The 115,343-nt window shown below is 35.8% G+C and carries 97 protein-coding genes, 1 tRNA gene, 1 rRNA gene, 2 other RNA genes and 1 other annotated feature (1 of these 102 running past the window's edge); of the genes, 87 read left to right on the top strand and 14 right to left on the bottom strand.

The features are described from left to right. The 9 genes from BM157_RS02170 to clpB form a co-directional block, all read left to right on the top strand. Positions 1–3,610, top strand: partial view of an acyl-CoA dehydratase activase gene (locus BM157_RS02170; RefSeq protein WP_090139778.1) — the 3' portion only. The gene continues 776 nt to the left of window position 1, outside the view; 3,610 of the gene's 4,386 nt are visible here — the last part of the coding sequence; its start codon lies beyond the left edge, outside the window; the stop codon is at positions 3,608–3,610. 218 nt (positions 3,611–3,828) lie between these two features. Continuing rightward, positions 3,829–5,274, top strand: coding sequence for a carbon starvation CstA family protein (locus BM157_RS02165; RefSeq protein WP_022502123.1), 1,446 nt, complete (start codon positions 3,829–3,831; stop codon positions 5,272–5,274). A 216-nt stretch (positions 5,275–5,490) separates the two neighbouring features. Next, positions 5,491–6,498 carry a hypothetical protein gene (locus BM157_RS02160; protein WP_055174337.1) on the top strand — a complete coding sequence of 336 codons (1,008 nt, stop codon included), beginning with the start codon at positions 5,491–5,493 and terminating at the stop codon, positions 6,496–6,498. Positions 6,499–6,666: 168 nt separating this feature from the next. Further along, positions 6,667–7,434 (top strand): ECF transporter S component, encoded by a 768-nt coding sequence (locus tag BM157_RS02155; RefSeq protein WP_022502121.1) that lies wholly within the window; start codon positions 6,667–6,669, stop codon positions 7,432–7,434. A gap of 242 nt (positions 7,435–7,676) precedes the next feature. Then, positions 7,677–8,099, top strand: coding sequence for a 6-carboxytetrahydropterin synthase QueD (queD, locus tag BM157_RS02150; RefSeq protein ID WP_090139777.1), 423 nt, complete (start codon positions 7,677–7,679; stop codon positions 8,097–8,099). An 83-nt stretch (positions 8,100–8,182) separates the two neighbouring features. Then, positions 8,183–8,926 carry a radical SAM protein gene (locus BM157_RS02145; RefSeq protein WP_090139815.1) on the top strand — a complete coding sequence of 248 codons (744 nt, stop codon included), beginning with the start codon at positions 8,183–8,185 and terminating at the stop codon, positions 8,924–8,926. A 1-nt stretch (position 8,927) separates the two neighbouring features. Next, positions 8,928–9,515 (top strand): GTP cyclohydrolase I FolE, encoded by a 588-nt coding sequence (folE, locus tag BM157_RS02140; protein ID WP_318255749.1) that lies wholly within the window; start codon positions 8,928–8,930, stop codon positions 9,513–9,515. Further along, complete coding sequence (queC, locus tag BM157_RS02135) at positions 9,481–10,158, top strand: 7-cyano-7-deazaguanine synthase QueC (protein WP_055174205.1); 678 nt, start codon at positions 9,481–9,483, stop codon at positions 10,156–10,158. The genes folE and queC overlap by 35 nt, the downstream gene beginning before the upstream one ends. Before the next feature lie 221 nt (positions 10,159–10,379). Then, positions 10,380–12,977 carry an ATP-dependent chaperone ClpB gene (clpB, locus tag BM157_RS02130; RefSeq protein WP_022502116.1) on the top strand — a complete coding sequence of 866 codons (2,598 nt, stop codon included), beginning with the start codon at positions 10,380–10,382 and terminating at the stop codon, positions 12,975–12,977. Between the two features lie 130 nt (positions 12,978–13,107). Here the strand turns inward: clpB and BM157_RS02125 are convergent, their stop codons facing one another. Then, complete coding sequence (locus BM157_RS02125; protein WP_022502115.1) at positions 13,108–13,287, bottom strand: DUF4250 domain-containing protein; 180 nt, start codon at positions 13,285–13,287, stop codon at positions 13,108–13,110. 309 nt (positions 13,288–13,596) lie between these two features. Here BM157_RS02125 and BM157_RS02120 point away from each other — a divergent pair, with 309 nt between their 5' ends. From BM157_RS02120 to BM157_RS02055, 14 genes are all read left to right on the top strand, one after another. Next, the gene (locus BM157_RS02120; RefSeq protein WP_055306079.1) at positions 13,597–15,372 is read left to right on the top strand and encodes a GGDEF domain-containing protein; all 1,776 of its coding nucleotides are present in this window, start codon (positions 13,597–13,599) and stop codon (positions 15,370–15,372) included. A gap of 20 nt (positions 15,373–15,392) precedes the next feature. Further along, the gene (locus BM157_RS02115; protein ID WP_055174208.1) at positions 15,393–17,327 is read left to right on the top strand and encodes a BMP family ABC transporter substrate-binding protein; all 1,935 of its coding nucleotides are present in this window, start codon (positions 15,393–15,395) and stop codon (positions 17,325–17,327) included. Between the two features lie 19 nt (positions 17,328–17,346). Beyond that, on the top strand, positions 17,347–17,937 hold the full coding sequence (locus BM157_RS02110; RefSeq protein ID WP_022502112.1) for a metallophosphoesterase family protein: 591 nt from the start codon (positions 17,347–17,349) through the stop codon (positions 17,935–17,937). Positions 17,938–18,089: 152 nt separating this feature from the next. Continuing rightward, entirely contained in the window at positions 18,090–19,178 is a 1,089-nt protein-coding gene (gene asd, locus BM157_RS02105) for an aspartate-semialdehyde dehydrogenase (RefSeq protein ID WP_055174209.1), read from the top strand. Positions 19,179–19,400: 222 nt separating this feature from the next. Beyond that, complete coding sequence (gene yfbR, locus BM157_RS02100; RefSeq protein ID WP_055306078.1) at positions 19,401–19,985, top strand: 5'-deoxynucleotidase; 585 nt, start codon at positions 19,401–19,403, stop codon at positions 19,983–19,985. Between the two features lie 82 nt (positions 19,986–20,067). Beyond that, entirely contained in the window at positions 20,068–22,068 is a 2,001-nt protein-coding gene (locus BM157_RS02095) for a DNA topoisomerase (protein ID WP_090139773.1), read from the top strand. A gap of 11 nt (positions 22,069–22,079) precedes the next feature. Next, positions 22,080–22,748, top strand: a complete 669-nt coding sequence (locus BM157_RS02090; protein ID WP_055174211.1) for an LbetaH domain-containing protein — start codon at positions 22,080–22,082, stop codon at positions 22,746–22,748. Positions 22,749–22,834: 86 nt separating this feature from the next. Then, positions 22,835–24,901: a methyl-accepting chemotaxis protein gene (locus BM157_RS02085; RefSeq protein ID WP_055174212.1), complete on the top strand. Its 2,067-nt coding sequence runs from the start codon at positions 22,835–22,837 to the stop codon at positions 24,899–24,901. Positions 24,902–25,035: 134 nt separating this feature from the next. Further along, entirely contained in the window at positions 25,036–25,740 is a 705-nt protein-coding gene (locus BM157_RS02080; protein ID WP_022203704.1) for an iron-sulfur cluster assembly scaffold protein, read from the top strand. A 14-nt stretch (positions 25,741–25,754) separates the two neighbouring features. Then, on the top strand, positions 25,755–26,765 hold the full coding sequence (locus BM157_RS02075) for a GGGtGRT protein (protein WP_022203705.1): 1,011 nt from the start codon (positions 25,755–25,757) through the stop codon (positions 26,763–26,765). Between the two features lie 257 nt (positions 26,766–27,022). After that, on the top strand, positions 27,023–29,041 hold the full coding sequence (locus BM157_RS02070) for a hypothetical protein (protein ID WP_090139771.1): 2,019 nt from the start codon (positions 27,023–27,025) through the stop codon (positions 29,039–29,041). A 265-nt stretch (positions 29,042–29,306) separates the two neighbouring features. After that, positions 29,307–29,966 carry an energy-coupled thiamine transporter ThiT gene (locus tag BM157_RS02065; protein WP_090139769.1) on the top strand — a complete coding sequence of 220 codons (660 nt, stop codon included), beginning with the start codon at positions 29,307–29,309 and terminating at the stop codon, positions 29,964–29,966. A 46-nt stretch (positions 29,967–30,012) separates the two neighbouring features. Further along, positions 30,013–30,513: a GreA/GreB family elongation factor gene (locus BM157_RS02060; protein WP_055174242.1), complete on the top strand. Its 501-nt coding sequence runs from the start codon at positions 30,013–30,015 to the stop codon at positions 30,511–30,513. A gap of 9 nt (positions 30,514–30,522) precedes the next feature. Further along, positions 30,523–32,445, top strand: a complete 1,923-nt coding sequence (locus BM157_RS02055) for an ATP-dependent helicase (protein ID WP_318255757.1) — start codon at positions 30,523–30,525, stop codon at positions 32,443–32,445. Here BM157_RS02055 and BM157_RS02050 read toward each other — a convergent pair. Continuing rightward, on the bottom strand, positions 32,415–32,744 hold the full coding sequence (locus tag BM157_RS02050) for a DUF1292 domain-containing protein (RefSeq protein ID WP_055174244.1): 330 nt from the start codon (positions 32,742–32,744) through the stop codon (positions 32,415–32,417). The genes BM157_RS02055 and BM157_RS02050 overlap by 31 nt on opposite strands. A 294-nt stretch (positions 32,745–33,038) precedes the next feature. On the opposite strand from BM157_RS02050, the gene BM157_RS02045 reads away from it, so the two are divergent. From BM157_RS02045 to BM157_RS01985, 12 genes are all read left to right on the top strand, one after another. Continuing rightward, positions 33,039–33,503, top strand: a complete 465-nt coding sequence (locus BM157_RS02045; RefSeq protein ID WP_055174245.1) for an Lrp/AsnC family transcriptional regulator — start codon at positions 33,039–33,041, stop codon at positions 33,501–33,503. A 139-nt stretch (positions 33,504–33,642) separates the two neighbouring features. Next, entirely contained in the window at positions 33,643–34,578 is a 936-nt protein-coding gene (locus BM157_RS02040; RefSeq protein ID WP_022502100.1) for an AAA family ATPase, read from the top strand. Beyond that, the gene (locus BM157_RS02035; protein WP_090139765.1) at positions 34,575–35,684 is read left to right on the top strand and encodes a DUF58 domain-containing protein; all 1,110 of its coding nucleotides are present in this window, start codon (positions 34,575–34,577) and stop codon (positions 35,682–35,684) included. Before BM157_RS02040 ends, BM157_RS02035 begins: the two co-directional genes overlap by 4 nt. A 32-nt stretch (positions 35,685–35,716) precedes the next feature. Next, complete coding sequence (locus BM157_RS02030) at positions 35,717–37,039, top strand: hypothetical protein (protein ID WP_055174248.1); 1,323 nt, start codon at positions 35,717–35,719, stop codon at positions 37,037–37,039. Positions 37,040–37,223: 184 nt separating this feature from the next. After that, positions 37,224–37,485, top strand: a binding site (T-box leader). A gap of 85 nt (positions 37,486–37,570) precedes the next feature. After that, complete coding sequence (locus tag BM157_RS02025; RefSeq protein WP_090139763.1) at positions 37,571–39,232, top strand: 2-isopropylmalate synthase; 1,662 nt, start codon at positions 37,571–37,573, stop codon at positions 39,230–39,232. Between the two features lie 357 nt (positions 39,233–39,589). After that, positions 39,590–40,174, top strand: coding sequence for a Maf family protein (locus BM157_RS02020; RefSeq protein ID WP_055174250.1), 585 nt, complete (start codon positions 39,590–39,592; stop codon positions 40,172–40,174). Further along, complete coding sequence (locus BM157_RS02015; RefSeq protein WP_090139761.1) at positions 40,162–40,938, top strand: HAD family hydrolase; 777 nt, start codon at positions 40,162–40,164, stop codon at positions 40,936–40,938. The genes BM157_RS02020 and BM157_RS02015 overlap by 13 nt, the downstream gene beginning before the upstream one ends. A gap of 31 nt (positions 40,939–40,969) precedes the next feature. Beyond that, entirely contained in the window at positions 40,970–41,236 is a 267-nt protein-coding gene (locus tag BM157_RS02010) for a hypothetical protein (RefSeq protein WP_022502094.1), read from the top strand. A gap of 10 nt (positions 41,237–41,246) precedes the next feature. Continuing rightward, a complete protein-coding gene (gene rlmH / locus BM157_RS02005) occupies positions 41,247–41,726 on the top strand; it encodes a 23S rRNA (pseudouridine(1915)-N(3))-methyltransferase RlmH (RefSeq protein WP_055174252.1) in 480 nt (159 codons plus the stop codon). A gap of 16 nt (positions 41,727–41,742) precedes the next feature. Then, on the top strand, positions 41,743–42,738 hold the full coding sequence (locus BM157_RS02000) for a peptidylprolyl isomerase (RefSeq protein WP_172677769.1): 996 nt from the start codon (positions 41,743–41,745) through the stop codon (positions 42,736–42,738). A gap of 24 nt (positions 42,739–42,762) precedes the next feature. Next, positions 42,763–44,739: a DNA gyrase/topoisomerase IV subunit B gene (locus BM157_RS01995; RefSeq protein WP_022502092.1), complete on the top strand. Its 1,977-nt coding sequence runs from the start codon at positions 42,763–42,765 to the stop codon at positions 44,737–44,739. Between the two features lie 241 nt (positions 44,740–44,980). Next, entirely contained in the window at positions 44,981–47,293 is a 2,313-nt protein-coding gene (locus tag BM157_RS01985; RefSeq protein WP_022502091.1) for a DNA gyrase/topoisomerase IV subunit A, read from the top strand. A gap of 123 nt (positions 47,294–47,416) precedes the next feature. Here BM157_RS01985 and pdxT read toward each other — a convergent pair whose 3' ends face one another. Together pdxT and pdxS are read right to left on the bottom strand one after the other, a co-directional pair. After that, entirely contained in the window at positions 47,417–47,977 is a 561-nt protein-coding gene (gene pdxT, locus BM157_RS01980; RefSeq protein WP_022502090.1) for a pyridoxal 5'-phosphate synthase glutaminase subunit PdxT, read from the bottom strand. Positions 47,978–48,009: 32 nt separating this feature from the next. Continuing rightward, positions 48,010–48,888 carry a pyridoxal 5'-phosphate synthase lyase subunit PdxS gene (gene pdxS, locus BM157_RS01975; protein ID WP_022502089.1) on the bottom strand — a complete coding sequence of 293 codons (879 nt, stop codon included), beginning with the start codon at positions 48,886–48,888 and terminating at the stop codon, positions 48,010–48,012. Between the two features lie 333 nt (positions 48,889–49,221). On the opposite strand from pdxS, the gene BM157_RS13185 reads away from it, so the two are divergent. Genes BM157_RS13185 through BM157_RS12885 form a run of 3 tightly spaced genes read left to right on the top strand, consistent with a single transcriptional unit; the run spans position 49,222 to position 49,747 of the window. Next, positions 49,222–49,353, top strand: coding sequence for a helix-turn-helix domain-containing protein (locus BM157_RS13185; protein ID WP_116443826.1), 132 nt, complete (start codon positions 49,222–49,224; stop codon positions 49,351–49,353). A 57-nt stretch (positions 49,354–49,410) separates the two neighbouring features. Beyond that, positions 49,411–49,638 (top strand): DUF4177 domain-containing protein, encoded by a 228-nt coding sequence (locus tag BM157_RS01970; protein WP_055174257.1) that lies wholly within the window; start codon positions 49,411–49,413, stop codon positions 49,636–49,638. Continuing rightward, positions 49,625–49,747 (top strand): hypothetical protein, encoded by a 123-nt coding sequence (locus tag BM157_RS12885; RefSeq protein WP_278320108.1) that lies wholly within the window; start codon positions 49,625–49,627, stop codon positions 49,745–49,747. The genes BM157_RS01970 and BM157_RS12885 overlap by 14 nt, the downstream gene beginning before the upstream one ends. A 160-nt stretch (positions 49,748–49,907) precedes the next feature. On the opposite strand, the gene argH is transcribed toward BM157_RS12885, so the two are convergent. Together argH and BM157_RS01960 are read right to left on the bottom strand one after the other, a co-directional pair. Next, complete coding sequence (gene argH, locus BM157_RS01965; protein ID WP_055307157.1) at positions 49,908–51,293, bottom strand: argininosuccinate lyase; 1,386 nt, start codon at positions 51,291–51,293, stop codon at positions 49,908–49,910. Between the two features lie 60 nt (positions 51,294–51,353). Then, positions 51,354–54,092, bottom strand: a complete 2,739-nt coding sequence (locus BM157_RS01960) for a YfhO family protein (protein WP_090139759.1) — start codon at positions 54,090–54,092, stop codon at positions 51,354–51,356. A gap of 217 nt (positions 54,093–54,309) precedes the next feature. Between BM157_RS01960 and BM157_RS01955 the strand changes: the two genes are divergently transcribed. The 6 genes from BM157_RS01955 to holA are packed head-to-tail and all read left to right on the top strand — an operon-like array spanning position 54,310 to position 61,658. Further along, positions 54,310–55,089: a helix-hairpin-helix domain-containing protein gene (locus BM157_RS01955; protein ID WP_055174260.1), complete on the top strand. Its 780-nt coding sequence runs from the start codon at positions 54,310–54,312 to the stop codon at positions 55,087–55,089. 20 nt (positions 55,090–55,109) lie between these two features. After that, positions 55,110–55,799 carry a response regulator transcription factor gene (locus BM157_RS01950; protein ID WP_055307154.1) on the top strand — a complete coding sequence of 230 codons (690 nt, stop codon included), beginning with the start codon at positions 55,110–55,112 and terminating at the stop codon, positions 55,797–55,799. After that, positions 55,792–57,306, top strand: a complete 1,515-nt coding sequence (locus BM157_RS01945; protein WP_318255746.1) for a sensor histidine kinase — start codon at positions 55,792–55,794, stop codon at positions 57,304–57,306. The genes BM157_RS01950 and BM157_RS01945 overlap by 8 nt, the downstream gene beginning before the upstream one ends. Then, positions 57,296–58,219 carry a GerMN domain-containing protein gene (locus BM157_RS01940; RefSeq protein ID WP_022502081.1) on the top strand — a complete coding sequence of 308 codons (924 nt, stop codon included), beginning with the start codon at positions 57,296–57,298 and terminating at the stop codon, positions 58,217–58,219. Before BM157_RS01945 ends, BM157_RS01940 begins: the two co-directional genes overlap by 11 nt. A 31-nt stretch (positions 58,220–58,250) precedes the next feature. Then, the gene (locus BM157_RS01935) at positions 58,251–60,656 is read left to right on the top strand and encodes a DNA internalization-related competence protein ComEC/Rec2 (protein ID WP_318255745.1); all 2,406 of its coding nucleotides are present in this window, start codon (positions 58,251–58,253) and stop codon (positions 60,654–60,656) included. Between the two features lie 27 nt (positions 60,657–60,683). Continuing rightward, on the top strand, positions 60,684–61,658 hold the full coding sequence (gene holA / locus BM157_RS01930) for a DNA polymerase III subunit delta (RefSeq protein WP_090139753.1): 975 nt from the start codon (positions 60,684–60,686) through the stop codon (positions 61,656–61,658). Positions 61,659–61,737: 79 nt separating this feature from the next. Here holA and rpsT read toward each other — a convergent pair whose 3' ends face one another. Next, positions 61,738–62,001 (bottom strand): 30S ribosomal protein S20, encoded by a 264-nt coding sequence (gene rpsT / locus BM157_RS01925; RefSeq protein ID WP_022502078.1) that lies wholly within the window; start codon positions 61,999–62,001, stop codon positions 61,738–61,740. 325 nt (positions 62,002–62,326) lie between these two features. On the opposite strand from rpsT, the gene gpr reads away from it, so the two are divergent. From gpr to BM157_RS01905, 4 genes are all read left to right on the top strand, one after another. Continuing rightward, positions 62,327–63,301 (top strand): GPR endopeptidase, encoded by a 975-nt coding sequence (gpr, locus tag BM157_RS01920; RefSeq protein WP_055307151.1) that lies wholly within the window; start codon positions 62,327–62,329, stop codon positions 63,299–63,301. 173 nt (positions 63,302–63,474) lie between these two features. Continuing rightward, positions 63,475–64,773 (top strand): stage II sporulation protein P, encoded by a 1,299-nt coding sequence (locus tag BM157_RS01915; RefSeq protein ID WP_318255744.1) that lies wholly within the window; start codon positions 63,475–63,477, stop codon positions 64,771–64,773. A gap of 95 nt (positions 64,774–64,868) precedes the next feature. Beyond that, positions 64,869–66,314: an aminoacyl-histidine dipeptidase gene (locus tag BM157_RS01910; RefSeq protein WP_022502075.1), complete on the top strand. Its 1,446-nt coding sequence runs from the start codon at positions 64,869–64,871 to the stop codon at positions 66,312–66,314. A gap of 377 nt (positions 66,315–66,691) precedes the next feature. After that, positions 66,692–67,609 (top strand): DUF5688 family protein, encoded by a 918-nt coding sequence (locus tag BM157_RS01905; protein ID WP_090139751.1) that lies wholly within the window; start codon positions 66,692–66,694, stop codon positions 67,607–67,609. Between the two features lies 1 nt (position 67,610). On the opposite strand, the gene BM157_RS01900 is transcribed toward BM157_RS01905, so the two are convergent. Beyond that, a tRNA-Arg gene (locus tag BM157_RS01900) sits at positions 67,611–67,684 on the bottom strand. A gap of 287 nt (positions 67,685–67,971) precedes the next feature. On the opposite strand from BM157_RS01900, the gene BM157_RS01895 reads away from it, so the two are divergent. From BM157_RS01895 to BM157_RS01870, 6 genes are all read left to right on the top strand, one after another. After that, positions 67,972–68,670, top strand: a complete 699-nt coding sequence (locus BM157_RS01895; protein WP_022502073.1) for a pseudouridine synthase — start codon at positions 67,972–67,974, stop codon at positions 68,668–68,670. A gap of 100 nt (positions 68,671–68,770) precedes the next feature. Next, complete coding sequence (ligA, locus tag BM157_RS01890) at positions 68,771–70,738, top strand: NAD-dependent DNA ligase LigA (protein WP_022502072.1); 1,968 nt, start codon at positions 68,771–68,773, stop codon at positions 70,736–70,738. Between the two features lie 64 nt (positions 70,739–70,802). Next, on the top strand, positions 70,803–71,735 hold the full coding sequence (metA, locus tag BM157_RS01885) for a homoserine O-acetyltransferase MetA (protein WP_090139748.1): 933 nt from the start codon (positions 70,803–70,805) through the stop codon (positions 71,733–71,735). Positions 71,736–72,173: 438 nt separating this feature from the next. After that, a complete protein-coding gene (locus tag BM157_RS01880) occupies positions 72,174–72,422 on the top strand; it encodes a type II toxin-antitoxin system Phd/YefM family antitoxin (RefSeq protein WP_055174270.1) in 249 nt (82 codons plus the stop codon). 4 nt (positions 72,423–72,426) lie between these two features. Then, positions 72,427–72,723, top strand: a complete 297-nt coding sequence (locus tag BM157_RS01875; protein WP_022502221.1) for a Txe/YoeB family addiction module toxin — start codon at positions 72,427–72,429, stop codon at positions 72,721–72,723. 105 nt (positions 72,724–72,828) lie between these two features. Continuing rightward, complete coding sequence (locus BM157_RS01870; protein WP_242858672.1) at positions 72,829–73,068, top strand: hypothetical protein; 240 nt, start codon at positions 72,829–72,831, stop codon at positions 73,066–73,068. Here BM157_RS01870 and BM157_RS01865 read toward each other — a convergent pair. Next, positions 73,044–74,600: an oligosaccharide flippase family protein gene (locus BM157_RS01865; protein WP_090139746.1), complete on the bottom strand. Its 1,557-nt coding sequence runs from the start codon at positions 74,598–74,600 to the stop codon at positions 73,044–73,046. The two genes, BM157_RS01870 and BM157_RS01865, sit on opposite strands and share 25 nt — an antisense overlap. Positions 74,601–74,732: 132 nt before the next feature. Here BM157_RS01865 and BM157_RS01860 point away from each other — a divergent pair, with 132 nt between their 5' ends. Then, positions 74,733–75,866, top strand: coding sequence for a cysteine desulfurase family protein (locus BM157_RS01860; RefSeq protein WP_090139744.1), 1,134 nt, complete (start codon positions 74,733–74,735; stop codon positions 75,864–75,866). A 237-nt stretch (positions 75,867–76,103) separates the two neighbouring features. On the opposite strand, the gene BM157_RS01855 is transcribed toward BM157_RS01860, so the two are convergent. Then, positions 76,104–76,925 (bottom strand): histidinol-phosphatase HisJ family protein, encoded by an 822-nt coding sequence (locus BM157_RS01855; RefSeq protein ID WP_090139743.1) that lies wholly within the window; start codon positions 76,923–76,925, stop codon positions 76,104–76,106. Positions 76,926–77,232: 307 nt separating this feature from the next. Between BM157_RS01855 and BM157_RS01850 the strand changes: the two genes are divergently transcribed. From BM157_RS01850 to BM157_RS01775, 16 genes are all read left to right on the top strand, one after another. Then, positions 77,233–78,930 carry a Na/Pi cotransporter family protein gene (locus BM157_RS01850; protein ID WP_055174275.1) on the top strand — a complete coding sequence of 566 codons (1,698 nt, stop codon included), beginning with the start codon at positions 77,233–77,235 and terminating at the stop codon, positions 78,928–78,930. 196 nt (positions 78,931–79,126) lie between these two features. Continuing rightward, positions 79,127–80,158: a type I glyceraldehyde-3-phosphate dehydrogenase gene (gap, locus tag BM157_RS01845; protein ID WP_055174276.1), complete on the top strand. Its 1,032-nt coding sequence runs from the start codon at positions 79,127–79,129 to the stop codon at positions 80,156–80,158. 192 nt (positions 80,159–80,350) lie between these two features. Next, a complete protein-coding gene (locus BM157_RS01840) occupies positions 80,351–81,544 on the top strand; it encodes a phosphoglycerate kinase (protein ID WP_022502212.1) in 1,194 nt (397 codons plus the stop codon). A gap of 316 nt (positions 81,545–81,860) precedes the next feature. Further along, entirely contained in the window at positions 81,861–82,610 is a 750-nt protein-coding gene (gene tpiA, locus BM157_RS01835; protein ID WP_022502211.1) for a triose-phosphate isomerase, read from the top strand. A 171-nt stretch (positions 82,611–82,781) separates the two neighbouring features. Then, entirely contained in the window at positions 82,782–84,323 is a 1,542-nt protein-coding gene (gene gpmI / locus BM157_RS01830; protein ID WP_090139741.1) for a 2,3-bisphosphoglycerate-independent phosphoglycerate mutase, read from the top strand. 119 nt (positions 84,324–84,442) lie between these two features. Beyond that, entirely contained in the window at positions 84,443–84,700 is a 258-nt protein-coding gene (gene secG / locus BM157_RS01825; protein ID WP_090139739.1) for a preprotein translocase subunit SecG, read from the top strand. Between the two features lie 118 nt (positions 84,701–84,818). After that, complete coding sequence (rnr, locus tag BM157_RS01820; protein ID WP_090139737.1) at positions 84,819–86,954, top strand: ribonuclease R; 2,136 nt, start codon at positions 84,819–84,821, stop codon at positions 86,952–86,954. Between the two features lie 35 nt (positions 86,955–86,989). Beyond that, the gene (gene smpB, locus BM157_RS01815; RefSeq protein ID WP_022502207.1) at positions 86,990–87,466 is read left to right on the top strand and encodes an SsrA-binding protein SmpB; all 477 of its coding nucleotides are present in this window, start codon (positions 86,990–86,992) and stop codon (positions 87,464–87,466) included. A 192-nt stretch (positions 87,467–87,658) separates the two neighbouring features. Then, positions 87,659–87,999: a transfer-messenger RNA gene (gene ssrA, locus BM157_RS01810) on the top strand. Positions 88,000–88,283: 284 nt separating this feature from the next. Next, positions 88,284–89,654 carry an MATE family efflux transporter gene (locus tag BM157_RS01805; protein WP_055174279.1) on the top strand — a complete coding sequence of 457 codons (1,371 nt, stop codon included), beginning with the start codon at positions 88,284–88,286 and terminating at the stop codon, positions 89,652–89,654. 71 nt (positions 89,655–89,725) lie between these two features. Continuing rightward, complete coding sequence (locus BM157_RS01800; RefSeq protein ID WP_022502205.1) at positions 89,726–90,316, top strand: cytidylate kinase-like family protein; 591 nt, start codon at positions 89,726–89,728, stop codon at positions 90,314–90,316. Between the two features lie 151 nt (positions 90,317–90,467). Continuing rightward, positions 90,468–90,947: a Cys-tRNA(Pro) deacylase gene (ybaK, locus tag BM157_RS01795; protein ID WP_022502204.1), complete on the top strand. Its 480-nt coding sequence runs from the start codon at positions 90,468–90,470 to the stop codon at positions 90,945–90,947. 11 nt (positions 90,948–90,958) lie between these two features. Continuing rightward, entirely contained in the window at positions 90,959–91,537 is a 579-nt protein-coding gene (locus BM157_RS01790; RefSeq protein WP_022502203.1) for a hypothetical protein, read from the top strand. Between the two features lie 171 nt (positions 91,538–91,708). Further along, positions 91,709–92,383 carry a response regulator transcription factor gene (locus BM157_RS01785; RefSeq protein WP_022502202.1) on the top strand — a complete coding sequence of 225 codons (675 nt, stop codon included), beginning with the start codon at positions 91,709–91,711 and terminating at the stop codon, positions 92,381–92,383. A 26-nt stretch (positions 92,384–92,409) separates the two neighbouring features. Further along, positions 92,410–94,152, top strand: a complete 1,743-nt coding sequence (locus BM157_RS01780; protein WP_055307139.1) for an ATP-binding protein — start codon at positions 92,410–92,412, stop codon at positions 94,150–94,152. Between the two features lie 63 nt (positions 94,153–94,215). Next, positions 94,216–94,953, top strand: a complete 738-nt coding sequence (locus tag BM157_RS01775) for a DUF4352 domain-containing protein (RefSeq protein ID WP_022502200.1) — start codon at positions 94,216–94,218, stop codon at positions 94,951–94,953. A gap of 48 nt (positions 94,954–95,001) precedes the next feature. On the opposite strand, the gene BM157_RS01770 is transcribed toward BM157_RS01775, so the two are convergent. Then, on the bottom strand, positions 95,002–95,955 hold the full coding sequence (locus BM157_RS01770; protein ID WP_022502199.1) for a pectinesterase family protein: 954 nt from the start codon (positions 95,953–95,955) through the stop codon (positions 95,002–95,004). A gap of 173 nt (positions 95,956–96,128) precedes the next feature. Here BM157_RS01770 and BM157_RS01765 point away from each other — a divergent pair, with 173 nt between their 5' ends. Together BM157_RS01765 and BM157_RS01760 are read left to right on the top strand one after the other, a co-directional pair. After that, positions 96,129–96,554 (top strand): GNAT family N-acetyltransferase, encoded by a 426-nt coding sequence (locus BM157_RS01765; protein WP_022502198.1) that lies wholly within the window; start codon positions 96,129–96,131, stop codon positions 96,552–96,554. Positions 96,555–96,644: 90 nt separating this feature from the next. Then, positions 96,645–97,223 carry a biotin transporter BioY gene (locus BM157_RS01760; protein WP_022502197.1) on the top strand — a complete coding sequence of 193 codons (579 nt, stop codon included), beginning with the start codon at positions 96,645–96,647 and terminating at the stop codon, positions 97,221–97,223. A 151-nt stretch (positions 97,224–97,374) separates the two neighbouring features. On the opposite strand, the gene BM157_RS01755 is transcribed toward BM157_RS01760, so the two are convergent. Then, complete coding sequence (locus tag BM157_RS01755; RefSeq protein WP_022502196.1) at positions 97,375–98,016, bottom strand: RpiB/LacA/LacB family sugar-phosphate isomerase; 642 nt, start codon at positions 98,014–98,016, stop codon at positions 97,375–97,377. Between the two features lie 137 nt (positions 98,017–98,153). Here BM157_RS01755 and BM157_RS01750 point away from each other — a divergent pair, with 137 nt between their 5' ends. From BM157_RS01750 to BM157_RS01740, 3 genes are all read left to right on the top strand, one after another. Next, on the top strand, positions 98,154–99,179 hold the full coding sequence (locus tag BM157_RS01750) for a sigma-70 domain-containing protein (protein WP_318255739.1): 1,026 nt from the start codon (positions 98,154–98,156) through the stop codon (positions 99,177–99,179). 196 nt (positions 99,180–99,375) lie between these two features. Further along, positions 99,376–99,553: non-coding RNA, 6S RNA (ssrS, locus tag BM157_RS01745), on the top strand. Between the two features lie 258 nt (positions 99,554–99,811). After that, complete coding sequence (locus tag BM157_RS01740; protein ID WP_090139733.1) at positions 99,812–102,112, top strand: SpoIID/LytB domain-containing protein; 2,301 nt, start codon at positions 99,812–99,814, stop codon at positions 102,110–102,112. A gap of 184 nt (positions 102,113–102,296) precedes the next feature. Here the strand turns inward: BM157_RS01740 and BM157_RS01735 are convergent, their stop codons facing one another. Beyond that, on the bottom strand, positions 102,297–103,193 hold the full coding sequence (locus tag BM157_RS01735; protein WP_090139731.1) for a YihY/virulence factor BrkB family protein: 897 nt from the start codon (positions 103,191–103,193) through the stop codon (positions 102,297–102,299). 474 nt (positions 103,194–103,667) lie between these two features. On the opposite strand from BM157_RS01735, the gene BM157_RS01730 reads away from it, so the two are divergent. The 7 genes from BM157_RS01730 to thiI all read left to right on the top strand — a co-directional run bounded on the left by BM157_RS01730 (position 103,668) and on the right by thiI (position 110,805). Next, entirely contained in the window at positions 103,668–104,444 is a 777-nt protein-coding gene (locus tag BM157_RS01730) for a segregation and condensation protein A (protein WP_090139810.1), read from the top strand. Positions 104,445–104,550: 106 nt separating this feature from the next. Next, positions 104,551–105,156 (top strand): SMC-Scp complex subunit ScpB, encoded by a 606-nt coding sequence (gene scpB, locus BM157_RS01725; RefSeq protein WP_022502191.1) that lies wholly within the window; start codon positions 104,551–104,553, stop codon positions 105,154–105,156. Between the two features lie 93 nt (positions 105,157–105,249). Then, positions 105,250–106,644, top strand: coding sequence for an aminopeptidase (locus BM157_RS01720; RefSeq protein WP_090139808.1), 1,395 nt, complete (start codon positions 105,250–105,252; stop codon positions 106,642–106,644). A gap of 69 nt (positions 106,645–106,713) precedes the next feature. After that, a complete protein-coding gene (gene prmA / locus BM157_RS01715) occupies positions 106,714–107,670 on the top strand; it encodes a 50S ribosomal protein L11 methyltransferase (RefSeq protein ID WP_090139729.1) in 957 nt (318 codons plus the stop codon). A 27-nt stretch (positions 107,671–107,697) separates the two neighbouring features. Next, positions 107,698–108,435 (top strand): RsmE family RNA methyltransferase, encoded by a 738-nt coding sequence (locus BM157_RS01710; protein ID WP_022502188.1) that lies wholly within the window; start codon positions 107,698–107,700, stop codon positions 108,433–108,435. 2 nt (positions 108,436–108,437) lie between these two features. After that, positions 108,438–109,595, top strand: coding sequence for a cysteine desulfurase family protein (locus BM157_RS01705; protein ID WP_090139727.1), 1,158 nt, complete (start codon positions 108,438–108,440; stop codon positions 109,593–109,595). Between the two features lie 31 nt (positions 109,596–109,626). Beyond that, a complete protein-coding gene (gene thiI / locus BM157_RS01700; protein ID WP_055307133.1) occupies positions 109,627–110,805 on the top strand; it encodes a tRNA uracil 4-sulfurtransferase ThiI in 1,179 nt (392 codons plus the stop codon). Positions 110,806–110,889: 84 nt separating this feature from the next. Here the strand turns inward: thiI and BM157_RS01695 are convergent, their stop codons facing one another. Further along, positions 110,890–111,120 carry an HPr family phosphocarrier protein gene (locus tag BM157_RS01695; RefSeq protein WP_022204816.1) on the bottom strand — a complete coding sequence of 77 codons (231 nt, stop codon included), beginning with the start codon at positions 111,118–111,120 and terminating at the stop codon, positions 110,890–110,892. Between the two features lie 86 nt (positions 111,121–111,206). On the opposite strand from BM157_RS01695, the gene mtaB reads away from it, so the two are divergent. From mtaB to BM157_RS01675, 4 genes are all read left to right on the top strand, one after another. Further along, the gene (gene mtaB / locus BM157_RS01690) at positions 111,207–112,571 is read left to right on the top strand and encodes a tRNA (N(6)-L-threonylcarbamoyladenosine(37)-C(2))-methylthiotransferase MtaB (protein ID WP_055174343.1); all 1,365 of its coding nucleotides are present in this window, start codon (positions 111,207–111,209) and stop codon (positions 112,569–112,571) included. Positions 112,572–112,599: 28 nt separating this feature from the next. Further along, positions 112,600–113,391 carry a type III pantothenate kinase gene (locus tag BM157_RS01685; protein WP_055307184.1) on the top strand — a complete coding sequence of 264 codons (792 nt, stop codon included), beginning with the start codon at positions 112,600–112,602 and terminating at the stop codon, positions 113,389–113,391. After that, on the top strand, positions 113,392–114,585 hold the full coding sequence (coaBC, locus tag BM157_RS01680) for a bifunctional phosphopantothenoylcysteine decarboxylase/phosphopantothenate--cysteine ligase CoaBC (RefSeq protein ID WP_022502183.1): 1,194 nt from the start codon (positions 113,392–113,394) through the stop codon (positions 114,583–114,585). Between the two features lie 574 nt (positions 114,586–115,159). Further along, positions 115,160–115,343: ribosomal RNA gene (locus BM157_RS01675) — 16S ribosomal RNA — on the top strand; the annotation flags it as partial.

The following is a 115,343-nucleotide window of genomic DNA, read 5'->3' as shown; positions in this document are numbered from 1 at the left end:
TTATATAGTTCCACAACATGCAGAAACAATAGTTGCATATGGAACAGCAGTTGCGATAGATAATTTATTTGATGATGATACATATGTCACTATTGACGAGCTTATTAATAGAATTGATACTTTTGACAGGTCTTTAATAAAAGAGCATAAAGCAGTCAGCAAGCCATTCTTTGCAGATGAGGCAGATTATAAAGAGTTTACCCAAAGACACGATAAAGAGCTTTATAAGCTGAGTGAGCCACATATTAAGAATGGTGTACTGAATGTATATCTTGGAATTGACTCAGGCAGTACAACATCTAAATTCGTGCTTATAGATGAAGAAGAAAAAGTTATAGATACATTTTACGCTAATAACCACGGTGACCCTATAAAAGTGGTTAAAGAGGGTATAACAAAGATATATGATAAATATGCTGATAAAGGAATTAAGCTTGTGTGCAGGGGAATGGGAACAACAGGTTATGGAGAACATCTTCTTGCCAAGGCATTCAGGGCTGATTACCATACAGTAGAAACTGTCGCACACACGACAGGTTGTCAGAAGTTCTATCCTGATACAACATTTGTGCTGGATATTGGCGGTCAGGATATGAAAGCAATATGGCTTAATGACGGCGTAATAACTAATATTATGCTCAATGAGGCCTGTTCATCAGGCTGTGGGTCATTCCTTGAGAACTTTGCATCCAATCTAAACATAGATGTTAAGGATATTGCTAAAAGGGCATTCAGCTCAGTTAGTCCAGCACATTTAGGAAGCAGATGCACAGTATTTATGAACAGTACAATAATTAATGAACAGAGAGATGGCAAGAACCCTGATGATATTATGGCAGGTCTGTGCCGTTCGATTATTGAAAATGTGTTCACTAAGGTTGTGCGAGTTGCCAATACAAAAGAGCTTGGTGAAAAAGTAGTAGTTCAGGGGGGAACTTTTAGAAACAGGGCTGTTCTTCGTGCCATAGAAGAATATCTTGATATGAATGTTACTCTCGCACCATTCCCAGGTGAGATGGGAGCACTTGGTGCGGCACTTGCAGCCAAGAAACATATAAAAGAAGAAGGCTATGCGAATGGTGAAAGCTCATCATTTATAGGCTTTGAGGCTGTGAAGAAATTTGAATACACAACACAATCGGGAGTACGTTGTGAGCATTGCGGCAATCACTGCTTAAGAAATGTTCTTACATTCCCTGACGGCGGCAGATGGGTTACAGGCAATAGGTGTGAAAATGGACTTATACTTGATGAAACAGCGGCGGTACTTGAGGATACTAAAGAAAACAGCAAAGAGAACGCCGTGCTCGATGTGTTTGCAATGCGTGAGAAAATGCTATTTAAGGCGTATGATTACAAAGAAGTTTCAAAGCACAAGGATATAACAATCGGAATACCAAGAGTTCTTGAATTCTTTGACAGTATGCCGTTCTGGACAACATTTTTTAAGGCATTGGGTTATAATGTCAAGCTTTCTCATAAAAGCAACAGGAAAATGTATGAGAAAGGGCTTAAATATGTAGCTTCAGATACAATATGTTTTCCGGCAAAGCTTGTTCACGGACATATAGAGGATCTTGCCAGCCAGAATGTTGATAGAATATTTATGCCATATGTTATGCATATGCCACCAGAAGGAACTGATAAGCTGAGTCCTTATGTGTGTTCTGTTGTTATGGGATATCCTATGGTTGTAAGAAACTCACAGAACCCAGAGAAACAGTACGGGGTTAAGTTTGATACACCTATATTCCACTGGTTCTCAAAGAAAGACAGAAGACACCAGATAATAGAATATGCTGTCAATGAACTTTCAGTATCAAAGAGTGAGGCAGAGGAAGCTTATAGACAGGCAGCAGATGCAAGAAATGGATTTAAGGGTGAACTTATAAGACTTAGCAATATGGCTATTGATAATGCTAAGAAGAATAATACATTTGCTGTTGTGCTTGCAGGAAGACCATATCATACAGACCCATTTGTAAGCAAGAATATATCGAAAATGCTTGCAAAGAAAGGAATTGCTGTTATTCCTGTTGATGGTCTTGACAAGCTTAATGAGCAGGTGCTTTCTAATACAAGGGCAGAGATAACCAATAATTTCCATACAAGAATGTTGTCAGCGGCGATGATAGCAGCTAAGACACCAGAGCTTGAATATGTGCAGATTGTAAGTTTTGGCTGTGGACATGATGCAATACTTTCAGATGAGATTATAAGAATAATGAATGAGAGCGGACATAAGCCGCCCCTTATTCTAAAAGTTGATGAAAGTGATGCGACAGGAGCACTTGGAATAAGAATACAGTCGTTTATAAAGTCTGTACAGATAAGACGTGGGATTAAAGATGAAGAATTCATAAAGAAGCATATGTATGAGGAGCTTAAAGAGCCAAGTCCTGCCAAGTTCTATAGGAAAGATAAGAAGATAAGAACTATTCTTGTGCCTAATATATCAGTTGAGGTTTCTAAAATTCTTGAGGGTATATTGGAAAAAGAGAATTTCAAAGTTAAGAGAATACCAATAGGTTCAACAGAGCAGATTAAGCTTGGAAAGAAATATGTACATAATGATATATGTTTCCCAGCCCAGATGGTTATAGGAGAGCTTATAGGTGAATTAAAACGCGGCGGTTATAATCAGGACGAGGTTGCCGTTGGAATGGTTAAATTCCAGTGTGACTGTCGTATGTCACATTACGCAGGACTTCTTAGAAAAGGACTTGATTCTGCAGGCTTTAGTAATGTGCCAATTCTTACAACTGATGTTAATGATACTAAAAGAAATCACCCAGGTGTATTCTTACTTGGAGTTAGTGCGGTATTAGAGGCTGTATGGTCATTTATGATGCTTGATATGCTTACTGATGTATGCAGAAAGACACGTCCTTATGAGATTAATAAAGGCGAAACAGACAGGGTATACCAGCAGTGTGTTGATAATCTTTCACAGGCTATTAAATCTGGAATTGGAAGTGCAAGAAAAGCATTTGAACAGGGAATGAAGGATATGGCGGCGATACCTTATGACAGAAGCCATTTAAAGCCTAAAGTATTCATAACAGGAGAACTGCTTGTTACATATCATTCAGGCTCTAACTTTAATATTGAAAGATATATGGAAGAAAATGGAATGGAAACTATATTCCCAAGAATAACAGACCAGCTAAGAAAAGATTTTCTTGCATCTATGGCTGAGATAAAGGATTATAATGCAAATATATTCCCATATCCATTTGCTGTTGACTGGCTGTTTGACCACGTCCAGAAGTCGTTGGAGAAGACGGCTGTTCTTCATCCTTTGTACAAAAAGGCATTAAGACCAAGGGATATGTATCAGGGAGTTAAAAATATAATTCCTGAAACCCTAAGCTGTGGTGAGGGCTGGCTTATGGCAGCAGAGATTGTACATTATGCTAAGGAAGGCGTAAAGTCATTTATTATATTACAGCCTTTTGGCTGTCTGCCTAATCATATATGCGGAAGAGGGGTAATAAAGAGAATAAAAGAAGACTACCCAAATGTTACAATTCTGCCTCTTGATCTTGACCCTGATACAAGCTATGCTAACGTTGAAAACAGAATGCAGATGATGATTATGAATAGCTGATGTTGAGATACACAAACGATGATTTGTCAATGTTATTCAAAAAGAAATATAAAAAATAAATAAAATTTGTTAATAAATACTAAAATGTGCCAGGCTTTTTTGGCACATTTTTTTTATTTTCAAAGTTGAAATTTTTATTAATTATACTATAATAAAGCTAACGGAACAGTACTGTGATAAGTTAAATATTTTATTCTAAAGTAAAGGAGGACAAGGTTATGATTAGTTTTTTCATTTGCTTGTTTCTTTTAATTGGCGGTTACTTTGTGTATGGTAAAGTTGTAGAGAATACATTTGCACCAGACGACAGAGAAACTCCAGCAGTTAAGATTAATGATGGCGTTGACTATGTAGTAATGCCACAATGGAAACTGTTTTTAGTACAGCTTTTGAATATTGCAGGTTTAGGACCAATATTCGGAGCTATGCAGGGTGCTTTATGGGGCCCGGTTGTATTCTTATGGATTACATTTGGTACTATCTTCGCTGGTGGTGTACACGATTATTTCTCAGGTATGTTATCAGAACGTAATGATGGTGCATCAATCTCAGAGGTATGTGGTATATACCTTGGCGGATTTATGAAGAATGTAATGAGAGTATTCAGTGTTGTACTTCTTGTTATGGTTGGTACAGTATTCGCAGTAGGTCCTGCTGGACTTATTGTAACTCTTTTCAAGAATGGTAACGTATCAGGAATTGTTACCAGTACAGAATTCTGGTTATGGATAATTCTTGCATACTATTTCATTGCAACATTTATTTCAATTGATAAGATTATCGGACGTATTTATCCATTATTTGGTATATGTCTTATCATTATGGCACTTGGTGTTGCACTTGGTATATTTACTCACTCACAGTACCAGATACCAGAGATATGGTCACACTTCACTAATATGCATCCTAAGGCAACTCCAATATGGAGTGTAATGTTCATAACAGTTGCCTGTGGTGCTATATCAGGTTTCCACGCAACACAGTCACCTCTTATGGCTCGTTGTATGAAGTCAGAGAAGCAGGGACATTTCGTATTCTATGGTGCAATGGTTGCCGAAGGTATTATCGCTTTAATATGGGCAGCAGCAGGCTGTTCAATCTATGAAGTAACAGATGGTTTAAGCACAGGCTTAAGTGCAATACTTGCCAATGGACAGTCAGCAGCTATATATGATGTATGCTCAAAGACAATGGGTGGTGTTGGTGTTGCACTTGCTATGATAGGTGTTATTGTATGCCCTATCACATCTGGTGATACAGCTTTCAGAAGTGCAAGACTTGTACTTGCAGACTGGTTCAAGATTGATCAGGGTAAGTACGCTAAGAGACTTATGCTTTGTGTTCCATTACTTGCAGTTGGTGCATTTGTTGGACACCTTGATTACACAATTATATGGAGATACTTCAGTTGGACTAACCAGACACTTGCTATGATAGTTCTCTGGACAGCTAGTATGTTCTTATTCAAGGAAAAGAAGAATTACTGGATTACAGCAGTTCCTGCAACATTTATGAGTGCTGTTTCAATGACATATTTCTTCTATGCAAAAGAGTGTCTTAACCTTGGTACAAAGGTAGCTTACCCAGCCGGTATTATAATTGCCGCAGTATTCTTTGGAATATTTATGTATGCAACAAGAAAGCATACAAAGGAAGCTGCTTAATACATAACAGTAGTAATAGAATATAATGATAAGCAGCCATATGAAGCAGGTTAGCTTATTAGAATAAAAGGAGGGAAGTCCTCAGGATATATTCCCTCCTTTTATATATTATGATATGAGTGCAGAAGATGAAGTGAATTATTATTAAATATGAATTGTATTATAATGTATTTGTATCATAATTATAATGATATTGTTGAAAAGGAGTTGATTGCTATGCTTTTTAAGCCGCATTGTTTATCCAGAACAACACTTAGCAAGGAAGAGCTTGTAAAAGACAGAAAGAATTGCAGAAAGTTTGGTCCCTGTGGTGTTGGCGAAAAGGCTATATATCTTAATAGCTTTTATTTTGACAGGAGATATTATATTCCACTGTCCAATGTTAAAAGAATATTTAAGAGAGTTGCTATGAGTAAAGGAGGATTTACTGGCAAAGGATTATTTGCAACAATTCCTTATCTTGTTGTTGAGTATGATAACGGAGAAGAGAAGCAGTGTAATTTCAAGTTTGAAGAAAATGTAGATTCTCTTCTTGCATATATTAAACAGACACACCCGTATATAAGACTTCACAGTGAAGAAGCTGAGAAACGTCTTAAACAAAAAGAAAGACTTAAAGAACAGAAGAAAGCAGTAGCAATCAGTAAAGAAGCTAAGGCAAATGTAGCAGTGCTTAATAACTGTATGGAATATCTTAACCGTAATGAGGAGTTAAGCATACAGTTAAGTGCAGGAGCTAAGAGAAAGAGAGTATATGACAGAAGCAATCCTGCTTACAAATGGGTTGCACTCAGTATAACACTTCTTGGGGCAGCAGCTCTTATATATGGAATATTTGCTCTTATAACACACGCCGGTTTTGCTGTATATTTCTTATTATTTGGACTTGCGGCAATATTCCTTTTTTCAAGTGCCAATGTACTTCCAACAGCGAAGAATAATAAGAAATACATAGAGAGCCACCTTATGAGTGCGGTTGAGGATATGGAAGAATATATACACAATTATCCAGACTTCCCAATTCCAGCGTGGTATGCTCATCCAGTTGTTCTTAAGAGAATGATTGATATTATAGAGGAAGGCAGAGCGGTGAAAGCAGATGAAGCACTTGAAGTATTAAAGAGCGATTTAAAGGCACTTAATTCAAGCGTTGCAGTTGAACAGGAAGAATATGATGAGATAATGGCTATAAAGCCAATGTTCTTAGTAAGGGAGTATCAGTAACTGACCTTATAAATTAATATTAGATTGACACTTTTAATAATGCCTATAAAAGATTATTCTTTCATAATAACAATTAATACATACAAGATATGTATGTTTTAGCTGTTAATTATTACTAATGACTCGTATGCAGATTAATATATATTGCATACCAGATTGGAGGACTTTATGAAAGAAAAATCAAAAAGTATTATTCAGGCTGTTATCGGTGCAGTTATTATGATTATCGGTATTGTGCTTTGTGTTAATACATATGTTGTAAAGGGTAATAAAGCATATGCATTTTCATTACTCGTCACAATAATTGGTGCAGTAGTATTAATCTCGGGCTTATATAATACATTCTGCAAGTCAGAGAAAAAGCCGGTTGATGCCAAAGTTATAGCACAGGCAGCACTTTGTGCAGCATTATGTTATGTTGGTGCAACATTTATTAAGATTGATATTCCGGTAGGAACAGAGAGAACTATGTTTCATTTTGGTAATGTATTCTGCGTTCTTGCAGCATTACTTATAGGCGGTACATGGGGCGGTCTTGCAGGAGCTGTGGGTATGACAATAAGTGATCTTACAACAGCCTATGTTACAAGTGCACCTAAGACATTTATATTAAAATTATGCATTGGTCTTATTGTAGGATTTGTAGCACATAAGTTATTCAAGATATCAAAGGAGCATTCTGCTAAGTATATTACTGTAGCAACAATAGTTTCAAGCATATGCGGTATGGCTTTCAATATTGTGGCAGACCCTGTAGTTGGTTACTTCTACAAGACATATCTTCTTGGAGTACCTCAGGATTTAGCTAAGGCACTTGCAAAGATTGGTGCGATAACAACAACAGTTAATGCTATTATAGCAGTAATTGTAGCTTCAATACTTTATATTGCCTTAAGACCAGTTATGAAGAAGACAGATATGTTAAGAGATTTATAAAATGTTGACAACAGATAATAATTCTGTTATTCTTTCGTATGAATAATAAAAGACAGTTCGTTTGTACCATCCTGTCTTAAAATAAAACCAGGGCTTCAAAACTTAAAATCTGTATAATATGCAATGTATGATAATATGCGTTGTGATCAGATAGAACCATTAAAATGGCGTGTCAGTTGTGAGGTAACTGGCACGCCATTTTATTTAATAGGAAATTTTGATAGAAAATCTAAGGAGCAGATATGTACACATTAAAAACAGAACACAGCTTCGATGCCGCACATTTCTTATACGGCTATGAGGGCAAATGCAGTAACATACACGGACACCGCTGGAGAGTTGTAGCAGAGGTATCAAGTGATGAACTTGAAACAACAGGACAGAACAGAGGAATGTATGTTGACTTTGGAGATTTAAAGAAAGATTTAAAGGAAATCGTAGATTACTTAGACCATTGCCTTATTATAGAAACTGGCAGTTTAAAGGAAACAACACTGAAGGCTTTACAGGATGAGAATTTCAGGATAATACAGTTTACTTTCAGACCAACAGCAGAGAATATGGCGAAATATTTTTATGATAAAATGATCGGCAGAGGATACAGGGTGAAACAGATAACTGTTTATGAGACACCAAATAATGCTGCCTCTTATACACAGGATTAGACGTATATACATAAATGCAAGGTACGCAGAAATAGGATTAGATGTATATACATAAATATAATATATACAGAAATGAGGAACATATGAGCGAACAGATATTTAATGTCGTAGAACATTTTGCTAGCATTAACGGAGAAGGTGTAAGAGCAGGAGAACTTGCTGTATTTGTAAGGTTCAGAGGTTGTAATCTTGACTGCAGTTACTGTGATACCAGATGGGCAAATGATGTTAATGCTAAGGCAGCTAAGATGAGTGTGTCTGATATTGTTAAGGCAGTGGAAGATGTTAAGATTGACAATGTTACACTTACAGGTGGAGAACCGCTTATTCAGGCAGGGATAGACAAGCTTATAGCACAGCTTCTGATTAGTGGCAGAAATGTTGAGATAGAAACCAATGGAAGCATTGATATTAATAAGGTAAGAGAAAATGTTAAGGATAACCTTACTACAGCTATGAATGGTCAGGTCATAAACGATATTTATGATAAGGTTAACGATGAAATGGAAAGATTATCAATGACAGCAGATTACAAGCTTGCTGGAAGCAATATGGAACAATATATGAAGCTTGATAATTTTAACAACCTTCAAAGTCAGGACACTGTTAAATTTGTTGTAAGCAGTGAAGAAGATTTAAAGAGAGCATTAGAAATAATAAGACAATATAATCTTACAGAAAAATGCTATGTATATTTTAGTCCTGTATTTGGAAAGATTGAACCTGTAACAATCGTGGATTTTATGAAGGATAATTTGATTAATGGGGCAAGAGTACAGCTCCAGCTCCACAAATTCATCTGGTCGCCAGATAAGAAAGGAGTATAAATTGAAACAAATAGATTCAGAAGCTATAAGATTTCATATAAGAGGAATTCTTGAGGCATTAGGAGATGATCCGGACAGAGAAGGACTGAAAGAAACACCTGACAGAGTTGCAAGAATGTATGAAGAAGTCTTTGAAGGAATGAAGTATTCTAATGATGAAATAGCGGATATGTTTGATAAGACATTTGCAGAAGATGTGGATGACGAGGGCACATCAAGATACGGTGATATGGTAGTTGTAAAAGATATAGATATATTCAGCTATTGCGAACATCATATTGCACTTATGTACGATATGAAAGTGACAGTAGCATATGTTCCTAAAGGCAGGGTTATAGGTCTTAGCAAGATAGCTAGAATAGCTGATATGGTAGGAAAGAGATTGCAGTTACAGGAACGTATAGGTTCAGACATAGCAGATGTAATATGCAAAGTAACAGGTTCAGAAGATGTTGCTGTATTCATAGAGGGCTGTCACAGCTGTATGACAGCAAGAGGAATAAAAAAGACCAACACAAAAACATATACACAGACATTAAGAGGGAGGTTTTCTAATGAAAGCAATGGTTTTATGCAGTGGTGGCGTTGATAGTACAACGTGCCTTGGAATAGCAGTCGATAAGTATGGTGCGGAAAATGTTGTGGCACTGTCAATATATTATGGACAAAGGCACACAAAGGAAATTGAGTCAGCTGATAAGGTAACTGAATATTATGGTGTTGAGCATATATCATTGGATCTTGAAAAGATATTCCAGTATAGTGATTGTTCATTGCTTGCACATTCTGATAAAGAGATACCAGAGGAGTCTTATGCAGAACAGATTAAAAAGACTAACGGAAGTCCTGTGTCAACTTATGTTCCGTTTCGCAATGGCTTGTTCCTTTCAAGTGCGGCAAGCATAGCACTTTCTAAAGGGTGTGAGGTTATATATTATGGGGCACACAGTGATGACGCGGCAGGAAGTGCATATCCTGATTGTAGTGATGAATTTAACAAGGCAATGAATGAAGCGATATATCTTGGAAGTGGTAAGCAGTTAAAGATAGAAGCTCCATTTATTAATAAGACAAAATCACAAGTTGTAAAAATCGGACTTGATTTAAAAGTCCCTTATGAATATACATGGAGCTGTTATGAAGGAGCAGATAAGCCTTGCGGCGTGTGTGGAACGTGTATAGACAGAGCTAAGGCATTTGAGGCTAATGGAGTAAAAGACCCTGCGTTATAAAAAACGCAGGGTTTATATATTTTTTATAAAATAATTAGCACTCACCTGTTGACAGTGCTAACAACAAGTGATATAACCTGTAATAGGAAATGAGAAAAGAGCATTTTAGAAGAAAAGTAATGAAAAATTGTTCAAAGAATTACAATTGGTCTTTAAAGTGTTATCTGATAATCTTTATTTCCAAGGGAACAATAATTGGGGTTAAGAAAGAGGTGAATTGTATGAACATTCAGAAGTTTACACAGAAATCAATCGAAGCGATTAATAACTGCGAGAAGATAGCTTATGATTATGGTAATCAGGAGATTGATCAGGAACATTTTCTTTATAGCCTTATGACTATTGAAGATAGTCTTATAGCTAACCTTATAGAGAAGATGAATATTGATAAAGACATTTTCTTAAAGAATATTGAACAACTTCTTAATCAGAAGAATAAGGTATCAGGTGATGTTAAGTTATATATAAGCAATGACCTTAATAAGGTACTTGTCAATGCAGAAGATGAAGCCAAGAGAATGGGCGACTCTTATGTGTCAGTTGAGCATTTGATGCTTGCACTTATAGCAGCACCTAACAGAGCAATAAAGCAGCTCTTTAAGACATATGGAATTAACAGGGAGAGCTTTCTTTCAGTACTTGCTACTGTAAGAGGCAACCAGACAGTTACATCAGACAATCCAGAGGCAACTTACGATACACTCAATAAGTACGCTACGGATCTGGTACAAAGAGCAGCCGACGGCAAGCTTGATCCAGTAATCGGACGAGATCAGGAAATAAGGAATGTAATAAGAATTCTTTCAAGAAAGACTAAGAACAATCCGGTTCTTATCGGTGAACCAGGTGTAGGTAAGACAGCAGTTGTTGAAGGACTTGCACAAAGAATTGTAAAAGGTGATGTGCCAGAGAGTCTTAAAGACAAGAAGTTATTTGCTCTTGATATGGGTGCACTTGTGGCTGGTGCTAAATACAGAGGTGAATTTGAGGAAAGATTAAAAGCTGTGCTTGATGAGGTTAAAAAGTCAGAAGGCCAGATTATATTATTTATCGATGAAATTCACACAATTGTAGGTGCTGGTAAGACAGAGGGTTCTATGGATGCTGGTAATATGCTTAAACCAATGCTCGCAAGAGGTGAGCTGCATTGTATAGGTGCGACAACACTTGATGAACACAGACAGTATATTGAAAAAGACCCAGCACTTGAACGCCGTTTCCAGCCTGTAATGGTTGATGAGCCAACAGTTGAAGATACAATATCTATATTAAGGGGGCTTAAGGACAGATACGAAGTATTCCACGGTGTTAAGATTAATGATGGTGCTTTGGTAAGTGCGGCTGTGTTATCAGACAGATATATAACAGACAGATTTCTTCCAGATAAGGCAATTGATCTTGTAGATGAAGCGTGTGCAATGATTAAGACAGAACTTGATTCAATGCCGGCAGAACTTGATGAAATGCAGCGTAAGATTATGCAGCTTGAAATTGAGGAGGCAGCCTTAAAGAAGGAAACTGATAATCTTAGTAAGGAAAGACTTGAAGCTTTAAGAAAAGAGTTATCAGAACTTAAGGAAGAATTTGGCATACAGAAGGCTAAATGGGATTCTGACAAGACAAAGGTTGATAATATCAGCAAGTTAAAAGAAGAACTTGAAAATGTTAATAACCAGATTGCACAGGCAAAGAGAGAATACAATCTTGAGAAAGCAGCAGAGCTTCAGTATGGCAGGCTGCCACAGATAGAAAAGCAGATTGAAGAAGCAGAAGCCAAGGCCAAGAAAGATGGAAGCGATGATTCTTTAGTACACGAGAATGTAACAGAAGAAGAAATAGCTAAGATTATATCAAGATGGACAGGTATTCCAGTGGCCAAGTTAAGTGAGTCAGAAAGGCAGAAGACACTTAATCTTGATGAAACTCTTCATAAGAGAGTTGTTGGACAGGACGAGGCTGTAACCAAGGTTACAGAAGCTATTATCAGGTCTAAAGCTGGTATTAAAGATCCAAGCAAGCCAATTGGCTCATTCTTATTCTTAGGACCAACTGGTGTAGGTAAGACAGAGCTTGCAAAGACACTTGCAGAGAGTCTGTTTGATGATGAGAATAATATAATAAGGCTTGATATGTCGGAGTATATGGAGAAATATTCAGTATCCAGACTTATCGGAGCTCCTCCAGGATATGTAGGATATGATGAAGGTGGACAGCTTACAGAGGCAGTCCGCAGGAAACCATATTCAGTAGTATTGTTTGATGAGGTTGAAAAAGCCCACCCTGATGTATTTAATGTGCTTCTTCAGGTTCTCGATGATGGACGTATAACAGATTCACAAGGTAGGACAGTAGATTTTAAGAATACGATCATAATTCTTACAAGTAATATCGGTTCAACCTACCTTCTTGATGGAATTGATGAGAATGGTAATATTAAAGAGGGGGTTGAGGAACTTGTTATGGGAGATCTGCGTAACAGCTTCAGACCAGAATTCCTGAACCGTCTTGATGAGATTATTATGTTCAAACCTCTTAATAAGGATAATATAGGAAGTATTATTAACCTTCTTATTAATGATGTCAACAGAAGACTCGAAGATAAGGAACTTAAGGTTGTATTATCTGATACAGCTAAAGATTATATCGTTGACCATGGTTTTGACCCAATGTATGGTGCAAGACCTCTTAAGAGATATGTCCAGAAGAGCGTTGAGACACTTGCCGCTAAGCTTATACTTGCCGGCGATGTATCGACAGGGGACAAGATTCTTATAGATTGTGAAAATGGTACTTTAGTTGCTAAAGATATGAAATCATAATTTACTTCATTAGGTAACTTAAAGCGGTATATTTAATATATATACTTAAAGAAAGCTATATGTAAGGTTGTAATAAATGTTTTGAATAAATCGGACATTTGTTATAGCCTTCATATAGCTTTTTTAATAATTATACAAATTGGTTAGTCTTAGGATTGTATACATAATTGATAGCGGTGAGTTTGTCTGTGATACTGCTCTCGTCAACCATATAAGTCTTACATAATTCTGTGAGTGAGCTGTAATTATCCCTTAACTGCATGTTAACAAAGCTAAGAAGCATAACCGGGTCTTTAGGTAAATTATTCATAAAATCCTCATTTCTATACATTTTATATGTCTATATTGGTAACAAGAATTATAATACGACGCTCTAAAGGCATATGCAAATTGTAATTGAAATGTATGTTAATAAATACACAATTAGTTTACAAGTAATAAAAAACGTGCTATTATTCATATAAATAGAGTGCAAAATTACTAATATAATATTAGCGGATTTAATACAATATTTATATCAGGATTGTATGGTTTATATGCTGTATGGTCTTAGGTTGTATAAAGAGGTGGATTTCTATAGGGTGCAGTGGTTTTATAGGAATTTACGGATGGGGGACATATGTTAATATCAGAGGATATTTATAATAACAAATCATCAATGATGTATTGTATGGCATCATTTAATTCTTCATATCTTGTGCTTTTTGCAGATGACTATTTTTATAATTATGCAGGAAAGCTTGTTAATATTATTATCACAGAGATGATACATCCTGATTATGTGGGTGAATTTAAAAATGTATGTGAGAGTCTGAAAGAATCAGGTCAGTCCCAGAGAATTATAACGTGTATAAAAGGTGGTGACGGACAGTATTTTCTTGTTCATATGAGCCTTGCCAATCATGGGAATATCATTAATGAAGAGGCGGTTATAGATATGAATGTAGTTAACATTTTTATGATGGAGAAGAAATATACAAGGCTTCATAATGATGTGAACAAATACAGGACATATTTGTCAATGTATAATGATTATATGTTTGATTATGATACCGTAACAGATATGTTTTCCCTATATATATACAGAAGCTTCAAGGCAACGATAATATGCAAGATGACACTGGATAAATTCGAAAAGGTGTATATGGAATATCTAAATAATGCAAGACAAAAGCAGGATTTTACAGATTTTGTTAATAAAGTCCGTAATGCTAATGAGGGGTTTAATGGTGAGATTACAGGACCGCTTATTACAGATATGTCCAAGCTTGTTGTATATAACATTGATTGTAAGCTTACATATAAGAATAACAGAGACAGGGTTGTAATTGGGATTATCAAGTCAATTGATAAGCAGAATGAGGTCAGTTATTATGCCACACAGGAGGGGAAGGATTTCTTTACAGGGCTTCTTAATAAAAGAGCCTGCAAGGAATATGTGCAGGACTCAATTGCAACTAATAAAGATATACATTATATGGCTATGATAGATATAGATAATTTTAAAAATGTCAACGATACATATGGGCATCTGTATGGGGATAAAGTTATATTAAAAGTTGCCGCTATTATTAACAGCGCACTTAATGGAAGAGGTATTGTTGGAAGATTTGGAGGAGATGAGTTCTTTATATTTACGAATTGGATAACTAAGGAAAGCCAGCTGCGTTCTATACTTACATTTATCAAGCAGAAAGTAAGGGCGGAGTTAGGGCAGGGAGAGAACAGCTGTGATGTTACTCTTTCTATGGGTGTGTGTAAATATCCAGACAATGGAAGTGATTATGACTCATTATTTAATAAGGCTGATAAATGCCTTTATATTGCCAAGAATAAAGGAAAGAACAGATATATTATATATGATGCACAGAAACACGGCGATTTTCTTGATGATATGGGAAGAAAAGGATTTTCTATGGCACCTATTAAAAAAGGTGAAACACTGGCACAGGAAGTTGCTGATATGTCTATTAATCTTATAAAGAATGGAAGCAGTGTACTTGATAATGTATTACAGAGAGCCTGTAAAGCATTTGAGATTGATGGCATAAGGATATATAATGGAACAACTGGCAGGCTTATTGAATATTATGGTAATTATGTGAAGCTTCCAGACATTAATGATATAGTTAATACTAAAGAATTCTTAGGAATGTTTGATAAGAACCACTATATGACAATTGTGTACACATCGAATATAGAGTCATTTAACAAGAAGCTGTATGATGAAACAATTCAAAGTAATATCGGTGGAATGATATATAGTTACTTTACCAATCAGGCAGGAGATAATATAATTGCATCGTATGATACATTCAATAAAGGTTTTCGATGGAATGAATCAGACAAGAACTATATAATGACACTTACTAAGGTTATTGCAAGTGTGTTGTAATGTAAGAATGGAGGATTAATATGTCAGTACAGGATTATATGAGTGCTCTTAAGCTTGGAAAAAGAGAATATAATGCGTGTGTCAATAAGGGTAAATATCCATATCTTCCAGTTATGGAAAGTATGATGGATGAAGAACAGATAGATTCAGAAGTAAGTCTTGGAATAGACCAGATACCTTTAAGGCTTGTTGTTGGTACATGTACAGCAGGCAGAACTAATGCATTTGCAGATAACTGGATGCCTATTCTTGAATGGGGAAGTGAGTTCTCAGCTAAATGGGCATCACTTAGTGACAGTCAGGTTAATGAGGGAATAAGAGACCCTGTTAAAGTATATGAATATATGAATAAATTCTACGTTCTTGAGGGTAACAAGAGAGTTAGTGTTCTTAAATATTTTAATGCGGTGACGGTAAATGCACAGGTTATCCGTAAAGTGCCTAGGAAGTCTGACAATCCTGATGTTAAGATATATTATGAATTTATGGATTTTTATAAATCTACCAAGATTAATGATATATATTTTAGCAAAGAGGGCAGCTTCATAACATTTATGGAGCTTGTTGGAATTACTCCGGGACAGCCAATGGATGAAGATGACAAGAGGGATTTGGTATCAAGTTATCTTAACTTTAGAACAGCTTATGAATCAAGAGGCGGTGACAGATTTGATTATCCGGTTGGAGATGCTTTTTTAAGATTTATTCATATTCACGGATATGATACAGTACGCCATATGACACCGGAGCAGATGGATAAAAATGTAGCTAAGACCTGGGCTGAATTTGAATTATTATCAGATAACAGCGAAGTAGATTTAAGAATGGATCCGGTTACAACACAGCCAGCCAAGAAGAATATATTAAGTTATCTTCTCCCAAGGTCAGGAGGAGAGGCTAATAAAAGGCTTAAGGTTGGATTTATATACGAGAATACACCACAGACATCTGAGTGGTGTTATGCCCACGAATTGGGAAGACAGTATATTGATGAAACCTTTGGAAGCCAGATAGAAACAGTCAGTATTACTAATGTAAGACCAAAGGAAGATGATTATAATGCCATCCAGAGGCTTATTGATGATAATACGGATCTTATATTTGTAACATCGCCATCTATGATGTATGCAAGTCTTAAACAGGCAATAGCACATCCAAAGGCTAAGATACTTAACTGTTCGCTTAATATATCGCATAAGTATATAAGAACTTATTATGCAAGAATGTATGAGGCTAAGTATCTGACGGGGGTTATAGCTGGGGTTATGGCAAAGAGTGACAAGATTGGTTATGTTGCAAGCTGTCCGTTGTATGGTGTTATGGCTAATGTTAATGCTTTTGCTATGGGGGCAAGGGCGGTAAATCCTGATGTTAAGGTATATGTTGAATGGAGTGGCATTAAAGACAATGACATAGAAGCAAGATTTGCAGAACAGGGTATTAACTGTATTTCAGATCAGGATATGATAACACCTAAGAAGACATCAAGAAAGTTCGGTCTTTATGTAACGGACTCAGGTATGGTAAAGCATCTGGCAATGCCTGTATGGCACTGGGGTGTGTTCTACGAGAAGCTTATACAGAGCATATTAAGTGGTTCGTGGAAGAAGGAAGAAGAAGGAGATAAGGTATCAGCACTTAATTACTGGTGGGGGATGTCTGCTGGTGCAATTGACATAATATATGGCGGTGCAGTTCCTGATGAAACGAAAAAGGTTACATCGCTTATAAGGGAAGCAATAGTAAAAGGTGAGTTCAAGCCATTTACGGGTGAATTAAAGGATCAGGATGGAAAGGTGCACAATAAGCCAGACGAAGAACTTGATCCTGATGAGATTATTGAAATGGATTGGCTTCTTGATAATGTTGTTGGCAGAGTACCAGAATATGAAGAACTTGATGATAATTCAAAAATGCTTGTTATCAATCAGGGAATTATAGATGTGAACGATTAGTGAGGAAAGTTAAAAGGTTATGAAGATACTAGTATTAGCTGATGTTGAGTCAAAGTACCTGTGGGATTATTTTGAAAAAGAGAAGCTTGAAGGAATAGACCTTATATTGTCTTGTGGAGATTTAAAAGCAGATTATCTGTCATTTCTTGCTTCATTTTCTAAAGTGCCTATATTATATGTGCGAGGCAATCACGATGATGGCTATGCAGATAAAGAGCCAGAAGGCTGTATATGTATAGAAGATAAGATATATGTATACAATGGAATAAGAATTATGGGACTTGGCGGTTCAATCAGATACAAGAAGGGTATTAACCAGTATACACAGAATCAGATGAAGAAAAGGGCTGCTATGATGTGGCCTAAGATAAAGGTAAAGAAAGGCATTGATATACTGCTTACACATTCTCCGGCGGCAGGGCTTGGTGATGGTGAGGATAATCCACATAAGGGGTTTGAAGCATTTGTTGATATACTTGACAAATATAGTCCCAAATATTTCATACACGGGCATGTACATTTGAATTATTCAAGGGAATTCCAAAGAGAGGAGCAGTATAATAACACAACTATAATTAACGGATATGACAGGTATATATTTGAATATTGATTTTTATACAATTTATCATTAAAAAGCCCTTGCAATATAATTACAGTTATGATAGTATTGTCAAAGCAATGAAAAACAAATGTACGTCACAGAAAGACAAAACGCGCAAATTGTTTTCAGGCAATTAGAATAACAATAATTGGAGGACTATAATGAGCGAGAAGTTAAGAGTTGGTATCCTTGGTGGTACAGGCATGGTAGGTCAGAGATTTATAACATTACTTGAAAATCATCCTTGGTTTGATGTAGTGTTAGTTGCAGCAAGTGGACGTTCAGCAGGAAAGCTTTACGAAGATGCTGTTGAGGGACGCTGGAAGATGCAGACAGCAATGCCAGAATTCGTTAAGAAGATGCCTGTATATGATATGGATAAAGACTTTGATGAGATAGTATCTAAGGTTGATTTCGTATTCTGTGCAGTTAATATGCCAAAAGCAGAGATTAAGGCATTAGAAGAAAGATATGCAAAGGCAGAAGTTCCGGTTGTATCTAACAATAGTGCTAATCGTTGGACACCAGATGTTCCTATGATTCTTCCAGAGGTTAACCCAGAACATACTAAGGTTATAGAGGCACAGAAGAAGAGACTTGGAACTACAAGAGGATTTATAGCTGTAAAGCCTAACTGCTCAATCCAGAGTTATGCACCAGCATTAGCAGCTCTTAAGGAATTCGAGCCAAAGCTTGTTGTAGCTACTACATATCAGGCTATTTCTGGAGCTGGTAAGACATTTGAACAGTGGCCAGAGATGGTTGAAAATATAATTCCATATATCGGTGGAGAAGAAGAAAAGTCAGAAAAAGAACCTCTTAGAATTCTTGGTACAGTTGAGAATGGTGAAATCGTTCCTGCTGCTGAGCCAGTTATTACTTGCCAGTGCTTAAGAGTTCCAGTTCTTGATGGACATACAGCGGCAGTATTTGTTAACTTTGGTAAGAAGCCTACTAAGGAACAGATTATCGAAAAATGGAGAAACTTCAAGGGAGCACCACAGGAGCTTGATCTTCCATCAGCACCAAAGCAGTTTATCCAGTATCTTGAAGAAGATGACCGTCCACAGGTTAAGCTTGATGTTAATTATGAGCATGGAATGGGAATTTCACTTGGCAGATTAAGAGAAGACAGTGTATTTGATTACAAGTTTGTAGGTCTTTCACATAATACATTAAGAGGAGCAGCAGGTGGAGCTGTATTATGTGCAGAACTTCTTAAGGCTCAGGGTTACATTACAGCTAAATAAGATATCAGAATAATTAGTATATAATAGCTATAATATTGACAGGCGGTTTAGTGTGAGCCATCAATTAATAGTTATTAAGATTAATAAATATATAAGGAAGATGAAAAGGCGTTGAGCCTGATTATCTTCCTTATTTATTTGGAAAATTATACGGAATTTGCAAAAACTTACAATATATCTTATAATATTATAAATATATGGAAGCGTGGAGATGTATGAAATATGAAGAATAATTATTTTTACGCAATGCTGTCAAGAATGAAATATATCAACAGATGGGGACTTATGAGAAATACACGCAATGAGAATTTGTCCGAGCATAGTCTTGAAGTTGCGTTTATTGCACATGCACTTGGTGTTATTAATAATGAAGTGTTTGGTGGGGATATTAATGCAGAACGTCTTGCGGTACTTGGAATGTATCATGACGTGACAGAGATAATTACAGGGGATATGCCAACGCCTGTTAAGTATTACAGTCCATATATAAGAAATGCGTATAAAGAAGTCGAGCAGGTGGCTAATGAGCAGATGTTATCAGGACTTCCAGAAGTTCTAAGGGCAAGATATGAAGGGCTTCTTTTAGAAACAGAAAATGAAGCAGGATTATGGGAGTATGTTAAAGCAGCTGACAGAATTTCAGCTTATATAAAGTGTATAGAGGAAAAGAAAATGGGGAATTGCGATTTTCTTGAGGCAGAAAAGACAATATATAATTCTATTAGGGATATGAAGATAAAAGAAGCTGATTATTATATGAAAGAATATATACCAGCATTTTTTAAGACTTTAGATGAGTCAAAATAGCTATGGTTTATAAATAATAGCGTTAATATTAAAAATCTATCTGTCAGATAGTGAAAAATAGTATAAAGAATGGAGTGATGATATGGGAAAATCCGTATATATAGCGGAAAAACCGAGTGTTGCACAGGAATTTGCCAAGGCACTGCATACGGATTTTAAAAGAAAAGATGGTTATCTTGAGGCGGATAATCATATAGTTACATGGTGTGTTGGACATCTTGTTACAATGAGTTATCCGGATGCCTATGATGAGAAATTGAAAAGGTGGAGTTTTGATACACTTCCATTTATTCCGCAGACTTTTAAATATGAAGTTATTCCAGCTGTTCAGAAGCAGTTTAATATAGTAAAAGGCATTTTAAACAGAGCTGATGTTGATACAATATATGTATGTACTGATTCGGGACGTGAGGGAGAATATATATACAGGCTTGTAAGGCAGGAAGCCAAGGTAAAGGACAAGCAGGAAAGGCGGGTATGGATTGATTCCCAGACAGAAGAAGAGATTCTTAAAGGTATTAATACCGCTAAAGATATATCAGAATATGATAATCTAAGTGATGCTGCATACTTAAGAGCAAAAGAAGATTATCTTATGGGTATCAATTTTTCGAGGGTTCTTACATTAAAATATGGAAGAAATATTGCCAATTATCTTCATCTTGACAGGGCAGTTGTGTCTGTTGGGCGTGTTATGACCTGTGTTCTGGGAATGGTTGTAAGAAGGGAAAGAGAGATAAGAAGCTTTGTCAAGACACCATTCTACAGGGTTATTGGAACAGCTGATATTAATGATCATACATTTGATGTCGAGTGGAGAGTGTGTGAGGCAAGCAGATATTATAATACACCATATCTATATAAGGATAATGGGTTTAAGGATAAGGATAAAGCAAGGGAGCTTGTGGATATTTTATCAGAACCACTCCCTGCAGAGGGCGTTGTAAAGGAAGCTTCAAGGAAAAAGGAAACAAAAAATCCTCCGTTATTGTATAATCTTGCAGAAATACAGAACGAATGTAGTAAATTATTCAAGATAAGTCCTGACCAGACACTTAATATAATTCAGGAGTTATATGAAAAAAAGCTTGTTACATATCCAAGAACAGATGCGAGAGTGCTATCAACTGCTGTCTGTAAGGAAATATACAAGAATATAGGAGGCCTAAGAAATTATGCACCAGCCAGAGAGTATGCACAGCAGATATTAGATAGTAATATGTACAAAGGAATTGAGAAGACGAGGTATTGCAATGATAAAGCAATAACTGACCATTATGCCATTATTCCTACAGGACAGGGATTTGGAAGTTTATCATCGTTATCATCAACTGCACAGAAGACATATGAGATAATTGTCAGAAGATTTCTGAGCATATTCTATCCAGCGGCTATATACCAGAAGGTGAGCATTACCTCAGTTGTAAAAGATGAACAGCTTTATGCTACATTTAAAGTGCTTGTAGACGAGGGCTACCTTAAGGTTGCGAAGAATTCATTCGGAAGGAATAAGATGGCAGATACAGATAAAAATCAAGATGACCAGGAAAATGCAGATACATCACTGATAGAAAGTCTTAAAAGCTTAAAAAAAGGTTCGCCGATATCATTTAAGGAATTTAATATAAAGGAAGGTGAAACATCGCCACCTAAGCGTTACAATTCGGGTTCAATTATTCTTGCTATGGAAAATGCAGGGCAGTTAATAGAAGATGAAGAATTAAGGGCACAGATAAAGGGTAGTGGAATTGGTACGAGTGCAACAAGAGCAGAGATACTTAAAAAGCTTAACTCCAACCAATACATTTTTACTAATACCAAGACCCAGATAATAACACCTACCCTGCTTGGTGAAATAATATATGATGTTGTCGATAATTCTATTAAGCAGTTGTTAAATCCTGAACTTACAGCAAGCTGGGAAAAGGGGCTTACATATGTTGCTGAGGGAAGTATAACCGCCGACGAATATATGCAGAAGCTGTCAGGCTTTGTTGGAAGAAGAACATTAGCGGTTAAAGACCTGCGTAATCAGGCACAGCTTGTTACGTTATTTAATGAGACCGCAAAAAATTATAAATAAGGAGGAAAGTTATGAACGAACAGATTACAATCAAAGAGTTGTTTAGTCTTGATAAGACTATAGCCGCAGGAATATTTGAAGGTGCTGTGTATCCTTGGGAGGTATTATCAAAGATTGGTGATTATATTGTTGGACTTGGTAATTCACTTCCACAAAAGGAATATTATAAGAGAGGTGATAACATATGGATACATAAGGAAGCAACAGTATTTGACTCGGCGTATATAGCAGGTCCTGCTATTATATGCAAAGGTGCAGAAGTAAGGCATTGTGCATTTATAAGAGGAAAGGCTGTTGTAGGAGAAAATGCAGTCGTTGGTAATTCAACAGAGTTAAAAAATGTCATATTGTTCGATAATGTGCAGGTTCCTCATTATAATTACGTGGGAGATTCAATATTAGGCTATAAGGCACATATGGGTGCAGGTTCAATTACATCTAATGTAAAGTCTGACAAGAAGCTTATTACAATAAAAGGACCAGATGGAAATATAGACACTGGAATTAAGAAAATAGGAGCATTTCTTGGTGATAATGTTGAGATAGGATGTGGCAGTGTACTTAATCCAGGTACTATAATTGGAAGGAATAGTAATATATATCCGCTTTCAAGTGTCAGAGGTTGTATTAAATCGGGTTCAATCTATAAAAATAGGGCTGAAGTGGTTGAAAAATATTAAGAGTATATGTTATTATGTCGAAAGTATAAATGTGAACACAATGTGAACATTTATAAAATAATAAAAAAATAAGGTGAGGTAAAGATATGAAAGCTTTTAAGGGAATTGGTTCTCAATTGGTATTATCGTTTGCCGTTGCAGTATGCGTTGCAATAATTCTTGTATCGCTTGGTTCTATCAGGATAACTAAGACATCGATAAATGCAAACACAGAAGTGACAAGTGAGCAGACATTGGATAATGTTCAAGAGGGATTTACAACATATTTAAAGACTCTGTCACAGCCAGTCGATCTTCTTACACGTAAGAATGAGATTAAGCATTTGGAAGATCAGGGGGAGCTTGATGATAATGTTAAGGCAATAAAAGATTCATTAGTTGCATCTGTTAAGGTAACTAATGGAGCAGAACTTGCTTTCTTTACAACTAAGACAGGTTTAAGAGTTGATGGATGGGCAGAGATTAACCCAGAGACAGGTAAGACAGCTAATAAGGGAGGTCTTACAAGAGGTGTTAACGATACAAGCAAGAGCTGGTATCAGAACTGTATAGGCTCTAAGGCAAGAAATACTATATATTCACAGTTCTCAGATCCATATGTAGATTCATCATCAGGAAAGACTATATTCACAGTTTCACAGGAAATTAAATATACAGATGGTGCTAACTATGGTGCTGTAGGTCTTAATATTGATTTCGCAGAAGTTGAGGATTATGTAAAAAATATAGGACTTCTTAATACAGGATATGTAATACTTGTTAATAAAGATGGAAAGATTCTTGTAGATAATGATAAGAATACTAATGTCCAGGATAATGTAACATCGCTTGAGTGCTGGAATACAATTAAGAATCTTTCGGAAGACCAGTATGACACAACATTTTCTTTTGATGAAAAGATTAATGGGGAGTCAGTACATATTGTAACTTCAAAGGATGCTGTTACAGGCTGGACACTTATGGGATTTATCAGCGAATCAGAGACACAGGCAGTTGTTAATAAGATTGCAAAGACAACAATTGAACTTGCTATTATTGCACTTATAATTGGTATTGTTATAGCTTTAATTATAACAAGAGCGGTTACTAAGGAACTTAAGACACTTAATAATGCTATGAATATGATGGCTAATGGTAAGCTTACATATAGAATTAATGTAAAGAGCAAGAATGAGCTTGGTCAGGCAGAGGCTAACTACAATGTTATGGCAGACCAGATATCATCACTTATTAAGGGTGTTGAAGAAAAGTCTGGTGTACTTATAACTGCTTCACAGAAGATTTCAAATGTAAGTGAATCAACAACAGAGACAGTGAATCAGGTATCAGAGGCTATCCAGAGCGTATCAATCGGAGCTTCAGGACAGGCAGAGAGTACACAGAAGGCAACTTCTGAGGTTGAATTACTTGCTTCTAAGCTTCACGAAACAAAGGCTTATGTAAGTGATATTAATGATATGTCAGTTGAAACTAAGCAGCTTAGTGATCAGGGTCTTACAATTGTTGATGATCTTATTGAAAAGGGCGAAAAGTCAAAGGATAATTCAAGATTTTCTAAGAACGTAGTTAATGAGATGATTGAAAGTATCAATAAGATTAATTTTATATCAGATGCTATTACTGAGATCACAGAACAGACTAACTTGCTTTCTCTTAATGCAAGTATTGAAGCTGCAAGAGCAGGTGAGAGTGGAAGAGGTTTTGCAGTAGTTGCTGACGAGATCAGAAAGCTTGCAGAACAGTCACAGTCATCTACAGATGAGATTAAGCAGATTGTTAAGGAAATAAGTGCTAAATCAGTAGTTGCAGAAAAGACTATGGACGAAAGCGTTGATATAATTGATGAACAGAATAAGTCAATTAATGATGCCAAAGAATTATTTGGACATATATCAGATGCTGTCAATGCATTAAAGGAAGGTCTTGATAATATAGCCTCTCTTAATGAGCAGATGGATGCAAGCCGTGAAAATGTTGTTAAGAGTATGGAAGACGTAGCTTCTGTATCTACAGAAACAGCAGCTGCTTCAGAAGAAGTATCTGCATCGGCAGAAGAAGTTAATGCAACTATGCATACACTTAACCAGTTTACAGTTGAACTTGATGAAATTGCTACTCATTTAACAGAAGCAATTAACAGATTTGAGCTTTAATTACATTTTCCGATAAATTTTGATATTTTTTACACAATCATAATTGACTTACGCAGTATGATGTGAGAAAATAATGCAAGGATAAAGGGGTTCGGTTATGTCCGGATCCCTTATATAACGAAAGGAGTAATAAGATGATTTATACACAGGAAGTTGAAAACATGTGTCCAGTAGCACAGGGCGTTCATCATGGCGCTGCTCCAGTTCCTACAGAAGGAAAGTGGGTACAGAATAAGGAAGTTAAGAATATTTCAGGTTTTACACATGGTGTTGGCTGGTGTGCTCCTCAGCAGGGTGCATGTAAGCTTACATTAAATGTTAAGGAAGGTATTATTCAGGAAGCTTTAGTTGAAACAATCGGATGTTCAGGTATGACACATTCAGCAGCTATGGCCGCTGAAATCTTACCAGGCTTAACAGTTATGGAAGCTTTAAATACAGACTTAGTATGTGATGCTATTAATACAGCTATGAGAGAATTATTCTTACAGATTGTATATGGCAGAACACAGAGTGCTTTCTCAGAAGGCGGTTTAGCAGTTGGTGCTGGTCTTGAGGATCTTGGTAAGGGACTTCGTTCACAGGTTGGTACTATGTATGGTACTCTTGCAAAGGGACCACGTTACTTAGAGATGGCAGAGGGATATGTAACAGGTATCGCTCTTGATAAGGATGATCAGATTATTGGTTATAAGTTCGTTAACCTTGGTAAGATGACAGACTTCATTAAGAAGGGTGATGATCCTAACACAGCATATGAGAAGGCAGCTGGACAGTATGGCCGTGTTGCTGATGCAGTTAAGATTATTGATCCTAGAACAGATGAAGAGGTTAAGTAAGGAGGACGAATATAATGGCATTATTTGAATCATATGAGAGAAGAATTGACCAGATCAACGCTGTACTTAACAGCTATGGTATCTCATCTATAGAAGAAGCTGAGAAGATTACTAAAGATGCTGGTTTAGATGTATACAACATGGTAAAGGGCATTCAGCCTATCTGTTTCGAGAACGCTTGCTGGGCTTATATCGTAGGTGCAGCTATCGCAATCAAGAAGGGTGCCAGAAAGGCTTCAGAAGCTGCTGCAGCTATCGGTGAAGGTCTTCAGGCATTCTGTATTCCAGGTTCAGTTGCTGACCAGAGAAAGGTTGGTCTTGGACATGGTAACCTTGGTAAGATGCTTCTTGAAGAAGATACAGAATGTTTCGCTTTCTTAGCAGGTCACGAATCATTCGCTGCTGCTGAAGGTGCTATTGGTATCGCAGAGAAGGCTAACAAGGTTAGACAGAAACCTCTTAGAGTTATTCTTAACGGTCTTGGTAAGGATGCTGCTAAGATTATCTCAAGAATTAACGGATTCACATTCGTTGAGACAGAGATGGATTATGCTACAGGCGAAGTTAAGGAAATCGAAAGAATCGCATATTCTGACGGACTTCGTTCTAAGGTTAACTGCTACGGTGCTAATGACGTAACAGAAGGTGTTGCAATTATGTGGAAGGAGAATGTTGATATCTCTATCACGGGTAACTCAACTAACCCTACAAGATTCCAGCACCCAGTTGCAGGTACATACAAGAAAGAAAGACTTGAAGCTGGCAAGAAGTACTTCTCAGTAGCTTCAGGTGGTGGTACAGGTCGTACACTTCACCCAGATAATATGGCAGCAGGTCCTGCTTCTTATGGTATGACAGATACTATGGGACGTATGCACTCAGATGCACAGTTCGCTGGTTCATCTTCAGTTCCTGCCCATGTAGAAATGATGGGTCTTATCGGTATGGGTAACAACCCAATGGTTGGTGCTACAGTTGCTGTTGCTGTTTCTGTACAGCAGGCTGCTGATGAAGGTAAGTTCTAATAGAAAGCTAGCATTTATGCTGTTTAGAGAGCTTTTAGAGAAATCTAAAGGCTCTCTTTTTGATATTCATTGTGGGATGTGGACATCGATAAATGATTAAATGTCCACATCTTTTTTATTAAATAAATGTCTTGTCTTGCTAATGAAAATGTAGTATATTAACAATAGTTTCTTGAACGACAACTAAATATTTTTGCGTGATAAGCAGCTTATAATGGAATGTGTGCTGCTTTTATCAGATGAATGGAGGAATTGTTATGAAGAGTATATATTTGCTCAAAGAAGATTTTAAGAATTTTCCAATAGGAGAGTTCCCATATGATAAGAATCATTCTGCAATGGGAGAGTATCATTTTGTGCAATATCCAGGGTATTATGGAAAATGGTATGACCCAGTGTGTAATTACAGATATAACGGACAGGGTGCTTCATGGGTTATTACGGAGTATTGTGGGAAGCATTATATGGAGCAGATGAGACTTCATAATACAGAGCCACATAGAACTTTTCCGACACTTGAAACAGGGGACAGATTTTGGAAAGATTATGATATAGAGGCAAGTGTCAGAATGTTTAACACTAAATGGGGAAATGCCGGTATTGGTTTTTGTGCACAGAATTCTCTTAATATGCTTGTATTTATGTTTGAAGATAAGCAGGTAAAGCTTGTTTACCGCCATAAAGAAAATGTTGAAGAGCTTGAAAGTAAAGCATTTGATTATAATAGTGACGATACATATATATTAAATGTAAGTGTTAACGGCAGTCATGTTGAGTGCTATGTTAATGGCACTAAATATATAGATATTGATACAGTTTATGCTGTACAGGGAGGAAAGGCAGCAATTACGGCTACTATACCAGCGGCATTTGGCTACATTAATGTCAATGTAGATGAAAAGACAGATGAAAGAATTAAAGCTAAGAGGGAAGAATACAGTAATAAATGCACAGAAGCACAGAGCAGATATCCAAAGATGAAGCTTGTTAAGAAGATAGACCTTAAAGGCTGTGGAACAGGAAGACAGGTACGTTTCGGACACCTGCTTGGTAATGGAGAGTATCAGATGGTGCTTGCCCAGTGTCAGAAAAGAGTCAACAGAGATGCATATGGAACTATAAGCTGTCTTACAGCTATGGATTTGGATGGTAATATATTATGGCAGTATGGTGAACCTACAGATAATATGGAGATAGGAAATATATCTGCTGATATGCCAATGCAGATATATGATATTGATGGTGATGGATACGATGAGGTTATAACTGCCAAGAATTTCGAGGTGCTTATACTTGACGGAAAGACAGGAAATGTTAAGAAAAGAGCAAAGACACCATTATCGACAATGGAAGAAGATGGCACAATTATAGGTGTTCCTGATGGAGAATATGCATTTGACAGAATTAACCCTGATGGAATGAGGATATGCAATTTCAGAGGACTTGACAAGCCAAGGGATATTCTTATTAAGGACAGATATTGCAGGGTATATGCGTTAAATGATGACCTTGAAGTTATGTGGCATTTTCAGAGTGATAAGAATACAGGACATTTTCCATTTGCAATTGACATTAATGGTGATGGCTATGATGAACTGCTGGTTGGATATAATATGCTTGATTGTAATGGAAAGAAAATGTGGACTATGCCGTTTAAGGTAGACCACATCGATGAAATTGTACCAGGAAGATTTGAAACAGGTCCTAATAAAGGGAAAAAATTCTTTGCGTGTGTTGCAGGTACACAAGGTTTTATTCTTTGTGACTTTGAAGGTAATATTTTAAAACAGGACGGAATTGGACACGCACAGAGAGTGAGTCTTGCTAATTACTGTCCGGATAAAGAAGGATATGAGATGGCTGTAGTTAATTTCTGGGGACATCAGGGCATTATATATTTCTACGACAGTGAAGGCAATGATATGTGGGAAATGGAGAATGAGCTTAATGGTAATCTTCTTACACCGGTTAACTGGACAGGTGATGGACAGGATTTCATACTTCTTAATGCAGATGTTAAGAGAGGTGGAATGATAGATGGTAATGGAATACAGGTTGTAAAGTTCCCTGATGACGGACACCCAACTCTTTGCACGGAGGCGGTTAATCTTTTAGGTGATGCAAGAGATGAAATTGTAACGTGGGATTATAATTATATGTATATATACACGCAGGATGATGAGCCGATGGAAGATGCTTACAAGCCATATAAGTATCCGGACTACAATGCTTCTAATTACAGAGGTGAGTATTCATATAGGAAAATATTCTGGTAAAAAGATGATAAATAAACAAGATATCATATATTGATTATAATAGCTGATAGAATATTAATGATGTAAGGGTTAAAAGAAATTTTAACACTTATTGCGGTGTTCGGATTGCTGCATTGCTATGTAATCCGAACAATCCGCTAACACCCCAGACTTCAATAAAAAACATATTCTACGACTTTTTATTCCGGAATATTGCATATATTTAATAATATGTTATAATACTAAAAGAATATATGATTATTTAATATTGGGGAGGTTGATATAAGTGCTTGCAACAAAGATTGTGAGTGAGGATGGTATAAGTTATAATCTTACACCACTGGGATATGTAGTGCTGATAGCAGTAGTTATTGTTGTGCTGGCTGTTGGTTTTATAGTAAAGGATAAGAAGACACACAGCGTAAAGAGGCTTGTGACATCAGCTATGGCTATTGCACTCGCTACGCTAACTTCGTTTATTACTATATTTAAGATGCCTATGGGAGGTTCAGTAACACTTTTTAGTATGCTGTTTATCGTGCTTATAGGATACTGGTATGGAATAAGTGCAGGTATGACAGCTTCAATAGCGTATGGAGTATTACAGCTTATTGTTAATCCATATATTATCAGTCTGCCACAGATGTTTCTTGACTATATCTTTGCATTTGGTGCGTTAGGATTATCAGGAATATTTGCTAATTCCAGGAATGGGTTGGTTAAAGGTTATATAGCAGGAATTGCTGGAAGATTCTTCTTCTCATTCTTATCAGGCTGGATATTTTTTGCGGTGTATACACCGGAATTCTTTAATAGTGCTGTATTATATTCGTTAGCATATAATGCGGCATATATAGGTGCAGAAGGAATTATTACAATAATTGTAATTATGCTTCCACCGGTAAAGAAAGCTATTTTATATGTTAAACAGACAAGCAATGAATAGCCTTTTTATAGTAATGGTATGTTTATATTAAGGAGATGTTGTAATCGTGAATAATGAACTTACTCCAAGTGATATCAAGAAAATGGAAGATGAGATCGAATACAGGGTTCACATTGTGAGGAAAAAAGCTCTTGATGATGTTAAAGAAGCAAGGGCACAGGGCGATTTGAGTGAGAATTTTGAGTATTATGCCGCCAAGAAGTTCAAAAATCAGAATGAGAGCAGAATAAGATATCTTCAGCGAATGATTAAGACAGCAACGGTAATATCAGAAGAGTCGGCAGATGATGAGGCTGGTGTTAATAATACAGTTGAAGTTAAATATGAGGACGATGGTTCTACAGAGAAGATTAAGCTTGTGACAACGGTAAGAGGTGACTCTCTTGAAGGACTTATAAGTATTGAATCGCCTCTTGGCAAGGCAATACTTGGACACAAGGCTGGAGATAGGGTAGAAGTGGTCGTCAACAGTAATATAAGCTATTGGATTGAGATTTTATCTATTGAGAACACAGATGATTCAGGGGATAAGATTATGAGCTTCTAAGAAAGGTGGATAATCATTAGCAGAACAGATATACATTTAAGTGAAGCACAGAATAGAGCAATACATTTTAAAGATGGACCTGCACTTGTTATTGCAGGTCCAGGTTCTGGAAAGACCACAGTTATAGTTAACAGAGTATATAACCTTATTATTAAGCATAGTATCAAGCCGTCATCAATACTGGTTATAACTTTTACCAAAGCGGCGGCGGTGTCTATGAAAGAAAGGTTTATGTCTTTAGAAGGAAGTCTTAATGTACCAGTTACATTTGGTACATTTCATGCGGTATTTTTTACGATACTGCGTCACGCATATAATTATTCAGTTAATTCCATTATTACGAGAGATTTACAATATAATTTTATCAGGGACAAGCTTATAAGCTTTGAACTTGAATATTCAGATGAAAATGAAACGGTAAACAGCATTTTATCGCAGATAAGCAAGGTAAAGAATGATTGTCTTAATATAGATGATTATATCAGTACAGCCTGTCCCTACGAAACATTCAGGATAATATATAAAGAATATGGGAAAATGCTTATATCAAGAAGGCTTATAGATTATGATGATATGGTAGTTCTGTGCAATGAGCTTCTTACACAGAGGGCTGATTATAAAGCTGCGTGGCAGGATAAATACAAGTATATTCTTATTGATGAATTTCAGGATATTAATAAAATGCAGTTTGACACAATTAAATTGATTGCAGGGGAAAGTGCGAATATATTTGCTGTTGGAGATGATGATCAGAGTATATATGGATTTAGAGGCTCTAAGCCTGATATTATGCTTGCATTTAAAGATTATTATAGTAATGCAGAAATAATAAATCTGAATGTCAATTACAGGTGTACTGATAATATTGTTAAAGCAGCACGAAGTCTTATTGGTAATAATTCTCTACGCTATTACAAAAATATCAAATCAGCAGGTATGGTAGGAGAATGTATACAGGTACAGGAAGCAAAAGATATACATAGTCTTAAGAAAATGCTTTCGGATAGTATAAAGAAGCTGATAGAAGATGGCATTGAACCATCAGATATTGCTGTTATATCAAGAACCAACAGTATTAATGGTATATATTATTCCAGACTTATTGATGATGGAATTCCCTGCGTTTCGGTGATGAAACAGGAGAATATATATGATTACTGGGCTGTTAAGGATATGCTTGCATATATTAAGGTGTCGAAGGGAAAATGTAAAAGAGAGGATATCTTAAGGATTGTCAATAAACCATTAAGATATATAAAAAGGACATTTATAAAAGAACCTTTTAGTTATGAACAGCTAAGAGCTTCTTATGAGAATAATGCTGAAATGATAAATATAATCAATGATTGGCAGTTTGATATGAATATAATTAAAAATATGTCGCCATATGCGGCGGTTAATTATATAATTAAAGGTATTGGTTATGAAGAATATTATAAGGAATATATATTAACGCATAGGATTAACGGGACAGAAGCTTACGATAAGATTGAAGAATTCAAAGAAATGGCAAAGCAGTTTGACACAATAGATAACTGGCTGGAATATATTAATAACAATAATATAAGTATGAATAATTCTAAAAATGCAGCATTAGTTGAGAATATAAAGGCTTCTAAAAATTCTTATCCGCAAGATAACGATAATGCAGTACATTTTCATACAATGCATAGTTGTAAAGGACTTGAGTACAAAGTAGTATTTATTATGGACGTGGTTGAGGGGATAATTCCTTATAATAAAGCTGTGCTTGATTATGAGATAGAAGAGGAGAGAAGGCTTATGTATGTTGCGATGACAAGGGCAAAAGAAAAGTTGTATCTGTTATATGCTAAAAGCAGATATAACAAGGATACAACCATTTCAAGATTTGTTACTGAGATAGATGACCATTATGTTGATTATTCGTTCTCAGAGTCTTCCTGTTCGTAGAGTTCTTCATATTCCATAGCATCAAGTTCTTCGTCAAATGCATCTGATACGATTTCATATTCTTCATCAGAGTCGATATTTTCAAGAACTGGCTCGTTGTTGCTGTCAAGAGAAAATCTGTATAAGTATACTTCACTTTCTTCTTCATCAATATCTGCAATAGGTAAAAGTGCAATATAGTTCTTATCTCCTGCTGGGAAAGTACGGATTATTGCACACTCTAACTCAGTGCCATCATCTAATGATAATGTTACTGTTGAATATTCAGAGTTGTTATTAAAATCTTTATTATCTGACATAAGTGCCTCCATTAAATATAGTCATTAACATACAATAAGAACTTTACCATATAAGTAGTATAAAAAGCAAACATTATAATAGAAAAATTAAGAAGACACACGATAAAAAGTTAAGAAAAATAATAAAAAACTATAAAAAAACATAAAATCAGGGGTTGTCAATTTATAAAAAAAGGTGTATATTACATATAAATTAATAAATTAAGTCAAAGGGGACAATTCAGGCATACAAAGCTCGGGTTGTCTCTTTTTTGATGTTAAGAAAGCAATGCCACAGATTAATGGAGGACAACTATGGACAAAATTGATAAGAAATTAATTACATTACTTCAGAATAATGCGAGAATGCCACTTAAGGCATTGGCTGAAAATGTGTTTTTATCATCACCAGCAGTTTCAGCAAGAATAGAAAGACTTGAGAAAGAAGAAATAATAGAAGGCTATGGGGTTAAGATTAACCAGATTAAATTAGGCTATCATATAACAGCATTTATTAATCTTGAGGTTGCACCTGTACAGAAGCCGGAGTTCTATCCATTTATCAAAACCTGCCCTAATGTAGTTGAATGTAACTGTGTTACAGGTAATTATTCAATGCTTCTTAAGGTTGTATTTCCAAGTACAATGGAGCTTGATACATTTATCGGACAGTTACAGAAGTTCGGAAGGACAAGTACACAGATAGTATTCTCAACTCCTGTTGCACCAAGAGGAATTGATGTTAATCAGGAGCTTCCGGGAGAAGAACCACAGGCATAAGTATAATAAAATTTGGTAAAATTCTATGTGAGAAAGCCGCAGGTGTTATTGATACATCTGTGGTTTTTTGGTACTATATTAATATGTGAAATGAGGTAAGGCACAGAATATATAATTAAAGAAAAGGCGGGGTAATTAAATGCAGATAACAGACATATTAGATAATGTTTCAAAGGTTATAGTCGGTAAAGAGGAAGTTACAAAAAAAGTAATTACAAGCATACTTGCAGGTGGACATATTCTTTTGGAAGATGTTCCGGGTATGGGTAAGACAATGCTTGCCAAGACATTAGCAAAAAGTATTGACTGCGATTTTGGAAGAGTGCAGTTCACACCGGATCTGCTTCCATCAGATATAACAGGAATACATATATATAACCAGAAGAGTGAAGATTTTGTATTAAAGAAAGGACCTGTATTTGCGAATATCATTCTTGCTGATGAAATTAACAGGGCTACACCAAGAACACAGTCAGCATTGCTTGAGTGTATGGAAGAACATCAGGTTACTATAGATGGTGATACATTACAGTTAGATGAACCATTTATTGTAATAGCCACAGAGAATCCAATAGAAACAGCAGGAACATATCCGCTTCCAGAAGCACAGCTTGACAGATTTCTTATGAAGCTTGAAATGGGATATCCGGATAAGGAAGAGGAGATTACAATACTTAACCGTTTTCTTAAGGATAATCCAATAGAAGATATTTCTAATGTATGTTCCAAAGAAGATATTAAAGCTATGAAGAATGAGGTTAAGAATATATATATTCATCCTTCGCTTATAGAATATATTGTAAAGCTTGCAGAAGTTACACGTAATATGGGAAGTGTTGCAATAGGAATAAGCCCAAGAGGTTCAATAGCTATGGTTAATGCAGCAAGAGCATACGCTTATGTTAATGGACGTAATTATGTTGTTCCATCAGATATTAAAGAGCTTGCTTTATGCGTATGGGGACACAGACTTGTATTTAATACAGGAATAGTTGTTAAGGAGAACAGGGAACAGGCAATAAATGAGGCATTATCACAGGTAGAGGTGCCTACTGAAGAATGGAGCAATAGATGAATATAATATTAATGCTTATAGGTGTTGTTATTGTATACAACATATTGAGGGTTGCCTACAGGGATAACTGGAGCAGGAATTTATCGGTTGATGTTACATTTTCCAGCAATACAGCTACAAAAGGTGATACTATCAAGATGGTGGAGACAGTAACTAATGCTAAGAGAATGCCACTGCCTTGTGTTAATATTAAATTCAGCATAGACAAGAATCTGGTGTTTGGGCAGGAGGACAATAATTCCAGAATTACAGATAAGACTTACCGCAACGATGTATTTTCACTTCTTTCTAACCAGAGGGTAACACGAAAGATAGATGTATTGTGTGCCAGAAGGGGTGTATATAGATTAGAAGCCATTGAAACTGTATTTGCAGGTGCTTTTATGAACGATATTATGATTAATAATAAAAATGTTAATCATATGATTACAGTATATCCCAAGCCAGAAAATGTTAATAATCTTTTACAGGTCAATAACAGTATTTTAGGTGAGCTTGAAAGAAGAAAATATCTGTTAGAGGATAAGTTCGTATTTGCAGGAATAAGGGATTACCAGTCTTATGACAGCATAAGGGATGTTAATTGGAATGCCAGTGCAAGAACGGGAAAGCTTATGGTTAATCAGTATAATGAAACAGTGAGCCGTAATGTATGTATCCTGCTTAATCTTGAAAGCGAGGGCGTTCTTATGCAGGAAGATGTTATTGAACAGGCAATATCAATAGCGGCAGGTCTGGCCCAGCTTCTTATAGGAAAGGGCATCAATGTATCTGTAACATCTAATGGCTGTGATATTGATACTAAGGAGCAGACAGTGATAGAGGCTGGAAGCGGACTGTCACATTTTGGACGTATCAACACGGCATTTGCAAGAATAGATCTGAAGCTTCCTATGCAGGAATTCAGCATTATTCTTGATAATATGCAGGAATACAATAATAAGAACCAAAGGCAGGATTCGGTGTATGTTCTTATATCAGCTAACAAGCACGGAAAATTAAAGCTTTCAGCAGAAAGACTTATGTCTAAACAACAGAATAAAATATGGATTGTTCCGTGTGTTGTATCAGGCAATGGAAGCCTGTATCTGGAAAAGCTTGATTAGAATGTATAAGCAGTGTGGGAATGGAGAGTAAGATGCAGATAAGACATCTAAGAAATAGTAAAATCATAACGGAAATACTTATATTGTGTGTTGCGTACATATCAATGGCGGCGGGAGTGTATATAGGAATTGCCGGTAATGACACATCTAAGGCATATTATAGCCTTATTGTAATAATTCCAGCTATAGTTACATATTTTTCAAGAAAATATATTAAAAGTTATCCATTATTTATGGTGATTAATCTTGTGTTCGTTGTTATAGCGGCATTGCTTGCGGACACAGATCTGGAGTTTGCAGGTTATGTGATATGCGCAGCGGCAATATCTGGACACTCAATAAGGTTAAAGAATCTATATGTAAACAAGAAGCAATATGAGCGAGTTCAGGAAAATATATATGATGAAACTGGTAAGAGCAAGGATGATATGCTGATTGCTGTTAATGCGAGTGAGAAGCTTCATATAGCATATGGAATATTTATGATAGGCTTTTATATATTAGGAGGTATTGAAGGTAATTCTGTGCTTATGGAAATACAGGCATTTTTATTTGTTATGTTTGTATTATGCCAGTTCGTATATAATCAGGTAAGCAGGCTGTATGAGGTGTTCGTATTTAATGAAGGTAAATCAGAATTCCCGGCCAGAAGAATTATGGGAATTAATGTGCTTATAATGATTGTGTTCGGACTGCTTCTGGTATTTGGCATGCTTATATTCTATCACGGAAGATATGGCAATATATTCTCTATGATTGGAATGGCATTGCTTGCAATTATTAAATGGATATTAAAACTGTTATTAATGCTCCGCGGAGATGATGATACAGTAATGGACGATTATATAGAAGAAACGACAACGTCCCCTGAACCAGTAGAGGATGAGATGGATGTTATGGTTAATAATGCGGCTGGTAATGCTCTTATGGAGGTGGTTGCAATATTCCTTATAATCGGAGTGATTATATTAATAATAGTGACAATAGTCAGATATGCTTCCAGGTTCAGAAAGTCATTAGATAATGATAAAGATGAAGTGGAATATATTAATAATGACGAGGAAAAGGAATATAAAGTAAAGAAAAGTGTTAAGGTTAAGGATACTAAAGATAAAGCCAATATACGGTACAGAAAGCTTTATAAGAAATATGCCAAGTCCAAAAAGGTTGTCACAAAGTCTAAGTTGGCAGGTGCAAAGGTTGATTCGCATATGATGCCGGAAGAGATTACGAGCAAACTGATAACTGATGATGAAGCAAAAGCACGAAGAATAACAGATGACTATGAGAAAGCGAGATATTCTAATGGTGAAGTATCAGAGGAAGATATAAGTTTTCTTAAGAACTTCAAATGATTTTAATACATAGCTCAAATATATAACTGGACTTAATATTGTAATACATAATTTGATTTAATATTTGATTTAATATTGCAATACATAATTTGATTTAATATTGCATTTAATATTGCAATACATAATTGAAAATTCTATTGACATTTTAAATTATATGCGTTATCATTTCAATAATTGATAATAAGTAAATGCAATGAAGAGGAATATTAGATAAGGACCAGCTTCAGAGAACTGTCGGAAGGTGCGAGACAGTGAAAGGAACTTATTGAACTCACCTTGGAGCTGCTACCCGAAATTATATCAGCAGGATATAAGAGTAGACGTAGACGGAAGCCAACCGTTATAGTGGACAGAATATAATGCAATATGCACGTATTCGGTGAGAGCGCAATTATTAATTGCGAATAAGAGTGGTAACGCGTGAGATTATATCTTTCGTCTCTTAGAGGTTAAGGCCTTTGGAGATGAAAGATTTTTTTGTATAATTTACTTATTATGCTAATATAATTAATATATCAGGAGGATAATGCAATGTTTGATTACAGACAGTATAAGAGAGGTTATTTTATGCCACCGGTTGAGTGTAACGACTGGGTAAAGAAGGAGTATATTGACAAAGCACCAGTATGGTGTTCAGTGGATTTAAGAGATGGTAATCAGGCTTTAGTTGAGCCTATGAGTCTTGATGAAAAGCTTGAATTCTTTAATAAGCTTATTAAGGTTGGATTTAAGGAAATTGAGATTGGTTTCCCGGCAGCATCAGAGACAGAGTATGAGCTTTGCCGTACACTTATTGAGAAGAATATGATTCCTGATGATGTTACAATTCAGGTGCTTACACAGGCAAGACCGCATATTATTAAGAAGACTTTTGAAGCTGTAAAGGGTGCACCAAGAGCGATTGTACATGTATACAATTCGACATCTCTTGCACAAAGAGAGCAGGTATTCAGAAAGTCTAAAGAAGAAATCAAACAGATTGCAATTGAGGGCGCTAAGCTTCTTAAAGAACTTGCAGAAGCAGATGGCGGTAATTTCCTTTTTGAATATAGTCCTGAAAGCTTTACAGGAACAGAGCCAGAATACGCACTTGAAGTGTGTAATGCAGTTATAGATATATGGCAGCCAACACCTGATAAGAAGTGTATAATTAATCTTCCTGCTACAGTAGAGATGTCACTTCCACATGTATTTGCAAGTCAGGTTGAATATATGAGCAAGAATCTTCATAATCGAGAAAATGTAGTTGTATCACTTCATCCACATAATGACAGAGGAACAGGCGTTGCAGATGCAGAGCTTGGTATGCTTGCAGGTGCAGACAGAATAGAAGGTACATTATTTGGCAATGGTGAGAGAACTGGTAATGTGGATATTGTTAATCTTGCTATGAATATGTACGCACAGGGCGTTGACCCGGAATTGGATTTTTCTAATATGCCAGAGCTTGCAGAGATGTTCGAACGTCTTACACAGATGAAGATAGATGACAGACACCCATACTGTGGTAAGCTTGTATTTGCAGCATTCTCTGGTTCACATCAGGATGCCATATCTAAAGGTATGCACTATAGAATTGAACAGGATCCATCTAAGTGGACAGTTCCATATCTTCCAATTAATCCAGAAGATGTTGGACGTACATATGACTCAGACGTAATCAGAATTAACAGCCAGTCAGGTAAGGGCGGAGTTGCTTATGTTCTTGAGCATAATTATGGAATGATTATTCCAAAGGCTATGAGAGAAGACCTAGGTTATGCTGTTAAAGATGTATCGGATGTTAACCATAAGGAACTTGCAGCAGATGAGGTTCTTGAGATATTTGAGAGGCGTTATAAGAAGTTCACACCGGTATTCAAGATTTCAGAAGTCCATTTCAAGCAGATTGATGGTATCCAGACAGAAGTTACAATTGAGGCTGATGGAAAGACAACAGTAGTAGAAGCGGGTGGTAATGGTCGTCTTGATGCTGTAAGTAATGCACTTTCAAAGCATTTTGGAAAGCCTTGTGATGTAATATGCTATGAGGAACATTCATTAAAGCAGGGTTCTGATTCAAGTGCTATTGCATATGTAGGAATTAAGGGTGATGATGGTAAAGAATACTTTGGCATAGGTATCGACCACGATATCATAAGAGCTTCAATTGATGCGGTAGAATCAGCAATGAACAGAAGTATGACTGAGTAGAGAATAATATCAGTATAAATATTGTATCTGCGTATATGAACATATTTGCAGAGATATAATTATGTGCTTCCTTTAAACAGACAGGAGATATAGTAATATTTCCTTCTGTTTAGAAAGGAAGCCTTTTTATGTAATGGATAATTTTATCGGAATTTACTATTACATAAAAGGAACTATGTGCTGGTGATATGTACCCATATGAAGCTGTAGTCAGTTGCAGGCGACCGCGTCCGGTTAGGGAATGTGCTTTGCATATTCTTTTCTATTTTATATTCTTTTTTAGTAATAACTGGATTTTTGACTTACCAGCTGTTATAATCTTATAGTTAATGAATTAATTCTGAAAGGAATGAATATATGAGTAAGATTATTCTTGCATCTGGTTCACCAAGACGCAAAGAACTGCTGGAACAGATAGGAATAGAATTTGATATAATTACGAGTGATGTTGATGAGACAACTTTAATTACACAGCCGGATGAATATGTGAAATATCTATCAAGGATTAAGGCACAGGCTGTATGGGATATGGTAAAAGATGATGATGATTACAGGAATGAAGATGTTGTAGTTATAGGTGCAGATACAATCGTAAGCCATAAGGGACATATTCTTACAAAACCTAAGGATACGGGTAATGCTTTTGATATACTTAAGGAACTGGCTGGTGATTGTCATCAGGTGTATACAGGTGTTACACTTATCAAGAATAATAATGTTGTAAGTAACTTTGCAGAAAAGACAGATGTATACTGTAATGATATTAGTGATAATGAGATAAGAGAATATATAAGTACAGGTGAGCCAATGGATAAAGCAGGGGCTTACGGAATTCAGGGGAGATTTGCAGCATTTATTGGAAAGATAGACGGTGACTATAATAATGTTGTCGGACTTCCGGTTGCAAGGGTATATCAGGAGTTAAAGTTATGGTTAAATTAATTGCAAGTGATCTTGATGGTACAATACTAAGAAAAGGTGCCCAGAGTGTAGAACCATCTACAATTAAAGCGATTGAACAGCTTGTTAATAAAGGAATGTACTTTGCACCTGCCAGCGGAAGACAGATAGTAAGCCTGAAAAGGCTTTTTGAGCCTGTAAGCGATAAGCTTGTATACATTGCTGAGAATGGAGCATTATGTGAATATAAGGGTGAGGTTATTGCCAAGACACCAATGGATAGAAAGCTTGCTCTTGAGATAATAGAAGATGTATATGAACAGCCTGATTGCGAGGTGCTTATATCAGGCCAGCATACAGCATATATCAAGCCTAAGACAGAAGAATATCATTATAGAATGACCAAGGTTGTTAATTATAAGACTACGCTTATTGATAAATTCACAGATGTAGATGAAGATATATTAAAGATTGCGGTATGTGATTTTAGCGGAATTGATAATTCCAAGGAACATTTCTTTAGCAAATGGAATGGCAAAGCTTCAATTACAGTTTCAGGAGATTTATATCTTGATTTTATGGAGAGCAGCGTTACCAAAGGAAAAGCAATGCATCAGCTTCAGCAGTACTTTGGATTGTCAGAAGATGAATGTATGGCATTTGGCGACAATTATAATGATATTGATATGCTTAAGTCAGTAAAATATGCGTATGTTATGGATACAGCATGTGAGGATATCAAGAAATATGCATATGACACAACTGAATGGGTTGAAGGCACACTAAGAAAAGAGTTTAATATATAAGATAATGTTTGTAGAAATGAGGAGTATTATTATGGAAAAACATATGAAAGAATGTGCAAAGGTATTTTTAAGAGATCAGAAGAAGCTTTTTGATGAGCCGGTTGTATATGATTTAGAGGAGGCAGAAGATTTTCTTGAGGAATGCTTTGCACAGTATTGCAGTAATATTAAAGAATTAAGACAGATTATGGACGATGAGGGAATGGATGTATCAGAACTTTCTGATGCAGAGCTTGAGGAACAGCTTGAAGTGTTCAAGCTTGATAATAACGGCGGATATTTCTTCGTAGAGGCATAGTTGGGCTGATATGAGAATAACAATATGCTGTGTAGGCAAAGTAAAGGAAAAGTTCTATTGTCAGGCAATAGATGAGTACAGTAAAAGGTTGTCAAGATACTGCAAGCTTGAGGTAAAAGAGGTGGCAGATGAGAAGACACCTGATAATGCAAGTGATACTGTTAATGATATAATAAAGGCTAAAGAGGGAGAAAGACTTCTTTCGTGCATAAAAGATGAAGCATATGTGATAGCTCTGGCAATTGATGGTAAAATGCTTGATTCTGTACAGTTATCACAGAAAATAGATAATCTTGGAATATCAGGAAAGAGTGATATTGTCTTTGTTATAGGAGGTTCATTAGGGCTTGATAAAAGGGTTCTTGACAGGGCTGATTTCAAGCTTAGTTTTTCGCCTATGACATTTCCACATCAGCTTATGAGAGTAATTCTTCTTGAACAGATATATAGAAGCTACAGAATTATGAAGAATGAACCTTATCACAAATAACCAGAATGGAGAAGTTATGAAAAGAAATAAGAAAAGATTAATAACAGCACTTATCATTATTGTAGCTGTGGCTGCGGTATTAGTATTTATGAAGTTCTTTAATGGTAATTTATTATATATTTCAACTGGTATGGGAAAATCTGTTGTTATGAAGGTTGATGGACAGAAGACTTATACATTTGAGGCAGAAGTATTAATGTCAGATGCTAAGAAACAATATGAAGATATGTTTGGAAGCAGTATATGGACAGAAGATATTGACGGACAGCCGTTTGAGGAATATATAAAAGAACAGATAAGAGTAAAGCTTATAAGAGTAAGATGTATGAATTCTATGGCTAAAGAAAGAGGAGTAGTTCTTGGAAGAGAAGAAAAGAATGAAACAGCTAAGGCAGCAGAACAGTATTTTGATGGTCTTACAGAAGAACAGAAGAGCCAGTATGATATCACAGAGGATAAGGTTAATCAGATGTTTACTGAATTTGCAATCGCTTCAAAGCTTTACAATGATGTAACTTCACTTATGGATATTGAAGTGAGTTCAGATGATGCAAGAGTAATAAATATACAATATATTGTAACAGACTCAAAGGAAGAAATTGACAAAGCTTATGCAGAATTAAATGAGGGCAATTCATTCTTTGCAATTGCCAAGAAATATAATGCTGACGGCGAATATGAATATGAACTTAGAAGAGGCGAGATGGCTAAAGCATTTGAAGATACAGCTTATTCACTTTCAACAGGCCAGACAAGCGGAATCGTAGAAGCTGACGGAAGATTTTATATAATAAGATGTACGTCAGATAATGATAAAGCGAAGACAGAGGTTAATAAGTCATCAATTCTTGAAAAGAAGAAGTTAGAGGCATTTAATGATAAATTTGAACAATATGAGTCTTCAAAGTATGTTGAAATTAACAAAGATGAATGGAATAAGTTAAAAGTTTCTTCTGCACCATCTTTTAATGTAAGATTTGAGGATTTATTTAATTCAATAACAATTAATTAGAGTAGTACAGGAGTGTAGAATATAATGGCAGCAAAATATGATGCAAATAGTATATCAATTCTTGAAGGTCTTGAAGCTGTAAGAAAAAGACCAGGAATGTATATAGGAAGTGTTGGAACTAAAGGACTTAACCACCTTATATATGAGATAGCTGATAATGCAGTTGATGAACACCTTGCGGGTTACTGTAGCGAGATTACAGTAACCCTTAATAATGATGGAACTGCTACTATTATAGATAATGGACGAGGTATTCCTATAGGAATTCATCCAAAGGCAGGCATACCTGCAGTTGAGGTAGTATTTACAGTGCTTCACGCAGGTGGTAAGTTCGGTGATGGCGGGTATAAGATATCAGGCGGACTTCATGGTGTAGGTGCGTCAGTAGTTAATGCACTCTCAGTTTGGCTTGAAGTAGAGATAAAGGTTGATGGTGGTGTATACAGGCAGCGTTATGAAAGAGGAAAGGCAGTAGCACCACTTGAAAAAGTGGGAACATGCAGAAAGAATGATACAGGAACTAAAGTAACATTTCTTCCTGATGGTGAGATATTTGAAAAGACAAGATTTAAGTCAGATGCAATAAAGAGCAGAATGCACGAGACAACTTATCTTAATCCGGGACTTACAATACATTTTGAGGATAAGAGAAGTGGAAGCGAGGAAAAGATTACATATTCAGAACCAGATGGTATCAAGGCATATGTAAAGGAACTTAACAATGGCAAGGAAGCTGTGACGGATATTATCTATTTTAAGAAGAGTGAAGACGGCATAGAGGTAGAGTGTGCTTTCCAGTATGTTAATGAGTTTGAGGAAAATATTCTTGGTTTTTGTAATAACATATACACTCAGGAGGGGGGAACTCATATTACAGGATTTAAGTCTAAGTTCACTATGATTATTAATCAGTATGCAAGGGAGTTAGGTGTTCTTAAAGAAAAGGATAATAACTTTACCGGTCTTGATGTAAGAAATGGTATGACAGCAATTGTGGCTATCAAGCACCCTGCACCAAGATTTGAAGGCCAGACTAAGACTAAGCTTGATAATCCGGATGCGGGAACAGTTGTAAGTGCGGTTACAAGTGATGAGGTGCAGTTATATTTTGATAGAAATCTTGAACAGTTAAAGTCAGTAATAGCCTGTGCCGAAAAGTCTGCAAAGATAAGAAAGGCAGAGGAGAGAACGAAGACTAATCTTTTATCTAAGTCTAAGTTCTCAATAGATTCCAATGGTAAGCTTGCTAACTGTGAGAGCAAGAAGTCAGAGGAATGTGAGGTGTTTATAGTCGAGGGAGATTCTGCGGGTGGTTCAGCCAAGACAGCAAGAAACAGACGTACTCAGGCTATACTTCCAATAAGAGGTAAGATACTTAATGTAGAGAAGGCTTCTATTGATAAGGTGCTTGCTAATGCCGAGATTAAGACTATGATTAACTCATTTGGCTGTGGCTTCCTTGAAGGTTACGGCAATGATTTTGATATAAGCAAGTTAAGATACGATAAGATTATCATTATGACAGATGCCGATGTTGATGGTGCACATATTGATACACTTCTGCTTACATTTTTCTATAGATTTATGCCTGAACTTATTAATCAGGGACATGTGTACATAGCTACACCACCGCTTTACAGGGCTGAACTTAAGAAAGTACCTAAGGCAGACAAAGCTTCTAAGAAGGCAGAAGGAACTAAGACGAAGGTAGATAAGAGCAGGACAGTACAGTATCTTTATGATGATAAAGCACTGGAAAGGTATAAAGAGCTTCACGCAAGTGGAACATTTACTCTGCAAAGATATAAGGGGCTTGGCGAGATGGACCCTGAACAGTTATGGGAAACTACACTTAATCCAGAGACAAGAATATTAAAGCAGGTAGAGATAGAGGATGCAAGAATGGCAACAGAGGTTACTTCTATGCTTATGGGAAGTGATGTGCCACCAAGAAGAGCATTTATACATGCACACGCTAATGAAGCGGAGATTGATGCATAAAAATGATATGATGTTGGGGTCAAAAGCCCCCAACTATGATACCTACGGATTGTTCCGTGCTACGCACTCCCACAATCCTCCCCAATATTCGCATATCGTGGGACTATCATCCCACTTTTATGCTCATATTGGGGCGGGTCCCAAGGTCATTCACCCACATATGAGCAAGCTCATATGGGTTTAGACCTTTTGACCATGGTATTATGATATATATTAATAAAAGTATTATACGGAGATAATAATGGCAGAGAATATTATTAAAACTGAATATTCTGAGCTGATGCAGAAGTCCTATATAGATTACTCAATGAGTGTTATAACAGCAAGAGCACTTCCGGATGTAAGGGATGGACTTAAGCCAGTACAAAGAAGAGTGCTGTATGCTATGGATCAGCTTGGTTTAAATTATGATAAACCTCATAGAAAGTCAGCGCGTATCGTAGGTGATGCAATGGGTAAATATCATCCACACGGCGACAGTTCTATATATGAAACACTTGTTGTGCTTTCACAGGATTTTAAAAAGGGAATGGCACTTGTTGACGGTCACGGCAATTTTGGTTCTATAGAAGGTGACGGTGCTGCGGCTATGCGATATACAGAAGCCAAGCTTAAGAAGTTCACACAGGATGTATATTTATCAGACTTGGATAAAGATGTAGTTGATTTTGTGCCTAACTTTGATGAAACAGAGAAAGAACCAGCAGTTCTTCCGGTAAGAATACCTAATCTGTTGGTAAATGGTGCTGACGGTATCGCAGTTGGTATGACAACTAATATTCCAACACATAATCTTTCAGAAGTTGTCGATGCAGTATGCGCATATATGGATAATGAAGATATAACTACAACTGAGCTTATGCAGTATATACCCGGACCTGACTTTCCTACAGGTGGACTTGTTATTAATAAGTCAGAGCTTGCAGGCATATATGAGACTGGTACAGGAAAGATAAAGTTAAGAGGAAAGGTTGTATATGAGCCAGCGGCAAGAAAAGGCGAGAAGGACAGGCTTGTAATAACAGAAATTCCTTATACAATGATAGGTGCTAATATTGGAAAGTTCATATCAGATATAGTGGATTTGGTTGAAACCAAGAAGACAACTGATATTGTTGATGTGTCAAATGAGTCATCAAAAGAAGGTATAAGAATAGTTCTTGAATTAAAGAAGAACACAGATATTGAAAATCTTAAGAACCTTTTATATAAGAAGACTAAGCTTGAAGATACATTTGGTGTAAATATGCTTGCTATAGTTGACGGCCGACCGGAAACTCTTGGGTTACGCCAGATAATAAAGCATCATATTGACTTCCAGTATGAGATAAATACAAGAAAATACACAACACTTCTTAATAAGGAGCTTGCCAATAAGGAGATTAAAGAAGGACTTATAAGAGCCTGCGATATAATCGATCTTATAATAGAAATTCTTCGTGGAAGCTCTAATCTTAAAATGGCAAAAGACTGCCTTATTAATGGTAATGTTGATAATATCAAATTCAAGTCAGAAGCTTCTAAGAATCAGGCGGCTAAGCTTGATTTTACAGAAAAGCAGGCTTCAGCCATACTTGAAATGCGCCTGTACAAGCTTATAGGTCTTGAGATACTTGCACTCCAGAAGGAATATGACGAATGTCTTTCAAAGATTGCAAAGTATGAAAAGATACTTGGCAGTAAGAAGGCTATGGCAAAAGTAATAAAGGACGACCTTGTAAGAATTAAGAAGGAATATGGTGTTGAACGAAAGACCGTAATAACTGATGCAAAGGTTGCAGTATTTGTTGAAAAAGAAGTTCCAGCACAGGAAGTTGTATTTATTATGGATAGATTTGGCTATGCAAAGACTATAGATACAGCTTCTTATGAACGTAATAAGGAAGCTATCTACAACGATTTTAAGTATGTATTTACCTGTATGAATACTGATAAAATATGTATATTTACGGATAACGGACAGCTTCACCAGATTAAAGTAAAGGATATTCCTTTCCTCACTAAGTTCAGGGACAAAGGTACTCCAATAGATAATCTTGGAAATTATGACAGCAGCGGTGAACTTATTATATACCTGTGTGCATATGAAACTATCAAAAATCAGAAGCTGCTCTTTGTTACAAGTCAGGGCATGATGAAGATAGTTGACACGGCAGAATTTGATGTAGCCAAGAGAACGGTAGCTTCGACAAAGCTTCAGGATGATGACAAGATAGTAAGCATTGAAAAGGCTGACGTTCAGGTTGAAACGCTTTCTAAGTTTAATCTTGATGGCAGCAGAAGTGAAGTTGAAGAAATTGTAAGTAATAAAAATGTAATTGTACAGACAGCTAATGGTGTGTTCTTAAAGTTCCCTCTTTCTGAAATACCAGTTAAGAAGAAGAGTGCAGTAGGTGTCAGAGGTATTAAGCTTGGCAAAGACGATTATATAGAAGATATATTCATTATGGATGACGGAATGGAATTCACGATGGAATATAAAGGAAAGAAGATAGACTTTGCTAAGATGAAAATGGCACATAGAGACACAAAAGGCATAAAAGTCAGAGTGTAAATTATAATTTTGCTATTCATCGTATATAAATAACATTTCAACGCTATATAAGCGTAATAAAATCAGGACAATACAGCGTGGCGTATTCTGCTGCATTGTCCTGATTTTTATTTTTGAATAGAGCTATTTTATAGTTGATAAGAAATATTCGTGTATGCGTGTGTCGCCTGTTAATTCAGGGTGGAAAGAAAGTCCAATCTGATTATTGTATTTAGCGGCAACGATATGATTATCAACACTTGCAAGCACTTCAACACCATCGCTGACATTTTCGATATAAGGTGCTCTTATAAATGTCATAGGATAATTGCCGATATGCTTAATATCAGCGTTAGTTACAAAGCTTGAAAGCTGTCTTCCGTAAGCGTTACGTTTAATGGTGACAGGAAGCGTTCCTATATGGACTGTGTCATCGTCTGCTATATGTTCAGAGAGAAGTATAAGTCCAGCACAGGTTGCAAGTGTTGGAAGACCATTACTAATCATATTCTTAATGTCCTTCATCATATCAAGCTTGTTAAGTAACTGTCCCTGAACAGTACTTTCACCGCCAGGCAGTATCAGACCGTCTAATCCCTCTAAATCATCCCGTTGTCTTATTTCTATTGCTGTATGTCCGATTTCTTCAATCATATGCTCGTGTTCAATAAAAGCACCTTGGACAGCAAGTACACCTATCTTCATAGTAAGCCTCATTTCTATGTGCGATTATATTATTAACGTCCACGTTCTTCCATAATTATCTGTATTTCACTAGGATTGATACCTACCATAGCTTCGCCAAGGTCTTCTGATAACTTGGCAATAAGTGCTGCATCCTGATAGTTAGTAACAGCCTGAACGATAGCAGAAGCACGTTTTGCAGGATTGCCAGACTTGAATATACCAGAACCTACGAACACACCTTCAGCACCAAGCTGCATCATAAGAGCAGCATCAGCAGGGGTTGCAACACCACCAGCGGCAAAGTTAACAACAGGAAGCTTTCCATTATCGTGCACATAAAGTACAAGGTCGTAAGGAACCTGTAACTGCTTAGCTTCCTCAAAGAGTTCATCTTTCTGCATAGATGTAATCTTGCGGATTTCAGAATTCATTTTTCTCATATGGCGTACAGCCTGAACAACATCACCAGTACCAGGTTCACCCTTAGTTCTAATCATAGAAGCCCCTTCGTTAATTCTTCTTAAAGCTTCGCCTAAGTCCCTTGCACCGCATACAAATGGTACATTGAACTGTGTCTTATCAATATGATAAATGTCATCAGCAGGAGAAAGTACTTCTGATTCATCAATATAATCAATCTCAATAGCCTGTAAAATCTGGGCTTCAACAAAATGACCGATACGGCACTTAGCCATAACAGGGATACTTACAGCTTCCTGAATTCCTTTAATCATCTTAGGGTCACTCATACGTGATACACCGCCAGCGGCTCTGATGTCAGCAGGTATTCTTTCAAGTGCCATAACAGCACAGGCACCAGCCGCCTCAGCAATCTTAGCTTGTTCAGGAGTTGTTACGTCCATAATAACTCCGCCCTTTAACATCTGTGCAAGTCCTTTGTTTAATTCATACTGAGAAGTAGTTGTCATAATTATTAACCTCATTTCTTTATATTTAAATGCTTTTTGTTAAATTGTTAAAATGCTCTGCCAGAACTACAAATATATTACATAGCAGTAACTTAATTAACTTGCGACTATAATAAGACTTATCTGATTATATTAAAATGTTCAATGTAAAGAAGTTTGATAATGTCAGGTGGTATTAAACTGACATTTAATTATAAGGGAGAAGATGAATGTGTAATAAGGTCAGATGTAATTATTGAATAAAAATATATAATTTTATATTTGACAATACAACATTTATGTTGTGCTCTAATAAAGTAAGAGGAAAATATTACGCAAAAATAATTAGCTGCATTGACAGGAAACAAACAGCAGGATATTTCCAGAATTGAGAAAAAGAAAAGTAATCCAACAATACGCACATTTAGTCATATACTTGAGGCTTTAGGTTATAAATTACAAATTGTAAAAAAGAAATCAATATAATATAATATAATATAATAATATATAAAGTTAAGATAGTATCTAATAAAGGAGGAGTATATGTATACATACAAAACAGAGATTTTAACGGTTGGCACTAAATGGCTTTCAGATAAGGCAGATGCTAATGATATTGCTATGTTAGACAATCTGATTAATGAGAGAGCAGCTGACGGCTGGGAGTTAGTCACTTATGATTATATGGCAACATCTATGCAGATTAAAGGAGCATTTGTTGTTACATTCAGAAAAGAAAAAGATGATAAGACGTGGAATGGATTGGGATAAGACTTTGACATTTACTGTTCCAATGCACGGTGAAGCAAGATATACATTTGATTATCTTACATCAACTTATGATAGTAAAGCTGGTAAGGTTGAGAAGTTTACATTTTAAAAATACCCTGTCATTATTGGCATATACTGGAAGTCCCAATATATAGCGGGTAGTGACAGGGCTTTTTATATTATTATGTTTGTTTATTAATTCTGAACTGTAGTTATTTATGTTTTATTTTAAATAAGCTTTAAGTGAGTATATTTTATAGTGGTATATTTTATAATTTCTGGTTGTCCTTCATATACTCATCATAAAGTCCGATAACTTTATTCATAACCTCAGGGCCAGGTGCTCCGAGAGTAAGACGTTTTTCAACGCAGGTCTTTAAGCTGATAGCTTCGTATACATCTTCTTCAAATACAGGGCTTATCTTCTTGTATTCATCAAGTGAAAGGTCATCAAGTGCAATACCCTTGTCAATACACATAAGAACAAGCTGTCCTACAATACCATGTGCATCCCTGAAAGGAACCCCTTTCTTAACAAGGTAGTCAGCGGCATCAGTAGCATTAGTGAAGCCTTTTTTAGCTGAGTCTTCCATACGTGTATTATTGAATTTCATAGTATCAATCATACCCTTGAATAAGCTTACACAGCCCTTAACAGTATCTATAGCATCAAATGTAAGCTCTTTATCTTCCTGCATATCTTTATTATAGGCAAGAGGAATTCCCTTCATAGTTGTGAGGATACTCATAAGAGCACCATATACACGTCCAGTCTTACCACGGACAAGCTCAGCTATATCAGGGTTCTTCTTCTGTGGCATAATGCTTGAACCTGTACTGAAAGCATCATCTAATTCGATGAATTTGTATTCGTTAGAATTCCATATACATATTTCTTCAGAAAATCTGCTTAAATGCATCATAATAGTAGAGAGTGCACTTAAGAATTCAATAACATAATCTCTGTCTGATACAGAGTCCATACTATTAAGAGTAGGACCAGCAAATCCAAGAAGCTCGGCTGTCATCTCTCTGTTAAGGGGATATGTAGTTCCTGCAAGAGCACCAGCACCAAGAGGGCAGTAGTTCATTCTGTTATATATATCGTGAAGTCGGCTTCTGTCACGTCTGAACATTTCAAAGTAAGCAGAAAAATGATGAGCAACAGTTACAGGCTGTGCTTTCTGAAGATGAGTAAAGCCTGGCATATAAGTGTCAACATTTTCTTTGATTATTCTTAAGATAACTTCCATAAGCTCTCTTACTTCTTCATCAACATTTTTAACTTCATCGCGTGTATAAAGTCTCATATCAAGTGCAACCTGGTCATTACGGCTTCTGCCTGTGTGAAGCTTCTTTCCTGCATCACCGATACGCTCAATAAGGGTAGCTTCCATAAATGTGTGAATATCTTCATATTCATCAGTGATTTCAAGCTTTCCAGATTCTATGTCAGAAAGAATACCTTTTAAGCCGTCAGTAATCTGCTTTCCTTCATCTTCTGAGATAATACCCTGAGCAGCAAGCATTGTAGCGTGTGCAATGCTTCCCTGAATATCCTGCTTGTAGAACTTCTGGTCAAAGGAGATAGAAGCGTTAAAATTATTAACAAGCTCATTAGTTTCTTTAGTGAAGCGTCCGCCCCAAAGTTTCATATTGTACCTCTTTCCTGCACTTCGTTAGTGCTTATAATTAATTGTTAATAGAATGCCTGATTATTCTTCTGATGAATTAATCTCATCACTGTCAAGATTGTCGAAGTCATCAAGACTATCTAGCATATTTATATCATTATCACCCACGATATTTATATCCATAGCAGATGAAACATCTAAATCTGTGAGAGTATTATCAGCTGAATCTTCAGATAATGCGTTGTAAGTATCATCAGCTTCAACAGCTTTATTTGTACTGGCGGTTTTTAATATATTTATTGTTATATTTTTCTTCTTTAATATATAAATACCGATTAATATAATAATACATAATGCTGTAATTAAGCAACCCTTAATAAGGTTCACAGGTGTATATTTTAATGTTATTTCGTGGCTGCCCTCACTTATCTGTACGCTTAAGAGAGCATCATAAAGGGCAGAGGTCTCTACTTTTCTGCCATCAATATATACCTTCCAGCCTTTATCGTAAGGGATGGAGAATATAAGGGTTGCGGCTTTATTAGCTGTTATAGTTCCCTTTATCTTGGTGTCTTTAAATGAAGTGATAGAAAGGGAACTGCCATTTAATATATTGTAAGCTTCTGTAAATCTTGAAGTTTCAAGTGTATACACGCTGGCATTCATTGCTGAATCGCCAGATATGACAACGGTATCTGCTGGAACGGCGTAGCCTAGGTCAATTATGTGATTGCCATTTTTAAGTCCTGAATAAGTATATTCAGAATTGTTAATAGTGGCAGTTACGTTGTCGCAGGTCGTATTTCTTACAACCATATACAGATGTCCTGCTTTTACAGGCTTAACTTCAAAGCTTGAGTCGGTGGCATTTTCATAAGTAAGTGTAAATACATTGGCAATGCCTGTAAGTGTCTGTATAAGCGAGTTCTGGTTCTCAATTCCTGTTCCATTGGCTTCTGATGGATTCCATTCGCCTGCATTATTATAGGTTATAAATCCAAGTGGAAGTGTATATTTATTCTCATAGACGAATTCGCCGTCATCTCCAACGTAATACTCGCGAAGAGAACTGCTTGTAAGTATACGGTTGGTAATTGTATATTTAACCGAGAATAAGCTTTCTGTAACAAGTGTAGCACCATTGTAGCCATAGGCATTCATTGAATGTTCAAAGCCAAGCTTTCCGAACAATTCTGACATTCCAGCACTTGAAGTTGATGAAAATGTTGATATTGAGTTGTAATTATGCCAAGCTCCGTCATTTTTTGAACGCGCACCAAACTTCTTATCCATTCGGTAAAATGATGTATCTTCATCTCTAACGGTCTGTGTCACAGATTTAACAGCATCATAATCTAAAAGATAAGAGGTTCTGTTAGTAGTTCCAATTCCTGTTGAATCCATATTGATAGTACATTCTATTATACAGACTATAAATGCAAGAAATACTGTTACAGGCAGCTTCCAGTTGGTCTTGTTATAGACAATCATAAGTCCTGCATACACAAGAATAAAAGCACCGCTTAAGTAAATTGCCTTAAAATCATAAGTTTCATCAACTGCAAATACCTGTTCAATAAGCACAAGAAGTCCTAAGCTTATCCATACGGCAATTCCTAACTGTCTGCTTGTCATCCGCTTTATATGGCTTAATGCCTCATAACACATTGTAAGCAGGAAGAAAATGTATATAAATGATTGTCTGCAAGGCAGGCTGTTAGGATAATGAAATCCGTGCCATATAAAATTAGGTATATTAAGGTTAAATGCTGTAAGGAAGACAAGCAGTAATACGGATTTGCCTATCTTTTCGCATAAATTGATGTCTTTGTCCATAACATAGAGAGGATAAAGAAGGAATACAGCAACGCCGCAGTATATGTTAGGGTAGTGTTCAAGTCCAAGGTGGACAGGAACATTTATTAATTGTCTAGTGAGCATATTTAATATGCTGAAATAAAGACTTAATTTCTTAGGAAATGCAATGTCACTTGAAGCTGATAAAGAAAATGTGTAGAACTCAGGCAGTAAAAGGCATGCCGCAAGCCCACCGGCAATCAGTGAGTAAAATGCAAATTTTAGAAATGTCTTAAAATAATTCTTGAAAGTACGTTCTTTTTTGTAGGCAGTTACAAGCACAATAAAATAAAGAACAACTGATAAACATACCATAATTGCAATATAGTAGTTAGTGAATATACATAATCCAAGACTTATGCAGTATAGAAAGCATTTATCTTCATTAACAAGTCTTTCAAGGCCAAGCATAATAAGAGGAACAAGTATAAGACAGTCAAGCCACATAATGTTCCAGCTATAAGCAGCTACATATCCGGAAAATGCGTAGAATAACCCGAATAAAGCTATACATATATTCTTGTTGGAAAAATGCCTGCTTATATAGTGGGTCATAGAAACGCTTGATAAAGATAACTTAAGGATTATGAGAGTATTCATAATCTCAATCATATATTTCTGTGGGAATAATACAATAATCCAGTTAGCAGGGCTTGCAAGATAGTACGCATATAAAGATGTGAAATTAGTTCCCATACCGATATCCCAGCTATAAGTAAGGCTTTCTGCGTTGCGGATTTTATACCATAGCTCAGAGAAAAATGGAGCGTACTGGTGATACATATCAGAACGCAGATAACAGTTATTGCCGAATGGAAATATTTCCCTTGCAAAATACAAGGCTGTAAATATTATAACTGGAATAAAAAATGCAATTATATATACGATATTTCCACACGGAATATTACCTGTCTGTTCGTCAAATAAACTGAATTTGTGTCGATGTTTAGTCTGTTGGTTCAAATTTGCTTCCCCCTATGGATAATAATGTTTACATTTTACCAAAAACGGTATTTTATGTAAATGATATACGGTAATTATAATGATTATTTGTACAGTAATTTATATAGTAATATTTGAGGTTTTGCTTGTAATATGGATATTAATTAGGTACAATAAAAATGTATGCGAAGGGAACTTTATATCTTATAATAATGTATTATAGATATAAGGAGTATACATGGACTTAATTAAATTATATAAAAAGCGTAGATATATTATTAAAACAGCTGTATTAGTATTAATTATTATAATTGCAGGCATATTTTATATAAACCCAACCAAAGAAGATGGCAGTGTTATAATTAATAAAGATAATATTTCAGATAAGGAAAGTGATAGCAAGAGTATTATCGGTGGAGTTACCAGCGGCGGTGCTGCTGATATTAACAATAGTAATGGTATTAATGGTAACGAAGCAGGCAATGACGGACTGGATGAGAATAACAGTAAGATATATGTATATATATGTGGTGCAGTTGTTAATGCAGGAGTTGTCAGTGGTGGTGCAGGTATGAGACTGTATCAGGCGGTGGAACTTTGCGGAGGTCTTATTGATGAGGCAGACGGCACCAGAGTTAATCTTGCAATGCAGTTAAAGGATGGAGATAAAATATATATCCCATATGCTTACGATGATATAAGCCTGACAGATGAAATGAACAACGGCTGTAATCCTAATGCCACGGGAATATCGGGCAGTAATACAGAGAATTCAGACGGTAATAGCGAAAGTTATGGTAGTAACACAGGGGGAGCAGGCAGTAGTAATCTTATTGATATTAATAAAGCTTCCAAGTCTGAACTTATGCAGTTATCCGGCATAGGTGAGGCGAGGGCATTAGATATAATAAGTTATAGGGAAAAGCATGGTGCTTTTAAAAGGATAGAAGATATAAAGAATGTATCAGGAATAAAAGATGCAGCATTTAACAAGATAAAAGATTATATATGTGTTTGAACAAGGAGTAATTATTAAAGATGGCGGGTAAAGTATTAGTTGTTGATGATGAAAAGATGATTGTTAAAGGAATTAAATTCAGCCTTATACAGGACTACAGTGTGGTTGACTGTGCCTATGATGGTGAAGAAGCACTTGATATGGCTAAGAACAATGATTACGATATAATACTTCTGGATATAATGCTTCCTAAGATGAATGGACTTGAGGTATGCCAGCAGATAAGAGAGTTCTCTAATGTTCCTATAATTATGCTTACGGCCAAGGGCGATGATATGGATAAGATTATGGGACTTGAATATGGTGCGGATGATTATATAACAAAGCCATTTAATATTCTTGAAGTTAAAGCAAGAATGAAAGCAATCTTAAGAAGAAATAATAAGCCTGAGAAAGAACAGGCTAAGAGTAATGTATTAAATATCGGGGATATGAGAATTGACTGTGACAGCAGAAGTCTTTTTATCAGAGGCAAAGAGATTTACCTTACAGCTAAGGAATTTGACCTTTTAGAGCTGCTTGCATTTAATCCTAACAGAGTATATAGCAGAGATGTACTTTTAAAGACAGTGTGGGGAGCGGATTACCCGGGTGATGGACGTACAGTAGATGTTCATATAAGAAGATTAAGAGAGAAGATAGAAGATAATTCAAGTGAACCTAAGTATGTTCATACTAAGTGGGGAGTAGGTTATTATTTTAATGTTTAATATAAATAAAGGAACGCGGGGACAATCGGCTAAATCCAGGATGAATCATAAGAAATTAATAACAGATATATTAAGTTTTTTCTTAAGCACAAGATTCAGACTCGTATTTATAATAGCAGTAATGTCTATTATATCGACAATCTCAGCAGTCAAGGCTGTTAAATATTCATATACGACATCACTTGTTGAAGCAAGGAAAGCATACGTTAATAATGAGGCTGTGCTTATTGCGGCTGAATTTACGAAGTACGGAAGCATTGATGAAGCACATAATGATGGGGTGTATGAAAATCTTATGAATTATTCATCACTTAATGCAATAAGAATAAGGCTTGTAGATAAGAAATATAACATAAGCGTGGATACATATGCTGTTGACACTGGAAAGACTATGATTAATTCCAAGGTTATAACTGTGTATGACAGTCCTAAGACAATAACTGATTACAGCAAAAAGACCGGCAATATAGAAGCAGCTTCTCCTGTATACAACAGCGAGGGACAGCTTATAGCTGTTCTAGTAGTTAATCTTGATATATCAGATATAAGCCAGATAGCAGGGAATGCTTTTGACAGGATATGGGTTATTGAATTTGTGATAATTACTATTATTCTTGTTGTTTCGATTATTGTGACATATTTTTATTTTAAGCCGTATAAGAAAGCACTTCATATTGTTGAAGAAGTTGATTTTGGATATATAGACAAGAGAATGGACGTTAAAGGTTCTACAGAACTTAGACAGTTTGCAAAGCATTTTAACAGTATTATGGACAAGAACAGTGAACTTGATAATTCAAGGTCTGAGTTCGTGTCAAATGTATCACACGAGTTAAAGACACCTATAACTTCAATTAAGGTTCTTGCTGATTCGCTTAATACGCAGGAAGATGTTCCTGTGGAAGTATATAAGGAATTTATGGTTGATATTGTAAGTGAAATTGACAGGGAGAATAAGATTATTGAGGATCTTTTATGTATGGTAAGGCTTGATAAAGCTTCAGCTACCCTTAATATTTCATCAGTTAATCTTAATGAACTGTTAGAGCTTGTGTTAAAGCGGTTAAAGCCGCTTGCACAAAAGAAGAATATAGAATTGTTATTTGAGAGTTTCAGACCGGTTGTGGCACAGATTGATGAGGTTAAGATAACACAGGTAATATCTAATCTTGTTGAAAATGCTATCAAATATAATGATATGGACGGCTGGGTGCATGTTTCACTTAATGCAGATCATCAGTTCTTTTTTGTAAGGGTTGAAGATTCTGGAATCGGAATACCTAAAGAGAGCCAGAGCAGGGTTTTTGAGAGATTTTACAGGGTTGACAAGGCAAGGTCAAGGCAGACAGGTGGAACAGGTCTTGGACTTTCTATAGTTAAGAATATTATATTAATGCACCATGGAACAATTAAGCTGTATAGTGAGGAGGGGATGGGAACAACATTTACTTTCAGAATACCGCTTAATTATGTAGAGTCAGATGATGAGGATAAGAATGAGAATTAGACTATTGATTAATAAGCTGGTGGTTATATTATTATGCTGTTGTATGGCTGTAGAGCTGACGGCGTGTTCTTCACAGAACAGGGGCAGGCAGTATACGGTTTATTATACGAACAGTTCAAAGGACAAGCTTATAGAACAGAATTATAATATTGACATTGACACTTCTATAGAAGATACAGCAAGACAGCTTCTTGATAAGATGAATGTTAAGCCTGCTGATAAGAATGAGTATATAATAAAGCCTGATAATGTTACGTTGTTAGATGTTATGCTTGATGGAAAAGCAATTGCACTTAATTATTCATCTTCATATAAGCAGATGAGTACGCAGGTTGAACTGTTATTCAGGGCAGCGGTAGTAAAAATGCTTACGCAGATAGATGATGTATTGTATGTACATTTTTATGTTGATGGCAAGGAAGCTTTGTATGAGGACGGTACAGTTATAGGTGCATTAAAAAAGACGGATTTTACGGAATCAGACAGTGCATTTGGAGAAATGGACTGGCGTAATGTACAGTTGTATTATGCAGATTATACAGGTACAAAGCTTGTTAAAGTCAAGGAAATGCTTGCTTATAATAAGAATATGCCAATAGAAAGAATGATTGTGCAGAGGCTTATAAGCGGACCTACAGCCGCAGGAGCATACACTTCACTGCCAAAGGACGTCAAGCTTCTTGGCGTGTCTGTCGTAGAAAAGGTGTGCTATGTTAATCTTAGCGAGGAGTTCCGTGACGAGCTTGTTAATGTGAGCTCATATGTTGAGATATATTCAATAGTTAATTCATTATGTGCCCTTGACAGCATAGAGTCTGTTAAAATATTCATTAACGGAGATTATACGAATACGTTCAGGGACAGTATAAGCCTTGACAGACTGTATAAATTTAATTCAGGTATAGTTGAATAAGCGTTCCAGAAAGGAACAAAAGGTTAGTTATTTGAAAAGACCATTATTAAGTGCGGCTGTAACTCAGCTTATAGCCGCAGTAATATCTACATATTGTTACAGGGAAAAGCTGCATTGGAGTGCAGTGCCTGTAATAGTATTGGTTGGAATTCTGGCATTTGAAGTTTTACGCATATGTGTAAGATTCAATAAGAATTCCTGTCTTTATTATCTTATATTTCTTATATTTCCAGTGACAATAATAAGAACAGGCATAGTAAGTGACAGACTGGGAAAATGTTATGAGGATATAACATTTACAGGCACAATATATAATATGCAGAATAAGGATGGTTATAATGTTTTGTATATTAATAATACGGACATTCATACAGGAATTATTGTATACACAGATGATAATAAATGTAATGCAGGAGACATAGTGCGGGTTACTGGAGATGTTAAGAAATTTGATAAGCCAAGAAATTATGGCAGTTTTGACGCTAATATGTATTATATTTCGCTGGGTTATCCATATAAATGCAATGCAGATAAGGTTGTAGTTACAGAGAGTAACAATAACCGGCTTAGATATATTTTGTATGTAATTAAGCAAAAGATTAAGGGTATATATGCAAAGGTATATAAAGATAAAGCTGGGCTTATGTCATCAATTGTGTTAGGTGATAAATATGAGCTTGATATTAAGACTAAAGAGGAATACCAGAAAAATGGAATTGCACATCTGCTTGCAATAAGCGGTCTGCACATATCTTTAGTTGGTATGGCTGTATATAAGCTAATAAGAAAATATATAGGGATAATGAAAGCTTCTGTAATATCAATCGCGGTTATTATAATGTACCTTATTATGACAGGAGAAACGGTATCTGCCAAAAGGGCGGTATGTATGCTGGTGCTTATTATAATTGCAGATGTATATGGCAGGACATTTGATATTCTTACAGGGTTGTCAGCTGCTTCAATATTAATACTTGGGCGTAATCCATATACGGTCTATAGTATGTCATATATAATGTCATTTCTGGCGATTATAGGTATATCACAGTTATATCCTGTATTAATGCCTGATGAAAAAGCTATAAATAGCAGAATGGACAATACTGGCAAAATAGTAAAAAAGTCGATAGTGTACATTATTAATGCATTGCTATGTAGTATTGCGGTTACATTAGCGACACTTCCAGCAGTGCTTTATAGTTATAATTCGGTATTCATGACAAGTATTTTTATTAACTGCATTGTAATACCACTTATGCCAGTGGTGATGATAACGGGAATTATTACAGCATTTGCTGGTTTTATATCGCTTAAGCTTGCGTATTTTACGGCTGGGGCAGGTAATTATGTTCTTGATTTCTATGACTTTGTGTGCGAACGTAATTCAAGGTTGGGACAGTTCAGAATAATAACAGGACAGCCGCCAGCAGGAATAATTATAGTATATAGTGTGCTAATGATAATATTTATCATTATAAATAAGCCGTCCTTTAAATATAACTTTAAGAATTATTGCAAGATGCATAGCTTGGTAAATAAAGCAATTAACAACATTATTGCTGTTATGCTGGTGGTATTGGTCCTTAATATGCGCTACAAGCCTTATAACGGGCTGCAGATTAATATGTTAGATGTAGGGCAGGGCGACAGCATATATGTAAGTGCTTCGGGCAGACATAATTTTTTGTTTGACGGTGGAAGTACGGATATTAAAAGTGCAGGACAGTACCGGGTGTATCCTGCATTGCGTGCGATGGGCTGTAAATATATAGACTGCATTTTTATAAGCCATACGGATAATGACCATATAAGTGCAGTTATGGAGCTTATTAAGATGTGTAATGATACATTTTCTATTGGGAGTATTGTTATGCCGGATATTAAAGGCAAAGAGAATATAGAGGCATATATGAAGCTTGTGGATATGGCTGATAAAGCAGGCATAAATGTATGTTATGCCGTAAGAGGATATACATTTACAGTAGGAGAGCTGGATATTAAATGTATACATCCTTGTGCTGGTTACGACTATGAGGATAGTAACGATTATTCTGCTGTTTATTGCATAAGTTATAAAAAATTCTCAATGCTTATGACTGGTGATGCAGAAAGCAGGGCAGAGGACTGCCTTATTAATGATATTAATAAAGAGAGAGCAGCTAATGTAGATATTAAAGATGAGCTTTCTGATATAACAGTTCTAAAGGTGGGACACCACGGCTCTAAATATGCTACAAGTGATAAGCTGCTTAAGACAATTAAGCCGCAGTATGCACTTATATCGTGCGGTATCAATAACAGGTACGGGCATCCCCATAGTGAAACGCTTGAAAGGTTAGAAGACAATAACTGCAAGGTGTATGTTACAAATACCTTAGGAGAGATAATAATTAGAACAGACGGTTACAAAATGAGCGTTCATCAATATTTACAATAATGCAGTATAAATGGTACAATTATACTTATGAAAACTTTAAATGATAATATAAAAAAAGGCGAATATCAGAAAGTATATCTTATATATGGTGAGGAAGAATATCTTAAAAAGCAGTATAAAGATAGAATGAAACAGGCGATAATAGGTGATAATACTATTAATTACAGTTATTTTGAAGGAGATAATACAAAGCCTGAAGATGTAATTACTATATGTGAGACAATACCATTTTTTAGCGAAAGACGACTTGTTATAGTAAGTGACAGCGGGTATTTTAAGACGGCTAATGATAAAATGGCAGACTATATTAAGGAACTGCCGGATTATCTTATATTAATATTTATAGAAAAAGACGTTGATAAGAGAAATAAAGTATATAAGGCTGTAAGTTCTAATGGATATGTATGTGAAATGCAGTATCAGACACCAGCAACGCTTAAAAGGTGGATAGCAGGAATGATGGCTTCCAATGATTATAAAATAAGTGAGGCAGCATGTGAGCTTCTTCTTGATAAGACTGGTGCAAGTATGGAGCTCATAAGAAATGAGATAGACAAGCTTATAAGCTATTGCAGTGATAAAAAGATGGTTATGCCGCAGGATGTTGAGGCGGTATGTTCAACACAGACTGTAAGCCATATATTCGATATGCTTGAGGCGGTTGCCAATAAGAATAAAGAAAAAGCACTTTCGCTTTATTATGATTTGCTTACATTAAAAGAGCCTCCGATGAGAATACTATATCTTATAGTAAGGCAGTTTAATGGAATATTGCAGGCAAAGGAGCTTGCGGCAAGGGGGCTTTCAAGCAAAGAGATAGCTTCGGCTATAAAGGTTGCACCATTTGTTGCTGGTAAATATCTTTCACAGGCAAAATATTTTACAACAGATACAGTTAAAGATATATTAAATGAATGTGCAGATATAGAAGAACGTGTAAAGCAGGGAAGATTGCAGGATAAGCTCGGAGTAGAGCTTATAATAATTAAATATTCAGCGTAAAATATAATAGGGAATTTCCTATTACATAAAAAAGACTGGTGCGAGGGTATGCACCAGTCTTTTATGTTAAATAAAATAATTAAGCTAAAGTGTTAACAGCCTTAGTAATACGAGATACTTTTCTAGCAGCTGTGTTCTTGTGGAAGATTCCTTTAGAAGCAGCCTTAGATATCTCAGCTATAGCAACAGGAAGAGCAGCTTCAGCAGCAGCCTTGTCACCAGCAGCAACAGCAGCGTCTACCTTCTTGATATAAGTCTTAACCTTAGACTTTATTGCCTTGTTTCTATCAGCTCTTACCTGACTTGTGATTACTCTCTTCTTAGCAGATTTAATGTTAGCCAATCCGTACACCTCCAAATATTAATATAATCTTAGTTATCTGTTTCGCATTAAAGCCGGACACGGACGATCTAATGTAAACATACTCATATATCTTATAGTAGAAAGTCCATAATGTCAACCATTAATTCACAAAAATATTTATTATTAAATAAATATTCCTGCACATTATAAATAATAAGATGTGAAAAATCAATATGATAGAGATTTTTCGTATAAAAATAATGATGCAAGGGTCATAATTCAGGGACAAAATACCTTTTGATTCTTGGTGTCATATAAAGTATGGAATTAAATATGTATACAACATTATATGGGAGTTAAAGATATGCAGAATAATATTAGAACAGACCTTGCAGTAGAATTAAATGAGGAGATTTCAAGAAAAGCCGGCAGGTTAAAAGGCATTATTGTAAATCAGCAGAAAGATAAGGATACAGGGATAGAAGTTACAAGCCTGAAGGTTACTAATAAAGCAGGTGAGAGAATGATTGGAAAGCCAATGGGCACTTATATAACGATAGAGGCAAGAAGGATAAATGAGATGAATGAAGATTATAACAATAATGTCACCCAAATTCTGAAAAATTATATCAGCGAACTTATAGGTGAGCTGTTAAAAAATAAAAAAGTTAAAGATAACGGAAAGAACAGCAGACAAGATAATAAAATACCATTTCCAGGTGGGAAAAATATAAGCTCCAAAAGACACATAAGTCTTTTGGTGGCAGGACTTGGCAACAGGGATATTACATCGGACTCGCTTGGACCACTTGTTGTAAAGAACCTGTATATTAATGGACATATTGATAATGATGATACGGGGCTGTGTGTATGTTCAATAATACCGGGAGTTATGGGGGATACAGGTATGGAAACTGCGGATATAATTAAGGGAATTGCAAAGCAGATAAATCCGTCAGTTATTATTGCAATAGATGCACTTGCAGCAAGAAATATAGAAAGGCTTAATACTACAATACAGCTGTCGGACAGGGGCATTAATCCAGGATCAGGAGTAGGCAATCACAGAGTTGGAATTAATTATGAGAATATAGGAATACCAGTTCTTGCAATTGGAGTTCCAACAGTAATAGATGCTTTGACAATAGTAACAGACCTTGTAAGTCCTCTTATAGGTGATTGCAGTGCTGATGAGATAGCAGCATTTTTTTCAGGGATAGACAATAATATGAAGGATATGTATGTCACACCTAAAGCGATAGATCAGGACATTAAAAATATAAGTGCGATAATATCATCAGCTATAAATAACCTGGAGCAGGCTGGAATATCTGGATAATTACAAGCTTTGAACGGACTGTAAAATTATTAGTTATAAATACAATATTTTGGCTGATGGATATTTTTAAATAAAATAGGTAATATTCTTAATAAGCATTAATACAATTAAATATCAGATATAAATTCGATATAAAAGTACAGTAAAGTTGTATACAAGAATGGAGGATTAGCATGGAGCGTAAGCACAGGCTGTCATCATTATTGTCAATTGTGATTATTGTAATTGTATTGGCACTTATAGGTAAGAATATGAAGGTAACAGCATTTATAGAGGATACATTTATTAGTGGCTGTTTAAGGCTTATGTCACCTGCAATGCTGTTTTATGACAAGCCACAACTGCTGGATAATAATATATGGGCACAGCTGGTTAATAATGTTGTACCTGTCAATGCTGTGATTAATAACCAGAATGATGATTATATAAAGCTTGCAGACAATGATGCAGGTGGTGTTATAAGTATTAATGCTGGAGCAGATAATCTGGTAAATGGTCTTAACAATGGTGAAGATAATAGCGGTACAAAAAATGAGACAGATAATAATGCAGGCAATGCTGGTGATACACAGCCGCAGGAGAGTATAATTGCAGGAAATACCACGCAGAACAGTAATATTAACAACAGCCAGCAATTGAACGAATCGGATATACGGAATATTATTTCAAGAAATACAGTGAGCGGTGCAGTATATGATAAATCGCAGCTTACAGATTATAACTTTGTGAGAAGCCATTTTTATACAGTTACATCAATAACGGATCTGACTGACAGTATACTGCGGCCGGCAGAATTTATAGAGAAAAATCTTGCAATAAGCAAGGATAACAGCAAGCCGCAGATACTCATTTTCCATACTCATTCACAGGAGGGATTTACAGATACAGTAGAGGGAGATGTGTCAACGACAATAATAGGAGTTGGCGATTATCTCACAGAACTGCTTGTCAATAAGTATGGATATAATGTCATACACGATACGAGTGTGTATGATTATGTAGACGGAAAACTTGACAGAAGCAAGGCATATACATATGCAGAAAATGGTATTGAGAAAATACTTGCTGACAACCCTACGATAGAAGTTGTTATTGATCTGCACAGAGATGGTGTTGCAGATACAACACATCTGCTTACTAATATTGACGGAAAAGATATGGCGAGGGTTATGCTTTTTAATGGACTTAGCTATAGTAAGGTAAATGGCGATATTGCATATCTTAATAATCCTTACAGGGACGATAATCTTGCTATGAGCCTGCAAATGCAGTTGTTAGGCGAGGCTTATTATCCGGGATATCTTAGAAATATATATGTTAATGCATACAGGTACTGCCTTCACAAAAGAGGAAGGTCAATGTTAATAGAGGCAGGAGCACAGACTAATACAGTTGGAGAGGTTAAAAATGCTATGGAGCCATTAGCGGATATTCTTAATAAATGTTTATCGGGTGAGAAAATGATTAATTAATTGTACTTGAATTACGGCTGATTTGATTGTATTATAATTACGTCAATCAGTTAAACTGATAAATCGATAAAATAAAGGCTAGGAGATATAAGTATATGAATAGAGTATTAGAAGATATACAGCCCAAGAATGTATTTAGATTTTTCGAGGATATATGTAATATTCCACACGGTTCAGGCAATGTTGAGAAGATAAGCAGATATCTTGTTGATTTTGCCAAGGAAAGAGGACTTGATTACAGACAGGATGAGAATTTCAATGTTGTTATAAGAAAGCCAGCAACTAAGGGAAGCACAGGAGCACCAGTTATTATTCAGGGACATATGGATATGGTTGCTGTTAAGACACCAGACAAAGATAAAGATATGGAAAATGAAGGCCTTGACCTTTTAGTTGATGGTGATTATATAAAGGCAGACAGAACAAGCCTTGGTGGAGATGATGGAATAGCAGTAGCATATGCACTTGCAATTCTTGATGATGACTCAATCAAACATCCGGATATTGAAGCTATATTTACGGTAGATGAAGAAGTAGGTATGCTTGGTGCAGAAGCTATGGATTGTTCAGATATTAAGGGAAGAATAATGCTTAATATTGATTCAGAAGATGAAGGTATCTTCTTATCAAGCTGTGCAGGTGGAGCTGTTATTATATCTAAGTATCCGGCAGTAAATACAGAAGTTACGGGAACAGAAGTCACAATAAATGTATCGGGAGTTACAAGCGGACATTCTGGTGTTGATATTATATACCAGAGAGCTAATGCCAATGTTGTTCTTGGCAGACTTCTTTTTGAATTATCAAAGCAGTACAACTATAATATCAGGACTATCTCAGGTGGTGAGAAAGATAATTCAATTGCCCCACGTTCAGAAGCAGTTATCGTTGTAGAAGATGGTGATACTGCTGGCGTAGTAGAAATGCTTAATAAGTATGCACAGCTTATAATTAATGAATATAGTGTTACAGATAAGGATATGTCTATTAAAGTAAGTCAAGGCAGTGGAGTTTGTGTCCAGGCAATGGATTACAGTTCTACTAATAAGGTTGTACTTGCACTTACACATATTCAGGATGGTGTTGTTAAATTAAGCAACGACATTAAAGGACTTGTACAGACATCAATTAATGCGGGTGTTGTAAGAATGGAAGATGGAAAGGTTGTAATTACGTATCTTCTTAGAAGCTCAGTAGAGAGCGAGAAAGAATACCTTATAGATAAGGTTACAAGTATGGTTGAGCTTCTTGGTGGTGAATATGTTATCACAGGAAAGTATCCAGCCTGGGAATACAGGAAAGAGTCAATGTTAAGAGAAATTATGTCTGATTCTTTCAAAAAATTATACGGAAAAGAACCGGTTATTCAGGCTATACACGCAGGTGTTGAGTGTGGTATGTTTGCAGATAAGCTTGACGGACTTGACTGTGTATCATTCGGACCGGATATTATTGATATTCATACATTTAATGAAAAGCTTAATGTACCATCAGTACAACGTACATGGGAGCTTATATTAGATGTACTTGCTTCATTCTAATTAATAAATACAAAGCAGTAATTGATATGCGTTAAATCAGAAAATGGCTTGCAAAAAGTTCATATTTAGATTATTTAGGCATATTGATTGCTGTTTTTTAATTTGTTTATACAAATGTAACAAAAATCACAGCATTTTTAATAAAATATTGACAGATGTTATATATAATGTTATCTTATATGAGTACATAGCATTTAGCTATAATCTATTAATGATACAATAGATAATTCGTAGTAATACATTTATAGAATACAATCTATTGTTATTGTACCTGAAAAGGTATGTCGTGGGCGTGGGTCTTGCCCAGTTAATTCCCAATTATGTATATATTCACTGCGCAGGAATATAACTATTATTTTACGAAAGGAATATATTAAATGAAAGAAACTAATACTATATCTATGATGAATTTTGAGGATTTTAAGAAAGTTATTATGAAGAAAGCTGAACCTGTAGCAGGAGAAGGTGGGACTGTTGATATAACACACGTTATAAAGAATAATGGTTGTGAATATGACGGGCTTATTATACTTAATGAGGGGAGTGTGATATCGCCAACAATATATTTGAATGATTATTATGAGCAGTATGTTAATGGTAAATCAATAGACAGTATATTTGCTGGAATTAAGGAGTTGTATTATCTGAATAAAGACAGATTATCGGTTGATACGCAGAGTCTTATGAGTTTTGAGGGGATAAAAGATAAAATTGTATACAAGCTTATTAATTACAATGCGAACAGGAAGCTGCTAAGCCTTGTGCCACACAAGAAAATACTTGACCTTGCAATGGTATATTACTGCATATTAGGGGAGATTGAGGATGGCAATGCAACAGCTCTTATATATAACAGCAATATAAAGAACTGGCACATAAAAGAAGATGAGCTGTACAGGACAGCGGTTAGTAATACACCTAAGCTTCTTCCTGTAAAGATATATGAAATGTCAGAACTTATAAAATATGTTGATACAGCAGAGGGAAGATATTCATTGGATGATCCTTGGTGCAGTAATCTTTATGTACTTACTAATAAAAGCCGAATTAATGGTGCGGCGGGCATTATGTATGAGGGAGTATTAAAGAAGCTTGCAGATAAGCTGGAGAGTGATATGTATATATTGCCTTCATCAATCCATGAAGTTATTATTCTTCCAAAGTCAACAATGTTTAATAAAGAGGAACTGATGGCTATGGTAAGAGATGTTAATACAGAGGGAGTTTCAAAAGACGAAGTTCTGTCATATACAGTGTATGAATATGACAGAAATACAGAAGAAATATATTCTTAAATGCACACAATGGGAGTCGAACCCACGACCTTTCGCTCCGGAGGCGAACGCTCTATCCAACTGAGCTATATGTGCTGATAATAATTAATAATACACTATTTTTTATAAACAAGCAAATGTTTTGATTTTGTTGTCTGTTTTTGATATTATGATATGAGTGCCTGAAGGATAAAATAATATATTCTTATTGAAAAATACATAAATACATATATGAAAATATGCAATGTATGGCATATTTAAAAATGTATAATGATATGTGGATATATAGAGAATGGAATTATCCTTCTGGCACTATAAAGTTTATGGCTTCTGATATTTAATCAGAAGGCGATAATTTTGAAAGGAGCACATATATAATATATATGCGGATAAATAAATATTTAAGTGCCAAGGGAGTATGTTCAAGGCGTGAGGCTGACAGGCTTTTAGAGGCAGGCAGGATAACAGTTGACGGGGCCGTTGCTGAATGTGGGCAGCAGGTTGATGATAATAATATTATATGTATAGATGGCAGTAAGATTTCTAATGATAAACCAGAAGATATACTTATAGCATTTAATAAGCCTGTTGGCATTGTATGTACAACAACTAACAAGCAGGGAAATAACAATATTGTTGATTATATAGGCTACAGTGAAAGAATATATCCGATAGGAAGGCTTGATAAGGAGTCGGACGGACTTATTCTTCTTACAAATAATGGTGAAATAACTGACAGGATATTACGCTCAGTTAATGGACACGAGAAAGAATACATTGTTAAAGTTAACAAGAATATAACTAAAGATTTTCTTGATAAAATGTCTGCTGGCGTGTATTTAAAAGAATTAAATGTCAAGACTAAACAGTGCAGAATATATAAAGTAAACAGCAATACATTCAGAATTGTACTGACACAGGGGCTTAACAGGCAGATAAGAAGAATGTGTCAGGAGTTGGGATATAAGGTTGAAAAGCTTACAAGAATACGGGTTATGAATATTGAACTGGGTGACCTTGCCTGCGGCGAATACAGAGTAGTAGAGGGTGCAGAGAAAGAAAAGCTTTATAACAGCCTGTAGGGTGTGAGTGCTGCTTTTTTGCTATAGCTGGATAAGAGAAGCTTTGAAATAGGTTTATAGGTATGTATATTTAATTGTTAATCTGGAGGAATATTAAGATATGGAGAAGTTAGATAGAATTAAGGAGCTTGTTGCACTTCTTAATAAGGCAGGAAAAAGCTATTATTCAGAGGGACAGGAAATAATGTCTAATTATGAATATGATGCTTTATATGATGAACTTAAAAAGCTTGAAGAGGAAACTGGCTGTGTGCTTTCGGACAGTCCTACAGTAAATGTTGGATATGAAGTATTAAGTGAGCTTCCAAAGGAACGACACGACTCACCAATGTTAAGCCTTGATAAGACCAAAGACAGGGAAAGCTTAAGGAGCTGGTTAAAAGACCAGAAAGGATTGTTATCGTGGAAGCTTGATGGACTTACTATAGTTCTTACATATGAGAATGGAGAACTGGTAAAGGCGGTAACAAGAGGCAATGGACAGATTGGTGAAATTATTACTAACAATGCAAGAATGTTTAAGAATATACCTGTAACTATAAGTTATAAGGGAAGACTTGTGTTAAGAGGAGAAGCAATTATAACTTATTCTGATTTTAACAGAATTAATGAGGAAATTCCTGAAACAGATGCCAAGTACAAAAATCCAAGAAATCTTTGCAGTGGCTCAGTAAGACAGCTCAATAATAAGATAACAAAAGAGCGTAATGTCAATTTCTTTGCATTTACGCTTGTATCAGCAGATGGAGTAGATTTTAATAATTCAAGAAAATGCCAGTTTGAATGGCTTAAAAGCCAGGGATTTGATGTTGTTGAATATAAGGAAGTTGATAAAGATAATATACTAGATGCAATTGACTGGTTTGAGCATACAATTGTTAATAACGATTTTCCGTCAGATGGACTTGTTATTATATATGATGATATTGCTTATGGTGAATCGCTTGGAAGAACAGCGAAGTTTCCAAGAAATGCTATGGCATTCAAATGGACAGATGAAACCGCAGAAACTACATTAAAAGAGATAGAATGGAGTGCTTCAAGAACGGGACTTATTAATCCTGTGGCAATATTTGAACCGGTTGAACTGGAAGGAACTAAAGTTTCAAGGGCAAGCGTGCATAATATAAGCATAATGGAAAGCCTTAAGCTTGGAATAGGTGACACAATTAAAGTATTTAAGGCCAATATGATTATTCCGCAGATTGCAGAAAATATTACACAGAGCGGAACAGTAAGGATACCAGAAGTCTGTCCGGTATGTGGTGGAAAGACAAGGATAAGCGATGTTAATGATGTAAAATCATTGTATTGTGATAATGAACAGTGTCAGGCTAAGCACATAAAAAGTTTTGCACTTCTGGCATCAAGAGATGCACTTAATATAGACGGTTTATCAGAGGCAACTTTAGAAAAGTTCATTCAGAAAGGTTTCCTTAAGAGGAGAGGGGATATTTTCAGAATATCAAGATATAAAGATGAGATAACAGCAATGGATGGCTTTGGCGAGAAGTCTTATAATAATCTTATTGATGCACTTGAAAAGGCGAAAGATACAGATTTAGTCAGGGTTATATATGGCCTTGGAATAGATAATGTGGGACTTTCCACAGCAAGATTAATAGTTAATAAGCTTAATAATGACCCTGAGGCAGTTCTTAATGCTACAGCAGATGAACTTACTGATATAGATGGAATAGGTGAAGTTATAGCAGAGGCATTTGTTGAATATTTTAAAAATGAAGATAAGAAAGATGAGTATCTTGACATATTAAGTGAGGTTAATATTAAAGAGGCTGAAAATGTACAGACAACCGAGGAACTTGCTGGCAAGACATTTGTTATAACAGGAAATGTTAATCATTTTGCTAACCGTAATGAACTTAAGGCACTTATAGAGAGTATGGGAGGCAAGGTGACAGGTTCTGTCACAGGTAACACATCGTATCTTATTAATAATGATAGTACATCGCAGTCAACTAAGAACAAGAAAGCTGCCCAGCTTGGTGTTCCAGTGATTACGGAGGAAGAATTCATCAAGCTTGCAGGAAAAGATGAATTGTTGTAGAATACATCATTAACAGTAAGTTTGACTATATTAAAATGTGATTTACACAGGAATCGAGGTAAATATGCCAATTAAAATACAGAATGATCTTCCAGCTAAGCACGAGTTAGAGGAAGAAAATATATTCGTGATGGACGAAAGCAGGGCACTTTCACAGGATTTCAGAGAATTGCAGATAGCAATTCTTAATCTTATGCCAATAAAGCAGGACACAGAATTGCAGTTATTAAGAGCATTATCTAATACTCCATTACAGATTGATGTGACATTTATACAGACAGAATCACACGTGTCAAAGAATACATCATCATCACATATAAAGAAATTTTATGAAACATTTTCTAATGTAAAAGACAGAAATTTCGATGGACTTATAATAACAGGAGCACCAGTTGAAAAGCTTGCATTTGAAGAAGTGAACTACTGGGATGAGCTTACAACAATAATGGAGTGGTCAAAAGAGCACGTTACATCAACACTCCACATATGCTGGGGTGCACAGGCGGGACTTTACTACCATTATGGAATTAAGAAAGTCCTTCTTGATGAGAAATTATCAGGTGTATACAAGCACCACGTTCTTAACAGAAAAGAGCCTCTTGTAAGGGGATTTGATGATTTCTTTATGGCACCACATTCAAGATATACAGAAGCGTGCAGGAAAGATATATTAAACAACAAACAGCTCAAGGTATTTGCTGATTCAGATGAAGCGGGCATATATATTGCAATAGGACAGGACGGCAAGCATATATTTGTTATGGGTCACCCTGAATATGACAGAATGACACTTGATCAGGAATATAAGAGAGATTTAGACAAGGGGCTTGAGCCACAACTTCCAGTGAACTATTATCCAGATGATGATTGCAACAGAAAGCCAGTGTTATCTTGGAGAAGCCACGCTAATAATCTTTATACTAACTGGCTGAATTATTACGTATATCAGACTACCCCTTATGACCTTAATGATAAGGTTCAGACGTATGGGAATTAGGGCTGGGATTTGTTGTTGTTTGGAAAGTAGGTGATGTTATTCTTGCAATATTGCTATTTGGAGAAATAAAATAATTATGTTTTTATTATAAGCACCAACAGAGTAAAATCTTAAGGTGCTTATTTTTTACGCAATTATAATGGCTGGTCTATATCTGATGGTATAGATACTTGACGTACGCAAAAACGTACGTTATAATAATTTTGACATAAAAATTTCTACATTCAAGATAATATTTAGCATATAATTAAAGAAGAACAGATGCAAAATATAATATAATTTATAAGAGATAAGATAGAAACATATAGAGTGTAAGAGAGAAAAACATAATAGAGTGTAAGAGAGATTTAATGAGAGAATAGTAATAAAAAATAATTACATTTAGTATAAAATAGAACAGTATATTTGATTAAAGGAAAAAGGTAAGGAGATTTTATTATGTCAGCAATTAATATAACAAACGCAAGAAAGGAACTCTATAATTTGGTGGAGGACGTTAATCTCTATAGTGAACCAACTTTAATTGTAAGTAAGAAAGGTAATGCGGTTCTGATATCGGAAAGTGATTGGAATGCAATTCAGGAGACGATTTATCTTAATTCCATTCCAGGTATGGTTGAGTCCATAAAAGAAGGAATGGATACGGCAATAGAGGATTGCGTGCCCGAAGAAGATGTAGAGTGGTAAAAATATGTACCGAATAGTTTACACTAAACAGGCAGTAAAAGACATTAAGAATTTGAAAAGTGTACATCTTGATGAAAAAGCAAAAAAACTAATAGAAGTTATTAAAGAGAATCCATTTCAAAATCCACCTCCATATGAGGAATTACTTGGTAATTTACAAGGTGTATATTCAAGAAGAATAAATATTCAGCATAGATTGGTATATCAAGTGTATAATGAGCCGATTATAGCTGGTGAAATTGAGTATAATGGAACGATAAAGATTATCAGAATGTGGACACATTATGATAAAGTAAGATAAAAATAATCAACAGAATTAAGGTGACCCAATATGATAAACGAAAAAGAAATAATGCCCTTTAATTTCTTCAAATATGGTGGCATATACACCGGTGGGCATAATGGTATGAGATATAAGATTGAGCGTACAGGCGAAAAGCCAGATTATGTACTTAATGTACTAATCTGGCAGGGTCCGTATGCCTCAACGGCGATGAAGGAAGAAGATATTACAGCTAAGGAATTTGAATATTCAGAAGAAGGCAGGAGTAGTGCAATTCAGTGGATACAAGATATGTATGATACTAATATTGACCGCTGGGAAAATGCACCATCAATTAATCAGGTAAAGTCAACCTTGGAATAGATTATTATATAGATTAAGCAGGATAATAGTATATTTGCACACAAAGAAAATATACTGTTAAGGGTCAGTGGAGTTACACAAGATAACAGGCTTGTTATTAATCTAAGTGCTATATTAGATGATGTAACTGCAATAATACTTAAGCTTAATGGAGTAATTATATTATTTATGATATCTGGCTTAAAATGATACATTTTGTAAAGCTTGATATAATGCAGGGTGCACACTAATATATTGCTGATTATAAGTCCGTAGATATATCCGGATATGCCAATTCCGGGAACGAGCAGTATTAATGAGGCTATTCTTATAGCAAGACCAGTTATGCTGTATGCACAGGTTCTTGCAGTCATATTAAGGCCGTTTAATATGCTTGCAAGGCTTGTTTTGACATATAGAAATGGACATATACAGGCAAGCATAATGGTATAATTGTATACACTGGGTTCGTGAAACAGTGTTGCTCCAAGTCTGCCAATGTATAATATAAATAGCACACAGCTCATTATACCAAGGTGCATACATATATTCACGGACTGGTGAAGAGTTGTGATTACACTGGAACTACGTTGTACAGAGTTGTCTTCTGACACTTTAGGAAGAAGCATAACAGACATTGAGTTGGTTATGGCAGACGGAAAGAGGAGCAGTGGAAGTGTCATTCCAGATATAATTCCATAAGTGCTGACAGCATTTTCTTTTGACAAGCCATATATAATAAGCTGGGCTGGGATTAATATTGCCTCAGCACTTTCAAACAGGTGCAAAAGGAGGCTGTTTAAGTTGAGCGGGAGAGCATATAGTGCAATAACTCTGATGTAAGAGGTTTTGCATGCTGAACAGCTATTGTTATTTCTAATAATTTTATTATTCTTATTATTCTTATTATTTTGTTTGTTGTTTACATAGACACATCCAATGCAGAATATATCTGCACAGACTTCACCTGCGATATTACCATATAAAGCATCAGTTACAGTTAAAGTTTCCAGATTTTCAGAAATCAGGTGATAATAGATTATCACACTGAATATTCGTATTAATTGCTCGATTATCTGTGATATTGCGGGAATAAATGTCTTTTTACAGCCGTAATAATAACCGCATATACAGCTGTGTATTGCGGATAAGGGAATACCAATTGCGATTATCTGGATAAGTGGAGCACAATCGGCGTTAAACATAAGTTTATCGGCTATTTCATATGAAAATGTGGCACATACCGCAGAAAATATACAGGATAACGGAAAACTCATTAAAAGACCACCAAGGAGTACATTGATATTTCCGTGTGTCTGTGCTGTGTATTTGGAAATTGCAGAATTAAAGCCACACATACATACAGAAAATGCAATTCCACATAAGGGAAGAACTAATTGCAGCATTCCCATTCCGTATGAGCCAATGTGTGAATTAAGAAAAATGCGGTAATAAAATCCAAGTATGCGGCATAGAAGTCCGGCGATTGTAAGAATGATAGTTCCTTTGATTACAGGAGTATATAGTAGTTGTCTGCCTGATTTGCTGCTCATAATTAAGAAAAGGCTCCGTTGTCTTTATTAACATAGTATGCAGCTTTTGAATATAATATTAATAAGTAATACAGTGGATTGTGAACTTAAATATTGACTGTATGGAAAGAGGGAAAAGCTGGGAGGAGGCATATGTTATATCTTGATAATGCGGCGACAACGCCTATGAGTTTGCCGGTGTGTAAGGCTATGTGGCAGTATATGATAAATGATTATGGAAATCCATCGTCAATATATGAATGTGGAAGAAATAATAAAAGGGCAGTTGAAGAAGCGAGGGCAAATATAGCCGGACTGATAGGCACAGAGGCTGATAATATATATTTTACATCTGGCGGAACTGAGAGCGATAACTGGGCATTAGAGGCAGCGGTTGCAGGAAAGCACAGTGGAACTATTATAGTAAGTGGAATTGAACACCCTGCAATATTAAATAAATGCAGGGATTTAGAGAAACGTGGGTATAATATAGAATATTTAAGATGCACATCGGATGGCATAATTGATATTGAGGATTTAAGAAGAAAGATAAAAGATGATACTTTGCTTATATCGGTTATGCTTGTTAATAATGAGATAGGAATAATACAGCCATTAATGCAGGTTAGTGCGGTGGCATCAGAATACGGTATTCCTGTTCATACAGATGCGGTTGCGGCATTTGGACATATTGATATTGATGTTCATAAGCTTGGAGTATCTATGCTTAGCGTGAGTGCACATAAAATATGCGGACCTAAAGGTGTTGGATTTTTGTATACAGACAGGGAGCTTGAGCCGTTAATATATGGAGGCGGACAGGAGAAAAATATGCGTTCCGGTACAGAAAATGTTGCTGGAATAATCGGACTTGCAACAGCTGCGGATATTGCTGTTAATACACTGCATTACAGAATGGAAAAAGAGTGGAATATACAAAGATATATGGCAGAGCGGATAGTTAATGAAATCCCGTATACAAGCATTAATGGCAATATGACAGGCAGGGTATCAGGAAATATTAATATCTGTTTTAAAGGTATAAGTGCAGGTGAACTTGTGCTTCTTTTGGATAAACAGGGCATATGCGTATCCTCTGGTTCAGCGTGTCACGGCAATCACGGCGGACCTTCGCACGTATTAAAGGCTATAGGAAAGACTGATGAAGAAAGCCTTGCTTCAATAAGACTTACATTTAATCATACATTAAATCGAAATCAGGCTGATTACTGCATTGATTGTATTAAGAAAAATGTTGCAGCATTACGGGAAATTAAAAATGATTAAAATAAATCTTGGAACTATAAAAAATAATGCACTTTACAAAAAGTGAAAAATATATCAAAGGATTAATATAATATCAGCCCATAAGGTATGAAAGAAAAATCCATACTTATGGGCCGGATATACGCTGTTAATTAATGCTGCAGATGCAGTGGCAGATACTTGGTCTTTTCAGATATTAATAAACATATATGGAGCAATCAGTCTACAGAAAAGCTGGTGATGATAACCCTTATGTGCTTATATAGATACGAATTCAGGCTTTCTTTCCTTGAATATAGTATAATAGTTAAATCCTGTATTTTTAAGCATATCAGTGATTATTTCATAGGAATATGCAATATGGCAGGCTTTATGGGCATCAGAACCTGTTGTTATAATCTCGCCGCCAAGTGAGTGGTACATTTTTACTATATCAAGGCAGGGATTAGGATTTTTAAGTCCGTATTTAAGTCCTGCGGTATTGATTTCAATGCCTTTGCCCTTGTCAATAAGAAGTCTTAGGATTGTATCGAAATAATCATAATAATCTTTCCAGTTATAATCATTATCCTGATCAGGAGCATATCTTACAATATAATCAAGATGTCCGTATACATCAAAGTTATCGCAAGTTTTAATGCAGTCGGTTATTGCTTCATAATATCTGCTTATTGCATCTTTTACGGACACGTTATCCCAGAATTCAGGATAATAAGGGTCGTTGCCATATACAAGATGTGATGAACCAATTATAAAATCAAGTCTGCCAGTAGGGTCGTAGTTGTTGATTTTATCTTTAGCAGAAGAAAGAAGTCCCTGTTCGACACCAATTCCAATAAAAATATCATTTTTATAATGCTCTTTTAATTCAAGCAGTTCGTCTGTATATTTGTCATAATCAAGGGCAAATACAACATTTCCGTCCTCTAAAGGGTAATCGTAGTCGTTGTGTTCTGTAAAACATATGCTTTTTAACTGCATATTGATGGCATTTTTGATTATATTCTCAGGAGTTTCGGTTGAATCAGACGAAAAATGCGAGTGAAGATGCCAGTCTGAAAGTTCAGGATAAGTTCTCATATATGTCTTCTCCATTTCATAAGTAAAATTAGATTGTTATTATGTGGGCTGCTAAACAGTCACGATGTATAAGTGAGCAGTAAAGATTATTCTGATACTTACATCATATTTATAATTATTATATTGTTGATTATAGCATTATTAGTTTGAAAATGGTACTAAAGCCCTTGAAAATATTTGAATTGATTGTTATTATGTAAACGTATTTTTACATTCTTTACACAAAATGCACAATTTCTTTACTTTTATTAAGTATAGATAAATCTTTATTAACAGATAATTAGTATGTGCAGGACAGGAGAAAAAAGTGAATATTGAGTTAGTTGGCAATTTGTTTATGTTTGCAGGCGGCATCGGTATGTTCTTATATGGAATGAACATAATGGCAGATGGTATGCAAAAGTCAGCGGGAAGCAAGATGAAACAGCTCATAGGCTATCTTACAAGGAACAGATTATTAGCTGTTCTTGTTGGAGCATTTATAACAGCCATAATTCAGAGTAGTGGCGCGACAACAGTTATGGTTGTTGGATTTGTTAATGCTGGTCTTATGACACTTGTACAGGCTGTAGGAGTTATAATGGGTGCTAACATTGGTACAACCATAACAGCATGGATTGTATCTTTAGGACAGCTCGGAGATGCTGTCAAAGTGTTAAAGCCATCATTTTATGCACCTCTGCTTGTAGGAATCGGTGCAATTCTTGTATTGTTTAGTAAGAAGCCTAAAAAGAAAATGGCAGGAGAGATAGTTGTAGGTATCGGACTTTTATTCTTAGGACTTGATTTTATGTCAGAGTCGATATCTCCATATACAGATGCACCTATTTTTTCAAAAGCGTTTGAAGTAGTAGGAAGTAATCCATTATTGGGCATTGCAATTGGTATTGTAGTAACAGCAATTCTACAAAGCTCTTCTGCATCAGTAGGTATATTACAGACACTCGCAATTAATGGAGTGGTTACTACCAATGCGGCAGTATTTATTACGTTGGGGCAGAATATAGGTTCGTGTGTAACTGCAATTATATCAAGTGCTGGTACAACAAGGAATGCAAAGAGAGCAGCTTGTATGCATCTTTTATTTAATGTTGCGGGAGCAGTTATATTTGGAACAGGTGCTTTTATATTATTTATGTTTAAACCTGCGTTAGCTGTGCATAATATAACAAGTGTGGAAATATCTATATTCCATACGTTCTTTAACATAATATGTACAACTATAATGATGCCATTTGGAAGTCTGCTTGTTAAACTTTCAGGCATAATTATAAGAGAGAAGACTGAAGATGAAGAAAATGCTTCATTAGAGGCAAGCGACAGTTATGCGGCAGAGTTATCAAGACATTTTGACAGCAGAATATTAGAACAGCCATCAGTAGCGGTTGACAGGGCACTCAGCGAAGTTATCATAATGGGCAATCTGTCACTGGATAATATAAAATATTCGGTAAGTGCTGTTATGAACAATGATCAGGATATGATAGATAAAGTCATAGAGACGGAACACAAGGTTGACCTCTATGAAAAGTATCTTACAGAATATCTCATAAAAGTTAATAATCTTTCCATAACGGAAGAACAGCATTTACTTATTAATGATTTATTCCATGCGATTATTGATATTGAGAGAGTGTCAGACCATGCAGAGAATATGTCTGATCTTGCCAAATACAAGATAGATAATGAAATAATATTCTCCCAGCATGGAATGGAAGAACTCAAGAAGTTATCTGAAAAGGTTATTGTCTGTTTCTCAGAGGCAATTAAAGCCAGGGAAAAGTTCAGCAGGGTTGCAGCAGATAATGTATGCCGTATAGAAGACGAGGTTGATGATTTAGAAGAAGAATTAAGAAATAAACATATCGAGAGATTATCTTCTGGATTATGTAAGCCATCTAATGGCGTTGTATTCCTTGATATTTTGTCTAATCTTGAGAGAATGTCAGATCACGCTAATAATCTTGCGGACTGTGTGTTAGCAGAGATAAAAGAGAAAAAATAAGCTGATTAGTGAGTTTCAGAACAGACTAGATATAATAAGATTAATGGAATATGGTAAAAAGTTTAATTTGAATGGCGAAATATATAATAATTTGTAAAAAATAGGAATTAACACTTGATATTTTAAATTGTTTTATGTAGAATACAATGTAGTTGATTTTTTATTAACAATCTTTATATTAGGAGGATTTATTTTTATGTCAGTAAAAGTTGCGATTAATGGTTTTGGACGTATCGGTAGACTTGCATTCAGACAGATGTTCGGTGCAGAAGGATACGAAGTAGTTGCTATCAACGATTTAACAAGCCCTAAGATGTTAGCTCATCTTTTAAAGTATGATTCATCACAGGGAAGATATGTTGATTTCGGTGAGGAAGATCAGGTAACAGCTGATGATGAAGCTGGTACAATTACAGTAAAGGGTAAGACAATTAAGATCTACAAAGAGCCAGATGCTAACAACTGCCCATGGGGAGATCTTGATGTTGACGTAGTTCTTGAGTGCTCAGGTTTCTATACATCAAAGGCTAAGGCTCAGGCTCATATCAATGCAGGTGCTAAGAAGGTTGTTATCTCAGCTCCAGCTGGTAACGATTTAAAGACAATCGTTTACAATGTTAACCACGAAACACTTACAGCAGATGATCAGATTATCTCAGCTGCTTCTTGTACAACTAACTGCTTAGCTCCTATGGCTAAGGCTCTTAATGACTGTGCAACAATCGAATCAGGTATTATGTGCACAATTCACGCTTACACAGGTGACCAGATGATACTTGATGGACCTCAGAGAAAGGGTGATTTAAGAAGATCAAGAGCTGGTGCTTGCAACATCGTTCCTAACTCAACAGGTGCTGCTAAGGCTATCGGTCTTGTTATCCCAGAACTTAATGGAAAGCTTATTGGAGCTGCTCAGAGAGTTCCTACACCTACAGGTTCTACAACAATCCTTAACGCTGTTGTAGCTAAGAAGGTTACTGTTGATGAAGTTAATGCTGCTATGAAGGCTGCTGCTACAGAAAGCTTTGGTTACAATGAAGAACTTATCGTATCTAGCGATATCGTTGGAATGAGATTTGGTTCATTATTCGATGCTACACAGACAATGGTTAACGAACTTCCAAACGGTGGATGCCAGGTTCAGGTAGTTTCTTGGTATGATAACGAGAACTCATACACAAGCCAGATGGTTAGAACAATTAAGTACTTCGCTGAATTAAGCAAGTAATTATAATATACATTGACCATTAAGGGTTAATTTATTTAACTTGTAATAATACCGGAGATGAGAATTCATTCTCCGGTATTTTGATAAGTATGTTAAGACTGTCCTGCTGTATGGCGGGACAGAACAGGCATACCTGGGTTGTTTACAGGTCACTGTCAATAAGCTAGTAATGATAATTTGGAGGATATAGATATGCTTAATAAGAAGTCAGTTGATGATATCAACGTTAATGGCAAAAGAGTTTTATGCAGATGTGATTTTAATGTACCATTAGATGGTGATAAGATTACAGATGAAACACGTCTTGTTGCTGCACTTCCAACAATAAAGAAGTTAATAGCTGATGGAGGAAAGGTTATTCTTTGCTCACATCTTGGTAAGCCAAAGGGAGCTGATAAGGCATTTTCATTAGCACCAGTTGCTAAAAGACTTTCAGAGCTTCTTGGACAGGAAGTTAAGTTCGCTGCTGATGATACAGTAGTTGGTGACAATGCAAGAGCTGCTGTTGAAGCTATGAATAATGGAGATGTTATTCTTCTTGAGAATACACGTTTCAGAGCAGAAGAGACAAAGAATGGTGATGAATTCTCTAAGGATTTAGCTTCAATCGCTGATGTATTTGTTAATGATGCTTTCGGTACAGCACACAGAGCACACTGCTCTAACGTAGGTGTAACAAAGTATGTTGATACAGCAGTAGTTGGTTACCTTATGCAGAAAGAAATAGATTTCCTTGGAAATGCTGTTAATAATCCAGTAAGGCCTTTCGTAGCTATTCTTGGTGGTTCAAAGGTGTCTTCAAAGATTTCTGTTATTAACAACCTTCTTGATAAGGTTGATACACTTATTATCGGTGGCGGTATGTCATACACATTCCAGAAGGCTCATGGTGGTCACGTTGGACAGTCTTTAGTTGAAGATGATTATCTTGACTATGCTAAGGAAATGATGGCAAAGGCTGAAGCTAAGGGTGTTAAGATGCTTATTCCTGTTGATACAGTAGTAACAAAGGAATTCAAGAACGATACTCCTTTCCATGTAGTTGAAGCTGGATGCCAGGAAGATGATGATATGGGTATGGATATCGGACCTAAGACTTGTGAGCTTTACAAGGATGCTCTTAAGGATGCCAAGACAGTAGTATGGAATGGACCTATGGGTGTATTTGAATTCCCTAACTTTGCAAAGGGAACTATTGCTGTTGCAGAAGAATTAGCTCAGCTTACAGATGCTACTACAATTATCGGTGGTGGTGATTCAGCAGCCGCAGTTAATAACCTTGGTTTCGGTGATAAGATGACACATATTTCAACAGGTGGCGGTGCTTCACTTGAATTCCTTGAAGGTAAGGAACTCCCAGGTGTAGTAGCAGCTAATGACAAATAGAGTGTTTACTGACATAAACATATAGCTTTGATTGGTTAATTGACAGTTAATTCAGTCGGGCAATACACAAAAGGAGCTGTATATTGATATATACGGCTCCTTTTGTTTGAAAATAATCATAAAACTAAGCTTGTCTTAATACAATATGTTGTATATATAAAATACTTAGGTACATACATTGTATTTATTTTAAATATTTGCATTATTAGTGGCTTTTTATAAATTTGTATGATATAATTTTTTTATTAAAATAACTGAGCTGGTAATAATGATAAATAAGCTGATCAGTTATATTGTATGGAGGCGTGATTGTAGTATGAGGAAGAAGATAGTTGCGGGAAACTGGAAAATGAATATGACACCAAAGGAAGCAGTATCGCTTGTATGTGAGCTTCGTGATAAGTTCTCTAATCGTGATGTTGATGTAGTGTTTTGTGTTCCATCAATAGACATTATACCAGTTGTAGACGCAGTCAAAGGAACAGATATTAAGGTTGGTGCCGAGAATATGCACTATGAAGAAAAAGGTGCATATACGGGTGAGATTTCACCAGGAATGTTAAAAGAGGCTGGTGTTGATTATGTTATAGTTGGACATTCAGAAAGAAGACAATATTTTGGTGAAGATGATGAGTGCATCAACCGCAAAGTAAGAAAAGCAATTGAATATGGATTGACACCTATTATATGCTGTGGTGAGACTATCCAGCAGAGAGAAGAAGGCATAACATTGGATTTCATTAATAAGCAGATTGACGCAGCATTTTTACAGGTGTCAGCTAAAGATGCTATGAAGTGTGTTATTGCATATGAACCTATATGGGCTATTGGAACAGGCAGGGTTGCTACATCAGCTCAGGCTCAGGAAGTATGTGAGGCTATAAGATTAGATATAAGGAAGTTATATGGAGAAGAAGCAGCTTCTTCAATAAGAATTCTTTATGGAGGTTCTGTTAATGCTGGTAATGCTGCAGAATTATTCAGGCAGCCTGATATAGATGGCGGTCTTGTAGGCGGTGCAAGTCTTAAGCCGGATTTTTGTGAAATTGTTAATTACAATATATAATAAGATACATAGTAAGCCATATACGGAAGTAATTCCAGGTATGGCTTATTGCTTTTTAATATAATTATAATTATTCTAAATTGCAAATTAGTAATAAGTATGCTATCATACAACAGGAATAATTAGAGAGAATATTAAAGATATTGCTATCTTAGAAAAGAGGAAAATAATATGAGTAAGAAACCAGTTGTATTAATGGTACTTGATGGTTATGGTTTAAGTGATAGAACAGAGGGTAATGCAATAGCTATGGCTAATACTCCTGTTATGGATAAGTTAATGAAAGAATATCCGTTTGTTAAGGGTAACGCATCTGGACTTTATGTAGGTCTTCCAGATGGTCAGATGGGTAATTCAGAAGTTGGACATATGAATATTGGTGCTGGCAGGATTATATATCAGGATCTTACAAGAATAACAAAGGCTATAGAAGACGGAGAGTTCTATAAGAATGAAGAACTTCTTGCTGCTATGGAGAATTGCAAGAAGAATAATTCCGATTTACATCTTTTCGGACTTTTATCAGATGGTGGTGTTCACAGCCACATTTCACATATATATGGTTTACTTGAGATGGCTAAGAAGAATGGAGTTTCTAATGTATATGTACACGCTTTCCTTGATGGACGTGATACACCTCCAGCTTCAGCTAAAGATTTTGTAGCCAGGCTTGAAGACAAGATGGCAGAGATTGGTGTTGGTAAAGTAGCTTCTTTAGCGGGAAGATACTATGCTATGGATAGAGATAATAACTGGGACAGAGTAAAGGAAGCATATCTTTCACTTACAACAGGTGAAGGAAAGTCAGCAGATAATGCAGTTAAGGCACTTGAAGAGTCTTATGCGGTAGATGTTACAGATGAATTCGTTGTTCCTACAGTAATAACAGAGAATGGCAAGCCACTTTCAGTTGTTAAGCCTGACGATTCAGTAATATTCTTTAACTTCCGTCCAGATAGAGCAAGAGAGATGACAAGAGCTTTCTGTGATGATAAGTTCACAGGTTTTGAAAGAGAATATATTCCAACTACATTTGTATGCTTCAAGGATTATGATGAATCAATCCCTAACAAGTTAGTTGCATTCAAGAAAGAAGAAATCAAGAATACATTTGGCGAATTCCTTGCTAATAATGGCAAGAAGCAGCTTCGTCTTGCTGAGACAGAGAAGTATGCACATGTAACATTTTTCTTTAATGGTGGTGTTGAAGATCCTAATGTAGATGAGTTCAGACTTCTTGTTAACTCACCTAAGGATGTTCCAACATATGACCTTAAGCCAGAGATGAGTGCTCCAGAGGTTGGTATGGATTTAGTTGAAGCAATTAAGTCAGATAAGTATGATGTTATCGTAATCAACTTCGCGAACCCTGATATGGTTGGTCACACAGGTGTTATTCCGGCAGCAGTTAAGGCTGTAGAAAAGGTAGATGAGCTTGTTGGCAAAGCTGTACAGGCTGTTAAGGATGTTGACGGAGTATTATTCATATGTGCTGACCACGGTAACGCAGAGAAGATGATAGATTATGAAACAGGTGCACCACATACAGCACATACAACTAATCCAGTTCCATTTATTCTTGTCAATTATGATGAAGCATATACACTTAGAGAAGGTGGAAGACTTTGTGATATAGCTCCAACTCTTATTGAGATTATGGGAATGGAGAAGCCGGCAGAGATGACAGGAGAATCACTTCTTATTAAGAAATAATTCATAGATAGGATTATATAGTGCACAGATGGACAATTAGTTATAGATATTAGTTGCACATTTAATATTTATTTGTTATAATCAATTCATTGTGATTATTGCAATAGGAGGTTTGATATATGTTTGGTATGTCATGGGCTGATACATTAAGAATAGTCTTAATGGGTATATTTATATTAGTATGTATATTTTTAACAATAGTAGTTCTTATGCAGGAAAGTAAACAGAATGGTTTATCAGGTGCTATTAGTGGTGCTGCTGATACTTACTGGGGTAAGAACAAAGGTCGTTCAATGGAAGGTAAGCTTGTAACTATTACTAAAGTTCTTGCTGTATTATTCGTTGTAATATCTATTATTTTAAATATTAATTTCTAATTGATAACATTAACGCTCTTAAGATATAGTATCTTAAGAGCGTTTTTGTGTAATAAATATTAAATATATATTATATTGCAGATTGATATTGAATTATAGTAATGGAATGGAGGAAACTATGAAAAGTAGTGTTTTCAAGGAAAGAAGGAATAACCTTGCTGATTTGATACTCAATAATGAATTATATGTTCCTATGAAGACAAAGGAGATAGCAATTCTTCTTGGTATTCCAAAAGAATTAAGACACGAACTTCAGGAGGTTCTTGATTCTTTGGTTGCAGACGGAACTATAGGTGTAAGCAAGAAAGGCAAGTATATGAAGCCTGACAATGTTGCACTTGTGGGAACATTTGAGAGTACAAGCAGTGGGTTTGGTTTTGTTGTTGTAGATGGGCAGGATGATGATATATTTGTCAAAGCAAGTGATACTAAGTATGCTTTTTATCACGACAAAGTTAAAGTTGTAATTACAGCACAGAAGAATGGTGATAGAAGACGTGAAGGTAAGATAATAGAGATATTAGACCACGAAGTTAAGACTTTGGTTGGAACATATCAGAAGAATAAGAATTTTGGATTTGTTGTGCCTGATAACCAGAAGATTGGCTGTGATATATTCGTATCTAAGGAACACGAAATAGGAGCGGTTACAGGCAGTAAAGTAGTAGTTAAGATAAGCAGCTACGGCAGTGCAAGAAAGAATCCTGAGGGTAAGATAATTGAAGTAATCGGACATATGGATGATCCGGGAACAGACATTTTATCAATAGTAAAAGCTTATGACCTGCCAGAAGAATTTCCGGATAGTGTTAAGAAGGAATTAAAGGGCATACCAGATGAGGTTGATGGCAATGATATAGCAGGCAGGACGGATCTGCGAGATGTTGTTATGGTGACAATAGACGGCGAGGATTCTAAGGATTTAGATGATGCAGTATCATTAACTAAAGAAAATGATATATATCATCTTGGTGTGCATATTGCTGATGTAAGCCATTATGTTAAAGAGGACAGTCCACTTGATAAGGAAGCTCTTAAGAGAGGAACAAGCGTGTATCTGGTTGACAGGGTTATTCCGATGATACCGCACCAGCTTTCCAATGGAATATGTTCGTTGAATGAAGGATGTGACAGACTGGCATTAAGCTGTCTTATGGATATAGATATGAAAGGTAACATAATAGGCCATAAGATATGCGAGTCAGTTATCAATGTAAATAGAAGAATGACTTATACATCTGTTAAAAAGATACTTGAAGATAATGATAAAGAAGAATGTGCAAAGTACAGTGAGCTTGTAGATATGTTTAAGCTTATGCAGGAATGTGCTGATATATTAAGAAAGAAAAGATTTAAGAGAGGTTCAATAGATTTTGACTTTCCTGAATCTAAGATTATTCTTGATAAAGATGGACGGCCTGTAGATATTAAGCCATATGACAGAAATGTAGCAACTAAGCTTATAGAAGATTTTATGCTTGCTGCTAATGAGACAGTAGCAGAAGATTATTTCTGGCAGGAAGTACCATTTCTTTATAGAACACACGAAAATCCTGACCCGGAAAAGATATTAAAATTATCTACATTTATTAATAATTTTGGATATTCAATGCATATAACTGATGAAATTCATCCTAAAGAATTACAGAAGCTTCTTGAAAAAATAGCGGGAAGTGACGAGGAAAATCTTATAAGCAGACTTACATTAAGGTCTATGAAGAAGGCTAAGTATACAGCGGAATGTATTGGACATTTCGGACTTGCGGCAAAATATTACTGCCATTTTACTTCGCCAATAAGAAGATATCCGGATTTGCAAATTCATAGAATAATTAAAGAATGTCTTCATGGAGGAATGAGTGAGAAGCGAAAGCTTCATTATGATAAAATCCTTCCAGATGTTGCAGAACAGGCGAGTGCAACTGAACGCCGTGCAGATGAGGCAGAAAGAGATACTGATAAGCTGAAAATGGTTCAGTATATGAGTGCACATATCGGAGAGTATTTTGATGGTGTAATATCAGGAGTAACGAATTGGGGCATATATGTTGAACTTCCTAATACAATAGAAGGAATGGTTTCTGTCAATAATATGCGTGGTTACTATGTATTTGATGAAAATCATTACGAGATGTTTAATGAAACAACTCATCAGACATATAAGCTTGGACAGAAAGTCAGGGTTGTTGTTGTTGATACTAATGCAATATCAAGAACGATAGATTTTATGTTTGCACAGGATTATGAAGAATAGTAAGCAATTAAGTAATTAGATAATGGAGGATATGTATGGGCAAAGACAGTGCGAGCGGCAACAGATTAATTGCCAACAACAAGAAAGCGTATTTTGATTACTTTATAGAAGATAAGCTTGAAGCAGGGCTTGAACTTTGTGGAACTGAGGTTAAGTCAATAAGACAGGGAAAATGTTCTATCAAAGAGTCGTATATACAGATAATTAATGGGGAAGTATTTGCCATTAATATGAATATCACACCTTATGAAAAAGGTAATATTTTCAATAAAGACCCATTAAGACCTAAGAAACTGCTTCTTCATAAAAGCGAGATTAATAAGCTTGCCGGACAGCTTTCTACCAAGGGCTATACGCTTGTGCCATTGCAGGTTTATCTGAAATATGGCAAGGTTAAAATGCAGATAGGTCTTGCAAAAGGTAAGAAGAATTACGATAAGAGAGATTCAATAGCGAAGAAAGACCAGCAGCGGGAGGCAGCTAAAGACTTTAAGATTAGAAATCTGGGGTAGGTTTTGAATGGTTAGATTGCAATGATGAGGGTGTTCGGCTGGTAAAGGCAAAACTTTTAAGGTGAGCACTTTTGTGCTCATCTTATCATAATTTATAAAAAAATTAATTTTTTATTTATAAGAATATATTGACTTTAAGTGGTATATAATGTTATATATTATATGGTCGTTAAAGACTATAATTTAATATATGGGCTTGTAAAGGTTTCGACAGGGGTTTTGAAACTGGTGAAGCTATCCGTATGCAATGCGTTAAATGGCAAACTTAAATATAAACGCTGAAGATAATTTAGCATACGCTGCCTAAGTTGCAGCAGTCTGACCTAGAGCACTCACACTTTAGGATCCAGGCTTCGAATATGTGAGAAACGACATAGCTTAAGCTTTGCGGTTATGGACGTATTATGAAGCTACTAAGTGCATAAGGGTGTTAGTTCCCGTATGCATAAGGGAATGTCAAATAACTGACTATGATAGTAGAAGAACAGCGGATGGGCTTTTGGACAGGGGTTCGACTCCCCTCAGGTCCACTTAGCAACTTTTCGATTTTTATATTAACAAAAGAATATATCATTATAAAAATTTCTTATAAAAACCAGAGCAATTTTTATTTGACTTTTTAAAAAATAAGAAATATAATATCTAACAAACGAGTAGCAGACTAGCGTAAATCCAGTTTTGCTGCTCTTTTTTTGTGCGTAATTATACGCATTTTAATAATTATATAATTGTCATTAAAAAGTGTGTAGCTTATCAGCGTAAGTCCAGCTTACGGGATAAATACACACTTTTTTTATGCAGAAAAAGGAGGATTTTGATGGCAGAAAGTAACAGAATGAGAGAAATGCCAGTAAATAGGCTTATGGTACAGATGGGTATACCAATGATTTTATCAATGGCATTACAGGCAGTCTATAATATTGTCGATAGCGCATTTGTTGGAAATATGAAAGTGGGAAGTGAAGCGGCACTTAATGCCTTGACATTAGTATTTCCTGTTCAGATGCTTATGGTAGCAATAGGAATTGGAACAGGTGTAGGAACAAATGCACTTCTTGCAAGAACGCTTGGACAAGGTAATAATAAGAAAGCTGCCAAGATTGCAGGAAACAGTCTGTTTCTTGGAGTAATTATTTATGCGGTATGTTTATTATTTGGTGTTTTTGGGGTGAAAGCATATATTTCTTCACAGACTGTTGATACAGAAGTTATTTTGATGGGAGTAAGCTATCTTAGAATATGTTGTGTTATTTCCTTTGGAATTATATTCTTTTCGTTGTTTGAGAAATTATTGCAGGCAACAGGACGTTCACTTTATTCCACAATAGGACAGGTAGTTGGGGCAGTTGTAAATATTGTTCTGGACCCAATTATGATATATGGTATAGGACCTGTTCCACAGATGGGAGTAAAAGGTGCTGCATATGCAACAGTTATTGGTCAGGTTGTATCAGCAGGATTATTATTTATTTTCCATATAAAATTAAATAAGGAATTTGAGCATAGTGTTAAATATATGAAGCCAGATGCCGGAATTATAAAAGAAATTTATGCAATCGGACTTCCGGCGATTATAGCACAGGCTCTTATGTCTATTATGGTTTACGTTATGAATTTGATTTTGAAGTTCAATCCTTCTGCACAGACGGCATATGGACTGTTTTATAAAGTACAGCAGTTTGTATTGTTCTTAGCTTTTGGTTTAAGAGATGCAATTACACCAATAATAGCATTTGCTTATGGAATGGGAAGTAGAAAGAGAATAGAAGACGGAATAAAATATGGTCTTATATATACAATTGTACTTATGATTGCAGGGGCAGCAATTACAGAGATTTTTCCAGGTGCATTTGCAGCTTTATTTAATGCAGGGCAGTCAAGAGAATATTTCATAGGAGCAATGAGAATTATTTCAATAAGTTTTATATTTGCAGGAATAAATGTTGCGTATCAGGGAATTTATCAGGCATTAAATGGTGGAATAGAGTCACTGGTTATATCGCTTCTTAGACAGCTTATTATAATATTGCCATTGGCGGGAATATTTTCTGCTTTTGTAAGAAATGGACAGGCTGGTGTATCGCTTATCTGGTGGGCATTTCCAATAACAGAGATTATCGCTTGTCTGGCTGGATATGTATTTTTAAAGAAAATCAGAAAAAATAAAGTAGAGAAGTTAAGTGAATAAATTCATAAAATGGATTAGTCTGTGACAAATCTGAAATAAGAAAAATTTTAATTGAATGAGGAGGCTTACATATGGCAAATAAAATTATTACAATCAGCAGGGAGTTTGGAAGCGGTGGACGATTTATCGGAGAAGAAGTCGCTAAGAAGCTGGGAATGAAATATTATGATAAAGATATAATCAGCCAGATAGCAGAAAAGTTGGGATTTTCAAAAGAGTATATCAGTCAGAATGCAGAACTATCACCTAAAAAAGGGTTGTTTGCATATGCACTTACAGGACGTGATACAACAGGAAAATCAGTAGAAGATATGGTGTATGAGGCTCAGAGAAAAGTAATTCTTGAAATAGCAGAAAATGATAGCTGTGTAATTATAGGAAGAAATGCTGATTATATATTAAAAGACAGGACGGATGTTATTAATATTTTTATACACGCAGATATGCCTGAAAAAGTAAAGAGAATATGCAGATTATATAATGTCACAGAAACTGAGGCTGTAGCGATGACAGCAGATATTGATAAAAGACGCATGACTAACTATCGTTATTATACAGACCAGAAGTGGGGAATGGCACGAAATTACACATTGACATTAAATAGTTCACAGCTAGGGTATGATATGTGTGAGAAGATTATAATGGAATGTGCACAGCAGTAGATTTTTATATGTAGTGATAAGATTTAATAGTTGAATTGATTGCATTTGTGTGCTGATTATTTTATTATTAATGCAAAGCAATTTACAATTCCTGCGAGGAGTTTAAATACTTTGACTAAAGGCAATTATTATAGAATTGGAGGAATATATTATGTCCGCAGATAAGACTAATGTTATGAGAAGTCTTGACCAGAAGAAGATTAAATATAAAGTACACGAATATAAGGAGTCAGGTGCAGTAAGCGGTGTGGAAGTTGCGGCGGCACTTGGACAAGACCCTAAGAGAGCATTTAAGACACTTGTTACAATAGGCAAGAGCGGCAATCATTACGTGTTTATGGTTCCTGTAGCAGAAGAACTCGACCTTAAGAAAGCTGCCAAATGTGTAGGTGAGAAGAATATTGAGATGATAAAGTCAAAGGAACTGCTTCCGCTTACAGGTTATATTCACGGTGGCTGTTCACCGGTTGGTATGAAGAAGTTCTTCAGGACAGTTATAGATAAGAGTGTGCTTGATATTGAAGATACAATATTTTTCAGTGCTGGAAAGATAGGATTTCAGATAGAAACCGATTACAGCGAATTAAAGAAAGTGATAAAGATAGAAGAAGATGATATTACTGTTGAATAGGAGGTCTGCATATGGACAAGGAAGTCAAGAAGCATATGGTTGGCGGGTATGAGTTTAATACTAAAGAAGATGCCCAGTTGGCCAAAGATGAACTTAATGCTATTAAATATGTGTCGGCAAAGACTAATACGAAAGATCCTAAGCAGGTATATAATCTTTATAATAAAATAATAGAACGTAAATTATTCTCGACACAGATAGGAATGAATTACCTTAAGCAGTTACAGACATTTTTATACAAGAGCAGTGAGATACCTAATGACAAAATCCAGCCTATCCCGATAAATGCGGATACACAGGAAGCACTCGACAAACGAAAGGAACAGATAGAATTTAAGAGTGAACTAAGAAATCTGTCTATTCAGGTAGCAAAATACAGGAATAATTTCATAAGGGCTATGGTATTAAATATTATTCTTGTTATAGTAATTATTGCGATGTTTGTAATATTAAAGACAAGTTCTAACCCTAATATATTAAATTATGAGGTCACTATCCAGAACAGGTATGCCCAGTGGCAGCAGGAATTGCAGTCGGAAGAGGAGTCTTTAAAGGCAAGGGAGCAGGAACTTAACAATAAAAAGAGGTAATTAAAAAGCAGTAAACACATTTTCTTAACATTAAGGACACATTTTTAACATAATTATTATTTAATATACAATAAAGAGTGGCAAAATGTGCTTTAGCTTTTGCCTTATATAATATTATAGAAGTTATATAGACATATTTAAAGTAATTATTAACACGGATTGGAGTATACAATGGATAATATTAAAGTATTAATGGTTGATGATGAAAGCAGAATGCGTAAGCTTGTAAGTGATTTCCTTACAAGAAAAGGATATATAGTTATTGAAGCTGGTGACGGAGAGGAAGCACTTGACAGATTTTATGCGGATAAGGATATATCACTTGTTATTCTTGATGTTATGATGCCTAAGATGAATGGCTGGGATGTATGCAGGGAGATTAGAAAGAATTCTAAAGTGCCTATTATTATGCTTACAGCTAAGAGCGATGAATCAAGCGAATTAAATGGATTTGAATGTGGTGCAGATGAATATATAGCAAAGCCTTTCAGTCCTAAGATTCTTACAGCAAGAGTTGATGCGCTTATTAGAAGAAGTTACAGCATTGATAGCAGTGAGGTGACAGATGTAGGTGGAATTATTATTGATAAAGCTGCACATATTGTTAAGATCGACGGACAGGAGATTGATTTAAGCTTTAAGGAATTTGAACTGCTTACATATTTTGTTGATAATAAAGGTCTTGCATTATCAAGGGAGAAGATACTAAATAACGTATGGAATTATGACTATTTTGGAGATGCTAGAACAATAGATACCCACGTTAAGAAGCTTAGAAAGAAGCTGGGAGATAAGGGTGATTATATTAAGACTATATGGGGAATGGGATACAAGTTTGAAATTTAACTTAGTATTAGTTGAGGAATACCAAGATGAATAAACATTCGATTAAATTTAAAATAACGCTGCTGATTGGTGGAATGATATGTGTTCTTATAGTTCTTCTTCTTGTATTTAATATAATATTTTCAGAAAAGTTCTATATGGAAGATAAACAGCAGGAGATGTTGAACGCATATAGTTCAGTAAATGATGCGTGTATACAATATTCAGATGATAGTATTTCAGAAACAGATTTACGGAATAATCTTGAACAGATATCGACCTCTAAGGGCATATCTATGATTATAGTAAATAGTGACTGGACGACTTTTTATGTAAGCACTCACGGAGATGAGATGCTTCTGGAAAGATTGAAAAAGAGTATATTTAATAATGATATTTTCCAGAATATACCATCTAAGAGTAATAGTGATTCATCTAACACAGACGGAAGCACTGATAATAATGGAACTTCTTCTGATAGCAGGAATGGCCAGAACAGCGGAAGTGTCACAGATGATAATAATATGAAAAATGATTTTGGTGATTTGTCAGATAGTGATAAGTCAGCATTATTTGGTGGTAATTCTGATAACAATGGTGATAAGAAGACACCTCCGGAAAAGATTATCGATATGTCAGGCAACGGAGCTAACGAGGTCAGGGAGATTATACTTGAGAATGATAAATATACAGTTCAGGAAGTATATGACAGTCGTCTGTTAGATGACTATATCGAATTATGGGGAACATTGGATAATGGTGATTTTATTCTTATAAGGACTCCTATACAGAGTGTCAAAGATAACGTGCACATTTCTAATACGCTTATAACTTATGTTGGTATAGGAACACTTCTTATAGGTGTTGTTGCGGCATTTGTGTTATCCTCATATATCTCACGTCCTATAAAGCAGCTTTCTGATATAGCAGAGAGAATGTCTAACCTTGATTTTGAGGCACATTATGAGGGCGATGATAAAGGTGAGATAGGACTTTTGGGAGATAGTATGAATAATATGTCCCATAAGCTTGAGGAGAATATTTCACAGCTTAAGGCTGCCAACCTTGAACTCCAAAGAGATATTGATAAGAAGGAAAAGCTTGAGCAGATGAGAACAGATTTCTTATCAAATGTATCACACGAATTAAAAACACCTATAGCACTTATTCAGGGCTATGCAGAGGGGCTTAAGGAAGGCATTACAGATGATCCGGAGAGTATGGATTTCTACTGTGATGTTATTATAGATGAAGCCAACAAGATGAATAATATGGTGAAGAGACTTCTTACGCTTAACCAGATTGAATTTGGTGAAGATGAGCTTGTTATGGAAAGATTCGATATTAATGAGCTTGTAAAGTCAGTAGCCGCCGCTAATGAATTAAGGGCTTCACAGAAGGAACTAACAATACAGACATTTATGAGTGAAGAACCTCTTTATGTATGGGCAGATGAATATAAGGTTGAAGAGGTGATAACTAATTATATCTCTAATGCAATTAATCACTGCTGTAATGAGAACATCATTAAAGTGAATGTTGAACAGATTGATAAAGATAATGTAAGGGTTACTGTATACAATTCTGGAAAGAATATACCCGAGGAGGATATTGAACATATATGGGAGAAGTTCTATAAGGTAGATAAAGCCAGAACAAGAGAGTATGGCGGTAACGGAATAGGGCTTTCAATTGTTAAGGCGATTGTTGAATCTATGGGCAAGCAATGCGGTGTGAGAAATGTTTCTGATGGAGTTGAGTTCTGGTTTGACCTTGATTGCAAATTATGATAGAATTCATATAGTTGAATTGAATTGTGGTGCGTATTAGAGGAACGCAGGAATGGAGATTATATGAAGAAGATAGCTATAGCTGTCTTGTCAGCAGTATGTGTATTTGCGCTGGCAGGTTGTGCTGATGATGTAACAATGGACAATGAACAGAATGATATTGTAGCTGAATACATAGCAGGTACTCTGCTTAGACATTCCTATGCTAATGAATGGAAGTATTCTAAGCTTAGTAATCCAACATTTAATAAGTCAGGACAGAGTACAACAACTACTGGAAAGAATAATACTACTGGTACAACAGCAGCTAACAAGCAGACAACAACAGCCGTGGGACAGACAGGTACGACAAGTACAACAGGAACAACTCAGGCAGGTATTAAGGCGGCAAGCATTACTGAAGCCTTAGGTCTTAGTGGTGTTACTGTTAGCTATAAGAAGGTATCGGTAGGTAACAGATATCCAACAGATGCATATGCTGTATGTGTTCCGGCAGATAGCGGCTGTAAGGTAGTAGCAGTTGAGTTTACAATTAAGAATACAGGTTCAGCGGTATATAATGCAACAACTAAGTCAGCTAATGTCACAATGAAGCTTAGTGCAGGAAGTGGCACTTACACACAGTATAAGTCAATGTTAAAGAATGATATATGTAATCTTGATAAGGTTACAATCAATGCAGGAGAGGAATATACAGCGGCAGCAGTATTTCAGGTTTCAACAACAGATGCCGGAGCTTCTGGTATGAAGCTTGAAGTGTTATCTGGAACACAGCAGGTAGAAACAATTAATTTACAGTAATATAAAAAGTATCGGAGAGGTCAGATCCTGTCCGATACTTTTTTCATTTTATCTGAAATCTTTTCCTAATACATTTTCTTTAGTATACATAGCAGCTTCATCTGCTGTCAGGATATGTGCAAATGAAGCTCTTTCATTAGGCTTGTAGCCCTCACCATATCCGTTGTATTCAGCGTAAAATGCTGTTTCGTGTGATTCAGGCTTATTCCAGTCATGAAAACCTGAGCCAGCAATCTGAGAGGAATATTCACAGTTTATTAATACGGTCTTTGCGTGTATTCTCCAAGGCCTGCTTAAATAACAAGTTCCATCTGGACAGTTGCCAGTGAAATTACAATTTTCAAATACATAGCCATATTTCTGGTCTTCATATGTAGAAGGTGCGGTATAATAACTGTTGATTTCCTTATTGCGGTTTAAGGCATATAATGTACAATTCTTAAAATATGCAGTAGCACTTCCGAAGATGAAATCAATCTCACCGCTTATAAAGCAGTCTTCATATAATTGTCTTGAGAGAATTCTTGGTGCGAATTCTGTAGGACCTGTAAATCCGCCCGGCTGTTTTTCTTTAAGAGGGAGAGGACCGGTAAAGAGAGTGTCCTGATGACCAAGTAGTTTGCAGTTTTTGAAAGTAATATTATCCCCTTCCGCATATACAGCGATAGCTTGTCCAACCTCAGTACCAAAGCCTGATGAATTCACGAAGGTAATATTATAGGCGTGGAAGTTATTGGCGTGTACAAAGAAAGTATAAGACCTGAAGGTACCACGTTTGGTGTTATCAGGCATAGTCATTAATGCGTAATAGTCTTTGGTTATAATTACGTTATCCATAGACTCACCAATAAGAGTTATATTATTGTGTGTAATCTCAACACGCTCGTTATAAGTACCATTTTTAATAAAAATTGTCTCTGATACTGTTGAGCTGCTTATAGCATCAACAGCTTCCTGAATAGATGTATAGTCACCTGTATTATCTTTTGAAACAGTAATCATATAAGCCTCCATAAATTTTATTAGGTTTACATCTGATGAAATATAGTAAATGCAAAACCTATGTGCTATTATATCATTTTTTTCTTAAGTTAAAATGCTTTTATAGACATAAATATAAAAAAATTGTATACTGATTGATAAAATAAAAAGGTGTATTAAAGGATAAGTGTAAAATGATTAGAATAGTTGAAGATGTAAAAGATGTAAATATATATTTGGGACTGCGTGATAAAGTGGGCTGGATAAAACTTACAAAAGCTCAGGCACAGGAAGCACTTAATAACAGCGTGAAAGTGTTTACTGTATTTGATGATGACAAGCCTATAGGAATGGGAAGGGTTGTTGGAGATAAGGCAGTTATAAGCTATATTCAGGATTTGATAGTGATACCGGAATATCAGGGGAAGCATATCGGAAGTGAACTTATAGAACATATTATAGCGTATGTTAAGTCTATAACAATGGAGGACTCAAGAATGATGTTATGTCTTATGTGTGCCAAGGGACGTGAGATATTCTATGAAAAGCATAATTTTATTGCAAGACCGACAGAGGCGTTAGGACCGGGAATGATTCAGTATATATATTCAGAACAATAAAGCTTGACAATACATAAAAACAATTGTAAACTAAACTGGAATTGAGGTTAACAATCAACCTTAAATCTTTTATGAGGAAGGTAAAGACAAGTGAAAGAGAAGAAGTTTACAGTTTATCAGTTATGTTTTATGGCACTTATGGCGGCAGTTACATGCATATTAGCACCATTATCAATACCTATAGGGCCTATTCCAATATCACTTACTAATCTTGTGGTATATTTTACAGTATATGTGATTGGCCTTAAAGCAGGAACATGCAGTTATTGTTTATATGTGTTATTAGGAGTTGTTGGTCTTCCTGTATTTTCAGGATATGTAGGAGGTCCAGCTAAGATTGCAGGACCAACAGGTGGATATATTGTTGGATTTGTGTTGATGGCACTTATAGGTGGATATGTAATTGAGAAGACTAATCGTAATATGGTTCTTGTTATAATTGCGTGGATAGTTGGAACAATGGTTGATTACGCATTAGGAACAGCATGGTTTGCCTATGTACAGCATTGTACAGTGGGTTACGCACTTAAGGTATGTGTGTATCCATTTATTGTATTTGATCTTATTAAGATAGTAGCAGCTACATTTCTCGGAAAGGCGGTGCGATATGCACTTGTTAAAGCAGGGTTATTATCTAATGATAAGGTAGTAAGCGGGGTAACAGCATAATTTGTTATATATACAGACAACTAATAAAAAGCAGCTTTTCTACAGATAGGAAAGCTGCTTTTTATTAGCGATAAAGATGTGCTGATGTACACATCAATATCCGTATTAATAAATTAAATTGATTGATAATAATCCTGTAGAGCTTATTAAATTAAGCAAGTAAAGTCTTAACGTATTCAGCAATCTTTTCGTCCTTGCAGTTAGCAAAGAAGAGTTCCTGGAACTTTTCTCCAGCTACAGCACCCTTAACAAGATCCTGGTCAAGGTTCTTAAGAACACTGATTAAATCCTGATTAAGAGTAACCTTTCTTACTTCATCAAGAATCTTCTTATTTCTCTGTTCTGGAACAACTCTTTCCTTAGGATAACCACCACCTGGTTCGCCTTCAAATAACTTTTCAAAAATGTATGTAAGGTTTAATTCAGCACCCCAGCCAAATCCCTTAGCGAATGGAAGAGCGATTGCATTACCATCGTTAATCTGCATAAACATATATGCATCTGAAGGGTCAACAACGTGTCCACAAAGAACATTAGGGAATGAGTTAAGTGCAAGCATAGCACCTTCACCAGTACCACAGCCTGTTACTACAAAATCACAAGCACCTGAGTTAAGAAGGATAGCAGCTAATATACCATTCTGTACATATGTAAGCTGAGCTTTGTCATCAGCAGAATACATACCATAGTTGTCTACTGTATGTCCCTTGCTTTCAGCTACTTTCTTAAGATTAGAGTAAATTAAATCATTCTTTGCAGCCTGACTGTTTTCGTTAATTAAAGCGATTCTCATTATTAAAAACCTCATCTTTCCTGATATTATTCCGATTATTACGGATATATTAAATATACTGAAATATATAATATTTGTCAAATTGATAAAATAGCAGATATATGTTAAAATCCCTTAGTGGAAAAGGAGAATGTGTTATGGCAGTTAATAATAAAGATGCTAAAGCAACATTTATGGAAGCTTTAGACGGACTTAAAGAATACGCAAAGGTTAATGGAAATATAGTTACCAAGGACGATGTTAAGAGTTATTTTAACGGACTTGAATTAGATGATAACAGATACTCAATGATAATGGGTTATCTTATGGCTAATAATATTACAATAAATGGAGTAGATGGAGCAGACAATGAATTCCTCCATATGCTTGAAAGTACTAAAAATGATGCTGTAAATAATGATGATAATGGAATAGCACAGGAAGATACTTCATATACTGAAACAGACGACGGAATTATTAAAAAGATAAATGTTACAGAGGAAGAGGTTAATAATCTGCCAGAAAAAGAAGCTGTTATGGCGGCTCAGATGATAGCAGATAATATGGACTATTCCGAAGATGATATATATCTTGAAAGATACCAGAAGGAGCTTGAACAGATACAGCCAGTATCAGATACTACAAGAGCTTACCTTTTAATTAATATCGTTGAAGATAATGATAAAGAGTCTTTAAAGCTTTTGTCTGAGTCATATCTTGGAAAAATTGTAGGCTGGGTTGAACCTTTCAGGTGCAGGGGAGTGCTTGCGGCAGACCTTGTTCAGGAGAGTAATCTTTCAATGATGGCTTATATAGGACAGAGGCAGTGGCTTAATAATTACGAATGGAAAGATAAGATAAAAGAGGGAACTACAGAAGATTTAATTCAGGTGCTTAATGAGATTGACAATGAAGTTAAGTATCAGGCAGAAGAAAGTATGCGTATGCTGATTGATGAACAGATGGACAGCAATAAGATATCTGGAAAGGTTCTTAATAAAGTTAATTATGTCAATGACTGGGCAGTAAGATTAAAAGAAGAACTTGGAAGAAAGCCGTCAGTTAAGGAAGTCGCAGAGCGTATGGGTGTGTCTGAGGATATTGTAAGGGAAGCTGTATCATTATCGGCAGAGGCAATCGAAGATATAAGCGATGCCAAGACTAATAAAGATAATGATAAGTAAAATGGTAATTAAGTAATGTAATTATACATATGATAAAATGGTAAATAATTAATTATGATAAGCAGTATATTATAAAAGTGATTAATTAAGATAGGTAATAAATATTAGAATTTTTTAATTAAAATTACATATATTATATTGTATCTAAGAGATTTATGTAGTAGAATAATTATAGTTGATAAGAAGAACAATTTAATAATTCCTGGGGCGTGCGAGAACCTCACTTATTTTGATCCTACATTTCATCGACGGGATTCCTATATCTCCATTCTAATGTCGGGCCTCCTCTGAGTGGATGGCAGCGGTATGGATGCGGTAACCCACCTAGCATTGCTAGGAGTCGAAAACGTGGGGAACGGCGCTTTGGGATAATTGTGTTAAGTTACTATGAAGACAATCTTGTTTTCATAGTTTTTTTATTTAACAGGAAATTCTATCAGAATTTCCTGTTAAATAAAAAGCCCTCAGCGAAGATTCACACTTACACAAAGATGTAGTGTGCCGCAGATGACCGCATTCAGTACAGGAATGTGCTTTGCACATTATTCTTTATGTAGTAATAATCAGTGACTTTCAAGAATATATATAATTGATGCTGTACAGGCATAATATATTTGAGAGGTTAGGTTGATATGGTAAAGACCGTAATAATCAGAAAACGGACAATATTTATATATGGATTATTAGTGCTGGTACTGGCAATAGGTGTTGTTGTGCTGGAAACATTTATTAATAAATCCAATAATGGCGAATACATAACTTATGCACAGGCGGCAAAGATGATTGCTTATGCCAATGTAGATGATACGCAGGCATTTGAAACAGGAGAAGTGTGGTACAAGCCATATATTGAATATGTCAATATTAATGGATATATGCAGTGTGAAGAGGCTGACGATTATATTATGATGAAAGATGTATACATACTTTCAAAGAAACTTAATGCAGGTGATACAACATTTGAGAGCATTGGAATACAATCACTTAGCCAGTTAAACAATAATAACAGAGTTGTGACTAAGCAGGAATTTATAGATTATTACATATTGCTTCTGCCGTATTGCAGTAGCGGGCAGGAGGTTGAGAGAGTTGAACTTGGAATTGCTGGAACACCTGCGGAGCTTAATGTTAGTGAGTGGGAAATGTATACAACTAAGGGAAAGTATATATTTGACGGAATAATTGCAACACCTTATATAGACAGGCAGGTATTGGCAATAGTAAGGGATAACCGTTTATTGTGTATTGAAAGAAAAATATCTGACGAGGTTGATTACAGTAATGTGTGGCTTAAATATGACAATAACGGAATGTTATATGTGAATTTCTATGGAGTTGAGAAAAAGCTTAAGATAGGCAGGGTTAATGATGACATAGATAATACGCTTGCTGACATTCATCTGAGTAAGGGAAAGGTGAAGAATATATCTGTCAAAAAGGATATTATCAAAGGAAAAGTCCTCTCTGTAACTAATGAATATGTAGAGATAGATGGGTATGGAAAAGTTCCGTTAGATGAACAATTTATAATATATGATAATGTATCAGATGTGAAAACGCATAATTATGATGAGATTATAGTCGGTTATTCACTCCAGCGTTTTATAGTTGCTAATGGAAAGGTATGTGGGGCAATTATTGGCGAAGAATTAAAGCATGATAATATAAGGGTTATGTTAAAGACAACAGGTTACAAGGATTTATTTCATAACAGTGTGTCGCTGTCATCAGATAGTATAATACATATAACCTGTGCAGATGTACAATGGGATATTGCGGCAGGTGAAAGCTTTGATATAGACAGCAATGATGAAAGATTAGCCACGGGGCGTATTGTGCTTAGTACTGATGATGGAAGCATAACGATTAATTCTATTAAGAGAAGTCAGGGAAATCCGTCCTATAAGGGTAATATAGAGCTTGCCTTATATGATGAGGGTATTGCGGTGATTAATGAAATTGATATCGAAGATTATTTAAAAAAAGTTGTGCCTAGCGAAATGCCTGTGTCATTTGGCGTTAATGCCTTAAAATGTCAGGCTGTATGTGCAAGAAGCTATGCATATACACAGCTTACGAATAATTATTACAGTGAGTATGGTGCACACATAGATGATAGTGTGTCGTTTCAGGTATACAATAATACATATGACAGTGCAGAGGCTGATGAGGCGGTTATTGCTACGGCTGGAATGGTCGCTGTATACAATGGTGAACTTGTAAAGACTTATTATTATTCGACTTCCTGCGGTTATACAGCTGATGTGTGTGCGTGGGGGAGTGATGAGGATAATTATCCGCAATATGCTTCTGTAAGGGCAGGAACATCTGATTATAATGCTGATATTAAGTCGGAAAAGACATTTGAGCAGTTTATAACGGCCAAAGATAGCAGTGATTATGACAGTGAAGCAGATATGTACCGTTGGAAGACCGTCATAGGTATAAGTGAGCTTACGGCACATTTTAATTCACTTATAGGAAGTTATTTAAGAAAGAACGGCTCGGTATATATATTAGAAAATGGAGAGCCGTCCGATAAAGTGGTTAATGATATAGGAAATATTGCAAGCATTAAAGTGATAGAACGTGGCTGTGGCGGAGTTGTAGCTGCACTTATGGTAGAAGGCAGTAAGGAAACCTGTATTGTCAAAGGAGAAAATGCAGTAAGAAGCCTTATGGGTAATAATAAATGTGCAATAATAACTCAGAGCAGGGAGATATATAATGATATTCTTCCGAGTGCTTTCTGTATATTCAAACCGGTATATGATAATGGCACGCTTGTATCATACGAAATAACAGGCGGCGGCTACGGACACGGAATTGGAATGAGCCAGAATGCGGTTAAGAAAATGTCAGAAACTATGGATTATACAGATATTTTAAAATTCTTCTATAACAATATAGAGATTAAGAATATAAATGATTAGTGCTTGTAAAATGGATTAAAATAATCTGATAGAGATATAAAAATAGGACTGTTGCAGTGATGCTCCCGTTGTATAACGGAAGGGCATTCAATGTGACAGTCCCGTTTGCTTACTATTTGTACTTATAAGTATGTCGATATTGCTGGTGTCTGTATATCCATTTATTTCAATAATAAATATAGCTTTATTGTTTAGCAGCATTGACGACTGCTTTCTTAGTTTTTTTTGAATGCTTTGAAATACGCCAAGGTCTTAGTATATTCTTCTCGATAAGGGAATTGAACTCAGCACCGAGAAATAATATAAGAATACATATATACATCCATATAAGAAGAAGCATAAAAGTTGTAAGACTTCCATAAGTATATGAGTAGTGTGTCATATATGTAATGTATAATGAGTAAAGTTCAGAGAACAGATACCATCCAATACTTGCAAGAAAAGCACCTGGAATTTCTTCTAAAGGACGTTTTTTAATTGTAGGTATGAACGAATACATTACAGTGAAGAATATTGTAAGCAGAGTAGGAACAAGAAATAACCTGTTGCTGAATATTGCGTTAATAATTGTAATATCAATTGAAAATGCACTAAGATGTCGTTCAATAAATGCTGAAAGGTGTTCGCCAAATACGATTATGACAAGGCTTGTTGCAATTGATAATAGCAGTATTAAAGCATATATGCTTGAAAATAATCTCTGTATTAGCCAGCTTCTTTTAAGCTCGTAATTGTTAATACGGTTAAGGCAGGTCTTTATTGTCATAAAGCCTTTGCCAGCTGACCATATTAAGCCGATAGCAGTTACCGACAGAATTGTTATTGATGAAGAATTCTCAATATCAACTATTATGTTTAGTAACAGACCGTGGAATTCTGTAGGAATTATATTCTCAAAAAGATTCATAAGGTCGGTTGAAGTTACTGGGAAATAATGTATTATGCTTATTAGTGCAAGTACGAATGGCATAAAGCTTAAAAGCAGATAGTAGCAGGTCTGTGCTGCATATTCAGTAAGCCGGTCTTTGATGATTTTGTTGTAAGCTTCCTGACAGGTGAAAATCACACGGGCAATTTTCATGCTGTTTCTCCTCTCTAAAAATTTTAATAAAATATTTGAAAAAACCTCGGTATATACAGTGCTTTTGTAAGTTACAAGTTTGTGCTTGCCACAAACTTGATATTTGAAAAAACCTCGGTATACACAGTGCTTTTGTAAATCACAAGTTTGTGCTTGCCACAAACTTGATATTTGAAAAAACCTCGGTATACACAGTGCTTTTGTAAGTCACAAGTTTGTGCTTGCCACAAACTTGATATTTGAAAAACTTAGGTATACACAGTGCTTTTGAAAGTCACAAGTTTGTGCTTGTCACAAACTTGATATTTGAAAAAACTTAGATGTAAGGTTTTTTCAAATTATTATATGTTATTTTCCCACAATTATCAATAAGTTAATAACTTGCATTACTATTATATTTTATGTACAATATATAAGTTAATGAATAAAATCAGGTTAAGTGTAACCTGTTAATGAAAGGTAGGCTTGCTTATAATGGGGATTAGTGTAAAGCTTCAGGCTTTTGAAGGTCCGTTAGATCTTTTACTGCATCTTATAGATAAGAATAAAGTTAATATATATGATATTCCAATAGCTGATATAACAGAGCAGTATATGGAATATGTCAATAAAATGCAGGAGGAAGACTTAAATGTAGTAAGCGAATTCCTTGTTATGGCGGCTACACTGCTTGATATAAAATGCCGTATGCTTCTTCCAAAGGAAGTTGATGAGGAAGGTAATGAGCAGGATCCAAGAGCAGAGCTTGTCGAAAAGCTGTTAGAATACAAGCTTTATAAGGCAATGGCAGAAGAGCTTAAAGATAAGCAGATGGATGCCACAAAGCTTTATTATAGAAAGCCTGATATTCCTAAAGAGATCAGTGAATATGTGCCAGAGGTTGATATAAAAGATGTCATAGGAGATACCGATCTTTTAAAGCTTAATGCAATATTTTCAGACGTAATGAGAAGAAAAGATGAAAAGGTTGACCCAATAAGAAGCAAGTTCGGTAAGATAGAGAAAGAAGAAGTTACTATGTCAGAAAAGCTTGTTGATATTAAGGCGTTTATGATGGAACATAGGACATTCAGTTTCAGGGAATTTCTTATGAAGGGGGCTTCAAAGGTTGCGGTTATTGTTACATTTCTTGTTGTATTAGAGCTTATTAAGACAGGATTTGTTATTGTAGAGCAAGAGGGGACTTGCGAGGAAATATATATAACAGTGACGAAGGATCCGGAACTTATAGAAGGAATTACCGAAGAATAATTAATAATACAGCAATGCTTTATAAGTTTTAAAAGCATATATGTATATGACACAGTAAGTGTGTATTAATTCTGTTAATTAAAGCAGGATAAGAATGGAGTGCAGAATGAGTATAGAAAAGACAGAAGCGGCAATAGAAGCTATACTATTTACTATGGGTGAATCAGTAGAAGCAGAAAAGATCGCAGTGGCTATAGAACACGATGTCGATACAACAGTCAAGATTATCCATAATATGATGGATAAATATGAAAATGAAGACAGAGGTATCAAGATAATTGAATTAGAGGGAAGCTTTCAATTATGTACCAAAGAAGAATATTACGACAATCTTATTAGAATATGCAGTCAGCCAAGACGATATACATTGACAGATGCAGCACTTGAAACGCTCTCAATAATAGCGTACAAGCAGCCGGTTACTAAGATAGAGATAGAAAAGATAAGAGGTGTTAATTCAGACAGGTCAGTTAATAAGCTTGTTGAATTAGAACTTGTTAAAGAAGTTGGAAGACTTGATGCACCGGGAAGACCGATGCTTTTTGGAACAACTGAAGAATTCCTTAGAACATTTGGTGTAGGTTCTATTGATGAACTTCCGGTTATAAGTGAGGATATGGTTGAACAGTACAAGGAAGAGGCTGAATATGAAATAGCAAGCGAATTAAAAGAAGAAGCTATGAATGAGGAACAGCTTACCCTGGACATATAATCAGCTGGACATTTATGTATAGATAGTTAGAATATAATGAGTTCACCTGATACAAGTGGTTATCTTAAACAGTGGGCAGAAATGAGGTATATTATGGAAAGAGCAAATGCGTGGAATAAGTATGATTCTAAAAAGAAAGCAGAAGTATTTGATTTTGCGGAACAGTACAGACAGTTCATCTCAAAATGTAAGACAGAAAGAGAATGTGTAAAGGAAGGCGTTAGGCTTTTAAAGGAAGCTGGCTATGCGGACTTAAAAGACGTTATTGCTGATAACAGGACATTAAAAGCTGGCGATAAAGTGTATGCTGTCAATATGAATAAGGCACTTGTTGCGTTTAATATAGGTGAAGAACCTATAAGTGCAGGAATGAACATACTCGGAGCACATATAGACTCACCAAGACTTGATATAAAGCAGAACCCTCTCTATGAAGAAACAGGACTTGTTCTTCTTGATACACATTATTATGGTGGTATTAAGAAATACCAGTGGGTTGCAATTCCACTTGCCATTCACGGAGTTGTTGCATTAAAGAATGGAACAACAGTAGAGATTGTAATTGGTGAAGATATGTCTGATACAGTAGTTGGTGTATCTGACCTTCTTATACATCTTGCTTCGGAGCAGATGGAAAAGAAAGGCACAAAGGTTGTTGAGGGTGAAGCACTTGATATTCTTGTTGGAAGTATGCCACAGGAGAAGGAAGAATGCGATAAGGAAGCTAAAGATGCTGTTAAGAAGAATATACTTGCAATATTAAAGGATAAGTATGGAATAGAGGAAGAAGATTTCTTATCAGCAGAATTAGAAGCTGTTCCAGCAGGTCCTGCAAGAGATTATGGAATAGACAGAAGTATGATAATGGGCTATGGACACGATGACAGAGTGTGTGCATATCCATCACTTATAGCACTTATTAATTCAAGTGAAGTTAAGAGAACAGGTGTATGTATTCTTGTTGATAAAGAGGAAATTGGAAGCGTTGGTGCTACAGGAATGCAGTCAAGATTTTTTGAAAATATGGTTGCAGAAGTTATGGACAGATGTGGAAATTATTCTGAGCTTGGATTAAGAAGGGCACTTGCTAATTCTTATATGTTATCATCAGATGTAAGTGCGGCATATGACCCTAACTATGCGAGTGTATTTGAGAAGAAAAATGCAGCTTATTTTGGCAAAGGCATGGTGTTTAATAAATACACAGGTGCAAGAGGCAAGAGTGGCTCTAATGATGCATCAGCAGAATTTGTAGGAAAGTTAAGAAAGGTTATGGATGATGCAGATGTATCATTTCAGACAGCTGAACTTGGTAAGGTAGACATCGGCGGTGGTGGAACAATAGCTTATATATTAGCTAATCTTGATATGAATGTAATTGACAGTGGTATTGCTGTACAGAATATGCACGCGCCATATGAAGTTATAAGCAAAGCAGATTTGTATGAAACATTAAAGGGTTATGAGGCATTTTTAAAAAATGCTTAATAATACAATAATGCAAAAGTGATTATATAATATTTGCAAAATATTAATATTTGGAAGGATGACATATATATGAAATGGAATAGATATTCAATTAAGACAACAACACAGGCTGTTGATTTAATAAGCAGTGCTCTTGATGATATAGGAATTGAGGGGATAGAGATACAGGACAATGTACAGCTTACACAAGAAGAAGCTAAGACAATGTTTGTTGATTTTATTCCTGAGCTGCCACCAGATGATGGAACAGCAGTTGTTAATTTTTATATTGATTCAGATGAGGACGATGGAACATTAGTTAAAAAGGCTGAGCAGGAAATTAAAGATTTAAGAATGTTTGTTGATATCGGTGAAGGAACAATAACAAGGTCTGAGACAGAAGATAAAGACTGGATTAATAACTGGAAGCAGTACTGGCATACATTTACAATCGGTAATCTTTATATTAAGCCAACCTGGGAAGAGATTACAGAGGAGATGAAAGGACATCCTGTCCTTAGCATTGATCCGGGAACTGCATTTGGAACAGGTTCGCACGAAACAACAAGAATGGTTATTAAGCAGCTTGAAAAGTACGTTAAAAAAGGTGACAGAATACTTGATGTAGGCTGTGGAAGCGGAATACTTTCAGTCGTTGCCCTTAAATATGGTGCGGAATATGCACTTGGTACAGATCTTGACCCTAATGCAATTATTGCCTCAGAAGAGAATTCGGTTCAGAATAATATAACTAAGGAGCAGTTTGAGGTTATTGAGGGTAATATAATTGATGATAAGAATATTAAGGATAGATGTGGATATGAATGTTATGATATAGTGTGTGCTAATATTCTTGCTGATGTATTAGAGCCATTATCAGTTAATATCCATGAGCATATGAAGCATGGAGCATATTTTATAACTTCTGGAATTATTAATATTAAAGAAGATGAAGTTGTTAATGCTTTCAAGAAGAATTCAGAGCTCGAGATAGTTGAGATTAACCACGATGGCGAATGGGTTAATGTAACAGCCAGAAGAAAGTAATAAATAGATAACGCGAAAGGATTACATATGTATCATTTTTTTGCAGAGCACGAGAATATATTTGACGATTACATTGATATTAAAGGCGGGGACGTTAATCATATTAAGAATGTACTGCGCTTAAAAAAGGGTGATGAGATACTTATAAGCAGTGGCGATAATTATGATTATAATTGTGTTATTGATACAATATCCGATGACTATGTACGTAGCCTTATAACATCAGTTAATGAGAAAGGCAATGAACTTTCATCAAAGGTATATTTATTTCAGGGACTTCCTAAAGCTGATAAAATGGAACTTATTATACAGAAGATGATTGAGCTTGGCGTGTATGAGATTGTTCCTGTAGCAATGAAAAGAAGTGTTGTAAAGCTTGATGATAAGAAAGCAAAGAGCAAGGTTGCAAGATGGAATACAATAGCTGAAAGTGCTGCCAAACAGAGTAAAAGAAGTATTATGCCAAAGGTTAGTGATGTTGTAAGTTTTAAGCAGGCAGTTGCTATGGCTTCGGAATTAGATGTATTATTACTTCCTTATGAGTGTGCAGAAGGAATTGAACATACAAGACAGGTTATTGCTTCTATCGGGAAAGGAAAGAGCATAGGTATCTTTATTGGACCAGAGGGTGGTTTTGATAAAGATGAACTTGAGCTTGCAACTAATGCAGGAGCTGATATAATAACACTTGGCAGACGTATATTAAGAACCGAGACAGCAGGTCTTATGCTGATGTCGGTGCTTATGTACAATATGGAGGAATAATAATGCAGGCATATCTTGATAATTCAGCAACGACAAAGTGTGCACCTGAGGTTGTAGATGTGTGCGTAAAAGTTATGAGTGAAGATTATGGCAATCCATCATCAAAGCATATGAAGGGCGTTGAAGCTGAAAATTATATAAAAGAAGCAAAAGAAACAATAGCTAAGACTTTAAAGTGCCAGGAAAAGGAAATACTTTTCACATCAGGCGGAACAGAGTCTAACAATATGGCAATAATAGGAACTGCTATGGCTAATAAGAGAAAAGGCAATCACGTTATTGTGTCATCGGTAGAACATTCATCTGTAAAAGAGCCTTTTAACTTTCTTAGTGAGAATGGTTTCAGGGTAACATATCTTAAAGTTGACAGAAATGGAATTGTGGACCTTAATGACCTTAAGGAAGCGTTAGATGATGAAACAATTCTTGTATCAGTAATGTATGTCAATAATGAGATTGGTGCAGTTGAACCTATTGAAGAAATCGGACATATTGTAAAAAGCTACAATCCTGATATAGTGTTTCATGTAGATGCAATTCAGGCATATGGCAAATACAAAATAGTACCTAAGAAGTATAACATAGATTTATTATCTGTAAGTGGACATAAGATACACGGTCCAAAGGGAAGCGGATTTTTATATATTAAGGATAAGACAAGAATTAAACCTATAATATATGGCGGTGGACAGCAGAAGGGTATGCGTTCTGGAACAGAAAATGTACCAGCAATCGCAGGACTTTCGGCAGCAGTCAAGCTTATATATAATGACCAGTTTGAGGATAAGATTAATAATCTGTACGAGCTTAAAGACTATTTTATAGATGAACTTGAAAAGCTTGCTGATGTTGTTATTAATTCATATAAAGGCACAAAGTCAGCACCACAGATTGTAAGCGTAAGCTTCAGGGGTGTAAGGGCAGAGGTGCTGCTTCACGCACTTGAGGATAAGAATATATATGTATCCTCAGGTTCAGCTTGTTCTTCTAACAAGCCGGGCTTAAGCAATACGCTTGTTGCGATAGGTCTTGATAATGACCTGCTTGACAGCACATTAAGATTCAGCTTCTGTTATAATACAACTAAGGAAGAACTTGACTATGCAGTCAGTGCATTAAAAGAACTTCTTCCTGTGTTAAGAAAGTATACAAGACATTAATAATATAATTAAAATTGAATGGAGATAAAAGATGTATAAAGCATTTTTGATTAAATATGGAGAGATAGGTGTAAAGGGTAAGAACAGATACCTTTTTGAAGATGCACTTGTAAGACAGATAAGATTTGCCCTTGAAAAGGTTGAGGGGGAATTCGTAGTATCAAAGGAAAATGGAAGAATATATGCTACAGCACAGACAGAATTTGACTATGATGAGGCTGTAGAAGCATTAAAGACTGTATTTGGAATAATTGGAATATGTCCAGTTGTGCAGATAGAAGATAATGGCTTTGATGACCTTGCTGAACACGTTATTAAGTATATTGATGAGGCATATCCTGATAAGAATGTTACATTTAAGGTAGATGCAAGAAGAGCAAGAAAGAACTACCCTATGAATTCTATGGAGATTAATATGGAGATGGGTGGAAGAATATTAGACGCATTTCCTGAGATGAAGGTAGATGTTCATAAGCCACAGGTGCTTTTACAGATTGAGATTAGAAAGCATATTAATATATATTCAATAGAAATTCCAGGACCAGGAGGAATGCCAATAGGAACTGCTGGTAAGGCAATGCTTTTATTATCAGGAGGAATTGACAGCCCTGTAGCTGGATATATGGTAGCCAAGAGAGGTGTGCAGATAGAAGCTACATATTTCCATGCACCACCATATACAAGTGAGAGAGCTAAGCAGAAGGTAGTAGACCTTGCAAGACTTGTGTCTAAATATGCAGGTCCAATAACTCTTAATGTAGTTAATTTTACAGATATACAGCTTGCTATATATGAGAAGTGTCCTCACGATGAGCTTACAATCATTATGAGAAGATATATGATGAAGATTGCAGAAGAACTTGGCAAGGAAAGCAAATGTATGGGACTTGTTACAGGTGAGAGTATCGGACAGGTTGCAAGCCAGACTATGCAGAGCCTTTACTGTACTAATGAAGTATGTACAATGCCAGTATACAGACCGGTTATTGGTTTTGATAAGCAGGAGATTATTGATATATCAGAAAAGATAGGAACATATGAGACATCAATCCAGCCATTTGAGGACTGCTGTACAATATTTGTAGCTAAACATCCAGTTACAAAGCCTAATCTTAATATAATCAAACAGCACGAGCATAACCTTGATGATGTTATTGATGAGCTTATGAAGACAGCCATAGAAACTACAGAAAAGATAGTTGTTAAATAAAATGATGTAAATAATAACAGGGTGCCATACGAATTAACGTGTGACATCCTGTTATAGAATAACCATATTAAACTGTCTGGCTGATTATACAATATATGGCTTTAATACAGCAAGAATTGTATCAATATCATTCTCAGCGTGAATATTTAAGTCGATAGGCTTTGATAAATCAAGGCTGAAAATACCCATAATAGACTTTGCATCAATTACATATCTTCCAGATACAAGGTCAAAGTCAACATCAAACTTTGTAATATCATTTACAAAGGATTTAACTTTATCGATTGAGTTTAATGAAATCTGTACAGTTTTCATTGGAATACCTCCCATAATATAATAATTTGCTTACTGAGTTAATTATAATATTTATGGGATTTATGTCAAGAACAAAGGAGGCCGATTTGAAAAAAGTTGCGATACACAACCTTGGTTGCAAGGTTAATTCATACGAAGCAGAGTCAATGGAGCTTATGCTTAAAAATGCAGGCTATGAAATAGTTCCATTTGATGAAGCGATAATTGCAGATGTATATATAATAAATACCTGTTCGGTTACTAATATAGCAGACAGGAAGTCCCGCCAGATGTTACACAAGGCTAAAAAGATGAATCCATCAGCAGTTGTAATAGCTGCCGGCTGTTATGTACAGGCAGATGAAGCAGGAGTTAAGAAAGATGAAGCTGTAGATATCGTGCTTGGCAACAATATGAAGATTAATATTGTTGATGTGCTTGAGCAGTATTTTAAGGATAATACAGCAGACGAATATGTGGTTGATATAAGCCACGATACAGAATATGAAGAATTAAAGATAGATAAAGTAAGTGAGCATACAAGGGCATACATTAAAATACAGGACGGATGTAACCAGTTCTGTTCATACTGCATTATTCCTTATACAAGAGGAAGAATAAGAAGCAGGGCGATTGAAGATGTTGTAGACGAAGTTAGAAGATTAGCTGACAATGGCTATAAGGAAGTTGTTCTTACCGGAATACATCTTTCTTCTTATGGCAGGGATACAGGTAAAGAGACATTGTTAGATGTTATAGAGGCGGTTAATTCAATTGACGGAATTGAAAGAATCAGACTTGGTTCATTAGAACCAAGAATTGTGACAGATGAATTTGTCAGCCGTATAAGCAGTATGAAAAAGCTTTGTCCACATTTTCACTTATCATTACAGAGCGGCTGTGATAAGACACTTAAGGCTATGAACAGAAAGTATGATACTGCTGAATACTTAAAGGGCTGTGAAATTCTTAGAAAATATTATGATAACCCAGCGATTACGACAGATGTTATTGTGGGCTTTCCTGGTGAGACAGAAGAAGACTTCAAGATTACGAAAGCATTTGTTGAGAAGGTGCATTTTTATGAAATGCACATATTTAAGTATTCAAGAAGAAAAGGCACAGTTGCAGATACTATGCCTGATCAGGTAGATGATAAGATTAAGACAGCAAGAAGTAATGAACTTATTGAGCTTGCTAATGAAATGTCAGCACAGTACAGAAGTACATATGCAGATAGTGATTTGAGCGTGCTTATTGAAGAAAAGCAGAATATAGCTGGAAAAGAGTATTATACAGGCTATACACCTAATTATATAAGAGTTATGATTTCGGCAGAAGAATTTGATAAAGAAAATGTTTGCAGTAATTCAGGCAATGGTAATATAATTAATAATATATATACAGTGAAGGGCTGCGGTCTTGATAAAGAAAAGCTGCATATAATCGGAATGGAGAATTATAATGGCTGAATTAAAGTTAAGAAAGAATGAAAAAGGAATGATACTTGCAATTGATATGGGAAATACCAATATCGTTATTGGCTGTGTTGATGACAAGAAAGTATTATTTGAGGAAAGATTATCAACAGATTATTCAAAGACAGAATTGGAATACGCCATAGGTTTTAAGACGGTGCTTGAAATATATAATATTAACTCAGATGACATAAAAGGAGCAATTATATCATCAGTTGTCCCGCAGCTTGTTAATATAATAAAAGCGGCAGTAGAAAAGACAGTTGGAATTACACCGCTTATGGTCGGACCTGGAATAAAGACAGGTCTTAACATTCTTATGGATCAGCCAAGACAGGTTGGAACAGATATGATAGTTGATGCAGTTGCTACACTTAATGGCTATGGTGCACCAGCCATAATTATAGATATGGGAACAGCGACAACTATAAGTGTTGTAGATGAGAAAGAGAATTATATAGGTGGAGTTATACTTCCGGGAATACGTGTGTCAGTTGATTCGTTAGTATCAAGAACAGCACAGCTTCCAAGAATAAGCCTTGATACACCAAAGAGTGTTATGGGTAAGAATACTATTGATTGTATGAAGAGTGGAGTTATATATGGCAATGCTTCGTGCATAGATGGTATGCTTGACAGAATTATAGAAGCTAATGGTTTTGGAGTTAATGGAAAGCCAGAAGCGAAAGTTGTAGCTACAGGTGGACTTGCAAAGGTTATAGTTCCTCACTGTAAGCATAATATACACATAGATGCGGAATTATTGCTTAAGGGTCTTAGAATTATATATGATAAGAATGTGGAGGGTAATTAAATGCTTAAAGGTAAAAATGTACTGCTTTGTGTTACAGGAAGCATAGCAGCTTATAAAATTGCAGAGCTTGCAAGCAGACTTGTTAAGCTTCATTGTAATGTTGATGTTATAATGACTAAAAATGCTACGAATTTTATCAATCCTATAACATTTGAAACACTTACAGGCAATAAGTGCATAGTAGATACATTTGACAGGAATTTTCAATTTAATGTTGAACACGTTTCACTGGCTAAGAAAGCAGACTGCGTTATGATAGCACCAGCCTCAGCTAATATAATAGGCAAGATAGCTAATGGGATAGCAGATGATATGCTTACAACAACTGTAATGGCTTGCAAATGCAAAGTTATGATATCGCCTGCTATGAATACTAATATGTATGATAATCCTATTGTGCAGGATAATATCGCCAGGTTAAGAAGATTTGGATATGAAGTTATTGAGCCAGATAGCGGTTATCTTGCGTGTGGTGACACTGGAAGGGGCAAAATGCCATCGCCGGAGAGCCTTTTATGGTACATTTTAAAGGAAACAGCATATGAAAAGGACATGAAGGGCATTAAGCTTTGTGTAACAGCAGGTCCTACAAGAGAAGCAATAGACCCTGTAAGATTTATCTCTAATAATTCTACAGGGAAAATGGGCTATGCAATAGCCAGAATGGCAATGCTTCGTGGAGCAGATGTTACACTTGTATCAGGAAAGGTTGATGTTCCACCAGTTCCATTTGTTAATATTATAAATGTTATATCAGCACAGGATATGTATGATGCTGTCACCGAAGAAGCAAAGAATTCAGATATTATAATTAAAGCCGCCGCAGTAGCGGACTATACACCTTTAAATGTAAGCGATAATAAGATAAAGAAAAAAGACGGCGATATGTCAATTGCCCTTAAACGCACAAAGGATATAATAGGAACGCTTGGAGAACATAAAAAAGAGGGACAGTTTATATGTGGATTTTCTATGGAAACAGAAAATGTAATTGCCAATTCCAAGGATAAGCTTATTAAGAAGAATATGGATATGATAGTTGCTAATAATGTAAAGGTAGCCGGGGCAGGCTTCGGAACAGACACTAATGTTGTAACTATAATTACCGGGGAAGATAATATTGAACTGCCTATGATGTCTAAAGAGGATGTTGCTTCAAAGATACTTGACTTTATAATGGCAAAGCGTAGGTAAGATATTGGCACGTTAATATATAATGTATGTAATAAAAGTAAATATTATAATAATTGATTTATATAAGGTTTAGTTTAAGACAGAAATTCATTGACTTAAAATTGCAATTTGTTAATTTGAAGTCAATGAATTTTATAGCGGAAATAGTGTGGATTTATGTTTGTATACAGATATATGCCATAAATTTACAAAAAAGTTTAGTGGTACAAATCCAGTAAATATAAGGCTTTACGAATGCTTATCATAGATTTGGCAAAAAAAATCAAAAAAAGTCGAAAAAAGATGTTGACATATGTGAGAGGTGGTGATATTATAATCAAGTCGCCGCGAGAGATGAGCGACACAAAAGCTTCTCAAGCACAGATGAATATTGGATTTGAGAGCGATGAACTTTGATAACTGAACAGAAAGACAACCTTGAAAATTCTTTTTAGAATTTCGAGATGAGTACAGAATTCAATAGAATTAAGTATACATCTTTTGTGAACATCATTCAAGCAATTGAATGAATCCTTAAACACAGTATAAGGAAACTATTATTAAGCTAGTTAGTTTGTAACTGACAAGGCAAACTTTTTATGAGAGTTTGATCCTGGCTCAGGATGAACGCTGGCGGCGTGCTTAACACATGCAAGTCGAACGAAGCATTTAAGACAGATTACTTCGGTTTGAAGTCTTTTATGACTGAGTGGCGGACGGGTGAGTAACGCGTGGGTAACCTGCCTCATACAGGGGGATAGCAGCTGGAAACGGCTGGT

This window comes from [Lactobacillus] rogosae, assembly GCA_900112995.1.
Lineage (GTDB): Bacteria > Bacillota > Clostridia > Lachnospirales > Lachnospiraceae > Lachnospira > Lachnospira rogosae.
The sequence above is the reverse complement of the archived record's forward strand: the minus strand, read 5'-3'. Positions and strand labels throughout refer to the sequence as shown.

Bases quoted from the DNA above. Each gene is read 5' to 3' on its own strand.
- clpB (WP_022502116.1), top strand. From the start codon at position 10,380: ATGAACATTCAGAAGTTTACACAGAAATCAATCGAAGCGATTAATAAC.
- BM157_RS02090 (WP_055174211.1), top strand. From the start codon at position 22,080: ATGAACGAACAGATTACAATCAAAGAGTTGTTTAGTCTTGATAAGACT.
- BM157_RS01865 (WP_090139746.1), bottom strand. From the start codon at position 74,600: ATGAGCAGCAAATCAGGCAGACAACTACTATATACTCCTGTAATCAAA.
- BM157_RS02075 (WP_022203705.1), top strand. From the start codon at position 25,755: ATGGCATTATTTGAATCATATGAGAGAAGAATTGACCAGATCAACGCT.
- BM157_RS01780 (WP_055307139.1), top strand. From the start codon at position 92,410: ATGAATAAACATTCGATTAAATTTAAAATAACGCTGCTGATTGGTGGA.
- BM157_RS01915 (WP_318255744.1), top strand. From the start codon at position 63,475: ATGGAGCGTAAGCACAGGCTGTCATCATTATTGTCAATTGTGATTATT.
- pdxT (WP_022502090.1), bottom strand. From the start codon at position 47,977: ATGAAGATAGGTGTACTTGCTGTCCAAGGTGCTTTTATTGAACACGAG.
- asd (WP_055174209.1), top strand. From the start codon at position 18,090: ATGAGCGAGAAGTTAAGAGTTGGTATCCTTGGTGGTACAGGCATGGTA.
- thiI (WP_055307133.1), top strand. From the start codon at position 109,627: ATGTATAAAGCATTTTTGATTAAATATGGAGAGATAGGTGTAAAGGGT.
- BM157_RS01870 (WP_242858672.1), top strand. From the start codon at position 72,829: ATGAGATATAAGATTGAGCGTACAGGCGAAAAGCCAGATTATGTACTT.
- BM157_RS02030 (WP_055174248.1), top strand. From the start codon at position 35,717: ATGCAGATAAGACATCTAAGAAATAGTAAAATCATAACGGAAATACTT.
- BM157_RS01755 (WP_022502196.1), bottom strand. From the start codon at position 98,016: ATGAGAATCGCTTTAATTAACGAAAACAGTCAGGCTGCAAAGAATGAT.
- BM157_RS02155 (WP_022502121.1), top strand. From the start codon at position 6,667: ATGAAAGAAAAATCAAAAAGTATTATTCAGGCTGTTATCGGTGCAGTT.
- yfbR (WP_055306078.1), top strand. From the start codon at position 19,401: ATGAAGAATAATTATTTTTACGCAATGCTGTCAAGAATGAAATATATC.
- gpmI (WP_090139741.1), top strand. From the start codon at position 82,782: ATGAGTAAGAAACCAGTTGTATTAATGGTACTTGATGGTTATGGTTTA.
- BM157_RS01735 (WP_090139731.1), bottom strand. From the start codon at position 103,193: ATGAAAATTGCCCGTGTGATTTTCACCTGTCAGGAAGCTTACAACAAA.
- rlmH (WP_055174252.1), top strand. From the start codon at position 41,247: ATGAGAATAACAATATGCTGTGTAGGCAAAGTAAAGGAAAAGTTCTAT.
- BM157_RS01840 (WP_022502212.1), top strand. From the start codon at position 80,351: ATGCTTAATAAGAAGTCAGTTGATGATATCAACGTTAATGGCAAAAGA.
- BM157_RS02045 (WP_055174245.1), top strand. From the start codon at position 33,039: ATGGACAAAATTGATAAGAAATTAATTACATTACTTCAGAATAATGCG.
- BM157_RS01910 (WP_022502075.1), top strand. From the start codon at position 64,869: ATGAATAGAGTATTAGAAGATATACAGCCCAAGAATGTATTTAGATTT.
- BM157_RS01720 (WP_090139808.1), top strand. From the start codon at position 105,250: ATGGAAAGAGCAAATGCGTGGAATAAGTATGATTCTAAAAAGAAAGCA.
- BM157_RS01740 (WP_090139733.1), top strand. From the start codon at position 99,812: ATGGTAAAGACCGTAATAATCAGAAAACGGACAATATTTATATATGGA.
- pdxS (WP_022502089.1), bottom strand. From the start codon at position 48,888: ATGACAACTACTTCTCAGTATGAATTAAACAAAGGACTTGCACAGATG.
- BM157_RS01770 (WP_022502199.1), bottom strand. From the start codon at position 95,955: ATGATTACTGTTTCAAAAGATAATACAGGTGACTATACATCTATTCAG.
- BM157_RS01800 (WP_022502205.1), top strand. From the start codon at position 89,726: ATGGCAAATAAAATTATTACAATCAGCAGGGAGTTTGGAAGCGGTGGA.
- BM157_RS02040 (WP_022502100.1), top strand. From the start codon at position 33,643: ATGCAGATAACAGACATATTAGATAATGTTTCAAAGGTTATAGTCGGT.
- BM157_RS01985 (WP_022502091.1), top strand. From the start codon at position 44,981: ATGGCAGAGAATATTATTAAAACTGAATATTCTGAGCTGATGCAGAAG.
- BM157_RS01775 (WP_022502200.1), top strand. From the start codon at position 94,216: ATGAAGAAGATAGCTATAGCTGTCTTGTCAGCAGTATGTGTATTTGCG.
- BM157_RS02050 (WP_055174244.1), bottom strand. From the start codon at position 32,744: ATGTCAGATAATAAAGATTTTAATAACAACTCTGAATATTCAACAGTA.
- BM157_RS01790 (WP_022502203.1), top strand. From the start codon at position 90,959: ATGGACAAGGAAGTCAAGAAGCATATGGTTGGCGGGTATGAGTTTAAT.
- BM157_RS02160 (WP_055174337.1), top strand. From the start codon at position 5,491: ATGCTTTTTAAGCCGCATTGTTTATCCAGAACAACACTTAGCAAGGAA.
- BM157_RS01855 (WP_090139743.1), bottom strand. From the start codon at position 76,925: ATGAGAACTTATCCTGAACTTTCAGACTGGCATCTTCACTCGCATTTT.
- secG (WP_090139739.1), top strand. From the start codon at position 84,443: ATGTTTGGTATGTCATGGGCTGATACATTAAGAATAGTCTTAATGGGT.
- queD (WP_090139777.1), top strand. From the start codon at position 7,677: ATGTACACATTAAAAACAGAACACAGCTTCGATGCCGCACATTTCTTA.
- ligA (WP_022502072.1), top strand. From the start codon at position 68,771: ATGGAGAAGTTAGATAGAATTAAGGAGCTTGTTGCACTTCTTAATAAG.
- BM157_RS01950 (WP_055307154.1), top strand. From the start codon at position 55,110: ATGGCGGGTAAAGTATTAGTTGTTGATGATGAAAAGATGATTGTTAAA.
- BM157_RS01970 (WP_055174257.1), top strand. From the start codon at position 49,411: ATGTATACATACAAAACAGAGATTTTAACGGTTGGCACTAAATGGCTT.
- gap (WP_055174276.1), top strand. From the start codon at position 79,127: ATGTCAGTAAAAGTTGCGATTAATGGTTTTGGACGTATCGGTAGACTT.
- BM157_RS01905 (WP_090139751.1), top strand. From the start codon at position 66,692: ATGAAAGAAACTAATACTATATCTATGATGAATTTTGAGGATTTTAAG.
- scpB (WP_022502191.1), top strand. From the start codon at position 104,551: ATGAGTATAGAAAAGACAGAAGCGGCAATAGAAGCTATACTATTTACT.
- BM157_RS01685 (WP_055307184.1), top strand. From the start codon at position 112,600: ATGATACTTGCAATTGATATGGGAAATACCAATATCGTTATTGGCTGT.
- BM157_RS01705 (WP_090139727.1), top strand. From the start codon at position 108,438: ATGCAGGCATATCTTGATAATTCAGCAACGACAAAGTGTGCACCTGAG.
- BM157_RS01750 (WP_318255739.1), top strand. From the start codon at position 98,154: ATGGCAGTTAATAATAAAGATGCTAAAGCAACATTTATGGAAGCTTTA.
- BM157_RS01895 (WP_022502073.1), top strand. From the start codon at position 67,972: ATGCGGATAAATAAATATTTAAGTGCCAAGGGAGTATGTTCAAGGCGT.
- BM157_RS01730 (WP_090139810.1), top strand. From the start codon at position 103,668: ATGGGGATTAGTGTAAAGCTTCAGGCTTTTGAAGGTCCGTTAGATCTT.
- gpr (WP_055307151.1), top strand. From the start codon at position 62,327: ATGCAGAATAATATTAGAACAGACCTTGCAGTAGAATTAAATGAGGAG.
- BM157_RS01785 (WP_022502202.1), top strand. From the start codon at position 91,709: ATGGATAATATTAAAGTATTAATGGTTGATGATGAAAGCAGAATGCGT.
- BM157_RS01765 (WP_022502198.1), top strand. From the start codon at position 96,129: ATGATTAGAATAGTTGAAGATGTAAAAGATGTAAATATATATTTGGGA.
- rnr (WP_090139737.1), top strand. From the start codon at position 84,819: ATGAAAAGTAGTGTTTTCAAGGAAAGAAGGAATAACCTTGCTGATTTG.
- BM157_RS02000 (WP_172677769.1), top strand. From the start codon at position 41,743: ATGAAAAGAAATAAGAAAAGATTAATAACAGCACTTATCATTATTGTA.
- BM157_RS01875 (WP_022502221.1), top strand. From the start codon at position 72,427: ATGTACCGAATAGTTTACACTAAACAGGCAGTAAAAGACATTAAGAAT.
- BM157_RS02035 (WP_090139765.1), top strand. From the start codon at position 34,575: ATGAATATAATATTAATGCTTATAGGTGTTGTTATTGTATACAACATA.
- queC (WP_055174205.1), top strand. From the start codon at position 9,481: ATGAAAGCAATGGTTTTATGCAGTGGTGGCGTTGATAGTACAACGTGC.
- coaBC (WP_022502183.1), top strand. From the start codon at position 113,392: ATGCTTAAAGGTAAAAATGTACTGCTTTGTGTTACAGGAAGCATAGCA.
- tpiA (WP_022502211.1), top strand. From the start codon at position 81,861: ATGAGGAAGAAGATAGTTGCGGGAAACTGGAAAATGAATATGACACCA.
- BM157_RS02085 (WP_055174212.1), top strand. From the start codon at position 22,835: ATGAAAGCTTTTAAGGGAATTGGTTCTCAATTGGTATTATCGTTTGCC.
- metA (WP_090139748.1), top strand. From the start codon at position 70,803: ATGCCAATTAAAATACAGAATGATCTTCCAGCTAAGCACGAGTTAGAG.
- BM157_RS02080 (WP_022203704.1), top strand. From the start codon at position 25,036: ATGATTTATACACAGGAAGTTGAAAACATGTGTCCAGTAGCACAGGGC.
- ybaK (WP_022502204.1), top strand. From the start codon at position 90,468: ATGTCCGCAGATAAGACTAATGTTATGAGAAGTCTTGACCAGAAGAAG.
- BM157_RS02165 (WP_022502123.1), top strand. From the start codon at position 3,829: ATGATTAGTTTTTTCATTTGCTTGTTTCTTTTAATTGGCGGTTACTTT.
- holA (WP_090139753.1), top strand. From the start codon at position 60,684: ATGAAAACTTTAAATGATAATATAAAAAAAGGCGAATATCAGAAAGTA.
- prmA (WP_090139729.1), top strand. From the start codon at position 106,714: ATGAAATGGAATAGATATTCAATTAAGACAACAACACAGGCTGTTGAT.
- BM157_RS01945 (WP_318255746.1), top strand. From the start codon at position 55,792: ATGTTTAATATAAATAAAGGAACGCGGGGACAATCGGCTAAATCCAGG.
- BM157_RS02110 (WP_022502112.1), top strand. From the start codon at position 17,347: ATGAAGATACTAGTATTAGCTGATGTTGAGTCAAAGTACCTGTGGGAT.
- BM157_RS01940 (WP_022502081.1), top strand. From the start codon at position 57,296: ATGAGAATTAGACTATTGATTAATAAGCTGGTGGTTATATTATTATGC.
- BM157_RS12885 (WP_278320108.1), top strand. From the start codon at position 49,625: ATGGATTGGGATAAGACTTTGACATTTACTGTTCCAATGCACGGTGAA.
- BM157_RS02010 (WP_022502094.1), top strand. From the start codon at position 40,970: ATGGAAAAACATATGAAAGAATGTGCAAAGGTATTTTTAAGAGATCAG.
- BM157_RS02020 (WP_055174250.1), top strand. From the start codon at position 39,590: ATGAGTAAGATTATTCTTGCATCTGGTTCACCAAGACGCAAAGAACTG.
- BM157_RS01710 (WP_022502188.1), top strand. From the start codon at position 107,698: ATGTATCATTTTTTTGCAGAGCACGAGAATATATTTGACGATTACATT.
- argH (WP_055307157.1), bottom strand. From the start codon at position 51,293: ATGAAACTTTGGGGCGGACGCTTCACTAAAGAAACTAATGAGCTTGTT.
- BM157_RS02120 (WP_055306079.1), top strand. From the start codon at position 13,597: ATGTTAATATCAGAGGATATTTATAATAACAAATCATCAATGATGTAT.
- BM157_RS02125 (WP_022502115.1), bottom strand. From the start codon at position 13,287: ATGAATAATTTACCTAAAGACCCGGTTATGCTTCTTAGCTTTGTTAAC.
- smpB (WP_022502207.1), top strand. From the start codon at position 86,990: ATGGGCAAAGACAGTGCGAGCGGCAACAGATTAATTGCCAACAACAAG.
- BM157_RS02095 (WP_090139773.1), top strand. From the start codon at position 20,068: ATGGGAAAATCCGTATATATAGCGGAAAAACCGAGTGTTGCACAGGAA.
- BM157_RS01695 (WP_022204816.1), bottom strand. From the start codon at position 111,120: ATGAAAACTGTACAGATTTCATTAAACTCAATCGATAAAGTTAAATCC.
- BM157_RS02145 (WP_090139815.1), top strand. From the start codon at position 8,183: ATGAGCGAACAGATATTTAATGTCGTAGAACATTTTGCTAGCATTAAC.
- BM157_RS02070 (WP_090139771.1), top strand. From the start codon at position 27,023: ATGAAGAGTATATATTTGCTCAAAGAAGATTTTAAGAATTTTCCAATA.
- BM157_RS01995 (WP_022502092.1), top strand. From the start codon at position 42,763: ATGGCAGCAAAATATGATGCAAATAGTATATCAATTCTTGAAGGTCTT.
- BM157_RS01955 (WP_055174260.1), top strand. From the start codon at position 54,310: ATGGACTTAATTAAATTATATAAAAAGCGTAGATATATTATTAAAACA.
- BM157_RS01860 (WP_090139744.1), top strand. From the start codon at position 74,733: ATGTTATATCTTGATAATGCGGCGACAACGCCTATGAGTTTGCCGGTG.
- BM157_RS02015 (WP_090139761.1), top strand. From the start codon at position 40,162: ATGGTTAAATTAATTGCAAGTGATCTTGATGGTACAATACTAAGAAAA.
- BM157_RS02025 (WP_090139763.1), top strand. From the start codon at position 37,571: ATGTTTGATTACAGACAGTATAAGAGAGGTTATTTTATGCCACCGGTT.
- BM157_RS01805 (WP_055174279.1), top strand. From the start codon at position 88,284: ATGGCAGAAAGTAACAGAATGAGAGAAATGCCAGTAAATAGGCTTATG.
- BM157_RS01880 (WP_055174270.1), top strand. From the start codon at position 72,174: ATGTCAGCAATTAATATAACAAACGCAAGAAAGGAACTCTATAATTTG.
- BM157_RS02115 (WP_055174208.1), top strand. From the start codon at position 15,393: ATGTCAGTACAGGATTATATGAGTGCTCTTAAGCTTGGAAAAAGAGAA.